We start from the raw sequence: 115,343 nt of genomic DNA, 5'->3' as shown, positions 1-115,343 counted from the left end.
GTAAAAATGAAATATAAGATGCAAATACCGCTGTAAATACAGATGCTAAAACAAGTATGGTGTCATATTTGGCTGTGATCACCGCTGCTTTGAGCATTTCTGGCGTTACAAAATGTAGCGTTAAATGATTAGTCAATGCGGTCCCTCACCTTAATTATAAGCTCTAAGGGCCTATTTATGAATAACTTAAGTATAGTATACAAATATAGTGTTGACCATTAAATGCTTAACTGAAAAATATTACTTTGGGTTATTTTAGTACCGTTAGTATGAGGGTTTTTAGAGGTTTTATAACGGGGAAATAGGGTTAAGCAAGTTGGTTATGTTAAGTAAGTTGCGATATAAAATGAGTTTGTTGGATTAACTATGGAGTTAGCTTTAACGTATTGATAATAAAGTATGAAGTAACATTGTTTTAATACTTCAGAGGTAAGCACTTTTTAAGTGCATCAGTACTTACAGCGCGTGGGCCATGGCGCTAATAGCGGGGCTGTTGTTAACGCTCGCCATAGAAGAGATATTAATTATGCTGCCATAATCGCTATTTTTCATGTGAGGAGCCACTAATTGACAAAGTCGGCACATGGTAAACACATTCATATCAAATACGCGTTTAAATTGGCTACTTTAATGTCGCAAGGGTTTTATTTACCTGTACCATCGCCGCCAACAGTGTTAACAAGTACGCCGATGGGCACTTTATTAAAGTTATGAAGCTAGTTATTTATCAACAGCATAGAGCGATATTTTATGTTGTGGGTTGGGTATAAAAAAGCATGCGGCCAGATAATATTTTACATTAGCTGGCCGTATATTTTATTTACTTTGCAATATTTAGTTTATTACCTTAGGCATTAACTGGCGTACGTTCATCCTTTTTAACGCCCATAAAAATAGCGTAAAGCACAGGTATAACAATTAAGGTTAGTAATGTGGCAAAGAGTAGGCCAAATACTAATACAACCGCCATTGATTGGAAAAATGCATCAAAATAAAGCGGTATTACCCCAAGTACTGTTGTTAGTGTTCCCATCATTACTGGTCTTACTCGGCTATTAGCCGAATCGACAATGGCATCATAACGTGGTTTACCTTGCTTAATTTCCATATCCATTTGATCAACCAATACAATGGCATTTTTAATGAGTAGACCAGATAAAGAGAGCAATCCTAATATCCCCATAAACTCAAGTGGGGTTTGAGTTGTTACTAAGCCAAATACCACGCCTATAAGAGCCAGCGGTACCACAAGCCAAATAATAATAGGTTGTTTTAAAGCATTGAATAACACCACTACAATTAGCACCATAGCTAAAAGGCCAAGTGGTAGTGTTGATGCAAGCATTTCATTTGACTCTTTTGATTGCCCATACTCACCATCCCATTCTAATGTGTAACCGGCAGGTAAGTCAATCGCTTCTATTTGTGGCCTTACTCGATTAAATAATTCAGATGCAAGCTGCCCAGGAAGTGGATCGGCTTGAGCCTTAATTGTCCACATTCTATCTTCGCGCTTTAAAATACCATCACGCCATACGGTTTTAAATCCATTAGTAACTTGCTCTAATGGGATTGTTTTACCTGTGATTTGGCTAGGAATTTGAATGTTGCCTATATCATTAACATTCGAGCGCTCTTTTAGGGGAGCTCTAACTATAATAGGAATTAACTCTTCACCTTCTCTATATTGGCCAACCGTTTTACCAGAAAAGTTTTGTTGTAACGCTTCAGCAATTGCTTTGCGTGTTACACCTGCACGCTGGGCATTAATTGGCGAGTATTGCGGTTCAATAACCCTAACTTGCTGGCGCCAAGTATCTTTAATTGAGAGTGCACCGCCGTCATCAATCATGATTGCTTTCGCTTTATCGGCTAATTCACGAATTACTGCGGGTTCTGGCCCTTTAAATGTAGCCTCAATTTTAGAACCACCTCCGGGTCCCATTACAAAACGCCATACTTTGCCCTGCGCTTCTGGGAAGGTGTCATCTATATACGCTTGTACTTTAGGGATCATAGTATCAAGCACTTTATAGTCATCTACTTTAGCTAATATTTGGCCATAAGAACTGTTTGGTGATTCTGCTCCATAAATAAGCATAAATCGTAAACCGCCACCACCAATTAAGGTTTGTACGCCCTCAATACTCTCTTGCTGTTGAATAAAGGATTCAAGCTTGATCATATCTTTTTTGGTTTTTTCGATATCAGTTCCTTGCGGTAACCAAAAATCTACTACCATTTGTGGTGTTGTAGAGGCTGGGAAAAAACCAGATTTTACAAACTGAAATCCCCACATTGATGCACTAAAAGTAAATATCACTACAGCAACTGTTAACCAGCGATGATTAAGCGAGCTAACAACAATGGATTGATAAGCCGCCATAATCATATTAGGCTTAGCTGTTGTAGAGGTGTCTTTATCTTGTTCTTTAAACAAGCAAAAACAAAATAGTGGCGTTAGGGTAATTGCAAATAACCAACTGTAAAGTAAAGAAATTAAAATAACCCAAAATAAATGCCCAGTAAATTCGGCAGTATCACCCGGTGCTAAACCTATAGGTGCAAAGGCCACAATACCTACCAAAGTGCCGCCTAATAAAGGCCACCTTGTTTGCTTTACAACTTCAGATGCTATTTCTAGCTTTTTGCGCCCTTGTTTAGTACCCACCAGTATTCCCTCGGTGACAACAATGGCATTATCAACCATCATCCCTAAAGCAATAATTAATGCCCCAAGTGAAATTCGGTGCATGGGTATGCCGCTAAAGTCCATGGTTGCTAGCGTGGCAAAAATAGTCAGTAGTAATACTGCGCCAATAACAAGCCCAGAGCGCAGCCCCATAAATACAAGTAAAGTAACAACAACAATAATTAATGCCACAATTACATTTACTACAAAGTTATCTACCGATGCCTGAACAACCTTACCTTGATGATAATATTCATGCACTGTTATACCAATGGGTCTCACGTTTTCAGCTTGTTTAACGCGCTCATCTACGCGCTCAAACACTTTAACAACGTTAGTACCAAGCACACTGGCAACCCCTAAAGAAATTGCCGGTTGCCCGTTGTAACGTACAAGTTTAGTTGCTGGGCTTTGAAAACCACGATATACATTAGCAATATCTTTTAAATATATAGCTTTACCGTCATTGGTGGCGCTCACTAATAGATTTTGTATTGTTTCAATAGAATTAATAGAGCCGGTTGGATCTATAAAAATACGTTGATCACCAATTTGCGTATTACCGGCACTTATTACTGTATTTTGCTTATCTAAAATTGAATAAATATTACTGATTGAGCTACCTAAAGTAGCCAAATCTTCACGGGCTATTTCAACAAAAATACCTTCTTGTTGAACACCGGTCATGGCTACTTTAGCAACGCCTTTAACTTGTAAAATATCACTTTGCAGGTTTTTAGCGTAAGCATGCAGCTCATCAGGAGAGTAACCCTCAGCTGTAATTAAATAGCTCAAACCATATACATCGCCAAAATCGTCAAATATTTGTGGTGTACCTGTACCTGGTGGAAGGGAAGGGCGAGCATCATTAATTTTATTTCTTAGTTTGGTCCATATTATCTGTAGCTCAGACTTTGTCGGCGAAAACTCCGATTTAATCTCAACTTTGATCTCAGACATACCCGATGAAGAGGTAGACGATATGGTATCAATTTCCTGCAATTCTTGAATAGCACGCTCTAAAGGCTCAGTTACTTCTCGGGCTACCTCTAAAGGGCTCGCACCAGAGTAAGGAACAAACACTTGTGCGGTACGAATTATAAACTCAGGGTCTTCAAATCGTGCCATGTTTTTATATGAAGAGAAGCCAAAGCCTAACGTCAGTATAAAAATTATGGTACTAATGAGTTTGTTATTAATAGTCCACTTTGCTAAATCCATTACTCAAGCTCCTATGACTTAGTCCAAGCGCGTACTTTCATACCATCGGTTACATAATTTGCACCGGCACCAACAATTACATCGCCGGCTTTTATACCACTGGTAACAACTAGTTCTTCACCAATACCGTTTACTAAGGTGACAACCGTTTTACTCACGATCATAGATTCACTTACTGTCCATACATAATGCTGGCCATTTTCTTCAAAAATAGCAAATGTAGGCAGAGTAATTTCATTTGTAGTCGACTTATTATCAAATTCGATACGTAAACTGGCATTCATGCCGGGTAAAATATTTAGGTTTTGCGGTACAGCAAATGAAAACCTAACTTCATAAGTTTGGCTAGACGTATCAGCTTCTAAATTAGCGCGACGAAATGTAGCAGGAATAGGAGTATTAGCAGCTGATTCTAAAAGTACAAAGGCACGGCTGTCTGTACGCGAGTCAACGGTGGCAACAATAGAAGATGGAATATTAACAACCACTTCCATTTCGCCTTTACCAAATAAAGTAACTATATGCTGGCCTGCATTTACATTCTCAAGCGCCTCTACTGGTACAGCGGCTACAATTGCATCATAAGGGGCAACTAAAGTACTGTCTGTCAGTGCTTTTTTTGCTGAGTCATAGCGAGATTGAGCAACTTCTTTTTTCGATTTTAGCTGCTCTATATCTCTAGCCGAAATTACGCCATCTTTAGAGAGCTTAATTCCGCGATTAAAGTCATTATTAGCTGTTTCATACTGTATTTTTGTAGAGTTTACTTCGTTAATAAAGTTACGCTTTTCTAACGATGCCAGTTCGTCACCTTTTAATACGGATTGCGCTGCAATAACATTGAGTTTGTCTATTTTACCGCCAACTTGAAATGCCAACTTTGCGCTTTTTATCGCATCGACAGTAGCAGGATAAGTAAGAATGTTTGATTGCGCAGTATCTTTAATGGTAATTAATTTAACAGGCTTTGGGGCCTTTTCAATTTTTGTATCTACCTCAGGCTCAGAGCAGCCCGACAGTAGTACTGCTAATGCAATGCTTAGCGTATATCGATTTTTTACTACGTGTTTTATATTCATATTTTATGCCTTTTATAAAAATCAGGTACGCTTAAACTATATAAACCGGTAAACCTACAACAAACTGTGTAACTATTAATAAGCTTGATAACCTTATTACTTATAAGGAGTATCACCATTGCTTTTATTAACTTTCCCAACGACTTATGAATAATTATACCAAATCGATTGAGTGTAATTCTGTATTGTTATGTTGTTATTAGAACTAAACGCTATAAAGCCAAATACTGCAATTATAATTGTTATTATAATGTTAATTTAATATTTGTTATACAAAGAGTATACTTTAGCGCATATTATTAAGAATATCATTGTAAATTCAATGCGTTAATATATCTGTGCGTTAATGTTTTTGTTTGTGCGATTGTGTAACTCAGTGATACAGGTAAGTATATTATGTTGCAAAATTGCGAGTTTGAAAGAGCTTACTATATTGCTAGGGCTACTTTAAGTACTGTATGAGGCTAGGTTAAGGGCTTTACCTGAGGTGTTGCTTAATAATTAAGTTAATGAATAAAAGCACAGTATAGGTACTGTGCTTTTTTGTATATATATTAGATTCTTAGCGTGTTACTGCTAGTGCTTCTTCCACACTAAAGGCGCCATCGAGCAGTGATTTACCTAAAATAATACCGCCAATACCCAACTCTTTGAGCTTTTTAATGTCATCAAGAGAACTTACGCCACCAGATGCTTGTACTTTAATAGTTGAGTTATGCTTAATTAAATCCTCGTACAGCGCGAACGATGGGCCGGTCATGGTGCCATCCTTACTGATGTCCGTACATAAAAAATCGATAACACCTAAGTTAGCATAAAAATCTACTAGCTCAAGTAAACCAAACTCAGATTCAGTTAGCCAACCATGGGTTGCCGGAGCCCAGCCAGTGGCTGTTTTATTTACATCAAGGGCAATAACAAAGTGCTCTGCGCCAAACTGCTCGATCCAGGCTTTAACTTGTTCGCGTTTTTCAACCGCCATTGAGCCAATAACCACTTGGTTTGCGCCGGCTTTTAGCCAATCACTTACATCTTGCTCACAGCGAATGCCACCGCCAACTTGATACGGCACATTAAGTGCTTTTGTAGCCGCTTGAATGTGTTGCCACTGTTTTTTACTTGGATCGCGGGCACCTTCTAAATCAACTAAGTGAAGTTTACCTGCGCCGCTGTCGGCGTATTCTTTTAAACGCGCGCCTAACTCGAATGGGTAAAACTGTACAGTCTCGTATTTGCCTTGGTATAAGCGCACAATTTGATTTTGTAATACGTCTAATGCTGGAATAATCACAGTGTGTCTCTTTATTAATAGATGAGGGGCAGCCTACAACTGCCAATCAACAAAATTTTGTAATAAACGCGCGCCTATTTTAGCGCTGCGCTCTGGGTGAAACTGCATGCCGGCATAGTTATCTTTGGCCACTATGGCCGAAAAACGTTGTCCGTACTCGCTACTTACTAATGTGGCGTTGTTTACCGTGTGCGCAAAGCTGTGTACAAAGTACACTTGCTCGTCTGGTGTTAGTCCTTTTGTTAAGGCATGCTCTTTATTTATGGTTAAATTGTTCCAGCCCATATGCGGTGACGTAAGTTGACCTACATCAAGCGCTGTTACATGCCCAGGTATTTTACCTAAGCACTGCACGTTACCTTCTTCGGTGCTTTCGCACAGTAACTGCATACCTAAGCAAATACCCATTAGCGGGCGCTGGTATTCGTTTATAGCGTGTTGCCAACCGTTATCTACTAAGCGTTTCATGGCAACCGAAGCATGGCCAACACCGGGTAATATAGCGCGCTCAAAACCCGCTAACTGCTCTGGAGAGGTAATTACAGTTGGCGTTTGTCCTAAACGTTCAAAGGCAAAACGCACTGAGTTTATATTAGCGCACCCGGTATTTATTATCGCAATCATAAACACCCTTTAGAGCTAGCAGTTTGCTGGCTAATATCTTGCGCTATTGCCATGCGCAGTGCGCGAGAAAAAGCTTTAAATAAACCCTCTACTTGATGATGGCAGTTACCGTCGCTTACCGATAAAATTAGGCTAATTGCGGCGTTATCGCTTAAGCTTTTGAAAAAATGCTCAACCATTTGTACATCTAAATCGCCTGCTTTTTCGCGGCTAAAATTAGCGTTAAGTACAAACGAAGCACGCCCCGATAAATCAATTTGTGCTTCGGCTTTACATTCATCCATTGGCAGGGCAAAACCATAGCGAGCAATTTGCGATTTAGTGCCTAAGGCTTGTTTAAGTGCAACACCTAGAGCAATACCTATGTCTTCAACAAGGTGGTGCTCGTCTATGTGCAAATCGCCTTTGGCTTTAATGTTTAAACCAATGTTGGCGTGGGTGCGAATTTGATCAAGCATATGATCAAAAAAGCCAAGGCCGGTATCTATACTGCCGTTTTTAGTTTGATCTAAGTTTATTGCTACATCTATTTGAGTTTCTTTGGTATTACGTGTAACGCGGCCCTCGCGGTTTGCGGTAGTTAGTTTAGTAACTATTGCACTCCAATCGCCATCGTAAAAAATACCTTCGCAACATAAATTTTGCGCCAGGCCTAAATCAGTTTCACGGTCGCCAATTACAAAAGAGCGCGCTAAATCTACTTTGCCAGAACGCATTAGCTCGATAAGTAAACCTGTTTTAGGTTTACGGCAATCGCAGTTTTGCTCGTCAAAGTGTGGACAAATTAATACCTCGTCAAAGTTAATGCCTTGGCTTTGTAGTATGTCCATCATTTTGTTTTGGGCTAGATCAAAATCCTGTGTAGGAAAGCTGTCGGTGCCTAAACCATCTTGGTTAGATACTATTACTAAGCGATAGCCTGCTGCTTGTAATTGTAATAATGCGGGCATTACACCGGGTAAAAACGCCAGCTTTTCAAGGCTGTCTACCTGTTTATCGGTAATTGGCTCTTCAATTATGGTGCCGTCGCGGTCAATAAATAAATAGGGGTTACTCATGATACTTCCTGTTGTGCTGAAATTGCTGAGGCTGTTGGCAATGCTAGGCCATCAAGCCAAATTTTTACTTGTTTAAGTTCTTGTTCGCTACCAATTGAAATGCGTAGCCAGTCGCTTTCACCATATAAGGTAAAAGCGCGCATAACCAAACCTTGCTCAAGTGCGATTTTAAAATAGTTTTTATCGGCTAACTTTAAAGTAACAAAGTTACCTTCACCAGTGAGAATTTTTAATACAGCAGGCGATTCACTTAGCCACTGTACAAGTTTAGCTTTTAAAGCGTTTAAAATAATCACTTGGCGGCGCATTGAGGTAATTGCATCGGGAGCAATTGCTTGCGCTGCAATACTTGCTACTACGCCAGATACCGGATACGGCGCTATTACTTTACGAATTGGCGCAAGAGTTGCTGCTTGTGCAAGCGTAAAACCGGTTCTAAGGCCTGCCAGTGCAAATGCTTTTGAAAGGGTACGTAGCACCACTACATTACTAAATTGGTTTATTAATTTTGTAGCGCTTTGCTCTGGGCAAAATTCTATATAGGCCTCATCAACAATAACCAATGCTTTATCTGCAAGTGCTGTTGCAATTGCTGTCACTTTATCAAGTGGGGTTAAGCTGCCTGTGGGGTTATTTGGGTTACAAATAAATACCAATTTTGAGCTGCCAACCGCATCTACTATTTCATCAACACTGCCATTTAATAATTGCGCTTGTGTTAGTGCGTTAATGGCGACATTGTGTGTATCGGCAGTGACTTTATACATGCCGTAAGTTGGCAAAAATAGCGCAATGCTGTCTTTTGCGCTTTCGCAGTATGTTCGCACTAAAAGCTCTATGCCTTCGTCGGCACCACGGGTCATTAGCACGTTTTCGCTTTCAAGCTCTGCATACGCAGCGTAGCGGTCAATAACCAGTTGTGGTTGTGGATCTGGATAGCGATTTAAATCTTCAACACTCAGCTGGATGGTTTTAGCATAGGGGCTTTCGTTGGCATTTAACCACGTTGTGCCGCTTAACTTTTCACTTTTAGCTGAGCTGTAGGCAGCAAGTGCTGCAATATTTGCTGGTAATAAGCTATTAGCTTGCGTGCTCTCATTGCTCATTTTTAATTGCCTCTAAGCGAATTGAAACCGCATTTGCGTGAGCATCAAGGCCCTCGGCATTTGCAAGGGGTAAAATAGCTTTTGCAAGCTGGGTTAAACCACTTTTACTAATTGTTTGCACTGTATAGGTGCGAAAAAAATCAAGTAAGTTCAAGCTAGAATAGCTTGCGCTGTAACCATAGGTTGGCAATACGTGATTAGTTCCTGAAGCGTAATCGCCTGCGGATTCAGGCGTATAATCGCCCACAAATACTGAGCCCGCATTTTTAACTTTATCTAGGTATGGGGTTGAGTCAGCTAGTTGTAAAATTAAGTGCTCTGGGCCGTACTGCGCCGATACGTCAAACGCTTGTGCAACTGAATCAACTAAAATAAGTGACGAGTTAGCTAAGGCTTGCTCGGCGGTTTCTTTGCGGCTTAATTTAGCCAGTTGACGAGTAAGCGCTTGCTGAGTTTGCGCAATAATACGTTCGCTGTTACATAATAAAATAACTTGAGAGTCAGCACCGTGCTCTGCTTGAGAGAGTAAATCGGCAGCAATAAATTCTGGATTTGCACGCTCATCAGCAATAACCAGTACTTCTGAGGGACCTGCTGGCATATCAATGGCCATGCCAGGTACAGTTTGCGCCACCAGTTGCTTAGCCATAGTGACAAAGCTGTTACCCGGACCAAATATTTTATTCACTTTAGGCACCGACTCTGTGCCATAAGCCATTGCTGCAATTGCACCTGCACCACCACTTTCTATTAAAGTAGTAATGCCGCATAACTTAGCTGCATATAAAATAGCGGGGTTAATGGCTTTATCACCTTGTACAGGTGTAGCAAGTACAACGGTTTTTGCACCGCTTAATTGGGCTAATACACCTTGCATAATAACCGACGATGGCAGCGGAGCACTGCCACCGGGTACATATATACCAACAGCTTCGATGGCTTGATATTTCAGTTCACACACAACGCCCGGTTGGGTCGATAACTTTATATCTTTAGGTAATTGCGCTTCATGAAAACATTTTACATTTGCATAAGCGGTATCAATGGCATACTTAAGCTCTGCACTGAGCGCCTGCTCAGATGCGTTTATTTCATCAAGCGGCACACGTAAACGTGGATTCGCTCTATTATCAAACTCTTTAGCCATGTTTAGTAAAGCCTCGTCGCCTTGCTCTTTTACTTTAGCTAAAATAGTTTTACATATAGCTTCAACCTTAGCGCTGGCCGAAACCGCAGGGCGTGTTAGCGCCGCTGCTTGTGCTTGTGAAGATTCCTCATTCCAACGAAGCATGTTACTTACTCCATCATTTTTTCAATAGGCATAACTAAAATTGAGTTAGCACCTAGGGCTTTTAGCTGCTCCATGGTTTCCCAAAATAAAGTTTCGCTGCTTACCATGTGCAGTGCTACATAATCATCACTACCGGCAAGGGCAAGTAGGGTAGGTTGACCAGAGCCAGGCAAAATTTCGCAAATTTCTTCAAGCTTATTTTTTGGCGCGTGTAGCATAATGTATTTGCTTTCTTTAGCTTGTCTAACACCACGTAGGCGCGGCATAAGCTTATTAATAAGTGCTAATTTATCGGTATCTTGTAGGTCTTTATTTTGAATTAAACAAGCGTTTGATTCTAAAATAGTATCGCCTTGCATTAATCCATTCGCTTCAAGCGTTGCGCCAGTAGAAACCAAATCACAAATTGCATCAGCAAGGCCTGCACGTGGCGCTACTTCAACCGAGCCGGTAAGCATAACCGTGCTGGCGTTAATGCCTTCGCGTTTTAAGTACTGTTTTAAAATTTCAGGGTAGGTGGTAGCAATGCGCTTGCCTTCAAACCAGCTCTTGTCTTGCTTACCAAGCTCTTGTGGCCACGCTAGTGCTAGGCGGCAGTAACCAAAGTCTAGTTTAGACAGTTTAGTTACTTCGCTTGGGATACCTTGGCGCAAACGCTCAGCTTGCACTTCTACTAGTACGTTTTCACCCACTATGCCTAAATCACATACGCCTTCCATTACTAAGCCTGGAATGTCGTCATCGCGCACACGTAATACATCAATTGGCATATTAGTTGAGTGTGCAATTAAGCGTTGTTCACGAAGATTAAGTTTGATACCTAGCTGTTTAAGTAGCTCTTGGCAATCTTTTGAAAGGCGGCCGCCCTTTTGGATGGCGATACGTAGACGATTACTGTTGTTCATTCTTCATTTTCCTTTAATTTAAAAACTAAAAACCCCGAGGCGGAACCTCAGGGCGAAAATGAATCAATTTTTTATGACTCGCCAGAGGTTCCTTTTAGGAATAACCTCTCAGCGAAAGACCTGACAGGTTATTCCGATGAATGGTGGTGATGTACTGATGTCAGGTTTAAGCGCATTTTATTGTCCTATTTAACAAACGTTTATATAGTTAACGTGTGTTGTTATGTATCTCGATTTGTACGGATTATAAAAACATAAAGCAGCATAATATGGCAAGCCTTTTTTTACATAATTAAAGAATATGTTATAACCGCCGATATAAACTAGGATTAATGTATATTGACTTAAGCTTTAAAAGCTCAAATCATAAATTGATTTTGGTATTGAAGGAGGATGTATGGATATTATGATCCCCTACTTAGGGCCAATTACGCGTTTAGCGCTCGAGCCTAAAGGGGCTTTTTATATTGCGGGCGTAAAACAAGGTGCGAGTACTGACAAAGTCGCATTAGACGAGCGTAAAAAACGTGAGTTAGAAAAAAAACAAAAACTGTCACTTATCAACGAAAACACCGATAACTCGGGTATTAAAAAAGATGAAGACGGTACGCCGCACCTAGATACATGGGCATAAGTTGTTAAGCTGCGTTATTAAGCGCAGCTACAAAACAGATCAAATACGCCCCAAAGTAGGTGCTATTTGATCATGTATATAACCAGTTAACCGCAGCAAAGTAATAGCTTAATTAGCCGTTTTTTTAGTTTGCTCTGCAGATGCAATACTGCTGTGAATAAGTGGTGAAATAGTTAAACCTTGAATAATAATTGAAAAAATCACTACTACATAGGTCACAATTACAATTAGGTTATGTAAATCAGAGCCGCCAATAAAAACTTCTTCACGGGGTATGGCCGCTGCCATGGCTAATGCTAAGCCACCTCTTAATCCGCCCCAGGTTAATATTTTAACGCTATGCTTGTCGTAACTTCTAAATTGTTTAAACAATACAAAAGGGGCACCTACACTAATAAAACGGGCTATAAGCACAGCAGGTATCATCAGCAAGCCTACGCCAATTTCACTTAGCGTAATGGGCATGGTCACTATGAGCATGCCAATAATTAAAAACAGTAGCGCATTTAAAAAGCTGTCCGTGGCATGCCAAAAGTCTTTTACATAACGGGTATCATCGGGCCCTGTGCGTTCAGTGGCTTTAGAGCGAGTAATATTACCTAACAAAATACCGCTGGTTACCATAGCAAGCGCGCCCGATATTTCCCATAAATTAGCCGCTGCAAATCCTGCGCTTGGGATAGTGAGAGTAATAAGCAAGCGAATATTTACGTCGCGACTATTAATAATTAAAAAGTGGCCAACCAGTGCAATAGCCAAGCCAAACGCTATACCACCAAGGGCATCAACAAAAAACAGCTCGGCTATATCTTTAAAGTTTGCATCGGTACCATAAAAGGCTACTGAAAAAATAGTGGTAAATATAACTAAACCAATCCCATCGTTAAAAAGCGATTCGCCCTCAACTTGTACCGAAATACCCTCAGGTGCACGCATTTGCTTAATGATAGCCAGTACTGCAATTGGGTCGGTGGGGCTAATTAATGCACCAAATAATAAACAGTATATAAAAGGCACTGGCCAGCCAAAGGCTGCAAATAAGTAAAAACTTAAATAGCCAACTATAAAAGTAGAAACCAAGGTAGAAAACAAGACTAAAACGGTTATTTCCCAGCGTTGTTTTTTAAGAGCTTGCAGGTTAATTTCCAGTGCGCCGGCAAACAACAAAAAGCCTAGCATGCCTTTAAGAAGTAACTCATTAAAGTTAATACTTGAGACAATTTGGGTCATAGCTAACGCGTTTTGATCGCCCAAAAGCTTAACGGCAATGATCAACAATAATGAAATGACAACCGAGCCTGTGGTAATGGCAATAGTGGTTTGCATTTTAAGAATATATTGATTTGCAAATGCAATAAAAATAGCAAGTGCAGAAAGAAAGCAAATGAGGTACCAAGCATTCATCGATTAACCTTAATTAATTATAAGCGACACACAAAAAGCGAGTTTCAAGGCTGCTATGGTACTCCTGTCGTATTATAGTGTCACAATATTTATAGGCGAATTAGGCGTTTAATTTAACTTTACTATCGCAACTGGTTAATAGTAAATGAGCCATTGTTAATAGTGTTGTCATAACTTTAAAGCTAAGTTAGTAATAACGTGTCTTGGTAATTTAGGATGAATAATTAAAATGAAGATTTTATTTTATAAATAGCGTCATAAAAGTAAAACTACTTTGTAATTACTTGCCCTTGGTGGTTAGCTTACGTAAAATCGCGCTATTATTTATTATAAAGTGATTGGTATTATCAAACAGCTGTTTAGTGCAACCGGGCCTTTGGCGTTATCTTTAGATGGGTATACACCACGACAGCCACAAATAGATATGGCCGTTGCCGTTGCTGATGCGTTAAAAAACAGCTCACAACTAGTAGTTGAAGCCGGTACGGGCACAGGAAAAACCTTTGCCTACTTAGCCCCCGCGCTTAAATCAAAAGGTAAAACCATCATATCTACGGGCTCTAAAGCCCTGCAAGAGCAGTTATATCATCGCGACTTACCTCAACTCGTAAAAGCGTTAAGTGCTTCTAAAAAAACGGCCTTATTAAAAGGCCGAGCAAACTACTTATGTACTTATCGACTTAATCAGCATGTGGCTCATGTACCTACCGACGATTCTGATGTAATGCACCAATTAGCTATGGTGGCTAAGTTTGCCAGCGAAACACAGTCAGGCGACTTAGCCGACTGTATTGGTATAGAAGACGATGCAAAAGTATTACCTTATGTAAACTCCACCGCAGACAACTGTTTAGGCAAAGAATGCCCCGACTTTCAGGCTTGTTATATAAGAAAAGCACGCTTAAATGCGGCTGATGCCGATATAGTGGTAATTAACCATCATTTATTTTTTGCTGATATGGCGGTAAAAGACAGTGGTTTTGCAGAGCTGATGCCCACAGCAGATGCTTATATATTTGACGAAGCACACCAATTAAGCGAAATTGCTAGTGATTACTTTGGCGAAAGCGTTAGCACTAAAAAGCTGGTGGATTTAATTAACGATTTACGTGCCATTTATCGTGCCGAAATCCCTGACATGCTGCAGCTAGGTAAAAGCTTAAATAAACTCGAAACCAGTGTTGCCGATTTACGTCTGCAGTTTGGCGTTGATGGCAGCCGTGGTGATTGGCGCACCAAGCTCAGCGATAAGCAAATTTGCGCCGCGTTGCATCGGGTTATTAGCGACCTAGACTTTGTTTATCAGGTATTAAAACTTTGCTTAGACAGAAGCGATAAAATAGAGCACCCGTTTGAACGTGCACTTGCATTCAAAGGCCAGTTGGAGCGGGTATTCGATATCACGCAAACAGGTTTTAGCTATTGGTACGAAACCACCCGCCGTTATTTAACTATTAATATAACGCCATTAAATGTATCAGTTAAATTTGCTAAAATGATGGCCGATACTGGCGCAGGGTTTGTATTTACCTCGGCTACATTGTCGGTCGATAATCAGCTTAACCACTTTAACGCTAGCCTTGGATTAACACCCAAACAAAGCATGATGGTAGATAGCCCGTTTGATTATCCAAACCAAGCACTGCTGTGTTTGCCGCGTTACTTACCAGAGTCGCATGCAGACAATATGCCCCACGCAATTGTAAAATTAACCCTAGAATTAATTAAGTCGGCTAAAGGGCGCTGTTTTGTACTTTTTACAAGTTACCGTATGATGCATTTAGTAGCCGAAGGGCTTACTACGCAAATAGACTACCCAGTTTATATGCAAGGACAAATGTCGAAACGTATTATTTTAGAAAAGTTTACTCGCCATGGTAACGCAGTGCTATTAGGAACAGCTTCATTTTGGGAAGGAGTTGATGTACGCGGCAGTACGCTAAGCTGTGTTATTATTGATAAGCTTCCCTTTGCTGCGCCAGATGATCCTTTGCTACAAGCTAAAATGCAAGACTGTCAAATGCAAGGAAAAGACCCCTTTGCACATATACAATTACCACAAGCAGTTATTGCGCTTAAGCAAGGAGTAGGGCGATTAATACGCGACAGTAAAGACAAAGGTGTACTTGTAATATGCGATAACCGCCTAGTTACACGCCAATATGGGCAAGTGTTTTTAAAGAGCTTACCGCCAATGCGTCGCACGCGAAGCTTAGAAGATGTCAATAAATTTTTACAACAAATTAATTAGAGTAATAAAATGATCAAAAGTAATATTCTTGCCCTTGATGCGTCTACCGAAGCGCTATCAATTGTTTTACATTTTAAGGGGCAAACATTTCATCATTTTGAAGAATGCCCACAGCAGCATAGTCAAAAAATACTGCCATTAATAGATCAGCTATTAACCAGCGCAAACTGTAAATTAAAAGACTTAGACGTAATTGGCTTTGGTCAAGGTCCAGGTAGTTTTACGGGAGTACGTATTAGTGTAGCTATTGCACAAGGCCTTGCATATTCAACTAAATTGCCACTTGTAGGGGTATCTACGTTAGCTATTATGGCGCAACAAGCGTTTGAGCAACACGGCCATGAAAGTGTTTATCCTAGTATTGACGCCCGCATGGGAGAGATTTACTTTGCGCATTACCAAGCACAAAATGGCTTAATGCAATTAGCTAATCAAGAATGCGTAATTAAACCTGAGTTGTTAAATCAAGATTATATAGCCAATAGTGCACCACAATCGGTTGCTGTAGGTACAGGGTTTAAAACATACCCTGATGCGTTGAATGATTTTGATAACGTAACTATTAATAGCGAGATCACACTGCCCGATGCACGCTACATGCTAGCATTTGTAGAGGCAGGCTTTTTAGCGGGTAACGTTGTAAAAGCAAGCGATGCACAGCCTAAATATGTACGCGATACTGTTACTTGGAAAAAGCTTCCAGGTCGAGAGTGAAAATTAAATAACGAGTATTTGCAAATCGGTTGTTTTTAAATCATAATTTTAAATAGATTAAGATTGGAGACGCGTAATGACGCTGCCTATTGGTTCAGGTTTTTTTACCGGAGATATTCCGGGTAGAGTTAGCTCTGCTAAAGTAGTTACTAATAAACCTCAAGGTTTGTTAGAGCACACTGCTGCGCCAAAAACGAATACCGATTATGTTAAAAACAGTCGTGAAGGCGTAGAGTTAGCCAATCAATTTTTTAAAGCAAGCGCAGCAAATACACAATATAATCAAACTATTTACGACCAACCCTCAGCACAAGTAAGCAAGGCTATTTCCACTTATACCGAATTTGCAAATTTAGAACGACGTGCTGAAGTGCAAGATTTAATTGGTGTAGACATTTACGCTTAAATTACTCAAGCATAAAATTTAAAAATAAAAAGCCCGAACATATTAGATGCTCGGGCTTTTTGTTTGTTACATATTTATTGTATTTAATAACGTTATTTTTCTATAAATGCAATTAGCTTATCGGCAATGTCAGTATTGTTTTGTGAGCCCGTAAATTGCTCGCTACCTTTACCATAGGCAAATACTTGTACATCAACTGCTGTGTGGCCACCAGTTGTCCAGCCAGTAAAACTGGCATCGTTAATAATACTTTTAATGGCTAAATTTAAAGGCTTTTTACCCATTTTTTTAGCTTGCTCAAGTTTAATTTGGTGCTCAGCACTAAACTCAATATTAGTATTAGCCGACCAAACTGTTTTTAAATCACTGGCATCCATTAATAGTGAGGTTAATTTACCAGCCGAGGCTTTAACGCCTTTAACTATTTCGGTATCCCACTTGTATTGTCCGTGGGCACCAAGTGTTAAACCACCTGTTGAGTGATCTGCGGTAACAATTAAAATCGTGTCTTGGTTTTTATCAACGTATGCTTTTGCTTTTTCGACCGATTTAGCAAAGTCGTCCATTTCTGCCATAGCACAGGCTATATCGTTAGCATGGCCACACCAATCAATTTGGCTGCCTTCAATCATCACAAAAAAGCCTTTTTTGTTTTGGCCATCTAACAAATCAAGTGTTTTAGTGGTTAATCTTGCAAGGCGAGTAGGGTGTTCATCAATTGCGTATGGAAGGCCTTTTTCGGCGTATAAACCAATGGCAGGGAGCTGCGTAATTTGGCCTAGGTTATTAATGTCGTCGGAGTATTGATAACCAGCGGCTTTAAATTCTTCAATTAAGTTACGGTCTTCACGAATAAAATATTTAGTCCCTCCACCTAGCATTAAATCAACGGGTAGCTTGCCGGCAATTTTATTATCAATGTAATCGTTAGCAATTTCATCGTAGTTACCGCGAGATTCATTATGAGCCGCAAAGCTTGCCGGTGTGGCGTGGTTAATTTGTAAAGTAGCGACAAGTGCAGTGGTCATACCGCGCTCTTTTGCAATTTCTAACATCGTTTTAACGGGCTTTTTATTGGTATCTACGCCAATAGCACCGTTATAGCTTTTATGACCACTACTTAACGCTGTAGCGCTTGCTGCGCTGTCGGTAACATAAGTATGATCGTCTGGGTAGGTGTGTGCCATACCGGTTAACATAGTATCGAATACAGTGCTTTCAATTGCCTTTGTGTTTGGATCGTCTTTAAAGTAACGATAAGCAGTTGTATAAGCTGGGCCCATACCATCACCAATCATATAAATAATGTTTTTTGGTGCCGAATCTGCATAAGCACCTGTTGCGCTGCATAAAAGCGCCAATAAACTGAGCTGTTTTTTCATGTTTGTACCTTTTAAATGTACTTAATTTAATAGCTTGGAGTTATTGTATACAGTTAATATGAAAAATAAATTAATATCGATGAACGACTAAAGCAAAGTGTTAAAGTTATATTGCGCTTAAGCTTTATTAAATCAGGATTATATAAACTAATTTACTTGCTTAGTTAGTTATAATTACTCCTTTGTTTTAAATTAGCTGGTAGCAAATACCTATCATTAAAGGTTACATTGTCTATAACTACTGAAAGATAGATTTAAAAACACCTTTTAAAACACGTTAGAGCTAACAGTTATAAATAATCATTAATAAAATTAATAGGGGTATGCTGTGGAACCATTTAATATTCAAATCAATAATTTAAATATTCATGGTTTAAAAGCGGGAAGTGGAGATGAAGTTGTAATTGCGCTGCATGGTTGGCTTGATAATAGTGCAAGTTATATCCCTATGTTAGCAAATGCCAAAGTACAGCAAACGTGGTATTGCCTTGATTTTGCCGGACACGGTTTGTCGTCGTGGCGTAGCGACGACACACACTATTATTTTGTAGATTATATTGATGATATATATCAGTTTATAAATGCTTTAGGGGTAAAAAAAGTACACCTAGTAGGGCACTCTATGGGCGCTATGGTGGCGGGGTTGTTTGCAAGCTGTTTTAGTGATTATGTAACGTCTGTAACATTTATAGAAGGGATTGGGTGCGTAACAACCCCAAGTGAAGAAGTAACGCAAAAACTTAAAAGTGCTATTTTAAACCGAGGCAGGCTAAAAAATAAAAAGCCAAGAGTGTATCAATCTAAAGAGCAAATACACCAAGCACGTGCGCAAACAACAGATTTAAGTAGCCAGCTTGTTGAGGTGTTAATGGCGCGCAATATTAAAACAATTAAAAATGGATTTGCATTAACAACCGACCCAAAGCTTAAAAATCATTCAGGTTTTAGGTTTGATGAGGCGCAATGTATTGGTGCAATAAAAAATTTAATTGCGCCATGTCAGTTAATACTAGGGGATACAGGCTACACTTTTGTAAAACAAAATTTAGAAAACTATGCTAAATATTACAATAGCTTAAATGTAATAACTGTAGAGGGCGGGCATCACTGTCATATGCAAAGTAGTGCGCACTGTTTTGAACAGATTCAAGCATTTATGGTGCAAAGTAGCGTGTGTTAATTGTATATTAGCGTTAAATGTGGGACTATTCTTCATTAGAGTATTTGCTCAATTGTCAAAGTGCCTTACTTAGATTAAGGTTAATAAAAATATAACTATAAACAGGGGCTAAGAGTGGAAAAAATTTGGCTTAAGCGCTACCCAGAAGGTATGCCTGAAACTATCGATCCTGAGCACTATGCCTCATTACTCGAAGTGTTTGAAAAAAGTTTTACCGACTACAAAGATTTACCCGCATTTACAAATATGGGTAAAACCTTGTCTTATGATGAAATTGATACTGCAACTAAAAAAGTTGCGTCTTATATTCAAAATGATTTAGGCCTTAAAAAATGTGACAAAGTGGCAGTTATGATGCCTAACTTGTTACAAACGCCCATTGCTATTTTAGGTATTTTACGTGCCGGCTGTGTTGTTGTTAATGTAAATCCACTCTACACAGTGCGTGAACTTGAGCACCAACTAAAAGATTCTGATACTTCAGCAATTTTTATATTGGCTAACTTTGCCGATACACTCGAAAAAGCGCTACCGCATACCGATGTTAAACATATTGTTGTTACCCAAGTGGGCGACATGATGGGTGGGATTAAAAAGCATGTTGTAAACTTTGTTGTTAAGTACATTAAAAAAATGGTGCCAAGCTATACTTTGCCAAATACCATTGATTTTTGCGACTTACTTAAAGCCGACGAAAATGCCTATGTACGTCCAGAGGTTAACTTAAGTGATTTAGCTTTTTTACAATATACCGGTGGAACAACGGGTGTATCTAAAGGCGCAATGTTAAGCCACGGTAATATGGTAGGTAATCTTGAGCAAGTTTCAGGATGTTTAGACCCAGTGCTTGAGCGCGGTAAAGAAGTGGTAATAACTGCGTTACCGCTTTATCATATTTTTGCATTAACGGCTAACTGCTTAACATTTATGAAGTACGGTGGATTAAATGTACTTATAACTAATCCACGCGACATGCCTGGTTTTATTAAAGAATTAAGTAAAGCTAAATTTACTGCTATTACGGGTGTAAATACTTTATTTAATGGTTTGTTAAACACGCCAGGATTTGCCGAACTTGATTTTAGTCACTTAAAAATGTCATTAGGCGGCGGTATGGCTGTACAACGCCCAGTTGCTGAAAAATGGCAAACAGTTACAAAATCTAAATTAATGGAAGGGTATGGTTTAACCGAGTGCTCTCCTTTAGTTACCGTTAGTCCTTATGACTTAACGGCATATAATGGCTCAATTGGTTTACCGGCTCCAAGTACCGAAATCAAATTAATTCTTGATAATGGCCAAGAAGCAGCAAAAGGTGAACCAGGAGAGCTTTGGGTTAAAGGCCCGCAAGTTATGCTTGGTTACTACAAACGCCCAGATGCAACCGCTGAGAGCTTACAAGATGGCTGGTTTGCTACCGGTGACATAGCCACTTATGACGACGAAGGTTTCTTTTATATAGTCGATCGTAAAAAAGATATGATTATTGTCTCGGGCTTTAATGTATTCCCTAACGAAATTGAAGAAGTTGTTGCCATGCACGACGGAGTGCTTGAAGTAGCAGCTATTGGTATCCCTCACGATACGAGTGGTGAACAAGTTAAAGTTTTTGTTGTAAAAAAAGACCCTTCTTTAACTGAAAAAGATATAATAAAACACTGTCGTGATAATTTAACTAATTATAAGGTGCCTAAGCTTGTTGAGTTTAGGGATGAGTTACCTAAAACTAACGTAGGTAAAATACTCAGAAGAGCCTTGAAAGATTAGCAACCATTAAAAAAGCCGACATATGTCGGCTTTTTTATTGTAGGAGACTAAGTGCACTACCAATTAATTGAAACCCAAAATCAGCTTAATACTTTTGTTGAGCAAATTAAAAACAAGCCCGTTTTAGCCATAGACACAGAGTTTATGCGTCGCCGTACTTTGTACCCAGAAGTTGCACTTATTCAAGTTTATGATGGCGAGCATTTAGCACTTATAGATCCACTGGCAGAACTGTCATTATTCGATTTTTGGCAAATTTTAAAAGATCCTGCTGTTTTAAAAGTATTTCACTCTCCTTCAGAAGACATAGAAGTTTTTCAAAAGTACGCTGGGTTTGTTCCTACACCATTATTCGATACTCAATTTGCACTGCAAATTTTAGGCGAAGGAAACTGCATGGGCTTTGCCCTTATGGTAAAAACCTTACTGGATATTGAAATAGATAAAAGTGAATCACGTACAAATTGGTTGCAACGGCCATTAACAAATAAACAATTAGAGTACGCTGCTGCCGATGCCTATCATTTATTACCCTGTTTTAATCTTATTATTGACAGTGTAAAAGCCGCCGATTTATTTAATATTGTTATTAGCGAAAGTGAGTTAGTGGCTAATAAGCGTGAATTTCAAACCCCAGATGAACTGCTCTATAAAGACATTAAAAATGCGTGGCAACTAAGGCCACATGAACTTGCAATATTAAGAGAGCTGGCTGTTTGGCGTCGAAATAAAGCAATTCGTAAAAATTTAGCACTTAACTTTGTATTAAAAGAACATAATATGACAGAAATTGCTAAACGAGGGCCAGCAAGTTTAAATGCATTAAGGCAAATTCCGGGCGTTGAGGCGATAGAAGTGAACCGCTCGGGAGTCGAAATACTAAAGTGTATTGAGCAAGCAAAAGCATTGCCTGAGGAGCAACACCCAGCAATTTTAAAGCGTTTAATAGACTTTCCTAGTTACAAAAAAGTAGCGAAAGAGATAAAACAAAAAATTAATAAAGTTGCCAAAGAACATAATATTCCAGAGGATGTAATGGCTTCTAAAAAGCAGGTTAATCAACTAATTAGTTGGAATTGGAAATTATCTGCAGCACAAAAAGAGCAGCATATTAAACCAGATTTGCTTAGTTCTTGGCGCTATTCTTTTGTAAAAGATACGCTAAAAGAATGGGATGTTTGATCGTATTTAAGTATCTAAGGTTAGCTTACATAGATAACTTACTTAATAGTGTATTGAGCTAACAGGTATAAATACTAAACTATTATAAGTGCACCTATTATTGGGAGGCAGTTATAATAGCTTTATTAATTTATTTGCTATTCATTTAGTGGTATTTTTTATATGCCACTGTTATTAAAGTGCTTTTTATGAAAGTTGAAACAATAAAACGTAAACTATTAGAACTATGTAAACCAGCTTGGATATTAGCTATTTTGGTTGCTTTTAATGGTTACTGGCTAATTAAACCTGTTGTTGCACGTATGCTCGAAATGCTACCGGGTGTATTAAACTGGTCGCTCGATTGGTTAAATTTAATTGATAAAATAGGAATAACAGAACTACCGCGCTTTATTTTAGGTGCAGGCTTAATAATAATGTCGGTTGGCTTAGCTTTAAAAGCACGTTTAGCGTGGGCTTTTTCACTGATACTATTAATAGTGGTCGCGGTTATTAGTATTTCATCGTCAAGCTCTGGGCTAATATTATTGTCTTACACTATGGTTGTGAGCATGTTATTACTCGTATACTGGAAAAGCTTTGATGGCTCTAGTATTACCGCAGGTAGTTTGTTTGCTCTAACGAGTACAGGTGCATTAATGCTTTATGCTGTGTTTGGCACTTTGTATTTAGGCAGCGAGTTTAGTACCCCTATTACCGATTTACCCACTGCATTTTACTTTTCTATTGTGAGCATGTCGACGGTAGGCTATGGCGATCTTTACCCTGTAACGTCTACGGCGCGACTATTTACCGCATCAATTATTGTTATGGGTATTACCGTTTTTGCTACTTCGATCAGTGCTATTATAGGCCCTGTGATTGGTGGTAATCTTAAAAAAATTGTTAAAGGTAGGATTTCGAACGTAATGAGAAAAAATCATTTTATTATTTTAGGTATTTCACCCACCGCACACAGTGTTTATGCCGGTTTGGTAGAGCGTGGCGATGCAGTTACTTTAGTGTGCCCAACAGGGTCTGAACACGAATACCCGGTAGATGCAGACATTGTTTATGGCGACTCAAGCTCAGCAGATATCTTAATAGAAGCGGGCGCTAAAAAGGCAAATTATATTTTAGCGTTACGTAATGATGATGCTGAAAATGCGTTTAGTATTTTAGCGGCTAAAGAAGTTGCTGGCGAGGACACCAAAACAATTGCTTTGGTTAATTCAAGTAAACATATTCCGCAAATTAAGCGCGTAAAACCTGACGTAGTATTTTCATTGCAATTACTCGGCAGTGAATTGTTAGTGAGAACCCTAAAGGGGGAGACTATTGATAATAAGCTAATCACTAAGTTGTTCTTTGGTGATGCAGAATAAGCTCGGCTAATTACTCAGGCCAATGTTTAACTATTTATTATAATAACCCTAAGTGTTAGCTAAACTGGTTCAACATTAAGTTGAAATAAAAAAGCTTAAATGACTCTCTTATTTCCATTTTATGGTAAAGCTATAAAATAAAGTCGTTAAAAATAAAAAAGCCGTTCACTTTAATGAACGGCTTTTTTGCGAGCAGTAATTTAATGCTTAATTACTGCCTTATACTTTTGGCTCTTCGTCAGGCAAGGTTACGTTTAGCTCAAGTACGGCTAAGTCATCTTCGTTCTGATCAAATTGAACTTGGACTGCGTCACTGCTCACGTTAACGTATTTACGGATCACATCTAAAATATCTTGTTTTAATTGTGGCAAGTAATCCGGCGTTCCTCGTTGAGAACGTTCGTGCGCGACTATGATCTGCAATCGCTCTTTTGCTAATGACGCACTGTTTTTCTTTTCTGAGCGGAAGTAGTCAAGTAAAGACACGTTAACCTCCAAATATCCGTTTGAATAAACCTTTTTTTTCTACATCTAAGAAGCGAAAGTCGACAGTCTCACCTAGTAAGCGGCTAATCGCATCTGCATAAGCTTGGCCTGCATCAGATTCGCTGTCTAAAATAACAGGTTGGCCAGAGTTAGATGCGCTTAATACTGCTTGAGACTCAGGAATAACGCCTAATAAATCAATCGCTAAAATATCCTGAATATCTTCAACCGATAACATTTCACCTTTAGAAACACGATCTGGATTGTAGCGAGTAATTAATAGATGTTCTTTTATGTTTTCTAAGCCTTCTTCAGCGCGCTTAGACTTACTGTGTAAAATACCTAAAATACGGTCTGAATCTCGCACTGACGATACTTCAGGGTTTGTTGTTACAATTGCTTCATCGGCAAAGTACATAGCCATCATAGCGCCAGCTTCAATACCCGCTGGTGAATCACAAACAATGTAATCAAAGTCTTCTTTTAATTCGTTAAGCACGCGCTCAACACCTTCACGTGTTAGGGCGTCTTTATCACGAGTTTGTGATGCAGGGAGTAAAAATAGTTTATCAACGCGCTTATCTTTAATAAGTGCTTGATTTAAATTTGCTTCACCATTAATTACGTTTACAAAGTCGTACACTACACGACGTTCACAACCCATAATTAAATCTAAATTACGTAAGCCAATATCGAAATCGATAATAACTGTTTTGTAGCCTTTTAATGCTAAGCCTGTACCAATTGCGGCACTTGACGTTGTTTTACCAACGCCACCTTTACCCGAGGTAACGACAATAACTTTTGCCATGAGATTTATCCTTTAACCAAAGCTGAAATTTCTAATGATTCATTTTTTTGTTCTATCTGCACAGCGCTACCCCAGTGTTCACCTTGCAGTGAATCACTGATCCAGTAATTGCCATTAATAGAAACAAGTTCTGCTTCTAAGCGATTACAAAATATATGTGCGTTTTTAAACCCTTTTGCGCCAGCGATTGCTCTGCCACGCAGGGTTCCGTATATATGTACGTTGCCATCAGCAATAACTTCTGCGCCATGGCTTACAGCACCTAGTACCACTAAATCGCGATCTTTTGCATAAACTTGCTGACCAGAGCGTACCGTGCCATTAATTATTTGTGCAGGCAAGTGCACTGTTTTTTCAACAATAGATGTATTGGGTTCTTTTTTAACAGATTCACTCTTAACGTCTTGTGAATAATTTAATACCGATAGGCCAGCAGCTTTGGCTTGCGTATGTTGCTCGTCTGAGCCATTACATACACCAACGGCATTAAAGCTCATGCGCTCAAGTAATGACTTTAAATGGACAAAATCGAGAGAGTTATTTTTTATCTCAATTAAGTTAACAACAATAGGCGCACCTTTAAAAAACTTGGGTGCTTGGGCTATTTTTATATACAGTTGCTCTGCTAAAAGATTTATATCAGTACTATAAAGATGTAAAACTGATAACGTAAAAAGATTCCCTTTTAGCTCAAAAATTTGTTCTGACATACACGCTCAATTGAATTATCTGATCAGAGATTAAATTTAGATAAACGCAGGCTGAATAAGGCCTTTATTGAAATTTTCAATCTAATTTTTCTAACTTATTATTGCTCTCATGTTATAGTGTGAATCATTGTTAAGCAAGAATTATACGTGTTTTTATACACATAGATGAGCATGGATTACCCCCCTAGGTTTAATGCGGGCTGCACGATTGGCATGAGTTAGCATCCCTGATAATCGGTACAGCCCCATTATGGCCCCAGACCCAAAAAGTAGACCCCGAATGGCCCCACAGTGGACCCAGAATTTCCGCGTTTTGGCGCAAAGCACCCGACAACTTTACTCTTTGATAAAAATGTGGTGGGCACACCACTTCGAGTTCTGTCTAGCGCGTTGGGATTCATTACGCTAGAATCGAGCTAATCCATTATGTTAAAAAGGCTAACAGTTCATGCGTTTACTATTATTGTTGCTACTTATAGTCAGTGGTGGCTCTTATGCCGTTAGTATTAAAGATAGAAACCACGGCAGCCTAACAGTCTCAGAGGTCACTTCTATTTATGATGGCGATACATTCCGCGCAAACATCAGTGGCGTACACTCGTTAATAGGCGAACGCATAGGTATTCGTGTAGCGGGTGTTGATACGCCAGAAATGAGAGGCAATTGTCAGAAAGAGAAAGATTTAGCGCGCAAGGCTAAGCAAGTAACAGTCGAAGCCCTACGGTCAGCCAAAGTCATTGAGCTTAGGAACGCGAAACGTGGTAAATACTTTAGGATAGTCGCTGACGTATATGTTGATAACAAAAGCCTGACTGACATTCTAATCAGCTCAGGCCTAGGTGTAGCTTATGATGGTGGGATTACCGCGGCACGAGAGTTGTGATAATCATAGAGGATAATATTTGGCAAACTATTGGCGGTCACCGAATCGCTACCACAACAATACACCCACATGTAACTGCGGCTATTATCGGCCTTAATCACCTTTAAGGGCGTTTCGTCGGCATGGATCACCGCTTGACTAAGCAATACTGCTTTTAGCTCGTTAACTAATGGCATCAGCAATTCACTACACCGTATTATCCAATCTGACATGGTTTTACGACTCAGCTCAATACTATACTCATTGAACATTTTTTCTTGCCTATATAGCGGCAACCCATATTGATATTTGGCGCTGATGATTTGACTCAGCAAACTACTGGTGGCAATGCCTTTAGGAATGGGTGTTGCTGGAACAGGTGCAACTTTTATAGAATTTTCTGTGCCAGTTTGCTCACACCTTTTACAGGCATATTTCGGTCGAACTGTCTCTATCACTTTGATATACGCAGGAACAAACTCAAGTTTTTCACTACGAGCTTCACCAATTTTATGCAGCTTACCTTGGCAACAATCACACACTTGTTCATCAATGGACACATCAATTGTCACCACTTTTCGAGGTAATTCTTTTGGCAGTGGCTTGCGCGTCGGTTTGTTTTTAATTGTGACCTTACTGTGACTATCAGCCGCAGCTAATAACGTTTTATCGGCCTCATCAATGATTTCTTCCGCTTCATTGAAGGTTTCCCTCGCACCCGGGAGTTGCTCGGAGCTTTTACCAAACTGTTTACGCTTGGCCATTTGAATTTTTGCTTTTCAAGTCGTTTATACCAAAGCGCGAACCCTGTTTTATCCCAGTATAGAATTTTCAGCTTATCTTTGGCCTTGTTACAAAATACAAACAACGTACCGGTATAGGCATCGCGAACAAGCTCATCTTCAACAATACTCACTAAGCCATTAATACTTTTTCGAAAGTCGACAAAATCCCGATGCAGAAAAACCTCTGACGGCTCAACAAACATTTTCATTGAACAAACTCGCGTAGTAACTGGCTTAAATACGTTGCGGAGGTTGTGGCTGGCAAACTAACGTTAGCCTTGCCGACAGTTAACGTGATGGATGGTTGTTCATCAACTATTTCGACTTGCTGTGTAATTTTGGCGCGAACGAAATTATTCGATGATAGGCCGAGTTTCTTTCTTACCGCATAAAAGCTAGTCATTGATAATTGATGTTGCCGGCAATAATCAATGATGGTTAAACCACTTGATTGTTGTTCATGGATGATGGTTTGCCATTGCTCTGTGTTGCGCATAATTCTCATAAGTTACTCCAAATAATTGTTTGGTTGTAACTTACTTAAGTTGAGATTAATTTGTCAGACGCAATTTGCCGGACGCTCACCATTATAAGAGTTAAAGTGTAACTACGAACATTCGTAATTGCTAAAGCCTAAACTGATCATCGAGTATTTTCTGAGTTATCTCTTTTTTCAAATAATATCCTTTAGGATTGGTTTGTATTACTTTTCCATGTTTTCCTATAGCATTTGTTACAGAACTACTACTAGCTGCTTTGGGCCTGATTTGTAATGCTGTTCCTAAATTTGCAGTTATTTTTTCTACCATGCCGAGCGCTATTAACTCCATTTGCTCTTCCCAATCATTTTTAAGTGTTTTTTCTAGCTCTTTATCCAGCTCCCATAGAAAACCAGTGCCAATAATACGGTTAGGAAAAGGAATACTTTTGCAGCTTAGTATTGGCACCCAAAGAACATTTCTTAACTTTTTCTTTACAACGCTATCCTCCCATTTAGCCCCTGAAATATTAAGCAATGGGGTAGAGGTAATAAAAGTTGTTTCTAAAGGTTTGCCAAGCTTAGATATGGGTATCGTCTTAAGTTCGACACCAAGTAGCTCAAAATCTGGTACGGGTTTAGAGCTTGCTGTTGCCCCCAAAACATATTCCAACATTTGACCTACCCAGCCTTTATTTTTGGTCAGGTCTTTAGGCACGTTCAACGAATATCTACCAGCTAACTCGACAATGCTTAAACCTGCTATGTCGTTAGCTCTACTGATTAATTCCTCTAAACTTTTGGGCGGTTTTGGGGCTTTCACTGCTGTGGCCTGTATAGTTAAATAATATCTAGGTCGATAGTGCTTGATATGGCTTCAATCATAGGTTTTCTATTCTTTTCACTTGCTCCAACGTGATAAAAATGTTCTCTGGTATATATATTAAATTTATTCCAGTATAACTCAATATTTTCATTTTTCCTGAAGTCGTTATGGTGCCAAGTTGAGAGTATGAAATCCGCCTTTGAACTACTTAATGCGTCAAAAAGTTTTTTCTCATGGCTTTCATCCCAGGAATTGAAATAATCAGCGTTCCTTCCTAAGTAAGGCGGGTCACAATAAACAATATCACCACTTTTTGCTTCGGCTAGAGTTAACTCAAACGGTTGGCATTTAAAATCAATGTTTTTTTCAATAATTGTTTGTTGTGTGATACTAACTTGGTTAACTATTTTCGTTACGTAGGCTTTAGCGAATCTAGTGGGCTTTCTACAAAATGGAACGTTAAAACCACCCTTCCGGTTAAATCTCATCATTCCATTAAAGCATGCTCGATTAAGAAAAAGAAAATCTAAAGGGCTGTGCTCCGCGTTAAACCTTTCCCGGATAAAATAGTAATGTTCCTCACCCTTATCAAGCAATATTGCTCCTTCTTTCTCTAGATGCTCTCTTACTATTTCCGGAGTAATTTCTCCAGTTTTTAATCCCATATAAAAATTTATCAAATGAGGGTTTGTATCGCGGAGAAGGGCATTTGGGGGGGCGAGGTTAAATCCAACCACGCCAGTACCCATAAAAGGTTCTATCCAGTTACCACTAAAATCTTTAGGTATAAGTAATTCGATCCAAGGGACAAGTTTTGTTTTTATACCTTGTGATTTTATAGGAGGGACATTAACTCTAGCTTTCAAAATATTTGCCTTGTAAACTCTTTTTTATATTGTAACTGATTCGAACCCTTGGCGCAATCCCAATTTGGGATATTTTCAATGTAGGTGCAAAATAGAAGGATTATTTCGGAGGAAAATTTTGTATCACAAACTTTTCAAAAAAATCAGATTAAGTAAAAAAATAACTCAGCTTCAATTGGCCGAGCTATTAGGTCGCCCTCAGTCGTTTGTTTCTAAATACGAAAGTGGTGAAAGGAAAATAGAATTAAGTGAATTTTTTCTAATTTGCAACGCCTTGGATGAAGCGCCTACTGAATTAATAAAAGAAATTCAAAAAGGAATACAATATGGATATACAAAAAAGTTTTGAGGCTTTACTGGAAGAGTTTGCACCTAGCTATAATGTTTGCGGCATTGTCTCTACACAAGGGGATGTGTACCCTCTTGGTAGTGATACAAAGGTGCTGAGTACAGTATTCGAGCTGTTCTCAAGACCTATCATAAAAAAGTTTGCAGAAGAAAACGGTTTTGAGATGATAGAGCCGACTGTCCAAAATCACTACCCTGACTTCACTCTAGTGGATAAAAATAAACCAAACGAAAAAATAGCTATCGATGTTAAAACTACATACATATCTGCTGTTAATAAAAAATTCAAGTTCACACTAGGTGGTTATACGAGTTTTATTCGCAACAATACGAAAAACATTGTTTTTCCCTTTGATCAGTATAAGGAACATTGGGTTTTAGGCTATGTTTACACACGGGTAGCTAATAAAAAAGCAGGTGGTGAAGAGATATTTTCTATAAAAGACATTACTAAAATACCTCTACCCTATAAAGAAGTTAATACCTTTTTCCAAGAAAAGTGGAAAATATCGGGGGATAAAGCAGGTTCGGGTAACACTACTAACATTGGGAGCATAAATGGTACTCTCGATGACTTTCGGTCTGGGGATAGTGTGTTTAGTAGCGAAGCTGAGTTCCTAAACTATTGGCGTAATTACGAAAGGACGGCTTCCGAGAGAGGAGGCGCATTCTCTAATATTAAAGAATATAGAGAATGGGTTAAGAATAATTAAAGGTTTTCAAAGATTCACTATAAAACCATAATATCGTATTTTTAATATTTAAACTGTTTTTAAAGACTAAAGCATTTTACGTAGGTTTTGTTTTATATTGTAATATAAAAAACAATTTAGCACCTATATTGTTAGCCATAGGTGCTAAATTTACTCGGCAGTTACAACATGTCCTTTAACAAGCTGCCTATGCTGAATCCAGCCACGGAAATTCCCAGACCAACGAACACCATCGGTATCTACATGCGTTACGCCTATGCGCTTGGCCTTTGTATTACTCAACTTGTGGTATGTTGGAATAGGTGATGCTTGGTGCTCAAAAGGTGACGCATGTACACGGCTACCTGATGTAAGTGATCTGAATATCTGCTCAGCTTTAGCTAGTGACGGGTCTAAAACGCGGTAGCTAATCTGTGCACAACATGAAACCGAAATCATCAACAGGGTCTGTAGGTCATACTTTTCACGTAACTCGGGGGTGATGTAGGGCATGTGCCACTCCTGATAGCCTAAAGTAGTAGGGTTACTACTATCTAAGGCCGTACTCAGTTGCTCGGCAAGCACTCGTATCTCAGGCTGTGCGTCTTCATGGTCGCGTAACCATAAGAAATTCGCCCACTCCGTTGATGTAACCAAAACCTTCATTGTTTGGAACGTTTCTAATATACGATTCGAGACTTGCTTGTGTAGCGATACTTTTTCCATCGCCCAATGTAACCCGCAGGCCACATTCGATGCACCGCGCCACATAGTCCGCGCTAAGCGTAGTTTCATACCGTGCAGGCTGTTTTTCGCTTGCATGCCACGCTGGTTCTCGCCCCAATGCACGGGCAATGCTGGTTCTTTCCATACTTGCTCTCTTACTTTCTTCGCAGGTATTGCGCGGGAGCTTGCGGCGTTACGTGAAAAGACACGGTGCGTCATAAGCTCTGCGTGTATAAACCTAGGATATTGTAGTTCAACTGTAGTGATTCGTACACCATTTGCTATTGAGTCTGTTATTACATTTGCTGTTATCATGATTATTAGTGTTACTGCTTAAGCCATTCGTTAAAATTTACAACATGTATAAGAAGTCTACCATCCTGCGCTCTGCGCCAATGCTTTTCCTCAAACAACTGTCCACGCTTTATCTTGCTACGTAGTGCGGCGACAGTATAACCTGTCGCGCTAGCCATAGCGTTAAGTGTCACCCACTCAATACCTTTAGCCATCATATTTTATCCCAGCACCAAAGCTTCAACGGAGATAGGGAACAACTCCAGCTGCTTAGCGCGGCTAATAAGCATGTCGTAGTCGCCAGATGATGCCCAAATGAGGGAAACCAACATTTCAAACTGCGCTTTGGCGAACTCGTCAGCTACTGTAGATAGCAGGCGAGTAAGGTGTGCAGCGGTAGCACAGCTAACTAGAGTAGGGCGGTGTACCAGTGCGTCGCGTATATAATAATTCCGCTTACCTTTTTCAAGGTCAGTAACATCTTTCAGGCCATAGCGCCAAACGTATTTGAACGCATTACCTAGTGCAAAATCCATATGCCGTATGAAGTTGATTGCCTCAATACCACGAGTATTGTAATGAGGCGCTTTTTCTATAATGTCAGTGTTAATACTTATTTTTTCAGTGTCCGGCATTAGATAGTCCTGCGGGTTCTAACCGCTTACTTAAATAGTCTGCCCCTTTGGTTCGGATAGTACACACACACGACCCGACTAACGTCGTCTTCTGGGTCGACTAAATAGCGTTTACCGCCTTGCCAAAGTTGCTCTAAAATCTCCCAGCCTTCTTCGGTTTCTGCTAAAGTACCTACGACGTTAGGGTTCTGACCCCCACGCACATAAAAAACACTTTCGTTCTCGCGTACTGACCCTTTTGGGTTAATCAGTAACATTGATCCTTTTGGCAGCGCGTAGTCTTGGTAGTCAACCTCGACAAGATACGATTCCTCGCTCTCAAGTATAGTCTCAACGAATAGAGATGAGACACTAGGCTTGCGGCCTGATAAAGTTGTCTTAACCTTAACAGGGCGTCCCTTGACTGCGCCGTTTTTCACGCCAAGGTTTTCAAATTCTGTACCTGTAAAAGCAGTGAACTTCGTGAGAAAGTCAGTGTTTAGTGGTATAGCACCCCTAAGATACTGGCTGAAAGCCGATTGGTTCATACCCATTGCCTTTGCCGCTTTTTCTTGGTTAAGCGCCTCAGCATTTCTATGGGTAGACCACGCTAGTTGTACTTTTTTTAGTACGTCGTCACTATATTCCATTCATATTACCCGTTGTGGTTGCTTTGCTTATAGCAATAGTAACAGTGACACTGTTATTTGTCAATGTACTGCTAAGCCTTGCTAAGCCATGTCTACCAGCGGGATCGGCATCCAGCCTGTCTACTCAGGTCACAGTAGATTGTTGGCCAGCACCCCTATTTTAGTAGTGTTCGTAATGAACATGGCTATTGCGTCATAGTTCAGTGTTTTAGAGCGTTCAGCAAATTGTTCAGCCGTTATACCGTTTACCCACTCTTCGGGGTCGGTTAGTACAACGCCGCACACTTGTCGTTTGTGTTTAAGTGATTCGCAGCCTATTACCACCGCTGCAAGTTCTTTGGCCTCAACGCTTTCCTGTAGCCACATAAGCTGCTGCTGTGATAGGTTGGGCACAATTAGTGTACTTGGTCGCTTAGGGAGTGTTTTAATGAACTTGTACTCAATCCAGAGAGGGCGGACACCCTGTCTATGGCGGTAAAAAGCATCAGGCACACCGCCTGCGAAGTTATCGTTAATCTTCCATGATCGCATTATGTCAGCGGGCAAACGCTTTCCAATGTTTGCCGTGTATTGCGATTCAATCATTATATGCCTAGTGCATCAAAGCGTTTAAACAAGGTCAACGCCTGTGCTTTTGCATCATGTAAAGCATGATGTGCAATCTCAGGTTCGATGTCCGTAACATTTGGTGTAAGGTAGCGCAGCGTTCTGTAGCACAAGTCGCCTTTGTGTGTCCAAGGCAGCTGGGCATTACACGCTTTGTAGGCTGCCTTTAGTAGCGCGTTATCCATTATAGAGCCATTGCCCCATATATTGATTTCGGCTGCCGAGTATTGGCCTGCTTGATAGTCGATGAACTGGCTTAACTGGCGCAGGGCATCAGCTATTCGTGGAAAAGCGTTGTTATTTTTGAATTGGGCACGGGCTGCTTGGTCTTGCTGCATCCACCACATAACGGTGTCTGCATTGATATTCAGTCCAACTGTTTGGCAACTCTCTAGGCTAACCTTAATGTAGAACTCGTCGCCAAGCTGTCGGGCGGCAATGTCCATCGGTACTACGCCAATCGCAATGATAGCGTCACCTGATTCTGTACCCATTGACTCTAGGTCAACCATGAAATCTTTAAACATGAATTTTTCCTTCTTGTCTGACCCCTCTAGGTCGAGCGGCTGCACCATAATGGAACAATTAACATTTGAAAAGTAAAAAAGTGTAGGATGGTGCAACTGTTAACACTGGGTTCAAGTTAAGTGTGAAAGTTGATCAGTTCGTATACAACTAATACTTTTAGGTTACAAAAAAAGCCGACCCTTGTGAGGTCGGCCAAAGCCCTAAGTGGAGGGCTTTAATTATGCAGCTTCGGCTTTGTTTGCAAACATAGCGTCGTACATTTCAACAGCTTGCGCGTATAACTCATCGGGAGCATGAGCGACAAGTGATACGTCAAGGTTGAAGAAATTACCTGAGCTATTAGACTCAGACACAACGCCAAGTTGCCAAACACAACCAAAGCGAGGGTTGCCTTGTTTTTCTTCGCCAGCGATAAGTGTGTTCCACGTTCGTGACTTTTTGGCTTTAACCCCCGGCATATCAAGAAGAGCAACCGACTTCGGATTGCCTTCGTCGTCTAGCACTAACACTAGATGAGTTGGGTTCTCTGAGATGTCATGGTCTTTAGCCGCTAGACCTTGCTCTTCTAACGCGTCATAAGCTTCAACTTCGGTGTCGAACGAGCCAACCATACCGCCGCCTAACTTACGTTTGCGCCATACTACAATCTTGCGAGTGAAGTTTAAGTTTATTACGAACATTGACGTGTGAAGTTCTTCTGTAACACTGTTCATGATCATACCAGCTTGAGCACCATCAACGCGACGAGCGTTGCCTGGTTCTACTTCTGGGTTAATCATTTGAAGAAGTTTCAAGCGAGGGATTGCAAGGTCAGCTGCTGTTACGCCTTCTGAACCACGACCCACATACGCGCTACGCTCTTCGATAGTTGCTACACCGCCAAAACGCTCATCTTGTACTGCTACTTCTGTTTTCTTCGACATAATATTTATTCCTGATTATTGGTTAATTTGTTAATTCGATATTGAGTCAATTCGACCCGCTAAGATCAATAAACCCCCACAAACTGACTAGGTAAGCGGGGGTGAGCAAGCAACCACAACAAGTCACATAAGAGAGAACTAGTTAAGGTCGCATAGTAGTGTTACTACTAATTTAAGTCAATAGTAATACTAATTAATTTTTACGTACTGATATTTTTCGTACTTGAATAGGTGATACACCAACAAGCGATTCGCCTGTACTTAGCAGCTCTCTGAAAGGCGCTGCGTTGATTTTGCGCTGTAGGAAGTAGAACGCATCGTTATCTTTAATGTACTCGTACAATGCCTCCCAATCGGTTACAGAGGGCTGTGTTTCTTCGGCCATAGACACAGAGCCAATGCCCGCGTATGACACCTTTTCGCCCACTTCTAGCGTGGCCTTTAGGAAGTTCTCAAGCTCGGCCTTGCGTTCTTTGAGTGCCTTTAGCTGCTCGGCCTCGATCAAAGCGATAGCGCGGCGTGTGTTAAACAGCTCGGTAACAACAGCCTTGCGGTCTGGTAACTCGCTAGCTGGGATGGGTTCTCTAAGTTCTACTGGTAATTCTTCTGCTGCTGACATGTTTATGCTGCCTTCTTATCTTCAAGTTGGATTTCGTCCTTTGGGGCGCGACACTCGGCCTCAAAAAACTCGTGTAATTTGTTCATTGCTAAGTCGAACGCCTGTACTTTTGTGACAGGTGTTGTTTCGAGCTTGGCCGTTAATCGCTTGCACTCAGCCGTAAGCTTAGTGATTTCATCAAGGTTGAAGTCTGTCATGGCTTTCTTTAGCCCTTCGTGCGCTTCATTTAACTTCTCGCGGGTGTCTTCAAAATCGCCGCCGAAGTCAACAACTTGCTTGCGGGTGTTACGAACGTCCTTTACCACCTCGTTAAAAGCTTCAAGGTCGAAGTCTGTTGCAGTGATAGCGAATTTGTTTAATGGTGCTTTGTTCATAATAGTTCTCTCTTTAGTGATATTTGTTAGGCTGCTTGCGACAGTCCTGCGATAGTGTTTAGTAAGTCAATCATATTCATTTGCTTGTCGAGCATCTTTGCGTAGACAATTTCCTCTACGGTGTCCTCGGCAGCAATGTGGATAATCTCGGTCTTACGTTCTTGGCCTGTTCGTATTATGCGGTGGTTAAACTGCTCATACAGGTCGGCACGATAGGTTGGACTGGCCCATATCACACGGTTTGCGACTGTTAGGGTTAATCCGTGTCCCGCTGACTGCGGGTGTGCGAAAATTACTTGAATGTTACCTTGCTGAAATTGGTAAACGATTCGGTTACGCTCAAGTGTTGGGGTGCTCCCATCAATTACAGCATATTTTAGTCGGCGTTTTGTGGCCTCTGCTACAAGGCCATCGCGTTGGTGTGTCCAGTTGAAGGCCACTAATGCGTGGTCAGTCTCTTCAACTAAATCAAGCACCAACTCGTAACGCTCTTTGTGTACGTTAACTACTGAGCCATCTTCGTTGTACACGCCACCTGATAACGTCTGTAGAAGTTTCTGCATACGTGATCCAGCATGAACAGCATTAAGCATTTCGCCACTTTCCAGCGCCAGTACCGACTCGCGTTTCAAGAACTCATAGTCGCGGCGCAGTTTAGGTGGCAGCTCAACAGATACCTCGCGGTAAATGGTTTCTGGCAACTCCTGCACGTCATTTAGGGCAACGCGTGAAGTAATGTCAGAAAGCATAAGGGTTACATGGTCAGCTGCACCTTCTTTGTCTTCCCACTTCATCGCCCCAGCGGGTGCGCCAAGTACAGGTTTCGGGTCGCATACTTGCTGGCGAAAACCAAAGAAGTTCTTGCCTAAGCGTTCGCCTCGGTCAATTAAGAAGGCCAAGTGCCAAATGTCCAATATGGTATTTGGCGAAGGTGTGCCAGTCATTAATGCCATTTTGCCAATGTCACCGGCTATTCGGTTGATTGATTTTGAACGCATAGACGCACGGTTTCGGAACGCATCGCCTTCGTCGACAATCAATACATCAAAGTTTGGGGCTAGCTCTTCATTGTCGATCATCTTCACAGTGTCGTGGTTAGTTATAACCCACTGTGCGTTACCTTTTAGGGCTTTGCGTTTCTTGGCCGCTGTCCCTGAGGCAATGGCATAGGTGGTTTCGGGCCAGCCAAAACGTAGGTCTTTAGCCCATGCTGGTGTCAAGATAGACAGGGGAGCGAGTACAAGTACACGCGCCTCAGGCCAGTAAGTCTTTACAGCATGAATGCAGGCCAGTGTTTTACCTGTACCGCAGCCATCGAAATTTAGCACCCGCTCGTTTTCACCCCATAAACGGGCAAACGATGCTTGATGCCCGAATGGAGTAAATACTGGTTTAGGCTTTTTAGGCAACATCTAGCCCCCTATAGTGGTCGAAACCACACGCGCCGTTACCGTAAGCCTTGCCTTCTTTGTTCGTATTGCAGCCGTACTCACAGAATCTACATGTGTGAGCGTTGGCCGAAGGGATGAAGTCCTTGGTCGTAGTCAACTTCTTGGCGCGGTTGTGCATGCGTAGGATTAGCATCCCCAGCTGGCGGCGGTTAAAGGTACGCAACATCTTGATACCTTCATCTATGTACCAGAACTCAACGCGAAAAACGTCTAGCTCAGGGTAGCGATACATAGCATGCAGCGCGTAGCTCAAGCCTTGGTCAGCGTGTTTCATTTCGTTGCCAAACTTGCGGCCAGTTTTGTAGTCGATAATGCGACATGAGTGCTCATCTTCCAGCACGAACGCATCCAGTTTTGCACGACCCCAAAGCTCGTCGTCGTCCCATTCACATGGCGACCAGTCTTTGCGGATGCCCCAGTTTTCTTCCATTGTAACTTTGCCTGCGCGGAACTCTTCGCGTAGTGTGGTAAAGTCACCTGATAGCTGGTCGAACTTGGTGCGCGGGTCGGCTGGTAACTCAGCAATATTTCCTCGTACCCATTCTTCGCAACCATCGTGAATCAGTGTACCGCGCTGTGCGGCCTCGCCTGACTCAACATAAATCTTATCTACTTTGCCTAGCTTTACTGCCCACTGACAGTTTTCAAACTTCTTGAGTGTTGAGAACGACCAAGCTCGGACTGCGGCAGTAGGGAAGTCGATGACCATTGCGCCTCGGACTTCTTCGCGCGTTTCTTTTGCTTGTTTAAGTGCATTCGATAGAGCATTTAGGCTACCTGCTTTTTTGACAGTGGGTGATGGAGCCTGTGTAACCACAGACTGTTGATTTGTTGCTTTGGCACGAGCGCCTAGCATTGCTGCTAGACCCTCTTTATTTGCTGCTTTGTCGACGACTACAACTTCTTTCTCAATCGACTTCTGGCCTGTTTCAAGTGCCTTGGCCTTTAGCTTTTCAGCAAAGTTCATTTACGCTGCTCCTTGGCATGGCGGCGAAGAAATGCTGCACAGTTATCAAGGCCAATATACACATTGTCTTCGTAGGCAATGGCTGGTGCTGAGCGCAGGCCATGCGGGTTCGAGTCAGCAATGTCTACTTTGGTTAAAGTTGTATTGGTGAATGTCGCGTAGGTGATAACATCGTCACAGAACTTACATGTCTTTGACGTGTAAAGAATAGGGTTGGTCATAGGTTAAATCCCTCGTTCGAGTATATTTCGGGTTCAGCGGACTTCTCTAACATTTCTCTGGCCTCAGCCATTGCCTTGTCAAAGTCGTTGCTTGTTCTTTGATTTGCGTTGATAGATGCCACGTTCTTAGGTAACGAACCGTTGGCCTCTCTAATTTCTTCTAAAATGTCCAAGTCGCTGTATGTCCACACAACTTCAACACAGCGAGGGCGAGAAGGTAGTGCCTTATGCGCCCCGACAGGATGAGACTTGCGTTTCTTTTCAACGTCATGGGTTGATAACATGCGGGATAGCGCGTTATCTGATATTTCTTTGCCCGCTAGGTAGCTGTAGAGCATCCGTAGGTCTTCGGGCAATATGTAACAAGGTTTGCCTGTATTCACATGCTCTAGGTTCGCGGTTAAGAACGTCTTAACGCGGGTCAGCTGGGCGAACTCTTTAGGTTCAAGGTTGGCTGCTGACTTATCCAAAATACCAATGAATGAGCCAAAATCACCATCGCGTAATGAAGAGAAAAAGCTATCAGTCGCGCTCATACCTGCTTTCTGCGTGTCGATACGTGCTTGGTTCATTAGAATTGAGCTGGCTTGGTTCATGTCGATTTTGAATGACCGTAGGTAGGTGGCAAAAGCGTGTAGTTCGCCTTTGATCAAACCATCGGTGTGCTCTCGGTGCGCCTTTATGTAACCTAAGCGTGTTTCAAGGTCGCGCTGCTGTCTTGGTGCAATGTTGTAGCGTCGTTTATCTGACACAGGCATAGCATCAAGGTCATTCGTTGCAAAGATGAAGTTCAGGCGTTGTGTAACCTCGCGCTGTTGTTGCTGCATCTTACGCAACATCATGGTTGGCTCTGTGATGCGCGTTTTAAGTAGCGAGGCTGCTTTGGTTAAGCTGGCCGCACCGCGCATGTTGAACTCATCGACCATGAGTAGCATTAAATCTTCCATCCAGCCGTTGAACTGGTCGTCTGCAATACCTTGTAACGTGTTCTGCGCTACATATTGCTGGCCGATAAGTGGGCGTAAAACAGCTTTGAATAACAAGCCTTTACCTGTGCCCTCTGTTCCGTGAACAAGCCATGCTGTCTGCGTCTTATCACGTTTCTGCATGATGAACGCCATCCAGTTGATGAAGTGCTCAAAACAATCCATATCGTCGCCCAACATGTTCAGGATAATCTCTGATATAACAGGGCAGTCGTAGTGCAGCATCCAAGCATTGCCATACGTTAATGTTTCTGGGTATGGGTGCTCAGTCTTCTCGCGCATGTAAATAGATGGCTTGAAGCGGTTGATGTAGTCCTTATCCCCAACTGAGAATTTGGTTTCTTCACGATTTGGGTCAAGTGTTATGTGCATCGCAGGTACGGGGTCGGGTACTAGCTGGCCGTAGTGCTTTAACCACTCTTCGGCTACCTGTGCGTTGCGTCGCTCGTTAAGCTCAACAATCTCGTCGTTCTCGCGGTCGTACTCCATCGTGATATATGAGTCAGATGTTTGGTCGATGAACATAGAGCGTTGCACCTTGCGGTAAACGCCTTCTTCGTCCTTCACTTCTTCGTATGCTTCACCATAACGCTCTACGTGTTTAGCGTAAGCCTCAGGGTCAGCAGACTTGAACATAAAAGCGGGTTCGTCTGGCACGAAACAGCGCACAACTTCTGGGTTTGAGCGAGCTACCCAGTACGCATTGTTCTTGCTACCACCAACGTTGTAACGCACAAACTCGGAATCTTCGTAGGCAAACTCCATGCGAACCGGTGGCGGGTTAGCCATTACGTTCATTGGTCTGCCATCTACGTTAATGCGCGTGAACTTCGGCTTGTGACGAGTGATGCCCGCCTCTTGCTGTAGTTCCTTAATCTTGGTGTCACGTATTTGGTTGATTGCATCCATTCGGTCATGAATGCTCTCAAGTAGTGGGTCCAAATTAAGCAGTGGTTCGTCCTTGTCAACTACCACGAAACGCTCGTCGTCATTGGCGAAGGGGTTAGGCTGCTTGGGTCCAAAACTTGGTGGTGCAACATAGATAAGTCGTGATGGCTCAGCTAGGCAAGGGTCAATTACACTCTTTAATCGTGTCTTAGTTTTGGTTAACTTTAAACGCTGGTAAATATCCATTTGTGAATAGTTAAGCGAGGTCAACCAGTCCTTTAACGCACGGTGCGAAACAGGGTTCTTCAACAAAAAGTGTATGTGTACCGACACCTCATCTTGGTTCAGGCCAAACGAGCTAGAGGCCATCGCCATATACGAAACGCCATGCAGTGAAGTCGGTAGCATTTCAATTACCGACTCGGCCACATCACGCACGTCAGATGTACGGTAACGCTCTTTAACATCACCTTTCAGCTTAAGGCCATCAACGTCTAACACTAAAAAGCTAGTGCGAGCGTCTTGATCAACCATGTTACGGCGTGACTCATACACTAAAGGGCGGGTGAATAAGCCCTTGTACAGTGCTCGCCCGTACTTAGCGTTCTCAAGGATTAGGCTGCGGTAGCCCTCCAAACCTTCTTCTTCTACATTCAACTCTGCTTCATGCGACGTCAGCTTTGCAGCAAGAGGGTATGAGCGAGAACTGCCGTCCGCTAGGCCGATAGTCTTGCGTAATGGCCCTATTTTGCTGTGCGCGGAAACAAAGTGTAGTTTCATCGTATTTATGCCTCCCTTGGGTATTTGTCGAAATCGTCTGCACAATCTGCGTCACAGAACAATTGGTTCGGGATATGTACCAATGGCTCAGCGCAGTTGTAACAGGCTTCTTTGGGTTCTAGTCGCACAGTAACTATCCGTGCGTTCTTGAGCTGAGCGGCAAGCATAAACTCTTGCTGCTCAACAGATCTGTCTATGAAATCGGGCATATTATTTTTGTGTTTATTAGTAGGCTGTTAGATAGTTTAGCAGTGTTACTAATAACATTCACTAGTTTTAAGCCGCCGCTTTGAATAGTGGATGTCCTAAGAAACGGGAAACGCGTGCTTCACGCTCTAGTACAATTGCAGGCGCATTAGGCTGGCTGGCCGATTTAATCGCAGCGTGTGTTGACCAATATGTCAGCGTGTTAAAGAACGCCCACATCGTTTTGCCAAGTGTGCCACTCTCTGCTAACCATATGTCGAACAGGCGGGTGTTCATGGCCGCAGAACCACGAGAAAAAGCCTTAATTAACGCTATGGCCTTATCGTCCGTACAAAGCTCTTTAGACCATCTTCGCCATTGCTCGCCCATTCGCATGAAGTTATCGACAGAGGCCGCTACACGCGTTTTTACTTCATCTACTTGGAATCCTGAGGTGTGGCGAGCAACATAGTTTGATACATCATCACCAACGACCATACCGTTAGCACACACAAGGCGATAACCACCCATGTTGATACGCAGGTTCGTTGACCCATCGTAGCTGTTAATTACATTTAGTCGCAGGTTGGTAACGTCACGTCGCCCACGGCCTATGCTGATTTTGTGCTCAGGGAAAATGTACGAACGTATCGAGCGGCCACCTTCATAGGCAACAGAGTCGACAATCTGCATGCCGCTAGTGTCCAATGCCTCAGAGCCACGGATAGCTGAGTCAACGCGGTCGTACACATCGGCATTCTTAATCAGTGTGTAGCGTTGGCCGTGTACTGCCAGCACTGTGTTCGTGTCTTTGCGTACAATAGCCTGCAAGTCACGGTCTGGTAAGCCTGTTAACTCGGTTAGTGGTCGGCATTCAACGGGGAAGAACAGGCCAGCCGACGCGTGTATTTGCGCTGCTGATTCTTTGGCATGAACTAAGTTTAACACTGCTGGTTTTGTGGGGAACTTCAATACTGCGCTCATTTTAAATCCTTGTGGTGTGGTCTTTTATGCTAAAAAAGGGCACTAAAATGTGCCCTGGTCTTATTGTTAATGCCCGGGGTTAGTCGAGCCGTGATGTGACCCATTTGCCATTGTCGCGTACTGCGGTTATGCCATATGGGTACATGATTACTTGGTCGTCGCTGTCTATGTCTCGGATCATAATGATTGGGACAAGCGGCTCATCTTGCGGGTAGTGGTACACGTAGTTCTCGTCCACGGTTGCCTCGCTGCTCCAATTAGTGCCATAGACGTAGTTGTCGTCTAAGTTCTCGCGGAAGGTCTTGCCTCCCTCGGTGGCGAACTTCGGTATGAGGCCGCAGTATTCAATCATGTCCTGTGGTGACATCTCGGTATTAAACACCGTGGACTTTGCTGGGTTAGTCTCGATTACGTAAAACTTTTCCCCAACGCGGATTGCACCTGTTTGATTATTCTTCATTTCATTTCTCTCTTACTGCAAGTATTACAAGGGTGGCTGCTAGGTAAATGTCACCCGCTGTTACGGCTGCTGGGTCACGGCCAAAGAAGTCACCAAGTACGCTAATGGCTAGGAACGCAATGCACATGAACAAAGGGTCTAAAAGCCACTCAGAAAGGGCGCTAACGTACATTTTAAGCTTATTCATTTAGGTCACACCGTGGGCAGTCAAGCTCAACAACGGCCATTTCTGAGCCATCGGGCATAACTGATTTGGTTTGTCGGTAGCTTGGGCGTAAGAACTCATTGCACTTCAAGCAGCGGCGGTTGTGCGTTTGCTCACGGTCGCCAGCACCATGCACCGGCTCGTGGTTTGCGTACTCGATGAAAGGGTGAAACTCGCCCTCAATTCGGTTCGCTACGTGTTTCTGTGCCTTCTTTAAGTTAGGGAACACCATAATGATATCGTCACTGTCTTTAAGCACCTTAGGCTCAGCGTCAGGCATTACTAGGAGTACGACAGTTGGCTTTGTCGTTGCGAAATTGTTTGGTTTTGACATGTTATGCCGCCTTCTTTATTTCTTTGATGAATTTGGTTGCCACTTTGTTACGCTGGCAGTAATCAAGAATGTGGTCTTTGGCTATCTGCGAATCCAGCTCAGTAGGTGATGAGTTAGACGCCATTGCCCAATTCACATCGCCAGAGGCTGTTAAGATGCCTTGGCGCGTGATGCCACGTTCGCGGTGGTGGAACTCAAGGACAGGCGTGTGCGCTATGCCACCAAAACCGTTGTCTTTGTTCACGAACATGTGCGGTATCATACGAATGCTGTTGCCCGTTACAGGGTCAACGTAAAATGGCGCGTAACCTTCGGCCTTCATCTTACGGGCAAGCTCAGTGGCGTTCTTCATGGCCTCAACCTTCTGCTTGCGGGCGGCTTCAACATCGGCCTTAAGCTCAGCAATCTTGGCTTTCTGGGTCTTGTTCACTTTCTCTAGGCGCTTAGGGTCAAGCTGCTGTAACAACTTCAACTCGGCACGTAACTTCTGCACCTCGGCACGGTCAATACCTTTGTGCTCGATGGCCTTATCAATCACGTCGCTTTGTTTGTTCAGCGTCGCGTTCTTCTTATTAATCACTGCTTGCATGTCGTCAATCTGCGCTTTGAGTTCCACGATGGTTAGGTTCTCGATTCGCAACTTGGTGCACTCAGCCTCAAGCTCTTCGATGCGATCAATGGCCATATTAAATTCGTCAACGGTTTCGTTGTGTGCCGCGGCTACTTCGATTATCTGTTTTAAAATGCTCGTTGCGCTGTCTGCGATATTTTGTACTGACATGTTCATTTCTCTCTGTGTTGGGTGAAAAAAGGGCAGGGGGTGTCCAGTCCCCTGACCCTCGGGTTCTCATTTGTTACTTGGAGTATTCTTTCGCGTAGCCACCTTCGTTAGCTAGCGGTAGGTCGGATGCCCAATCTGGTGCAATTGACATATTGCGTTCCATAATGGCAAACGCTTCATCTTCGCGGCCTTCACGTAATGCAGCCAATATCTCATCGTGTACGCTGCCCATTACCCAACCTGTGCCTGTGTCGCTAAGGTCGCGGTCAACAGATACAAGCTGCTCGGCTAGAATGTCACGCGCCGTTGCTTGGGCGATGTTCTCAATAAGCAGGCCGTGCCATAGGTATTTCAATAGTGGATTGCCCCAGCGGTCGTACTTGTCTGAGTCAAAAACCACTTTCATTGATACACCGTTGCGGGTTTCTTCACCTTTGTAACGTGCGTTGCTGTACTGCAATACTCGGCCTGATGGCAGCTCAACCGTGTCCTTGCGGGCAATGAATGAGTTGTTAGGACCAAAGGCCAGCTCGCCACCGTTAACGATTACAGGCATCACGTTATTCGCTAAGTAGTGCCACATAGCCTTGATTGCGTAGTGCTTGAGGTCGTAGGTGTTCTTTACGTTCTTACAAAAGTTGTCGTCTTTGAACATGGGTTCCATGCCCATAGGGCCACTTGCTAGGTACTGCTGGAATCCAAACCAACCCATCGAGAAACCTAGGCCTAGTGCCGCAGCCTTACCCATTTGTCGCTCGTCGGGGTGGGTTTTCTTATTCACTTCATAACCGAATATGTCCGTAGCGATTGCGCTGTATAGGTCATAATTTGGATCGTCACGAAAGTTCTCTAACAGGTCTGTTTGCCCACAAAACCACAAGTTCACTCGTAACTCGATGTTCGATAAGTCACACACGCCGATTTGATAGTGCTCTGGTGCGAGCATTGACAAGCGGTGCTTACCGCCTCGCGTGTTGTTCTGCTGGTTAAGGCGTTGACCACCTGACCAGCGGCCTGTCTGCCCAGCCCCATAGTAGTTGAGGAAAAATGGCATACATGCGTTGTTGAACCCACGGCCACGGAAGGTGTTAGATACGCTAATCATGCGCTCTGCACGGCTCTTGGCAATGGTAGACTTCACTCGTTCACGGGCTTTATAGAGCACTGCATATTGCGGGTTATCTATTTGCAGGCGAATGTACTCAGGGTCTCCCTTGCCTAAAGCAGGTGACAACAGCCCCGTAGTCTTCGATATTTTCTTAGGCACACGTAGGTCAAACTCGCGTAACAGTGCTTCATACTGCGGGTTAGAACCGAATGTCTTAGGTGAAATGCCCAAAATATTGTTGTCGTTACAGAACTGAATGGCCGCAACAACAGCTTCACCATCTTTGCGGGTTTCATCTGCGATCACTTCTTCAAGCAAGTCGTTTCGTATGTCGAACTGCGGCTCAATTGCTCCACGTAACGTGATGTGCATGGCGCGAATCTCGGTGCTCGCTGCAAGACCGATACGGGCGATGTAAGCTAAGAACAATCGACGTAACAAGTTAACGTCTTGTCGGCAATACTTGGCAAGTGATTCGTGTTGGCGCGGCGTAATGTAGTCATACATAATCCCATCAACGTCAGCTAAGTCGTTGCCTTTTCGTAGTGCAGGGTCGTCAGGCCATTCGTCTTTAGCACACGCATTAAGTGATGCTGGCTTGTGGGCGGCTAGGTACTTACGCATCAACATGGTGTCAAAGTAAAAGTCGAACTTAACACCATGAATCCAATTACAAATAGCACCGTCGAATACCGTATTATGAGCAACAAGACCAACGCGTAAGCCATCAGCTCTGGCGTCTTTCAGCTTTTGCATCTGTGATTTATAGTAGTCTTGCCCATGGCCGTAACTGATTTCATCGTCTAGGTCGATAACAGCACCTAAACCTGTCTCATGGAATCTGTCACCTAAAATGTACTCAGGGTAGGTCAGCGTTTTAAGGCTGTACGACTTAGTGCCTTCGTTAGCCCGCGACTTGTAGAATGTTTCCCAATCAAGGAAGACGATAATGTCGAGGCCAAATGACTTCTTAATTACTTCAAGTGCCACGCGGTCGTCTTGGGTAAAGGCGCTCATTAGCGCGCCTCCTCATCTTCAACTTCTAGGTCATGCTCTTCGACTTCATCGAACGTGTCGGTGTCGTCTTCGTCGCCACGTAAGATGCTGTCTAGCGATAAGCCTTCTTTCTGCTCTTCGCAATACTCAGCAGGGATAATGGCCGCAAGGTCTGGGGCTTCATCAATCACTGTGCGTAACGTCTTATGCGTTTCTAAGTAGGCGGTTATGCGCTGCTCAATCTCGTCCGCTTGCTTTTGGACAAGGGCACTCTTAGGGAACAAGCCCATTATGCGCTCTTCAAACATTGGCAGGTCAGCGAACAGTGTGTTGTTCACGTTGCCAATCTGGTAAGCGTAAGGGATAGGCATAACGTCACCGAACTCAAGGTTCATGATTGACGTGCGGTCTGCACTTGTTACCGTAATATGCGGGGCAGTGGGCAATGTGCCTTCCATGATGGTCGTTACGTCTTGGCCGTCAGCACACAAGTTGCCAATGCCGTACATATCGAACAGGGCAGCGTAAACTTCACGGCCAAGTGTCGCAAGCTCTGCGTTAAGGTTGTCGATGCGTTGACCCATTTGCGCTTTAACAACAGCCTGTGCAATCTTGCGGCGGTTGTAGGCATTAAGACGTAAGCCTAATTTTATTTTTTTCATGGTGGTTATTCCTGTATTGGAGTAGGTGTTAGTGACTTGTGGCAACGCTACTCAGTAATTAAGTAGCGTTACTGTTAATGCTAAGCGTCAAGGTGCTCGGCTAGCTGCTTAAGGGCTGCGTCGCACTCTTCGATACAGAACTTAAGGGCTTTGGCACTGGTTTCGATGCCGTCTAATTCTTTACGGTAAAGCTCAAGGTGGCGGATGGCTTGGATTGCCTCTTGCTGGCTCATGGCCTGAACGTCTTTGCCATAAACATACGTTACACACTTCACAGGCTCTTCCCCAAAGAAACCGTGTGGTGCTGGTATCTGAGGTGCTTGTGCTTGCTTTGCGTTTGTTAACTGGCTTTGAAATGGTGTCATGGTGTTTTCCTATAGAGCTTGGGTAAATGTCTCAAGCACACGTACTGCGGCTTGAAGTGCTTTGATTCGGTCGTGTGCTACAAGGCGCTCTGCATGTGAGGCATCCTGCGAGTTGCGTAACTTTGATAAGCCTTCGGTCAGCTCTTCGAGACACAGGGCAGCGGCGTTGATACTGTCGGTTGATGTAGCGTTGGCGCTGCTCGGGCCTGCGGTGACTAACAGCTGATTGGCAATATCAACAAGGACATGTTCGTCAACGCGCTTCGAGAACATGTCGTATATTGCTTGACCGTGGCGGTGTGACTCAACAAAGTCAACAACGAACTCCATTACGTAATCTTCGTCAACGTCACCTAATACGGTTTCAATGTCGTTGCCATCTTCAATCGCGTCGCTCATCACTTCTTGGAGGTCGACTGTTACGTCGCGTGACTCTATGTGTGAGTCTTCAAGGGTAAATCTGCTAAAGTTAGCCATTAAAATGCTCCTAAATGCTGCTTTAATATAAGGTACTCGTCATATGACACTTGCTGTGCGCCGTCGACAACATAGGTAAAAATGTCGTCAATGTAGGTGTCTGCTCGGTGCGGGTACTCTTCCAGTTCGTTGTGTGACTCGGCAGCTAGGGCACTGGTTATAGCCTCCGCCCCGTTATAAGCCTCACCTACCAACTCGATTCGCTTTTCGTAACCTCCGGTATGAACTTGAATGCTTACGACAAAAGGGTGTGTGGTCATGGTTATCTGTACCCCCAATGATCATACCAATCATCTCTAGGTGGGGCTGACCCGTGCTCTAAAACATAGGCCGCGCGTTCTTTCGCAGCGTCTAAGTCGTCAGGCCACCATGGAGCGAATAGAAAATCCCACTCTGTACTGAAAAAATCATAACCACAGATGTCGGATGAGTAGTGTGTGAAGCTAAACACGTCTTCCGACCAAAACTTAGTTGGGAATCCATCAAGCGCGGCTAGGCGTCCCGCGAGGCAGAACGTAGTGCCGCACTCATGCGCCTTCTGCTCCATGTATTCGGGGTCACGGTGTACGTTGATACTGCTAAAGTTCACCATGTCGATGTTAAAAGGCTCAAGGTCTAAGATTCGTTGAGCTGTAGCCTGGTACTTGCTTTGTGTGGTCATGGTTATGCCGCCTGTGCTACACGGCTCTTGCTCACAAACAGTGACTGTGGGCGTTGGCGCGCGTTAATATCTTTATGGATTTGCATGTAATTCCACATGCGGCCACCGTTCTCAAAGCTGTGCGAGCGCATACCGGTATAATGCTCGATGTTGGCCGTGCGAAGGTTAACTTGGTCTATGCGGTCGTGTGCCTTAGCATTGTCACGTGACATAGCGCGTACTTGTGTTTGAAGCTTGATGACTTCGTTATTCAAATGGTCAATTTGATTCTGTTGCTCTCGGTTAGCGAACATGGTTGGGTACTCCGTTATCCGTTTGGTGGCGGGTCGCCCCACTTGGAGGACCCGCATAAAAAGGTTACGCAACGCTGTCTTGTGCTGCGGTTTGTGCTTGGCTACGCACTAGGTCATAGTAGTCAGGGTTGTTCATTGCCTGCTCTCTGGCGTCTGACAGTGCGCTCGATAACACAGCATCAGTAGATGCAAGTATTTGGATCAAAGGAGACGCCTCAAACCCCTTATGCGCTGCCGATAGGTGGGTCAAGGCCATAAGGTAATGTGTCGCAAAGGCATTTATTATGTCGTCTGCGGTGTGGGCTGAACTCATAAGCATCGGAACAAGGGAGTCAGCCAGCTTTTCAGTCGGTGGTGTCGTCGCAACAAGGTCGAGCATTGTTTCAGCCAATTCTTGGTTCGGGTCACTGTATGGCATTATGCAGCTCCTGTTTGTGCCGCACGGCGGGCAGTGCAGCGTCTACACTCGCAATTATCCACTTCTTCGTCTTTGCGGCCTGCGTACTCTGTCTCATAGTTGTTGATAATAGACTTGTGGAAAGCCTTATCAGTGGCTAGGTTCGCTCGTAACTGCGACAGTTGGTGCTCTAGGTCCTCAAACACTTCCTCGATAGCTCCGCCAATGTCGCCAAGGTCAAAGTCTTTAAGGGCAGGGGCTGATTCGACAACGAATGATATAAGTGTTGCTGTTAAAATCTTAACGCGTGAACCGTGGTCTGTAACCATGTCCATCATCATGGTCGTGATAGGAACGTACAGCGGTAATGATGCTATGCGATCGCCATCTGTCATGTGTTTGCGGATAGTGGCGCTAAGTTTTTCTGCCATAATAGCGTTTGCTAGAACTGTTTTCATTGCATGCTCTCTTCTGTAGTGGATAGTTAATTAGTGGGTGATAGATTAGTATTTCGTAGCAAATGCTACTGCTAGTAATAACAGCGTTACTACTAACGATGAGCACAGTAAAATAGTTCGTACTATGCGATTCTCGGCCTTACGGCGTCGTTTCATGTATCTAGTTGCGCTAGGTGTCATAAGTCCCTCAGAGGTCGATACGTGGCGTATTCGTTGCCATTCCCATCATATGCAACAACATGGTCGCCATTGAACAGGTAATCCGACACTTTGCCGAATGAATGGCTTGAGCTGCTTGAGCTGTCCGCTGCCGAACTCTCTAGCTTAACGCTGTTGGTCTGCACACGAATAACAGTGCGGGTTACAGTTCTGCGGCCATCGGGCATAGGTCGTGCGAAAGTGGTTTCCCATCTTGAGCCAAGGCTAAGTGCTCGCTTGAACTGTGACAGGTTAGTGATTTTGGGTGCGGGCATCTTGTGCTCTCCGATGGTGGCACTCTAAAAAGTTGCAGCATAGTATAAGCACTGCTAACGCATGTCAACAGTGTTACTACTAAAAAGATTAAGCAGCGATTAGCTGGGTAGCGTCCAGTGGACTAGTAAACAGCGTAGGGTGCTCGGCCTGTGGTTTCAGGAAGTTTGGTAGCGGCTCTAGTCCTGCTTTGGTGAACTCAACAGTGACAGTGCGCCCTACTAACTCGCCTAGGTCGGTCAGGTTCTTGATACCCAATGCGTCCAGTAACATATCAAGCTTTCTTTCCCACAAGGCGCGTGACTTAGGGGTCGTAGCGGCTAACAGGTGGAAGTTGCGGAAGTAATAAACCCCCACTCGGCGGCCATCAAATGAGGCTATGCACTGCATGTTAATTGCTGGGTCGCCTGCGCCGTTTATTGATGCGCCTTCGATGTGAAACTGGTAGTGACCGACGTCGAAATAGGGCTGTTGGTAGCCACGGGTTCTCGTAAATGCGGTACTCATGCTGCGGCCTCCAACTCAACAGGGCTAACAGTAGGTGCGGTAAGGCGGCCTAATGTATGACACAGGGCAAGCATACTCGTAACCTCGCACTGGTAGGCGGTGTCCGTGTGCTCGTGAATTGTCGATTCCCATACGTGGACTGGTGCGCTTTGACTGTTAACTTGTAGCGTAGTTGGCGTTAATAGGGCAGATAACACCGTACCATCGGGTAGTTGGCGGTCGAGTGCGTACCAGCCAGCGGGTAGTCGTGCCGAACGTAGGTCGACAAGCCCAATATCTGTGGCGCTGAACGGTGATGCCGACAGGTCAGATTGCGACAGGTTCGTGTGGGACAGATTAACGCCATCCAATGCAGAGCCTGTGAACTTCGCTTTGTGGGCGTTGGCAAAGGATAAGTCAGCCTCGGCAAAGTTACAGTTGATGAAGGTTGACAGCGAGAGGTCAGCGAACATAAGGTTCATGCTGGCGAAGTGACAGTCGATGAATACTGCATCCGCGAAGTTGCCCGTCTGGCTGCTGGCCGATGTTAAGGTCGTAAAGTCTGTGCCGTGCTCGACACGTTTCATGATTGGGGTCGCTTGTTCTTTCATTGGTAAACTCCTGTTTTGTGGTGGTTGCCCTCTGTTGGGCGGTGAAAGCGGTGATAAAGCAACTTAGTGCTCATTAAGTAAACGAATATCGCAAATCGTCTATTTAATGAACAAAGTGTCCACCTTTCGGGTTTTGGGTGTCCATGTTGCACAAATGTTAGAGGACACTTTTTGCGTCAAGTTAGTTAGTGCTTACTAACCCCCCGCACCCCCATATGACAGTTGCGAAAGAATTATCCCTGTACGTTTGTTGAACGCTGTCCACCTTGTCCACCTTTTTTATACCTAGGATTGGGGAATAGTTTTCTGTCAGAGAGGTGTTAAGGTGTAATATAATAATTAATATATAAATTGAAGCTGGAAAAAACATGGACAAGGTGGACAAGGTGGACAGACAAGCCCACAGCCCCTGTCAGGGCTGGATTTCGAAGGTTTTGTAAAGGTGGACAAATGGCACATAAAGGTGGACACCCCCTGTCAAAAGGTGGACACTCCCCAGCATTTGCCCTCCAGTAATCCGACCCATAGCCTGTGCCACTTGTCAACTAATATCTTGCCACCCCAATCCGCGCCAAATGCCCATAAGTACAACTCAGCCACCGTAACCCGTTGAATGCTAAAGGTTATCTGCTGGCTGTTTTGCAATTATCTATTATTCAGCACCCAACTACCAATAAAGGGCGTTGCTGCGGGAGAGCAGACGCTTAGCCTCGTTCGCTAATTGCCTAGCCTGCTCCGCGTGATGTTTAGCCCGCGCCGGTAAGCCGCGTGACATCGCATCCTTCGCCGCCTGCTCCTGCTGGTAGGCCGCTGTTCTCGCGCTACGTGCTCGCCCAATCATATCTATCTGACTCATGCCCATCGTTATATCTCCTATGCCGCTAACGGTAATGAAGGTTGCACGCTAAGCGTCAGATAACTGTCTATCGCTCGCTGTTGCACCATAATGTTAAAAGCCGCCTGATAATGCGTGGCCGCCAGTCGTCGCTCGCCCAGCAATAGCCAATGCTGATACTGGTTCAGGTGGTGCAGTCCTCGGCCAAGAGCAGCCAACCTATGCTCAAGCTCTCGGCCAGTCGCTGTCGGGTCAGCTATCAAGTGGCGGCGGTGCAACGCGTTAATCGGTGTCATAATATTCTCCAGTCTGTAATGAAGGCCAACCAGTAGAGGCCGACCAATGTGTGGTGAAGGCTAACCAGTAGAGGCTAGCCAATAGGTGTCGTGTGCCAGTCGCCAGTCGATGCGCGGTAAGCTCGTGTCAAGCGGCGAAGGGTCAGCGGCAAAAGGTCAGCGGCAAAAGGTAGAGGTCGCTCGCTACCCGCCACCCGCTAAATAGCCTCTGTCAATCGATACTCTTAAATTCTGTCATATCAGCCCCCCCGCAGAAATAGATTCAAAGGCGAAGCTCTCTCCGGCTTATGTGCAGGAATTAGGGTGATTGCTTGGACTTTAGTGTCAGTCATGGAATCTACCTTGACGCAGGACACAGGACATGCGAAATGAGGAACGAATGGAGGAGCGTAGCGGGCTGTACTAAGTGTACTAAGCGTTGAGGTTAAGTGGAATGTCTGTAAACTAAATCTAAGCTCCCTAATTACCAGCATAACGCCCATTATCCAAACAGAACGCTCATCAACCCTGTCTACGTTGCTTTTATCGAACGAACCAAACCGTCTTATCCGTAGAATCTGAATAACAAACAACGAATAACAAACAACGAATAACAAACAACAAATAACACATACCAAATAACACATAACGATCCTCACTCCTCACTCCTCACTCCTCACTCCTCACTCCTCACTACTCACTACTCACAAACGGTTTGGACTTACTCACATTCCTCACTTCTCACAAGGCAGGGGCTAGTCGATAACCATAGTTCGGCGCTATGGGGCGCGGGTGTGCTGTATGTTCTGGCCTGTCTGTCTCGTGGTGTCAGGTCAAAAAGGTGGGAAGAATAGGGCGAAGGTCGAGCGGGTCAAACACCCAAGACTAGTGAACGTAGTCTGTGTGGCTAACGCTCATTACCTTACCGCTGGCGCGACGCTCGATGTAAGCTTTGGTACGAGCTTCATCAATCATCGTCACGATGCCCTTGCCCGCGCACTTAGCGCACGGAATGTCCTTATTGAACTTGTGCAAGCGGTACAAGCCTGTGCCAGCACATGACTTACACTTCTTACCCATAGCATCTGCTGCTATCTGCGCCACAGACCTGATTTGCGGGGTCTTCTCCGCTACAGGCATAGGTTGACCTATCCACTCGTAGTAACGAGCACTGTAGGCGCGTATACGCACTTTCTCTGCCAATACTGGTGTGCCAGCGGTGACAACCTCAAACATAAAGTTCGCGTCTAGCTCATCGCTGTATAGGTCTGCGCTGTCGAATAGGTCTGGAATTACTTTAGGGGTGTGATGTGAACCGAATTTAAACATGATATATCCTTTTCTAGTAAGTAAGTGGGGCTGACTAGCAGCCCCGATTGGGTGTTATAGGTTGAAAGTTGGTACGTGCATGTTCATTGCATCGTAACGGGCGGTATCTTCGCGTGTGATTAGTTTCTCTTTGCGCTTGGCTTCAAGGAACTTCTTACGCTCGGCAACTAGGTGGGCAAGAGCTTCATCCTTGTTGGTCAACGCCTCGAAGTCGCCTTCGCCGTGTACCTTGTAAGCGTATGTTGGCTTAGCTGGGTGCTCAACTTCTGCATCGCTAAATGCTGCGCTCAGGGTGTCCATCATTTCAAGTATGGTTTCCTCGAACACCTGCATGGCTTGAAGCAGGTCATTCATTTGCGTAATGCCCATGATGCCTAGCTCTTCGTTGCCATCGTCGTAGTAGCTAGCTGTTTGACCAGTGTTAACTGCTGACGTGTTGGTGTAACCTTTAGGGCCATGTTCTTGGCGAGATAAGTCCGAGTAACCTTCGACTTTGCGGTCGCGGTGCTCACCAGCACGGCCATCAGTCTCATTGATTGCAGCGGCTTTCTTCTCTTCCATGAACTCGATACTTGCAGCCAAGTTAACCTCTTGCTTAGTGATATCAGCTAAGAAACGGTTAAGAACAAACGGCAGCATATAGGTTGTCATGGTTGACTTACCAAGTATGATTTCGTCTGTCTTCGAGCCTTGTCTACGCTTCATGCGGCCTAAAGACTTGCGGACTAGACTTGACGTCAAACGCTCCCAAGCTGGGTTGAATGCCTGTTCAAGCTCAAGCAGTGGCTGCATGTAGTGGTGAGCCAAAGAACCACTGTTGCTGATTAGCAGTTGGTTCAGCGTAACCTCGTGCTCAAGGGTGCTCAATAGTATCTCTACGTCATTGATTGTCTTCCATGTTTCACCTTCGCGCAGTGAGAACAACGCTAGGTCGTGCAGGTTAACCATTTGCATGCGTCGCTGTGTCTTATGCAGGGCAGCTTCACAGAAGTTCTTCCAGTTGACCAAGTGCGTTAACTCGCGCTCGAAGGTCACAAGGTCGTTAGAACGTACCGCCTTGTGTGCTATCTCTGCCACAAACTCGGCTGAGGCACCGTTATAGCTACGCTTAATCTCTTGAGATAGGGCATATAGCGCACGTTCTTTGAATGGAACGTTGGTACGAAGCTCACGTGCCCAATGGCTTTCGGCAGTGTCGAACGCTTCGTTGAAATAAGCCGTTGATTTAACAACCTGTGAGTTTACAGATGCGATGATTTGAGCTACAGTGATGTTAGTCTTCATTAGTTCTACTTCCTTTGTTGTGATTGGATTGGTGTTTTTGTTGGCTGTGTTAGTTTTCATAGTATTGATGCCTTTTGATTGAATGTGTCTTGATTGTGTTGTGTAAACTATTGTGCTCATGACTGTTTGTGCAGACTTGAGAACTTGAATCCAGCGGCGGCGAAGATGTTGGTAGCACCTTTGTCGTTTGCTGGCATTTCATTCCTTTCTTCGATGTAATCGCTGATTTCGTCCCAGAACAGCTCGTCTTCTAAATTCATTATCGTGTCTTCTAATGTCGGTGTAGCACCGCATAGCGACTCAAAGTCGTACTCTGAATCGTTGAACTCTAATGACTTGTCTATCTTTACTGTGTTGCCGTATGACATGGTGTATTCCTTCTGTGTTGAATGATTGATTAGTTAAACTTCTGAACTGCCTATCCATATAGAACCAAGACGTGCGTTCCATAAGGTCATGTTGCGTGACTCGATGATGTGTACGATGCGGCCATGTGTCCATCCACCATGAGGTGCTGGGATAACTAGGTCGAACTCGCGCTCATCGTTGTACCCATCCAGTATTAGGTCTTGATACATAGTGGCCTGTGTCAGCTCACATGAAGCCTCGTCAGGGTGTGTGAACAGGTTGCCCTCGTACGAATGTTCGTAGGCCTCATACGTTCGAGAGCTGTTGTACGTCGCCATAGGCTTACAGGCAGCGTGGGCGCTCAGTGTGTTGCGAGTCTTAGCAGCTACTAGCGTAAGGCTGAATAGAGCTAGGATTGATAGAATGTATAGAGCTGTGATTACTTCAAAAGATATGTTCATGAGTATTACCTTGTTTAATGTTTAGGGACTCCTAAGTAGGTTCAACGCCCCTTGATTATGAAAGACTCGAACCAAACTTGATCCGAACCAACCGCGCCTTCACACCGAAGACACATACATAGGGAGAGCCAACCAAATACCAAGAAAACGCGGAGCGCGACCTAGTACATAAAACGAACAGGGGGGCGGGGGTCATTAAAGACCAATCGGTCTATATTTTTTTACAATTTTTATGCGTCAAGCTTTAACAGTGTTACTATTGGTTAATCTAACAGTAGGGCTAATAATAATGAAATCAAAAGACCTTGTTAACACACTACGCAACACAGCGAAGGTGATGCTTAACACTGCTGCGAGCCTTGAAACCAAAGGCACTGAAACACCACAATGCAACCCGCGACAATTCAAGCTGCTTATCCCGCTTGGCATGTTTGCTGGCACGGCCATTGACGCCTTGAATTTGAGCACACGGCCTCGATTGGTCTATGTGGGCGAAAGTCGCATGGGGGGCATTGACTACACGGCAGTCCGCCTAACCATCGCAAAACCGTTCGAGATAGACACAACGCTCTGGACGCATGTCGGGTGCAATACGTTGGTTTGGAGTGAGTAATGGAACAGGATTATTCGCTACAAACGCTTAGCGGGAGTTACGCATCACTGGGTATCGGTCGCCTAACCGCCCAAGAAGAAACCTATGTTCAGCGCCGCACACAGGGGATTAACCCCTCTGCTGCGGCTAGAGCTGCTGGCTATCGTCAACCAGCACGAGCGGTTGCTGAGCTGTCACACCGCGAGGACATAAACCTAGCAATCTCTTACATGCGCGAAATGCAAAGGCAAGTCGCTGTGCAAGCGGGGGCAATTGACTTTACAAAAGATGATGCAACGGCGTTATACCTTGAGGCACACGCTAAGTCGGCAACTGCTATGGAAGAAATACGCGCTGTCGATTCGCTTGTAAAACTGCATGGCCTAGCTACACCTGAACGCGTCGAGATTAATGTCACGAACCGTGGACAGATGGAAACGATGGACGACGAGGCACTGCTTAAACTTGCAGGCCAAGACATTATGTTGTCGCCTGATGCGTACATGGTGGTGAGCGATGAAGACTGACCAGTGTCGTGAATGCCTACGCACAATCCCGCATTATGAAATGTATGACAAAAAACACTGCATGCCTTGTGCGAAGAACCTAGGAACGTTTGTAAGGCCATCTAACCGAGAATCAATAGAACGTATTGAGCATGAGTTTGAACGCGTCAGAGAAGAGGATGCAGCGGCGTTTAACGTAGAACTTGAGGCCAAAAAAGAACTAGCAGAACGTGTGCTGGTTAGACGTCGACTTTTGCCCTTTATTAAGCGGCACAATGACGCCTATAAGCCGGGCTGGGTTCATGCTGACATTTGTATGCGCCTTGAAAAGTTTGCTCAGGATATCGAGAACGGCCTATCGCCGCGCTTGATGATTACCATGCCGCCTCGACACGGTAAAAGTGAGATAGGTTCTAAGACTTTCCCCAGCTGGTACTTAGGCCGTAACCCAAGTCATGAGGTCATAACCTGTTCGTACTCAGGCGACTTAGCGGAGGACTTTAGCCGTAAGTGTCGTGACTTGCTCGACACAGATAAATTCAAAGCGGCCTTTAAAACGCGACTTTCGTCAGACACTAAAAGCGTTAAGAAGTGGATGACTACCGAAGGTGGCGGCTTTACTGCGGCGGGTGTTGGTGGTCCGATAACAGGTCGTGGTGCTCACTTAGGTATTATTGACGACCCTGTTAAAAACCGTGAAGAGGCAGAGTCAGATGTTACGCGTCAAAAAGTAAAGGACTGGTATTCGTCAGCGTTCTACACACGACTCGCACCAGGAGGGGGCGTACTTATAATTCAAACCCGCTGGCATGACGATGATCTGGCTGGTTGGTTGCTTAACATATTTGATGAGGCCAAGGCTGAGGCAGCGGAGAAAGGCGAACCTGTACCAGATGATGTTGACCAATGGGACTTAGTTGAATATCCCGCTATTGCAACGCGTGATGAAAAGTTCCGTAAGGCTGGCGAGGCACTGCATGAAGAGCGTTACCCGCTACCTGCTTTGCGTCGTATAAAACGTGCCATGATCCCACGAGATTGGGAGGCGCTTTACCAACAAAAACCTGTATCAGATGATGGAGACTTTTTTACCCGTGACATGTTCCGATATTACAAAGCTGGCGACTTACCGCCGCTTGATGAAATGCGCTTATATGCTGCTGCTGACCTCGCTATCTCTACTAAACAGTCTGCTGACTTTAGCGTGTTTGCTGTGGTTGGCATCGACCGAAAGCAAAATATATGGCTTATTGATCTTGTCCGTGGTCGTTGGAACTCATTGGGCATTATTGACCGCATGTTTGAGATTCAGACCAGATACAACCCTGAACTGTTTGGCATCGAGACAGGACAAATCGAGCTGACGCTAGAGCCGTTTATACAGAAGGCCGAGCAGGAGCGGGGTATATCGTTACGTTACGAAAAGCTTAGGACGAGGGGCGCGGACAAGGGAACACGAGCTAGACCACTGCAAGGCCGTATGGAACAGGGTAAGTTTATTTTCCCAACTGTCGAGTCAATGCCTTGGATGAGTTCGCTACAAAACGAAATGCTGAAATTCCCACTGGGGGCAAACGACGACCAAGTTGATGCGTTGGCATGGATTGGTCAAATGATAATGATGTTCGGGGTTCGTAACGAGAAGAAGGTTAAGCCCAAAGAGTCGTTTAAGGACAAGCTACGCAAGTTTGGTGGCGGCGGCGAGGGGAGGCGCAAAAGCGGCATGTCGGCGTAGTGGTTTGTTGTTTAATAGTAGTGCTACTGTTATTATTATATAACAGCTAACAATAATAATAACAGGGCGTACATGAACGCTGAAAGCATACAAACACTAATAGCAATGGGGGCGCTCATGGCGACTGGCGTAGGTCTGTGGCACAAAGTTGTCATTGTACCTATGAAAGAGCAGTTGAAGCTAAATGATTCGAGTATTCGTGCGTTGGAAATCGACAGTGCAAAACTCGACAGTACACTAAAGGCGCTTACTGTAGCTATTGAGCGCCTTACAGATAGGTTGGATCGTTAATGAGTCGCAAAAAAAGTATAGACCCACAAATGGTTGCACGAGATAACCAGACTCGTTTTGAAGAGGCTAACAGCGCAAAACACACAGCGTTCATCAAGCGAGCTGTCCGTAACAATAACTTTTATGCTGGCGAGCAGTGGGACAAAGACGATAAGGCACGGCTAGACCGCGAAGGTCGACCAGCACTAACACTTAATATGATCCTATCAACGGTTAACGCTATCATTGGCGAGCAACTTGAGCGTAAGGTCGAAGTGGTATATCGCCCTCGTGACTACGGCGATGAAAAAACAGCGTATGCCCTTAATGCCATAACCCGCAGCATCCTAGCTGCTACACACTTTGACGACACCGAAGAGGACGTATTTGCGGATGGCATCATTGCTGGCCGTGGGTACTATGACGTCCGCATGAGCTTTGAGAAAAACCTACAGGGTGAAGTGGTCATAACCTCAGAAGACCCTATTGACGTAATACCTGACAGTGAGGCCAAGAGCGCAGACCCTGCAACGTGGAACGAAGTATTTATATCACGCTGGCTAACGCTAGATGAAATTGGTGCTGAGTATGGCTGGGAAAAGGTCGAAGGGCTAGAACGCTTAATTGATGTTAGCAGCTACAACACAGACGACAACTTTGAGTTCTACGGCAATACATTTGGCGGTACAGACCGTGGCAGTCACAATGATGAGAAAGACAGCCGTGAACTACGCCGTGTACGTGTTATTGAGCGCCAGCACTACCGCGTGGATGAGCAGTACCACTTCGTAGATATGGCGACAGGTAACATGCGCCCCGTAGGTTTCGGCGTTGACAAAGAAGAGCGCGAAGCGTTTGCCAATGAGTATGGCCTAGAGCTGATTAAGCGCAAAGGTCGCCGTGTACGCATGACAACAACGGCTGATGATATTGTGCTACGTGACGACTGGTCTCTATACCGCTCGTTCACGATTGTACCGTTCTTCCCATACTTTAGACGTGGCAACCCGTTTGGCCCTGTTGACAACTTAATCGACCCGCAGAACTTGCTAAACAAGACAAGCTCGCAAGAGTTGCACATTGTAAACACAACGGCAAACAGTGGCTGGGTGTTACAGGAAGACTCGCTTGTTGATATGGATGCCGAAGAGCTGGAAGAACGCGGGGCGGAAACAGGCCTAGTGCTCCAGTATAAACGTGGTTACGAAAAGCCTGACAAAATCCAGCCTAACCAGATACCAACCGGAATCGACCGTATATCACAGAAAGCAGCGGCAACCATACGTGAAATATCGTCGGTGAACGCGTCAATGCTGGGAACGGCACGAGCTGACCAATCGGGTAGAGCGCAAGAGGCCGCAATTGGCCGAGGCCAGATACAGGTGTCGGTTATTGTGAGTAACCTAAAACGTGCCCGCAAAATGGTAGGCCGTAAGATACTTGAGCTAGTGCAGGACTTTTACAGCGAAACGCGCTATTTCAAGACAACGGGCAACAGCATTATGCAGGGCGAAGAGCGCACTGAGGAAGTGGGCATAAACGTACCTGCGGACGATGGCAGCATCCTGAACGATGTAACCATTGGCGATTACTCAGTCGAGGCAAGCTTTAGACCTTCGGGCGGCACGATGGCGGACCAAGAGTTTGAAGAGGCGTTGCGCTTACGTGAAATGGGTGTAGCAATACCAGACCATGTAATCGTGCAGCACTCGAACCTTACTAAGCGCGCTGAGTTGGCTGAGTTCCTTAAAAATAGCCAAGGCTTTGGTGAACCTACCGAAGAGCAAGCAGCACTGGAAGAAATGCAGGTTGAGCACCAAATCAATATGTTGCGTAAAGAGCTTGAGAAAGTGGACGCAGATATTGAAGTGGCACTGGCAACAGCTAAAGAGAAAATGGCTAAGGCTGACTCGCTGGCTGGCTTTAACCAAGCACAGATGGAGCTACAGCGTCTTGAGCAAGAGAGACAGATAAAAGAGCAAGAGTTGTCACTACGCATAGCATTGGCCGCTAGAAGTCACCAGAACCAGAATGGCCTCAATGACAAGCGTATTTCTAGCCAAATCGCTATGAAATCTATGGATATGGCGTATAATGCGGAAAATAAAGCGAACAGTAACACTAATAAAAATAACAATAAGGGTAACTAATAAATGGCTGCAAACCAAAATTTCGATGGGCTAGATGCGGACTCGGCAATACTTGATGACTACGTACCACCAACACCGCAAGAACGTGGCGACTACGTGGTAGAAGATGAGCCAGAAGACGAGCTTGAAGATGAGCTTGAAGAAGATGAGCTTGAAGAAGATGAGCCAGAAGAAGATGAGCCAGAAGATGAGCCAGAAGATGAAGAAGATGCTGACGAGGATGAAGTTGATCCTGATGCACCACAAGACGATGAGGCTCCTGAAGAAAAGGGCGCGAAAAGCAAAACAAAACGTCAAGTACCATTGGATCGACTGAACAAAGAAATTGGCAAACGTCGTGCATTAGAGGCTGAGCTAAGCCAGCTTAGAGACACGGTTGATACGCTCAAGGCAGCACCAGCAGCCAGTAAGGTTGAAGCGCCTAGCGAACCTGAAAGTTTTACGCGTGAAGACTTCGAGAGCATGCAAGAGGCTATGCTCGATGGTGAAACGGATAAGGCATTCGACATTTTCGGTAAGATGATGGCTACACAGTCTAAGGCTACTAGCAGCAAAACCGAGAAAGAAGTGGCTGAGCGTGTACGCAATGAAATCAACCAAGACCGTGCAATGAGCGAGCTACGCGAAACAGCGGCTACGTTGGCAGCACAATACCCAGAGCTTGATAGCGCGGGCGATGATGCTGATGAAGGCTTAATCGAAGAAGTTGTCGAAATGCGTGACCTGTATGTTGATCGCGGTTTAACACCAGCACAAGCACTCAAAAAGTCGGTGCGCTTAGTTGCACTTGAAAACGCGCTTGTTGACCGTACAGCCAAGCCGAAAGCGGATATGGCTAGACCAACTAAAAAGGTTAATTCTAAGGCCAAGCTAGAGGCGGCTAAACGTGAGAACGGTAAGCTGTCGGGTACAGGTGGTCGTAATGGCCGACCAGAGATTAACATTGGTCGCTTGTCAGATGAAGAGTTTGGCAAGCTAAGTGCAGAGGCCAAGGCCACCGCGCGAGGCGACTACGTTTAACACACACTGAGCCGACCTAAAGTCGGCTTACTAATAAGCTACTTGTGGTTGCGTCTTATTTCACTCGCGTAGTACAAATAAGATTCCATCAGGTCACGGGTGTAAAACTCGTGGGCATCTTCAATACCATTAGCGGGGGTCAAGAGGTCGTGAACATAGATGTGAACGTGCTTAGGTGCTACAAAGAAACCAGAGTAAACAGCAGCATATGGGCTTGTGCAATACCATTGTGGCTTACCAGACTCAGCTAAATGACTTTCTACAAAGTGTAGGTGCGCTAGGTGCTCGAACTCAATGTCAGCACGTAGGTCTTTAGGGAAGTCAAACACGCGGTCACGGCCTACAGAGGGGTGAAGTGATACTTCACGCATCTGTATATTTTCATTAGGGGTAATGAAGTTATTTTCGCAAACGTTGAACGATAGTTCTTTGTATTGTTGAATAACTTCTAAAGCGACTTTATTAGCAGTGGAATCATCCAAAACTTCCGTATCTAGGGCTATTGTTACCTGAATTTCATCCTTGGGTGCGTCTGCCATTATCTACTTCTTTTTAGCTTTACTCATACGAGCTGCGCGTTTAGCGCGGGATTGCTCAACAGTATTAAAATCACGAGCAAATAGCGCAAGATCTTTTGGTACTGTAAGTTTCTTAGGGGTTGTATTACTCATAATAGAATCCTCATGGGTTCTTTCATATCGACGAAGAGGTCAATGGCAATAAGGTTAGACTGTCCTGCTCACAATTACAACTAATTCTGCACAAATTTGTGTAAGTGGTCGGATTAGGCTTAACCCAGATTAGTTGAAAAAGCCTAAACTTTATTAGTAGTGATGCTGTTTACTTGGTGCAGTAGTGGTGCTACTATTACGGTGCATTCAAGGTGATGCCTTGTTAAACAATCCTGCCCCACAGCTCAGCATGCCGTGCATAAAGTTCGATAGACCCACGATACGGGACGACACCCAAAACACTTGGATTTTAACAGTCCACTGTTTGTCGTTTCGCAATCAAGCCAACGGCTCATGGACTAACGAAGGATATGCTTACAATGGCAGCAACAAATTTCTCAGCGTTGGACGCAGACGCTAAAAAAGTATGGTCACGCGACACTTGGCACCAAGCGCGCGAAAAGATGTTCGTATCAAAGTTCATGGGCACAGGCCAGAACTCTATGATTCAACGCATCACAGAGCTTACTAAATCGGCTCGTGGTACAGAGGCAGTAGTAACGCTTGTTCCAGACATGCACGGTGATGGTATCGTTGGCGACAACGTTCTAACGGGCAATGAAGCTACGTTAACCGCTCACCAAGACAAAGTAGAAGTTGACCAATTACGAAACGCGGTAAAAAACACAGGTAAACTTAACGACCAGAAAACAGTTGTTAACTTCCGTGAACAAGCGCGTGATCAGCTTTCTTATTGGCTTTCAGACCGTATGGATCAAATGACGTTCCTACAGTTAGCTGGCCTAGACTTTGCACAAACGAACGATGGCCGAGTGCGTCCTGGTCAGGGCACATCAGAAGACAACTTGTCTAACCTAGCGTTCAACACCTCTGGCGGTTTGGCGGCTACTTCTGAGCGTCACTTAATGTGTGTTAAAGGCGGCCAAGTAGTTGCTAGTGACACTACAGCTATCACGGCTGACGACAAGTTAGGTTACGACCACATCGTACGTTTACAAGCGATTGCTAAAACTCGCTATATCCGTGGTATTCGTGGCACAGGTGGTTCAGAAATCTACCACTTATTCCTACACCCAATGGCACTAGCGTCACTTAAACTAGACCCAGACTTTAAAGAAAACGCGCGTCATGCTGGCGTTCGTGGCGAAAGCAACACCTTGTTTGCTGGCGGCGAGTCTTACATTGTTGATGGCTTACACATTCATGAGTTCCGCCATGTACCTACTACTTTAGGTGCTGCGTCAGGTTCTAAATGGGGTTCTGCTGGCACTATTGATGGCTGTATGGGCTTACTATGTGGTGCTCAAGCACTTGGCTTCATCGACCTTGACACTGCGTCATGGGATGAGCGCGACCATTTCGACTACGGTAACAACTACGGTATCGCTTACGGCAAAATCTTCGGCATGAAGAAAATGCAGTTCAAAGATGCTAAAGCGTCGGCTAGTGCGTCAGTAAAACAAGATTACGGTGTTGTCCGTATCGACTTCGCAATCTAATGCGATTGAGGGGGTGAGTTAACCACTCCCTCAACCTTACACAGAGAATCATAATGAAATTAAAAAACTTTACCCGCAAAACTATTCGAGTTGTGTCGCCAATCGGTGGTCATGTGGCGTTGTTTGCATCGGGTGAAACACGCGACATACCAGTTCATTTAGAAGATGCAGCAATTCGTGCAGGCTTAGTGCCACTTGAAGACCTTAAAACCGAATTAGAGCGCATGGCAGACCTAGAGACAGCAGAACGCGAGCAAGCAATGGCAGAAGTTGAAGCTGAGCACAAAGCCTCACTAGAGCAAGCACTGGCGCTAGAAGACGCAGCGAAAAAAGCTAAAGCAAGTGAAGCAGCAAAAAAAGCAGCGGCAACTCGTGCAGCAAACAAAGAAAAAGAAACCAAGTAATAGGGGTATAGCGTCATGTTAACCGTAGGAACAGTATTAACGAACCGTGTCCGTGTCTTGTTACGAGACATTGATGATGGCGGTGTGCAATGGCGTGACCCTGAACTATTGCAGTGGTTCAATGAAGCGTGTGCTGAAATAGCGCGAGTTCGTCCAGAGGCATGTAGTGGCACGTCTACTTTCATGTTGAAAGCTGGCTCAAAGCAGAGTGTAGCGGCCATGGGTGCGTCACGCGTACTTGAAGTTGTATGCAACATGGTAGGTGATGACGAAGGTCGGTCTGTGCGTCGTGTTGATCGCTCAACGCTAGACAACGAAGACCCTAACTGGATGGCGGGGCCAAAAACTAACACGGTGTTTCGTTACAGCGCGAGCTTAACTGACCCACGTTCGTTCTATGTTTACCCGCCGTCAGATGGCACAAGTGGCCTAATGATGGTTGTTGGTACTACGCCGCCAGAAGTTACTGAGCTAACAGAGGTGTTCCCATTGCCTACGATGTACGCGGCATGTGTGGCTAACTACATTCTGTATCGTGCATTTGGTAAGTTCACTGAGTCAGAGGCTATGCAGGCACGAGCACAGGGCTATTACAGTATTTTCACTGCACAGGTTGGCGACACACAAGCTAGCATGGAAAGCGATAATGCTGTAACCCGTGATGTGATCGGCCAACGCTAATGGCTACGGTTCAGGATTGGGTCGACAGCATACGTATGGACGTGTCTGAGCCTCTTGATACTATGGTGGCGCGTCAAGTTCGCTACGCCATACAAGAGTTCTTTAGGCTATCGGAGGCATGGGTACATTCTGAACGTGTTGAGCTTACGGGCGACACGGCGGAGCTATCACGCCTTCCGGTCAATACGTATGTGGCCTCTACCAAGTACGCTTATTTTGAGCCAGCGGGACGTGATGGCCGTTACAAGCTGGTAAGTGAATTGGCGCATCGAGTGGGTAAAGCAGGCCGTGTTGGTACGTTTGCCCACAGTGATAACACCATATTGCTTGACGCATTCGAGGAAGGTACGCTAGAAGTTGCAGTTGTAGTGCAGCCCAACCGTAGCATAGAAAGTGTACCCGACTCATTGTGTGACAAGTGGTTTGATGTGATCCGCCGAGGGGCACTTGCTCGCTTACTGTCTATGCCTGAAAAGCTTTGGTCAGATGCCCGCGCAGCAGCAGCTTACGAAATGCACTTTAGAGAGGGCGTATCAATGGCTAAGCGTGAGGTACGTGATGATCGTAGTCGGCCTAAGCGGACGATTAAGTTCAATCAAGGGTACTCTTGGTAATGACGCCATTCACGCCAGATGAAATAGGCGATGTGTTCCCCATTATAGAGCCGATAATCAATCGGCTCTATCTTGATTTCGGGGGCTACAGCCCAGAGAAGATACGCCACCTACTCGAAATACAAGCCGCAACGCTGCATATAGCGGATGGCGAGTCGTTCTTCATTGCCCAATGGAGCGAAACCACATGTCATATACTCGCTGCGGCCTCGCTGTCAGGTCACGTCAAAGACTTCAATCAGATTATAAGTGACACTACTATCTTTTTTAAACAGTTGGGGTGTAGTAAAATCACATTCACCAGCCCAAGAGAAGGTTGGGGTCGCGTGGCAAGTCGCATTGGCTTTCACGTTGAGTCAATAACATATGCAAAGGAAGTCTAATGTCTAAACCAGATAAGCCAGAGACACCCGAAGGCGAGAAAATACAAGTCGTATTGGCTAAAAAGATGTTTGCTGAGGGGTCAGCGGTCAAAGATGCAAACCGTGATCAATTCATGGCCTCAAACAAGCGTGATAATAGGTCACAGCTAATTTCACGCGTTGGTGCGGAGTCTGCAAAAGTGTCGCGGGATAGGTTACACGCGAACCGTAAAGCGGGTTCATATAAAACAGTTGATGGCGCAGTTGATGTGCAGTCAGCTGGAATCGCGGCATCGGGTAAAGGTGGTCGCTCATATGAAACAGAGGGCGAGGCTGTAAGAACGGGCACGTCTAATGTTGAGCGCATAGCACGTAGCATGGCCGCAGATGGTCAGCGCCGTAGCTTGCAGGACTTTACCGACAAGAATACTAAGACACAGGGCTTGCTTGACATAGGGCTTGCGGGTGCATCGGCATACGCATACTCCAAAGATGGCAACAAAGTAAACTCACCAGAAATTGCGGGTCAAGTATCAATATACAGTCAGCAATCGGCCTCTAACTCATTCGCAGGAGATATGGCGTCATGAATCGTTTACCCGGGGGTGGTGGTAATGGCAGTAATAACTCAATGGGTCCGTATGTCGATTATATAGGGAGCGATGAGCACAAAGCAGCCGAGGCCAAAAAAGCGCAACAGGCGGCGGAGACAGCGGACTACGAGCAGAACCTACGTGACATGTACCAGAACCAAATATCGGACTACGAGAAAAACACGTTACCGATGATCCAAAGTCTGCAAAAAGAGGCTGAAAGTACAAAGCTCGTGGACAAAACGCGGGAGTTGGCTAATGGTCTTGATGCAAGAACGCAGGAAGTAACAGACCGACAGTTGGGCTACAGCATGGGTGGTCAACTGGCCTCACAGCGCGGGGCAATGGACAGCAGACGTAACCTAGCGGTAGGCCGTGCTAACAGTGCATCTGTTACTCAGTCATATGAGGATCAACGTAACAAGCAACAAGCGGCCAGAACGCAGCTAATGAGCATATCTGAGCAGCTACAATCATCGGGTACAGCGTCTATGTCACAAGCATATCAAGCCAAGACGCAACGTGATGAGGCATACAAAGCGGCGAACAGTGGCTTCATGTCACAGGCGGGCGCAGTGGCTGGCGGCGTTATTGGCGGTTTCTTCGGTGGTCCTTGGGGTGCATCGGCGGGTGCAGCAATTGGTGGCGCAGCTGGCGGCGTGTTATCTAACTAAGTAGGGGGTTTTATGGCAGGTGGATATGGTATGCGCGATGGTTCGGCCATCGTCAATGCTATTGGGCAATACGCCCAGTACAACGAGCGCCAAAATGATAAGGCGTATGCGCGTGAGCGTCAGGAGAAACTAGACTACGAAAACTCACAGCGCCAAAAGAAAGCGGACACACGCGCGGATGCGTTGTTCAACAGACAGATGGGCGAGTACGATTACAAAGACAAAGAGCGTGAACGTGTTGGGGCTGAACGAGAGCGCAGCCTTAGCTCCCGCGAGGATTATGTGGGGCTTACGAAAAGTAATATTGATGAGCAAGAGGCCGCTGAACTAAGTCGATTCGATAAAGTACGTCAAACATTGGGTACGGGTAGCTCAGGTCAGGGCAAAGGTCTTGTGGCAAATGACACAGGTGATGGATTTACTACGTTAAGTGTCACTAGAGAAGATGGCGAAGTGCCGTTGACTGTTAAGGCCACTGACAACAAAAGCACACCGATTAGAGCGCGTAATGAGGACATACCAGCACTGGAAGAGCATGCGGCGCGTAGTGCTGAGTTCGCAGAGAAGAGTGGTGTTGATCCACAATATCACTCGGCTTATATTCGAGCGGGCTTTACGGCGGATGAAGGCGGTGTTGTGCGCCCTGCAACGCATGAAGAGTTTACGAGTAACCTACGTGAGCAAGGCTTGTTAGACGCGATTAAGGGCAAGCAGACAGCACCGAATGAAGATGTGCCGATTGAAGCGGGCAAAGGTGAGCAGCACAGTAAGGCCACTATGCGCGAGTCGGGAAAGACTGACTTCGACATAGCGAACCCGATAGGCAGTGTGCAAAAGGAAATGGTTAAAAGTGTGTACACGGGCTTGGAGCAAATGTACTCAGTAGCCAAAAAAGGTGCGGGCAAGGTCTTAGAGGCTGGTGAATGGTTGTCTGAGGGCGCGATGGAGCGTGGCTTCGACAAGTCCATTAAGAAAACAGCTAAGTCGTTCCTGTTAGGTAAAGATGCACAGACTACTGTACAGGATGATGGAGTGGCTAAGGTTCGCCCTACCGCTAAAGTGGCGACACCTGAGGGCGTGGCTGACCTGCGCGATACGAAGGAAACCATCGAGAAGGTAGGGGGTGCGCCACCTAAACTTCGTCCAGAGCTAAAGCAGATTAGTGAAGTCGAAGATGTTGAGGCCAAGCTGAGTGCTGTACGTGAGAAGTACGCGAATATGCGTAAACAGGCGTCGGTCATTGGTGAGCTGTACATTACGGGTAATATAAACGAAAAAGACATGACTAACTTCATGGAAACGGGCGATATGCGGTTCAATATGCACGACATTGAAAAGCATAATGTGTCGATGATTGAGCGCAAAGCTGCGGCTGATAGCAAGGTGCTAAAGGCGCGTGACGACCTAATCAAGCGCCAAGTGGAGGCTGCTAAGGCAACGTCTACGCTCAAGGATGATAAGCAGAAACAGCTAAAGGCAACGCGGGGGCACTTGAAAGATGTTGGCGGCTCTGTGGCGGCATTCATCGGGGCTAAAAAAGGCATGCAGGCTGACCAGATTAAAGGCTTGGCTGCACAGGTTGAGATACTGGCTGACCGTTTTGTTGCGTCAGAACGTTATGGCCTAGAGGCTATGGGAACAGTGGGCTTTGCGGGTATGTGGTCAGGTGCTGTTGAGTCATACCTACAGGATAACCCAAGTAGCGACCTATCTGTAATGAGCATCACGCCGTACATGACAGCGACAGAGGCCAAGTACAAGCCAGCGGCAGCAGAGACAATTAAGTCGCTAAGTGCCAACTTCCCTAAGGCGGATTTGCAGGACATACGAAAGCAATACAATGACCACCTTATTGAGACTCATGATGCGATTACACAAGGAGGCAAAGTGGCGTGGACAGATGGAATGCAGGCAGATGTTGACGAGTTGTTCAAGGCTAAGTTTATGAGTGAACAGCGATAGTCTTAAAGCAAGTTAGTAGTAATGGTGTTAAAATCCATAACAGTAAAAACGTTGGGGATTTTTTGTATGGAAAGTAATGACGTAGTAAATGAAATGCGCCGTAGAGCAGAGGCACGAGGGGAGCTTACTAATGAGCGCCCAGCTGATGCTATGGAAGGAAAACTGCGCGATGGTGACAGTGCGGACATAGGTGAAACAAAAGATGCTCGTGCGGTGGGATATAACACAAACGAAAAATACCATGCCAGCCGAGCAGATGAGCATCCTAACGCACAGGCCGCGCAGGACGTAGTACAAGACACTTTCGATGATGGCGGTTACATTGCGCCAACGGACGAGGGCAGAGGGCACTATGGCCGTAAGCTTGTTGAGTTCCGCAACAAATACGGTGTAGATATCGCCCCAGATATGGTTATGTCAGGTGCAGCCGCTGCGAGCCGTGGGGCTGAGTCGACACAGGCTGAAATGACAGGTATAGCAAGACGCGCACTTGGTTACGAGTCGTCAAGCAACGCCGAAATGAACGCTGTTGGCGAGCAGAACCGAGAAATGAATGATGATTTCGCGCCATGGGAAAAAGGCACGTTGTCGGCAGAGGTATATGACCGCCGTGGTACGTTTGAAAAGGCATTTGATCGGGGTACGTCTGACACCAAAGCAGCGTTAGGTGGGGCTTTAAACTTCATTGGCGAGGCGGTGGGCAATGACCAGTGGGCAGCGGAAGGTTCGCTAATAGCCAAAAAACATGGCGTTGATTCGGCACTAAACAAGCGTAAATATGAAACATACGAGAAGGTTGAGGGCTTTGAACAGGCTGTTGACTACGTGGTTGAAACGCTTGGTGAACTCGCTCCTGGTCTAATAGTAGATGCTATCGCAACGGTTGGTACTGTAGCGGCTGGCGCGGCAACCGGTGGCGTAGGTGCTGTTGCGGGTGCTGGCCTTATGGGTGCTATGCGAGCTACGGCGGGTCGAGCACTGGCTAAGGGCGCTAAAGCTGGCATGTATGCGGGTCCTGCGTTATCAGGCTTTGCACAGGCTGCGGGTAATATGGAAAACCGCCTTGATGCCATTGATGAAGGTGAGCACACAGCCGAGGCATTACTGTCAGGTACAGCGGGTGCAGTAACGAACGCGCTACCTTTCCTTGCCGTTATGGGTAAATCGCTCAAGGCCAGTGGCATATCAGATGCAGCAGCTAGGCCAGTTCTTGATGCGTTGGCAAAGCCTTCTGTCGCTAAGCGCCTTAAAGACATTGGTGTCACTGCCAGTATTGGTGCGGGTATCGAGGGTGCTACTGAAATAGCGCAGGCAACTATTGACGAGATTATCGCAACAGAAATGGGCGGTGATGAGTGGCGTCTTGATACGAAACAGGCAATTGAGGCTGGTTTACGCGGTGTTATTGGCGGTGGAGCAATGGGTGGTGTGGCGTCAGCTACGGCCAATGCTCATGGTTTCATGCAAGAGTACAACGAGGCTAAAAAAGGTGTTGATGCTGAGGGCGAAAAGCAAGACGCTGATGGCTGGAAAGAAGATACCGTTGTCGAAGTTGAGCAAGACGAGGCAGACTTTGCGGGCGCGGAAACACTAGAAAAAAGCGTAGAGCGTGTCGCCAAAAAGACACCGAGAAAACTAGGAGTGGGCGCTAAGGCCAAAAACCCTGAGCTAGAAGAAGGCGCAGACTTAGGTGTTGCAGGCCAAGGTCAGTTCGACTCAATGACTTCGCGTGATGTGCCGAACCTTAAAAGCGAGCGTTACGATGAGCTGCGCGATGTACTTGAACCTAAGGGCAAGCCGCTAAGCGAAAAGGAAGTAGGGGCACTTATCGACAGTGGTGCGCTAACAAATGACGAGCTTGCGAGCTATGCGGCAGATTCGCATTACGGCTCAAAAACACCGTTGTCGGGCGGCTATGACAAAGAACGTGGCGATGAAGCATTAGCACGAGTGTTTAAGCAAGTGATCCGAATGTCGCGTGAAGGTAGCGTAAAGTTAACCGAGGGTCAGAAAGAACGCTTACGTGAGGCCGAAGAAATAGGCACAGACACGGCACTTAAAGCAGCACTGGCTAATGTTAACCCTGAGCTGAACAACATTGTGTACCGCAACGCTAACAAGTTCGATGGCCGTGCGATGTTCCGTGACTACACCAAAAGCAAAACCGACCGTGTTAAGACCCGCGAACGCATGAAAAAAGAGGCTGTTGTTGAGCCTGAGGTGAAAAATGCAGAGCAAGTATTTGTGCCGGAGGGTGAAGCGCCTAAGGACAAACGTAAAGGCTTAGCTAAAAGTACCCCAGATTGGATCATGGAAGGCCGCAAGCCGAGCAAGCAAGAAGTTGATGATGCAATGGCTATGCTGGACAACGCTAAAGACAAACTAAAAGTGCGTGTTCGTAGTGTAATCGAGGGCAAAGGCAAGAATACACAGGCAGCGCGTGACGTATTCGCTGTTGAAGTAGCTAAGAACGCTAAGCAGTTAGCGGAAGTCGGCCAGCATTATGACTTCGAGTCGTCAGGTTCACTAGTAGCGGACAAAATGAGCCTGCTTAACAAGATTGTAGACAGCAGCCTTGGTGGAACTCCCGCTGAGAAAAAGGCAGCACGTAAGCCAAAGGCCAAGCCAACCACTACTAAAGGCAAGCTGGATTACCTCAAGCAAGAGCTAGGTACGCGCACGGCCAGTGATGGCGATATGGGTAAATTACTTGAAGCTGAAAAGCAGTATGAGCAGTACCTAAAAGATGGCGATGCAATTGATCCAAATTCGATAAGCGATGCCTCTGCTAAGGCACTAGGCGACATTGAAAAGCATAAGGGCAATAAGGATATCTATGCGAAGTTGCAGGCGTTACAGGCGCGTGTAGACAAGCATGAGTTCATTAAAGCGTTCCCTAAAGCTGTCAACAACATGTATGAGAGCACAGCAGCGGACAAAACCCAGCGAGAGCTTGGGGCTAGAACCGACCAACAAGTTGCCTACACTGAAAAAGGCGAAGATGGCACAGAGCGAAACGTGGGTGATGTTCAGGGCATAATAGATACCACTGATAACGACCTAGAAGTAGCAGCGCATTATGTTCGACGCACGAAAGCAGCAGAAGAGGCATACCGAGCACTAAGAGGCGTTAAAGGTCTGAATGGCGCACCGTTAGTAAGGTTCATGCGCGAGAAGGTCAAACCAACTGAGCGTGAGCAGATGCTTGGCGATAGGTTGCCTAAACGTGGCCGAGCGGACAAAGACCCTATTAACAATGGTAATACCACAAAGCATAACCAGTTTACGGTTGGCGACAACAAGCCACCACTGTTCACGCATGGCAACCAAGAGCGACGCCCAGATACACCGCATTTGTCGGCTGGCGTACTGGGTAAGATTAAAGAGCACTTGGATAATAAAGACTATGACTCGGTAGGTAAAATACTCGAACGTGCGGGCATCCTCCCAGAGTTTGTATCTGTGGGCAAAGAACCTCAAATATCCCCTAGTGAACGTCTAGCAAAGGCTGTTCGCAGTTCGTTCCCGCGAAACAAACGCTACCGTGACGCGCGACCAGAAAAAGGTGCGGCAAGAAGTGATCGGGGTATTACGGTACGCGACAACGTATCAGGCAAGAATTTACATGTTGATATGGATGCAGTAACCCGTTGGTCAATGCGTGAAGACAAACTGGACTTGAACGATGCAGACTCAAGCAACTTAAACTTCATTAATGAGCTGTCGAACGCGGTGCTAAGTGGCATTTCAGCACTGGCCGAGTTACGCCTGCCAGATGGCCGACCGATGTTCAGCATTGATTTGAACACAATACGCGACGATTCTGTTGTGTACCGAATGGATGGCGACAAACTGGCGTCAATAACAATGGGCACAATCCGAGGCAACATTCACCACAAAGGCAAGAAGTACACGCCTAAGAAAGATGTGGTACGCACCGCACATGTGGGCAAAGAGCACAGAGCTACCATGCGTAAAATCGGCATTGAGCTGTCGGACAGACCAGAGCTTAGCCAAGTGAAAGCAGCGGCGGAGCTGGCGAACAAGGTTGGTGATATTAGTGACGCTGAGCTTGCATCGTTTATCAGCAGTGTTGAGCACGAGATTAACAGCAGCCGCACACTGGCCGACTTGGTGCCAGATGATATAGGCAACGTGTACCGTGACGAAGTGACATACGATGAAGTTGCTGGCCTTGTTTCCGATGCTGTGGCTGATGGCCGCATAACAGAAGAACGCGGGGATGAGCTGTTAACAGAGGCCAGAGCTAACGTATTCGATAAAGACTACGAGCAAGCGGCCAAAGACGGCGGCGAGTTAACGATGAAAACTAAGCGCGAAGATGATGAGATTCAGAACCGCGACGAAATATCGACAGCCCGCAGCACCCGTTCAGCAATACGAAAGCGTGTTAAGTCGAAGGCCAATGACATGAGCAGCGCACAAACGGCTGTTAAAAAGGGGCTAGAGGACAACTTAGCCGAGGCCAAAGAAAAGCTGGCACAGATAAGTAAGTCGAAGGGCATTGACATTGAGGCTGACATTAAAGAGGCGAAGGCCGCTGTAGCTCAGGCGACTAAAGCGATGAAGGTAGCTATTGTTGAAGCTATCCGCCGCAATGATGTTGAGGGCTACACGGTTGCTGAGCTGCGTAATGCTCATGGCGCGATGGATAAGGCGTCACCTAAGCTGTTGAGCGCGGTAGCCAAGGCTGATGTAGCGCACTCTAAAAAAGAGTTTGTGAACAAGGGCGACTTTGGTAAAGGCACAAACGTACATGCTGAGCTAGTACAGGCCAAGCACCGTGCCAGCCTGCTAGAAGGTGTTAAGCAAAGCGCCGCTAAGCCAGAAGATGCAGCGGGTATCATTGCCAAATTGACCGAAGAGGCAGAGCGACGTGTGGAAGTTGCGGAGCGAGCATTCGCATCGTACAAAGACGGCAAAGCCCCAGATGGTGCGGACTTGAGCAAAGGCCGCAAGATACAGCTTAACCGTAAGGTGATGAAAGTTGTGCAGCGTAACCGTGGCATGGCTAAGAAGTCTATATTCCGCTTGTTTGAAATGACACGTACACGATTAGGCCGCATACACCCTGAGGCTGGGGAGCGAGCGGACAAGTTCACTGCGTTACAACGCAATGCTACTGAGTATTTAGCGTCACGTATGGGCAAGGACGTTGGCGATGCGCCTGCTATACAAAAAGGCTATGAGGACTCAATACGTAAAGTAGACAGCCCAGAGCGCAGCAGGTACGAGGCGTTTGTGCGTGAGATTAACATGTACGTTAAAAAACACGACCCATCGTATGAACCTGTTACATCTAAGGTGCATTTGGATTTGCACAAGGTTGAACGCAATCGTGAGGGCTTTTTATCTATACTACGTGAGAATGGCATCAAGAACCCTGAACGCCTTTTAGAATCAATCCTAGATGGCCGTGGCTACCCTGAGTTTTCAATTAGACCAGAGCTAACAAACCAGCCGCGTAGTGGCCGTAAAGCAATAGATGCCCTGTATGACAAGCTTAAAGAAGGTGGTTATGTGGACACCGATGCACCGCGACACCTGTTAAGGCTGATTAACTCGGCTACAAGCTGGGCGTCATGGAATGAAACGCATGGCGGTACAGTGGGCGGCAAGTGGGATTCAAATGCAGAGTTCAACCGCATACAGAGCGAAGTACACACGGGCAACCGCCAAGAGTTCGCTAAGTTGTATCAAGGTGTTACAGGCCGTTTAGGTATGGGCATGTCACCGAAGTTACGCGCCCTAAACTCAGCAGCGTTGGCTTTCCAATCGGCAACTGTGTTGTGGTTCTCAGGTTTGGCGAGTATTCCAGAGGTGGCGGCCACCTACGCTCGAATGCGTGGCGATACTAAAGGCATGTTAGATGATGCGAAAAGCGTGTTGACTGGTGTAGGCCGTGAGCAGTTATTCAAGGTAGCGCGTGACCTAGATATCATAACGGATGCGGCTATCGAGCACTCGCTACAAGAAATGTACAACATGAACGACATGACCACTGGCCGTGTGTCGCAGAAGATACAGGCCACCGTGTTCAAGCTGAACGGCCAGAATTACATAACGAAGTTAACTCGTGCCATTGCCACTAAAGCGGGCGAGCGTTACATAGTTCGTGCAGCAGAAGATGGAGCGGCGGGCGAGAAACGACTAAATGAGCTGGGCGTTACTGCGGCGCAAGTCAGAGAGTTTGCAGAAAAGGCAGACCTGTCGAGCGTTGCGGGCAAGAAATACCGTGATGCAGTACACCAGTTTGTTAATGAGGCCGTGACTAACCCGCGTTCTACTCAGTTACCGTTAGTAGCGAATGACCCGCGTTTTCTGCTTGTCACTACGCTTAAAAAGTTCTTCTACGGTTTCTACGATAACCTAAAGAACTCGCTATCGGCGGGCATGAAGGACAAGGATATGGCGTCTAACCCAATGCGCGCAATCGCAGTAACAGCAGCAGTGGCCTTGCCTATGGCGTTAATGGCCGAGTTGATGCGTGAGTTGATCCGATATCCATTTGGCCGACCCGCATGGCAAGGTGAGCGCGACCTAGTGGATTGGGGCAGCAGCGTGTTTATGGCAACGGGTTTATTGGGGCCTCTATCAATGGCGGAGTCTGTGTACAAGGGCACGACCTATGGTAGTCACCCCGCAGTGGCGGCGGCGGGTCCTACTGCTCAGTTCGCTGTTGATGTGGCGACACTTGAAATGCAGCCGAGCCGAGTAGTGCCGTTAGTCAACCAAATACCGTGGCTGGCTAAGCCCTTCAATGATGGAGTAGAGAATATGATTAAGTATTAGTAGCAACACTGCTATAATGCCTTATAAGTAACGCTACTATAAGGCATGTGCAATGACAGAACCAATGACAAAAAACTTCTCTGCAAAAGAGCTGCGCTGTAAATGTAAAGTATGTAACCGCGAAGTGCCTAATGAGTGTGACCTTTTCGCACTTCGCATGCTTCAACGAATCCGAGAGGAAGTAGGACCATTGACACTAAATAGCGCGTACCGCTGCCCATTGCACGAAGATGAGGCACGTAAAGAAAAACCAGGCACACATAACCAAGGCATTGCGTTCGATATTCGTGTGCCGTGGGGTCGTAAACGTATGAAGATTGTTGAGCTGGCCTTGAAACTTGGGGCAAAGGGCTTCGGCTTTGGCAACTCGTTCATTCATATTGACTGGCGCATACAGGCTGAGCCTACGAGCTGGAACTACAGCTAATGAAAATTACGTTCAATGCCTTTTTAGGCACAGCACCAAAATTTGACGTGGAGAGTGTGCCTGATGGCTACTCGTCCGTGTCACACAATACAAAATCAGAGCGGGGGATATTAGAACCGTGGGCGCTACCAACATCGCTTGGTACGTTTGGCCGAGCCAATGCAAAGTCAATGTACAAGTACAAGAACCAGTGGTTCACATGGCCTGACCTAACATACGCAGCTAAAGCCCCGTTGAAGAACGATGCTTATGACTATGTGCTGTTTGCATCGGGCGCTAGTGAGCCAAAGGTGGTGTACAACTTGAACGCTGAACAAGGTGGCGGACCATACCCAGCCGTGTCATACCCGCTTAATGTTCCTGTGCCAGCAAAGATATCGGGCGTGTTAGTCGAGGACGCGGATAACTGGATTTCAGAGTCGAAGTTAGATGAAAACGGCGAAGAGTACATGCCGAAGGATGCTGTCGAAGGTACTGACTCAAATGGTGATGGCATCATAGGTGTTAAGCCTTTCGAGTCACCAGAGGAAAGCGAATACGACTTAGCAGATGTAGTTTACTCATACTGTTACGTTGATGCGTGGGGCAGATTAAGTGCGTTGGCCGATCCGACTGAGCTGGTTACGATTAAAGAATGGCAGTACATAAATACTAAAAAAGTAACACTGACATTTCCAGACGTACCAGACACGTTGCTATCTGTTGATCCACTTCGCGGCACATCGGGCAAGATACGAATATACCGCACCAACTTAGCGGCGTCGGGCACAAGTGTCTTTCAGTTTGTGGACGAAATACCGCTAACGCAGAAAACGTACGAAGACTCGAAGTACAGTGGCGACCTGCTTGATGCGCCAATTAACGAGGATTGGGTAGGCGCACCAGACCTTGATGCGAGTCTGTACCCGAATGGCCCTATGCAAAAAGTAGTGGTCATGGGTTCTGATACGCTGGTCGGCCATAACAAACGCTTACTGTGTTTCGCAGAGCCAGATGCCTTTTACGCTTGGCCTGTGCGTTATTACAAAGTATTCCAAGAGGACATCGTAACGATACAACCATCGGGTTCTAACCTAGTGGTACTGACAACGGGCGTACCGTACATAGTGCAAGGTGTTCACCCTGAGTCGATGGATGCTGCGCGATTAGCTGACCCCGTACCGTGTTCAAGTGCCGAAGGTTCAACCGAAGTGGCGGGCGCTGTTTACTTTACAAGTGAGACTGGCCTGTACCGTATCGAAGGTTACAGCATGGCTAACGTGAGCACGGGCTTTATTGACTCTAACGCATGGCGCGAGCTAGACCCTACGACAATGATACTGGCGAACTATAACAACAAGGTGTTTGTACATTGCCCAACGGTTAACAAAACGCTTGTGTTTGATGCACTTGATCCAAAGGCGGGCATCCGCACCGTGGATATTCAGGCGCAGTCGTTTGTTGTGATGGATGAGACTAATGACCTAGCGTTTGTGGACACAGCGACACGCGAGCTGCACATGTTCGATAAGTCAAAAGAGGGGCACATGAGCATGAGCTGGGAATCAAAAACCTACCTGTTCAATGACCCAACGTGCTTCAACCTAGTGAAAGTGCGGGCTAATGCGTTCCCTGTTCGTGTGCGTGTTGAGTGCATCCATCCTGTATCGGGCGAAGTAATCAGCTACACGAAGGACGTTAACAGCCCTATGTTCGCGTACTTGCCGTTCAACAGCAGGTCGTTTAAGTGGCGAGTAGCGGTAGAGGCCATAAGCCAATCAGCACGGCTAGAGGTACGCGATATTCAATTAGCACAGTCACCGGAGGAATTAGAATGAGCCGTGCGCTGCCCCCTGTTCCTAAGGACGTTCCGCGCTCAGTACAGCAATTTCTTAGTGCGGTACGCGAAACGGTACAAATACAATCGGGCATGGGTCGGGGTAATTCACTCGACCGCGCTGTTACGTTCCGCGACTTGCAGAAGTCTATTGGCACGACTGACATGCGTATGCTGGCAACCAAAACAGAGTCGGGTTCGATTACGGCTTTCAACGATCCAATGCCAACAAGACCTACAGGCTTTGCGGCATTTGGCATGTTCAACATGGTGGGGCTTGAGTGGGATAGACCAAAGGCCAGCTGGTATGCGTTAACTGAGATTTACCGAGTAGATGTGACAGGCGTTGTTGGCGCTACACCGGTATTTGCAGATGCGTTGTTTGTTGGCTCATCGGCTACGGGTTTCTTCTCAGATATGGTAGAGCCTGCAAAGTCATTCGTTTATTGGGCGCGTCATGTAAACCGTGACTTCCAAGCGGGTGATGTAAGTTCGCCAGAAGGTACGAAGGCCAGTACGTCCGAGACACCAGAGCAGGTGCTTGTTAAATACAGCGAAGAAATTGCAGCGGGTGAAAACTTTAAGTGGCTACGCAGCGACTTGAGCATAATGGACACCATAAACCGCACGTTGCAAGGCAGCTCGTTAGGCGACTCAGGCCTAGGTAAGTTATTGGCTAACAGCTCGTCACTTAGCGACTTGTTGGCAGAGCAGGCAATGGGTGAGGCGATATCAAAGCATGTTCAAAGCGAGAACTTACAGCTACAGCTCGCCAAGAACTACGCAAGGCTATCGGGCGGCATACATGCGGCGGTGAATGCAGATGAAGCTTACGTGTTACGCATTCAGGAAATGGAATCACGTTGGGAAAATGACTTAGGTAAAATCATTAATGCCAACATTAGCGAATTTGAAACAACGCTTGCTAGTGAGCGCGGGGCAATAGCCGAGGCCATACGCAACTTTACTGTTGATTATGATGGCACAGGCGTAACGCTACAGGAGCTGTCGAGTGTTGCGGCCTCTGCGGACAAGGGCTACAAGGCACAGTGGGGCGTTAAAACTAAGGTTGGCGACCTACAGGGTGGCGTTGGTTTCCTCAATGATGGCCTGAAAACAAGTTTCATTGTTGATGCTCAGACGTTTGCGGTAACAGGCGGTAACGATAAGTTGTTCCCGTTCATTATCAAAAATGGCAAAACAGTAATCGACACAGCACTGATACAGAACGCCGAAATATATAACCTACTGGCGGCTAACATCGTCGCAGAGCGTGTAAAAGTGGGCGTGTCGTTCTCATCCCCAATCATAAAAGGTGGGTCGATAGATGGCGCATCGCTAACGGTTGGCAGTGGGTTCTCGGTAGACAGCAAAGGCATTATGCGAACTGTCGATGGGTTCTTTGAGGGCAACATTAAAGCGAAGGCTGGAACGCTTGATAATGTTCGTATTGGTGAAACATGCAAAATCGAGGGCACGTTGTACGCCAAAAACATTGAGGGCGATATTGTCGACCGCGCGGTAGTTGTGGTTACGAAACCATACCCAGTGGGAGCTAGCCAGCGGTTTACACTTATCGAGGGCGTGATTACCGCAGGCCAGATGGGTGCAACGGCAGAACGTGTGCTCGTGGTCAGTGGTATTGCGTTAGACCACCAAGATGGCGGTGGTTCGTCTAGTAACTTCGAGGTTCACCTGTTGCTTAATGGCTCATTAGAGCAGCGGTTCAGTTCGCACAACGCCAGAGAAGAGGGGTCGGTAACGGTTCAGCTTGGTTGCAAGATACCCGTTAGCGCAGCTGAACACTCGTTCGAGGTCGTGTTAATCCCAGGGGTTAACGACAACATATTAGTACAAGAGTCTGCAATTGTAGCAGACGTATTTAAAACAGGTTCAACGCTTAAACGTGTTGGCGGCCTTCATTTCTAGGAATAATTATGAGTAGATGGTACAGAACGGGTGTAGTAACCCTAACGAAAGATAGCGACAAAGTAATAGGTGTGGGCACATATTGGGAAACAGCAGCTAACAAGCCAGCTGAGGGCGATATGTTCGTGTTAGACAACCGAGTGTACGAAGTGATGGAAGTCGTTAATGACTCTACGATAGTTATTGATAAGCCATACAACTTAGCTACTAAAACAAGCTCACCGTATGGTATTATGCGTAGTGTGTCAGCAACCACAAACACTCGACTTGCAGCACAAGTCAGTGACACATTAGAGAAGCTAGGTAATCGCGTTACTACCTCTACTACAGCCCCAAGTGCGGGGCAGGGTAAAGATGGTGACATATGGATTGTCGCAGCTCCCTAATGGAAATCCGCAATGTCGGCTATAAAAATAAACGGTACTTGGCAACGAGTATCGGCAATAAAAATAAAGAAAGGGGGCGTGTGGGTAGACCATACTGCCCTTTACGCTAGGCTTGAAGGTGCGTGGCACTTAATTGACTTGGGCGCAGAGGCGAAAGGCCCCGCGTACCATGTATGGAAAGCGTATGCAGATGATGCCTATGGCGTTGGCATTAGTCTCGACCCAACTGACAAAACGTACCTTGGCCTCGCTACAGGCCAAACGGTTGCAGAGCCGAACTTGTCCGATCCTACAATTTTTGATTGGTCACTAATCAAGGGCAAAGATGGCGTCGATGTTGATCAAACAGTCCTCGATGAAATACAAACAACCACTTCGAATACCTCAAACCGCGTAAGTACGTTAGAACAAACCAGTGCCCACAGTGCAACACGGATAACCAGTGTTGAAACAAAAGCTACGTTAATAGATGGCAAAGTATCTACAGCACAAAAAGCAGCAGATGCAGCCGATGCTAAGGCCGTAGCCGCAGGCAAAATCGTAACAACAGTATCTAACCGTGTTGGCATGTTAGAGCAAACGGGTGTTGATAATGCCAGTCGCCTAACAAATGTTGAAACGAAATCAACGACAGCAGTAACGAACGCAGCTACAGCACAAGCTCAAGCTGATAAAGGTGTTACAGATGCTGCAGATGCTAAACTTGTTGCGGGTAAGAGTGCTACCGATGCAGCAGCTGCTAAGCTCACCGCCGATAGTGCTGTCCGTACGGTCACTGAGATTACAAGCCGTGTGGGTACGTTGGAGAAAACGAGCTTAGATAGCGCGAGCCGTCTAACGAATGTCGAAACAACATCAAACACAGCAGTAACAAAAGCCACCGCAGCTAAGCTTGCAGCGGACGCAGCTGTACAAACGGTAAAAACGGTGAATAACCGTGTCACTATTCTCGAAGAAACCAGCTTAGATAGTGCCTCAAGGATTACTACAGTTGAAACAACGTCAAGTACAGCGGTCGCAGCAGCGGCGGCAGCTAAGGCAAAGGCGGATAAAGGTGTTCTGGACGCAGCAGCAGCCCAAGCTAAAGCAGAAAAAGGCGTAGCAGATGCCGCCGCAGCTCAGGCCAAGGCGAATACGAGTACCACAAACGCAGCGGCAGCTAAAGTTGCGGGCGATAAAGGTATTGCGGACGCTAAGGCTGCAAAACTTGTAGCAGATAAAGGTGTTCTGGATGCAGCAGCGGCACAGGCCAAGGCTAACAAGGCAGCTACTGACCTAGTAACAGTCACGAACCGCGTTACCGCTACCGAAAAAACAGATGCGGCTCATGCGTCAAGGCTTACAGCTGTTGAAACGAAGTCGAACGCTACGTCAAGCAAGGTTACAGTTCTCGAAAAAACAACGAGCGACAGTGCTACGCGCATTGAGGCGGTTAATACACAGCGCGGTAAAGATATTGCAGCGTCTACGTCTACAGCTAAAACGTACACAGACCAAATCACCGGTGCGATAAAAGCTGAACGTGTAATCAAAGCTGATGCTAACGGTAAAGTGTCGGGCGTACACATGATTGCTACGGGCAGTGGCGCAGATGCTGGCGGCAAGCTTTACTTCCAAGCGGATGAAATTGCTATTGTACCGCCAAGCTGGAACGGCGTAACTGAGCTAGATAAAACAAAGTTCCCGTTCTACTTCTCAGAAGATAGAAACTCAATGTACTTGGATGAGGCAACCATTAAAAAGCTGTCTGCCGAGATTATTGACTCAGGGCGACTAGTGGTAGATGGCCTAAGTCTTATGACCAAAGACCTGTCACTTCCTGCGGGATCAATCACTGGCGACATGCTTGATGCCTCGTTTAAAGATGGCTTGGTGCGTGTTAACCCAAATGGTGCGGTGCTAGGTGGTACAGTATCAAAAGAGGTTCGTGGCGTAGCTTATGGCACAAGCCTTAAACTTCCTGCGCTCAAGTCAGGTGGTAACGTCCACACAATCAACGCACGTATTGTGGCACCAAACGGCAACGACCGTATTTCAGGCCATATCAACGTATCGCTGTTTGTAAACGGTGCGGCCTTGAAGTTCAACGATGGTTTTGTTGTTAAGAAAGTTGAAATCGAAATTGAGAAAAAGCTGGTTGGTGGTCCATCACAGTATTACGTGTATGTGTCGTCAGTTAACTTCTCTGAGCAGATAATAACGCCTGCTAGAGTATCAGGCACAGATTACGTGTACGAGATGCGTGTGGTCGGTGTTCATGTGAATGATACATCGTATGCCGCGCAGTATTCGTTGTCGTTCTCAGCGTCAGAGCCAGTAAAATCAAGCGGTGGTTTCATAACTGATGTTAACTGGAACGAGGTTAAGAGCAAACCAGCACAGGCTACTCGCTGGCCTTCATGGGGCGAAGTAGGCGGCAAACCAGCACTAGCACTAGCGAATCAGGTGTTAACGAACGTACCAGCGGGCGCTAAGTTCACAGATACCAATACCCATCGTGCAATTAGTGACAGTGTGGCGACAGTAAATGCGGGTACTTCGGCCAGCTTAACGGCAGTTAAAACAGCATATGATAGAGGTACTTCGGCACTTAACACGGCTAATACAAAGTTAGCGGCAACAGCTAAGGCGGTGGACTCGGCTAAGTTAGAAGGCCAAGCGGGTAGCTTTTACGCTAAATCAAGTCAGGTACTAACAAATGTACCAGCGGGTGCAAAGTTCACTGATACCAATACCCATCGTGCTATTAGTGACAGTGTGGCGTCAGTTAATGCGGGTGTGTCGGCCAGCTCAACAGCGGTGAAAACAGCGTATGACAAAGGTGTTGATGCAAAAGCTAGAGCTGATAGTGCTTACAACCTAGCCAACGGTAAGCTGGGCGCGGGTTCTAAAGCGGTTGACTCCGATAAGCTAGGTGGATTGAACTCTAGTAGCTTTGTAAAAACGGCGAGGCTTGAGGCGCTAAGTTCTGCGTCAAAGGTTGCAGCAGACACATGGGATAAAACAGGTATTAACTACTCAGACACTGCGTTGTTCGGTAGCCCTGATGGTGCGCTCTATGCAAATGCTTACTCGTCGGTGTGGCAGCACCAAATCTATGGGGACTACAGGTCTGGTAATATCGCGGTTAGGGGGAAAAACAATGGAGTATGGCAGCCTTGGAGAACTGTATGGTCTTCGGGTAATGATGGCGCGGGTTCTGGACTTGATGCCGACTTACTAGACGGGCAGCAGGGTAGCTTTTATGCTAAAGCAAGTCAGGTACTAACAAACGTACCAGCGGGCGCTAAGTTTACTGATACCAATACCCATCGTGCGATTAGTGACAGCATATCTACAGTAAACGCGGGAATTTCTGCCAGCTTAACGGCGGTAAAATCAGCGTATGACAGAGGCACTTCGGCGCTCAATGTGGCTAATACTAAGCTGGGTGCTACAGCAAAGGCAGTCGATTCAGCAAAGCTAGAAGGTAGAGCAGCAGCTACATTCGCTAACGCGGCGCATACTCACGCGGGTCATGATGTTAAAACACTAGGCCACCGCTTATCAGTAGATAGCGATGGTAAAATCAGGTCAAACCACACTGATTATCGCCGCGCAGGTATGTATGGCATCTATGATCCGGCGCGAATTGATCATATATGGTCGATGGGCACTGCGTATCAGATCCCTGCAAACGGGGCGAACTTCGGCAACTTGTATGGCCTAGCGTATAAACACACAAATAATGCTACTGGCGGCACAATGGCTGGCGGCCATCAAATGGTGTGGGTTGTTAGCGGAGCACCAAAGGCTGCAATGGGCGAGTCTGGTCTGTGGTCGGCGTCAGCGATAACAGCTGGGGGAGAGATTACGGCAAACGGCTTCATTAGAGCCAATGGCGGTCTTATCCAAGATGGTCATGTAGTCCTCAACGGTACTGATACTTGGCTCCGTTCTAAGGGATCTGATGGATGGCACAGTACCTCTTACGGTGGTGGCATTCATATGACTGATGGTACGTGGGTTCGAGTGTATGGGGGGAAAGGTTTCTATGTATCTAACACCTCAAATAGCTCGATCAACACGGCGGGTGGCGTGATGGGGTCAAAAGGCTACCGCAGGGATAACTTAGGTAGCTCATGGATAAGCCAAAAAGATACAGAGGCCGTAGGACTGTATAACAGCACACCTATCAGCACATCTAGCTATGCGGCGGTTGTCCGACAGAAACACGCAAGCCACACCTACACTCTCGGTGGACTGGGTAACGCCTACTTTGGTTTCTTCTCTTTCCACAATACTAAAACTGCAAATGGTTCTGATGGTCACTTCCGCATGGACGTAAGTGGTAACTGTGAGGCTTCGGGTGTGATGAAGGTCAAAGCGACCAATAACACTATCTCTCGCGTACTAACATATGACGACTTCTTACCAGCGAACCCGCCAGCTGGTCTAGAAAATACGATAACTGCTAACTGGATTGGTGCAGGTGCTATTAACGCTCGTCACTTACAAGTAACTAGTATTGTTAAGGCAGGCACAGCATATACCAGCTTTAAAGTTGCACCAGATGCAGAGCGCCCTATTTCTTTGTCTAAAACTGACTCTGCGGGTAACGAGGTTGAGCCAATATTCTATGTAGATACAAAGGGTAATGGGTACTTCAAGGGCAAGCTATCTAAGGGCACTGTAGATATTGAGTCAATTCAGGAAGAGGCGCGTAAGCAGATAAACCCGTATTACTTAGGTACTGTGGCGGGGGGATCGCAAGGGGATTACAGCAGATTGAGCATGACGTCGGGGACTTCGTCATCCCTACCTTTCGTGCGAACGGTGCAAGGGAAAGTAAACTTAGCATGGACTCTAGGTAACGCCTCTAAAATCACGACCCGCCCTGCAAACACGGCTGAGGGGCAAATACCTTCTTGGCGCGTAGAGATATTCAAGGGGTCAGTATCGGGCACTAGGATCGTGAATAAGACATACTGGGGGGATGGGCATTTCTCAGATGTAAAGGGTGTTGTTTCGGGCTGGCAGAACATTCATATAGAGGATAGCTATACGGACACAAGTGCAGCGGCGTCACAGGTATACGCGATTAGGGTTACGTACCTCACGGGGCGGATGAAAAACCTGTTTCGTACTTTGTTCACCGCTCATTCTCCAGCGTTCAAACAGATGAGGGTAGGGTATGAGTACACGACGCTGTACTATGCGCCAGCAGGCACAGGTTGGGGAGACTTACCACTAAGTGCTGATTACGATAAGTTTGAGTTCTTAGCTGTATCAGGTTCGGATGGCAAAAAGAACTGGCAGGGTGTGACAATAATCCCTACACACCACATAACGCATGATGCGGGTATTACGGTTACAAAACATTTCCTGATGCAAGGGATGGGCTATGACAGTTTCTGGAAGGGTATTATGTCAGGCAAACGGTTGGTTAAGGTGGTGGATGCCAACAGCTTGGTGTACCGAGTATGGGGCGTCAACATGGTAGAGAAGGTATAGCATGATGAATATAAATAACATTCCGCAAAGTGAAGAGGTTTTTTATAAAGCCTATGTCGATAAGGCTACATGCCGTAACGTCCAAGTGTGGCCTGTGCCTGAGGACTTGGATAACTGGCACGAGGTTGACTTCGATGAGTCGTTCGATTATTCAGGCAAAACGTATGACCCAGCCGCTTGCGAGTGGGGGGCTACTGTTGAAAGCGACGAGGCATATAACGAACGTATGCTCGATGAGAGGCGCGAGGCGTACATCGAATCGGACAAACTGTTTATGGAATGGCAGTATGACCAGACGCCGGAGTCAAAGGCCGCGTGGGTTGAGGCTGTCGCTAAAGTAAAGCGGGACTTCCCTTTTAAATAACAATAACAGTGTTACTACTTTATCGTTAAGTAGTAACACGCTATACTGCCCGCTCATCACCATAGGAGACAAAATATGTTCACAGCAGCATTCACCGACCCGCAGGGTACTGCATACAAAGCCGCCGTTTGCCAAGTGCTACAGGCCAGCTTTTCTGAAAACAAGAGCGAATCGTTTGAGTTCGACATAGCGACAAGCACAGGTGCAGTGTCAAGTGGTTCATCTAGCTTTTCACTAAACTACCGCATGGGCTATTGGCCTACGCAAGCAGCAAAGGACGCAGGCACACCGCCTTATACTTTGATCGACAGTGCTACATTTTCGCCGGACTTCGCTGATTACGCGCTAGAGGCCGAAACGTACGCGGGCTTAACGGCAGAGGCCGCAGCTGAGTTGCACTGTAAAACAGAAATCATGGGGGTTTCAGCATGAACGAAGAACAACAAAAAGCAGCAGAGTTGATCCGCTTAAAGGCACGACTGTTCGACATGCAAGAAGAGTCGCAAGGCTTAACAGAAGTATTGAGCGCAATCGCTAAGCGTGTTGGTTTCACAGGCCAAAGCTTATCTGCACTGATTGAAGCTGTACCTGAAATTGAGGTCGTTGAAAGTGAGTAAGTTCGCGGCGTTCATTATCTCGCGGCTTGTAACAACAGAGCTGTTAGTTAAGCTCATGCTGTTCGCATCCGAAAAGCTGGTAAAGAGCACCAAAGCTGAGTGGGATAATGAGCTACACGCAATCGTGAAAGACGCGCTCACAAAGTAGTACCGCAATACCAAAAGACCCTGCCTATAAGTGGCGGGGCTTTTTTGTGCCAATTTTATAGACACTAAGATCCCTGTCCTCTATCCTAGTCGGCGGGGGGTAAACTTGTCAGGAGCATGACATATGAGTGATTTAGATTTACCCAAAGGCGTAACATTGCATCGCGGTAAAATCCGTATTGCATTCAGACCGCCACACGAAAAAGTACAATGGAAAAGGTCACTAGGCATAATAGCCACCAAAGCTAATATCAAGGCCGCTGAGCAAATGCTAAATTCGATCAGGCGTGACATAAGCTTAGGCCAGTTTAACCTAGCCGACTACTTCCCGAATGACCCCAGCCTAAAGAAAGAGCAGCGTATGCTTTCGCATATGTTGGGCAAGCACTTTCTAAAGGCTAAAGCTGGGCTAGTAAAAGGTTCAACAATTGACGCATATAAAAGGCATGCAGACCTTATTATTAGAGCAATTGGGGATGTTGACGTCGCAAACGTAGATGTTAAGGCTGCTAAGCATATAAGAGAGGCAATAATTAGTAGCTCACCATCTGATTATACAGCGTCACTTCGTTTGTGGATAGTCCGCGTTACCGTGCGTCGCGCAGTACGTGAGCTAGACCTTAAAACAGACCCGTTCGGCTCGTTCCTTGATACGGTTGAACGTAAGTCAAAGGCGTTGAAAATAGGTGAACGGGAAACAGACGTGTTGAACACCGATGAAGTATTTACCATTGGTGAGTCTGAGAAAATAGTTAATGCTTGCCGTTCAGAAAATAACAAGCGGCTCGTGACATTCCTTTTTTGGTCCGGATTAAGACCAGGCGAGGCCGCAGCACTAAGGAGAGAGGACGTATGTCTACCATATATCACTGTGAGGCACACTTTAACACAAAGGGGCAAGGTACAGACACCGAAGACTGGCCGAGAGAGGAAGATTTACCTTCCATCTTCCGCGAGATTGGTCTTAGAACGACAATTGCAAACGCACGATTTCGAGAGAGTCTGGACAACGGGGAAAGGCAAGCCGTACAATACAGCAACGTTATTCAGCTCAAAGCACTGGCGCAAAATTCTTGAGAGAGCTGGTATAATGTATAGACGCCCTTACATGACGCGACATAGCTTTGCCAGTTGGATGCTCAAAGCTGGTGAACCTGAGAGTGCAGTTGCAAATCATTTAGGGCATAATGACGTTACTATGGTGCGGAAGGTTTATGGTAAGTTCATCCCCGATTCAAAGCCGGTTTGGACCCTCGATGACCCCGCAAAAATTGATACCTTAAAAAGATCAATGATTACAACATCTTAGGTGCTTGGCACTTAAAAGCAAGAATTTATAGGGCCATAATGCTCACTGCGGTATATAAAAGTAAGAAAAAAGCGGATAGCTTCTTATTTGTTGAAAAAAGAGATGATTTTACTAAAGTTCCGGAACCTTTAATGGCTATGTTTGGTCAACCTAAATATGTGATGCTGATAAACCTAGCAAAACGTGAGGTGTTAGGTACAGCTGATTTAGAAACCGTAAAAGCAGCATTGACAGAAAAAGGGTATTATTTACAAATACCGCCTCCGCAAGAGAATCTGTTAAGCCAATTGCGAAAAGAAAACGGAGCCGAGAATGATTAAAAAATTAGCCATAATTTTATGTGGAGTATGTTTAAGCACATCTGTAATGGCAAAAACCCAAGCTGAATTTCAAACATATTTAGACGCTTTAAAGCAAGAAGCAATTGCAAAGGGTTACGACAGCCAGCTTATTGATCAAGCATTTGCTGGTGCAAGCTATAAAGAAAAAATAGTATCTGCAGATAAAAATCAGCCAGAAGTTAAAGAAACGCTCGAAACCTATTTACCTAAACGCGTACCGCAATGGAAAATTGATCGCGCCCGTAAATTATACGCCGAAAACCAAGACGTGCTAGAAAAAGTAGCTAAAGACTTTGGCGTGCAAGCGCGCTTTATTGTGGCAATTTGGGGCCTTGAAAGTAACTTTGGTGCTATACAAGGTGGCCATAATGTAATTTCATCGCTCGTTACGCTCGCATTCGATGGTCGTCGCGAAACCATGTATAAAAAACAGCTTTGGGCTGCGCTTGATATTTTAAAGTCAGGGCACATTACCCTTGATAAGTTTAAAGGCTCTTGGGCAGGTGCTATGGGGCAAACGCAATTTATGCCTACCTCATTTAACGCTTACGCGGTTGACTATAATAACGATGGTCGCAAAGATATTTGGACTACCAAAGAAGATGCATTCGCCTCTATTGCTAATTACTTAAAGCAAGAAGGCTGGAACGACTCGCTTACATGGGGTCGTCAGGTTAAGTTACCAGAAAACTTTGATAGTAAATACGTGCTAGTGCGCGGTACTAAAACGCGTAAACAATGGTTAGAATTTTGGAATGATTCAGAGCGCTCATTAGCCGAATGGCAAGCACTAGGTGTACGCCGTGCAGATGGTAGTGATCTGCCAAATGTAGATGTACGAGCAGCGTTGGTAATGCCAGATGATATAAATGGTCGTATGTACTTAGCCTACGATAACTATAAAGTATTTATGCACTGGAATCGCTCGTATTACTTTGCTACCAGTGTAGGTTATTTGTCAGACAGAATTGGCTATCCAAAAATATAATACAGATTAAATAAGTATCTAAAAAAAAGCCGCAATTGCGGCTTTTTTGAATTTTGGGTTTTACTTACTCTTTTTTAAATATTTTATCTTTTAAATCAATTACCTTACCGATGCCAGATCCTAACTTCATTAGCTTATTAAGCTGCTCAGGGGTTAAACGCTGTAATTCAGATGACCATTTAGTCACTGTTTCAAGCAGGTTATGAATTTCGCCCATTTGTTTTTGTGCGTAAAGTTCATCTTCGTTGCTTGCAGTATCTAATAGATTATCGCGCAGTAAGCTTAGAGTAGGCTCTACTTCGCGTTTTTTACGTTCTTCGAACACCCGGTTAGCCATATCCCAAATATCACCCGCAGGGGCATAATATTCTTTTCTGTCGCCAGGAATATGTTGTACTTTAATGAGCTGCCACGATTGCAGCTCTTTAATGCCCATACTAACATTGCCGCGTGAAATACTGAGGGATTCTGCAATTTGGTTCGCGGTCATCGGATTTTTAGTAATAATCAATAAGCCACACATTTGTCCAATAGTACGATTGAATCCCCAGCGGCTACCCATTTCACCACAGTGCATTACAAAGGAAAAATTTTTGTCGGATAAACTCATAGCTTCTTAATTTTTAGTAATTTCAGAAACTAATGCTAGCACGCTTATTGAGTATGGCAAGATTTTACAGCGAGTTAAGTAATTACTGTCAGACTAAAGTTTAATTTAGATTAATAATCACTCAGCTATATTGGTTTAAGTTGTAACGGGTATAAAGCAATGAAGTTTATTTTTAATACACATTAATACTTATTTTATAGGTATTACTTAAACGATGGAATGATTATGAAAGCTGCAATTAATAATGAATTTAAAGGTAAATTACAAATAATAGACATGCCTATCCCAGAGGTTGGCATAAATGATGTATTGGTAAAAATAGCGGCCTGTGGGGTGTGTCATACAGATTTACATGCATGTCATGGCGATTGGCCTGTTGCGCCTAAAATGCCTTTAGTGCCAGGTCACGAAGGCGTAGGTGTAATTGAAAAGGTCGGTAGCAATATTAAACACCTAGAAGTAGGCGATCGCGTAGGTGTGCCTTGGCTTTACAGTGCCTGTGGGCATTGTGAGTTTTGCTTAGATGGCAGAGAAACCCTGTGTTTGTCACAGCATAATACCGGCTACTCTATAGATGGTAGTTACGCCGAATATTGTTTAGCACACGGTGACTACGTGGTAAAAATACCCGAAGGGCTTGGCTTTTCAGAAGCCGCGCCATTATTTTGCGCTGGAGTAACCACGTATAAAGCACTTAAAGTATCGGGAGCTAAACCCGGGCAATGGGTGGCTATTGTGGGAGTAGGCGGTCTTGGGCACTTAGCTGTACAGTATGCTAAAGCAATGGGGTTTAATGTTATAGCGGTTGATACCGGCAAAGAAAAACTCGCGCTGGCCAAAGAGCTTGGCGCAGATATTACCCTCGACTTTAAAGAAGTGGTTCCAAGCGAAGCCATTTTTGAACAAGTAGGCGGCGCGCATGCAGTTGTATGTACTGCAGTTTCAAAGCCTGGTTTTGAGCAAGCTTATAAAAGTGTACGTCGTGGTGGTAAGTGTGTGTTAGTTGGTTTACCGCCAGAGGATATGCCATTACCTATTTTTGACACAGTATTAAATGGTGTGTCAGTTGTGGGCTCTATTGTAGGTACTCGAAAAGATTTACAAGAGTGCTTAGAATTTGCAGCACAAGGTAAAGTAAAAGCAATTATTGAAGAAAAACGCTTAGAGGATATTAACGAAATTTTTGATGATATGCTCAAAGGCGAAATTAACGGCCGTATAGTTGTTACTATTTAACGGTTAAAAAAGGCAATAAAAGGCGTACATATTAAGTATGTACGCCTTTTATTATTTTAGTGACAAATCCTAGTTAAAGTGTGTAGCTAAAGCTCAATTTAGCATTGCGCTCTTGCCCAGGCATACCGCCTAAAAACATGGCTTTAGAGTAATAACGCTTATTAAATAAATTATTAAGATTTAGCTGCATATGCCATTTATCAGTTGTGTACGAAATAGCAGTGTCATAAATTGTATAGCTAGGTACATAACCATCCGGAATCGAAAACGAGCTAGAGTTAGTGCTGCGGTTATCTACAAAAGTAATACCGCCGCTAATATTTACCGCCTCTGGTAAATTAAACATGTTTGCGTAGTAAGTTACCCAAGTGCTGGCAGTTACATAGGGCACGCCTTTTTGGCGAGTATCGAAACTGCTGCTATTAGGATTACTTTGATCACGTGCATCTTGGTATACGCCGTTGACGTTTATTTTCCATTTATCGTTTAAGTAAGCGTTTAAATCAAGCTCCACACCTTTGGTTTCTTCTTTACCATTATAAAAGCTTTCAACTACCCCCTCTGCAGATACACCCGCTTCATAAAGAGGATTAGCATACTCTAAATTAGTTCGTGCGCTTTCAAATACCACAATAGATGCTAATAACTGATCGTCAAAGGCCTTAAAGCGAAATCCTAAATCGTTACTTAACGATTCAGAATCTTCTCTGTCGGCTTCGTTACCACTTACAGAGCCTAAAACACTGTAGGCTGTACGCCCTTTAGAATGATTAATAAATATCGAAAAATCATCAGTTGGCTGATAAGTCGCACCTAAATTATAGGTTAAACCACTGTCTGATGTATTTGCCTCAGGTGTTGGGTTTGCACGGCTTGAACTGTAGCGCTCATCTACACCTAAATGCTCGTAACTTTGTTTAATGCGGTTATAGGCAACCCCAATACGTGTAGTAAGGGCTTCATTAATATAGCTTACATGTTGAATACCTAACCCCCAAGCTTGTACTTTTTTATTATAGTCGCTGGTTTTAAGTGGGTCGTAATCGGCAAAGTTACCGGTTGGCCAGTTAGGCTCTCGTATATCGTAAATGTAGGGCAGTGTGCCTTGGTAAAGTAAGTTACCGTCGCTATCGTTGATCACTTTATCGGCATCATAAATAGAGTACTGTTTAAAGCCAATATCTCTATCTTCATAATTAGCGTTTACTAATAACTCGTTGTCTATATCGGCTACTGAAAAGTCGTAACGCAAATCGGCAAAGTACTGCCACGACTTCTCGTCGGCCTCCACTTGGCGATACTCTTGGCGGCGTGCTGCAAACGGGTAAAGTACACCGTCTTCAACTAGTGGCGCGCGCGGATCTTGATTTATTACTCCACTGCGGGTTGAATACACGTAATTATAAGCCCCGGTTTGACGAGCAAAGCTTGAGGTGTAATTACGATACTGCAATTGTTGATTCAAAAACAAATCATCGGTAATAAAGTAGTTGTGGGTTAATTTAAAACGCAGCTCCTCACCTTCGTTATCTTTAGCCATAGGTGAAATAATACCATTAGTACCAAAGCTGTAAGGCGTTAAACCATCGGAAGACGATAATGAATTTGCAAGCTCAATGCGTTGCGCTTCAGATAATTGCAAGCCATTGCCAGACGGATCATTTACTAAGTCAGCACCGGTTACTTGATCAGACGTTAGTCCATTTACCGAGTTTGCATCGTAAATACGAATAGGGTGACCAATTGAATCCACTGCAATGGCATCTTTAATGTAGGCCGCGGAGAGCATAATATTTTGTTTGTTATCGAATACATATTTAAGCGAGGTATAAATTTCGTCGCGATCTTCTTTTAAGTCACGAAAACCGGCACTGGAAGCCGTTTTAGCCATGACCCTATAGGCTAAATTATCGGTTATAGCATTGGTGCTATCAATCGAAAGTGCATAACTATCCCACTGGCCAAGCTCTACGCCCACTTTATGTTTTTCGTTAAACTCAGGCTTTTTTTCAATTAGGTTTATTACGCCACCAGCGCTACCTATGCCATATAAACCAGTAGCAGGGCCTTTTAGTACTTCAACCGATTCAACATTAGTAAGTGAACGAGTCGGGTTAAAGGTATTACCTAGCCCAGCACCGCCATACATACCGTCGTAGGTGTAATTGGCATCTAAGCCGCGAATAACTAAATTATCGCCAATACCGTAGTTATTGCCGGCTTGAGTTAAACCACTTACGTTGCGTACTAAGTCTTGCAGGCTTTTAACCCCTTGTGATTCTATAAGTTCACGGTCAATAATAACCACAGGAGCTGGGGTTTCCATTAACGACATATTTGACTTAGTAGCTAGGCCGGAACTCATAACAACACGGTTTTGTTTTTCGTAAACGCTAATGCGCTCTATGTTGTCTTCAACTTTTATGTCATCGGCAAAGGCTAATTGTGCATTTAAACAAGCAAGGGTAAGTAAAGAATATTTAAAGTTATGCATATAATGGTAAGTATTCGTATTTAACAAGTTGCGTGAATGATAATGGTTATCGTTATTAAAATAAATAAAAAGTTCAAAAAAAAACTTTAATAACAATCTGTTTGCTGTTTTTTTAATCGTGTTGAAATTGGTAAGCGTAACTTATGCTTTTTAAATGTACGATTAGCTTTTTCAGCCTAAGTTGGCCAAAGTTTCAGCTATAAATTGTTTAGACTTAAAATAAAGGCCCGCTATAAATTAAAAGCGGGCCTTATGTAGAGCTATCTAAAAAGAGTTACTAATTTTTGTAAACTACCCCTGCCTTCATTACAAAAGGAATGTGCTCAAGTGTTGCAATATTTTTAAGCGGATTGCCTTTTACTGCAATAATATCGGCTGCAAAGCCGGTTTTAAGTTGGCCTAACTGCTTATCCATTTTTAATAGCTTTGCGCTATTTACAGTAGATGCTTGAATTGCTTGCAGTTCAGTCATACCAAACTCAACCATGCGAGAAAACTGTTTAGCATTATCGCCATGCGGGTAAATAGCAGCATCGGTGCCAAATACCATGTTTACGCCGGCGTTCACTGCACGTTTAAAGCTATCACGCTGTACTTTAGATTTGGCGTTCTTTATCTAGGTTTTCCTCATCTACGCCATTTTGTTCGCCAAAACTCAATGTATATTCGGTATTGTAAATATCCATTGAAAGCCAAGTACCATGATCTTTAGCTAATTTAATTGCCTCGTCATCTAAATAACTGGCATGCTCTACGCTATCAACACCGGCTCTAATTGCGGTTTTTATACCATCTGTACCATGAGCATGCGCGGCTACTGGTAAGTCGCGAAGATGCGCTTCATCTACAATGGCTTTCATTTCTTCAAATGAGTACTGCTGTGCACCCAATTTAGTCCCTTTTGAAAATACTCCTCCTGTGGCACAAAATTTAATGGCGTTGGCACCGTATTTAATATTTTCGCGCACTTTAACGCGTACCGCCCATGGACCATCCGCAACGCCTTGCGAGGTATATTTAAGCTCAGGTGGCAAACGGTTGTTATCACAATGGCCGCCGGTAATACCTAAATAGGGGCCTGCTGCCCAAATACGAGGGCCAATTATATCGCCTGCATTAATTCCATCGCGTACTGCAATTACGCTGTAACCTTCTGCGCCTACGTTACGCACAGTAGTAAACCCAGCTTCTAGGGTTTTTTTCGCAAAGTATGCTGCTTTTACAGCCATACGCGGTATCGATTGTCCTACACGCTCACTGCGAGGTACCGTTGGATCGCTGGTTAAATGCACGTGCATGTCCATTAATCCTGGCATAAGTGTCAGTTCAGGCAGCTTAATATGTTCATCCCCTTTATTAAGCTTAGGCGTTTTATTGCTATCAATTGCGGTGATCACGCCATTATCTATGGTAACTAGGGGCGACTGTATTAACTTACCACTTTGAACATCAAGCATTGCCTTAGCAGATACATAAGTAACAGCATAGGCATTCATACTGTTTAAACATAAAAGTGCGATAGAAGCAGACAGTAGTTGTTTTTTCATATTAGGGGGTCTTTTATTAGTATTTTAAATTAACTCGACTTTACCAAGCTAAACACAAACTGCAAATAAATAGCGATGGCTGTTATCTATCGTAATTTCTTTATTTAGTTGATGTAACTACGCATACTCGATAAGTAAATTTTAACAAGGTATCAGCATGAAATTAATAAACTTGGCGGTTATAGCCAGTGGTGTACTGCTTGCTTTAAGTGGTTGCACTAATATAAATAAAAGTAAGCATGAAAGTAACACCACCAGTAGCCACGCGCAATTGAGCATGGCTAATACTGCCAAAGCAGTGGTGTCAGAGCTTTCAGCGCAGCAACAGCTTGATGTACTGGTAGCGCAATATTACGATGAATCGCTTATGTTTAGCCCTCTCAGTGCCACTTACAATGGCCGTAATGAGTTTAATAACCAATTTACGCCTGTTATTTCATCGGCTAGCCGTGATAAAAAAGCCGCTTTTTATAAAAAATATCAACAGCGCTTAACACTTATAGATAAAGAGCAGCTAGTAGGACAAGCATTATTAAGCTTTGAAATATTAACCCAAGACTTAGCGCTTAAACTTGAAGGAATGCAATACCCAGATTATTTACTGCCAATTAATCAAATGGCAGGGGCACATAACACCTTTGCTGGTTTTGGCTCGGGACAAAGTGCACAACCTTTTAATACAGTTGAAGATTACAGCAACTTTTTAGCCCGAAGTGAGGGCTTTATTAATTGGCTTGTAAGTGTGCAAGAATCAATGGCGCAAGGCATAAAGCTTGGCGTAGTGTTACCAAGGCCACTGGCTAAAAAGCTGCAACCACAATTTGCAGCCCATGTGGTAACTGACGCTGAAGACTCACTATTTTGGGCGCCAATTAAAAACTTCCCAGAGTCGTTTACAGCACAGCAAAAGCAACAAATTACAGCACAATATAGAAAATTGATTATAGAGCGTTTAGTACCTGCATATAACAGCATGAGCGAGTTTTTTGCTAATCAATATATTCCTAATAGCCGAGAAAGTGTTGGTTATAGCGATTTACCTAACGGTAAAGCGTGGTACGAATACCAAATTAAAAAACACACTACGCTTAGTTTATCTGCCAACGAAATTCATGATATTGGTTTAAGTGAAGTAGCGCGTATTTTATCGCAAATGAAAAAAGTAAAAGAAACAGTTGGCTTTAAAGGTGACTTATCTGCATTTTTTGACCACTTACGTGATTCGGACGAATTTTATTACAACACGCCGCAAGAGTTAATAGCGGCATACGAAAACGTAAAACAAAAAATTGATGCGCGTTTGCCACTGCTTTTTAACATAGCACCAAAAGCGCCATACGTTGTAAAAGCAGTAGAAGCTTACAGAGCACAGTCGGCTGCGGGCGCATCTTATGCGTCTCCAGCACCAGATGGTTCTCGCCCAGGTGTTTTTTATATTAATACCTATAACTTAAAGGCGCAGGCTAAGTTTTTACTCGAAACACTATCGATTCACGAAGCAGCACCTGGGCATCACTTTCAAATAGCATTACAGCAAGAAATAGATGGCCTGCCAGATTTTCGTAAATTTGGTGGCTACACCGTATTTGCCGAAGGTTGGGCGTTGTACGCTGAAAGTTTAGGGAAAGAGCTTGGCTTATTTACCGACCCGTATATGTGGTATGGGCGTTTATCAGATGAGCAATTACGCGCTATGCGTTTAGTACTCGATACTGGTTTTCATGCAAAAGGCTGGACGCGTGAGCAAGGTATTGATTACATGCTAGCTAATTCGTCTATGGCTAAAAGTGATGTAATAGCCGAAGTTGAGCGTTACATAGCATGGCCAGGCCAAGCGCTGTCGTATAAATTAGGAGAGTTTAAAATTAGTGAGCTGCGCGACTACGCACATAAACAGCTAGGTAATAAGTTTGATATTAAAGCGTTTCACACGCAAATACTCATAGATGGCGCATTACCTATGCCAATTTTAGAACAGAAAATAAAGCGCTGGGTTAAATCAGTACAATAATGCTTAGGCAAAGCCCTTACCTGCAAGGTATTGGCTTTGCGCCATTTGCAGCAATACGGTAGAATGCGCGCTCTTTAGGGGCGCGAGTACATTATGTTTGATCAACAATTAGCAAATACACAATTTTGGCTTGAAAAAAGCCTAAGCGACATGAACCAAAATGAATGGGAAGCCATTTGTGACGGCTGCGGGAAATGCTGCTTAAATACCTTTATTGATAGCGAAGATGAAGATGAATTTACCGCCACCGATCAGCTACGCGAAGGTGAGCAGTTAATATTTACTAATATTGTGTGTCAGTATCTCGATAATAATACCTGTGGTTGTAGCGAATATGAAAATCGTCAAACGCTGGTACCATCTTGTGTAAAACTTACCAAAGAAAACCTCAAAGATATCTTTTTTATGCCACAAAGTTGCAGCTATCGCCGTTTGCACGAAGGGCGAGGGTTGGCCTCGTGGCATCCGCTGTTAAATAATGGCGACAAAACAAAAATGCATCAGCAGGGCATTTCGGTAAAAGACAAAACCGTAAAAGATTGCGACGTTAAGCTCGATGACTTTGACCTATATATAGCAGAGTGGCCAACCAAGGATAGTGATTAATGAGCAAACAACAGGCTGTTATTGGTTTATTAAATCCCAAAAGCCCAACTAATGTGGGCGGTGTATTACGTGCTGCAGGTTGCTACGACGCACAGCAGGTGTTTTTTACCGGAAACCGTTATTTAAATGCACAAAAGTTTCATACCGATACAAAAAATGTGGTTGAGCGAATTTCACTAACGGCCACCGATAATTTAGAAAAAGTAAAGCCACAAGGTGCCACGGTTGTGGTTATTGAGCTAATTGAAGGTGCAACGCCACTGCCTGAGTTTACCCACCCAGAAAACGCATTTTATGTGTTTGGCCCAGAGGATGGCTCAGTGTCTAAAGACGTTTTAAAGTGGGCCGACGAAGTCGTGTATATTCCTACTATTGGCTGCATGAACCTCGCCGCCACTTGTAACGTGGTGCTATACGACCGTTTAGCAAAACTAGGCGGCGTAGAGAGCAGCGATACTACAATTATCAATTCGCGCGATACCAATAATAAAATGAAATGGGAAAAAGCATAGCGCTTTAGTCGCTGTGCAGCGTATTTTAAAACGACATAAATCTCCCGCAGTTAAGCACCAATCAGTAATAAGCCTCGCAAGGGGCTTGTATTTTTAAGTACACAATTTAAACAACACACCTTAATCTTCCCGATCCTTCTAAGTTCATGAATAATCATAATTAAGCCTTTATTACTGTTTTAGCTCTTTTGTTGCTCGTAAGCTTTAATAACTAAGACATTTAGTTAAATATTTGCTAAAACTGTAGGTGCTAATAATAACAATTAAAAAAGGGCACTTATGCTTGGCTCGTTAAAATTTACCTCTAAGGTCACTATTGCTGCATCACTGGTATTAGTGTTGGTACTTGGTGTTTTTACAATTAATAACTATGTATCTATGCGTAATCAAACCGAGCAGCAACTTGCTCTTGTACTGCAACAAAGTTCAGAATCTGTTTCGCAAAACATTGCTAATTGGCTAAACGACAAACTGGCAATTGTTATTGCCATAGCAAAAACGCACCAATCTGGTGATAGCAAAGCGCTTACCCTTACACAGCTTAATACCGCTGAGTTGGCCGGAAACTTTAAAAATACCTATATTGGTAAATCCAATGGCGTGTTTATATTAAACGATCAAAGCGTAGTATTGCCCGCTGATTTTGATGCCACGTTTCGCCCTTGGTACAAGCTAGTAGAAAACAAAGAAAATACTGCCTTTACTACCCCTTATATAGATGTAACCAGCAATGAACTTACTATATCTGCGGTTGTGCCGATGCAGCAAAATGAGCAGTTTATTGGTGTAGCGGGCGCCGATATAGAAATGAGCATTATTACAAAAATTATTAACGATATAGATTTTTTAGGCTTAGGTTACGGCTTTTTAATTGACAGTAACGGCCAAGTGTTAAGCCACCCTAACAGAGCACTTAATTTAAAAAATACTACTGAGTTATTTGGTACCCACACTGCTTTGCAAAGCGAATTTACAGAGTATCAAGTGGCAGGGCAAAGTAAGCTTATATCGTATACAAAAATACGCGGTATAGAAAACGTTGACTGGTACTTAGGCGTGGTAATCGATAAAGATAAAGCCTTTGCTAGTGTATCGGCCTTTGGAAAAACGGCCGCTATATATATGCTTATTGGTATAGTTGTTATCATTATTATGATGCAACTATTATTGCGCTATTTAATGCGCCCAATGCAGCGATTAAACGACGCTATTAAAAACATTGCCCAAGGTGAAGGCGACCTAACGTGTAGATTAGAAGTTGAAAATGAAGACGAATTCGGCGAGTTAAGTCATTCTTTTAATTTATTCATTGAAAAAATACAGCACTCTATTGAGCAAGTAAAGCACACCACAGAGTCATTAGATGTGGCTATTTCGAGTTTAGTGGCGCAAACCGACTCAACATTATTAATGTACGAAGACCAAACTAAACGTACCGACAGTGTAGCTACCGCAATTAATCAGTTTTCTGCCACCGCAATGGAAATATCAAACAGTGCTGAGCGTGCCTCTAAGTTAGCTAAAAATGCCGATCAGCACTCAGCGCAAAACCAGCAAACACTCAGTAATAATGTGGCCAGTATTCATCAGTTATCAAAAAATATGGAACAGGCACAGCAAACTATTAATAGCTTAAACGTGCATACAGCCAGTATTGGCCAAGTGCTTGAGGTAATTAAAGGGGTAAGCGAGCAAACAAATTTACTGGCCCTTAACGCTGCAATAGAAGCTGCACGGGCTGGTGAAGCTGGGCGAGGTTTTGCTGTAGTTGCTGATGAAGTTCGTCAATTAGCGCACCGAACCCAGCAATCAACCCAAGAAATAGAAGACACCGTAAGCCAATTACAAAAAGGCTCTAATTTAGCGGTAGAACTAATGAAAACCAGTTTAAGCGACAGCGAAACAAGCGTGCAACAAGCCGATGCAGTAGGTGTTGTAATGCAGCAGATTATAGATGCAATACAAAAAATTAGCGATGCGAATCATGTTGTAGCTAGTGCAACCGATGAGCAAAATCAGGTTGTTAAGTCTCTCGATTCAGACATTCATAATATTAGTGAGCTTTCGATACAGGGCAAAGCTAATTTAAACCGTACCTTGGATGAATGCACCAAGCTTAAACAACAATTTAGCGATTTAGAGCGTATGGTTAAAAAATTTAAAGTTTAAATTTTAAAAACAAACGCTAACAACAGTTTAGCTATTAATCATTATAGTATGTGTAAATGCTGATGGCTTACATTAAGCACGAGCTGTTAATACGGAGGAGCAAATGGCTCAAAGTAAACTTGTTTATGTACACGACCCTATGTGCAGTTGGTGCTGGGGTTATGCGCCGAGCTGGCTTAAGTTAAAAGCCGCTCTTGAGAGTAAACTAGTAGTTGAATACAAAGTTGGAGGGCTTGCTCCTGACAGCCAAGATCCCATGCCACAAAACATGCAAGATATGCTACAAAACACCTGGCATAAAATAGCAGCGCAATTGGGCACTGAGTTTAATTTTGATTTTTGGCGCAACTGCCAACCAAGGCGCTCAACGTACCCGGCGTGTAGAGCGGCGCTTATTGCGCGTAAAGCGGGCAAAGAAAGTGCAATGGTTGCAGCCATTCAGCAAGCTTACTATTTAAATGCTCAAAACCCCTCAGATGAAAGCACATTAATTAGCTTAGCCGAGCAAATAGGTTTAAATAAAGCGCAGTTTGCAAATAGGCTTCAATCAAAAGAGCTTAATGATGAGTTAATTGCAGAGCTTAATTATGTACATAGTTTGCCCATTCAGGGTTTTCCATCTTTAGTGCTTATAAATGACAATAAAGTGCACCCAATAGCAATAAACTACACCGACTGGCAAAAAACATTAAATCAAATTAATGCTATTTTAAGCTAAATAGCCTGAACTCAGGTTAAGTATTGCTAAATTATGCGTGTTTGGTTGCCAAACACTCACTCCTCTTATAACACTTCTTACACAGCACTCCTTACACAACCCCTTACACAGCCCCCTTAGACAGGCTATTTATTAACGCTGTCATAAAAGCGACTTCTTTGCGCAACATGCTTGTCATTTTTCATCTATACACTTTCGCTCATTGAAAATATTTAGTTTTTAATTGTTTGTATCAAACGTTTAAAGCTAACAAAAACAAACTAGCAAATCTGCTAACTAACGAGTAAAGGTGTATGCGATGAAAGGCGTTAAACCATTAATTATAGCTGGTATTGTGGCCGCAAGTGCCGCTGTACACGCAAACGATTTAAATAAGGTTATTGATAAAAGCAGTGAAATTACTAAATCGGCTGCGCAATCACAAACAAAAATAGACAAGATTGCAGATTCAATGCAAGGGCGTCTGCAACAGTTTAAAACCCTTAATAAAGAAATTGATGGTTTAGCTGTGTATAACGCTCAGCTTACAAAACAGTTAAATAACCAAATTGCAGAAATGCAATCGATGAATCTCTCTATGGATCAGGTTTCAATTATTGAGCGTCAAATTACGCCACTAATGATGCGTATGATCACCGGTCTTGAACAGTTTGTATTACTCGATGTGCCATTTTTAAAAGACGAACGTGAAAAGCGTTTAACCTCTTTAAAAGCCATGATGGAACGTGCCGATATTACCTCTAGCGAAAAGTTCCGCCGCGTACTCGAAGCCTACCAAGTAGAAGTTGATTATGGCCGCACTATTGAAGCTTACAGCGCACTGCTTGAGGTAAATGGTAAAGAGCGCGAAGTTGATTTTTTACGCATTGGTCGCTTAGAGCTCATTTACTTAACCCGCGATAGTAAATTAGCTGGTAGCTGGGATACACAAACAAAAACGTTTGCAGCACTTCCAGACTCAACCATTAGCCAAATTAATAAAGGTTTACGCATTGCGCGTAAGCAACTTGCCCCAGATATGTTAACTCTGCCAGTTCACGCAGCACGATAAGAGGTCGAAAATGAAATTGTTTACTCAAATGACAAAAATGGCCGTACTTGCTGCAAGTATAAGTTTTACATGCGCAAATGTAGCAGCTGAGCCAATGGATTTAGATTCATTACTTAAAAACCTTGAACAAGGTAAATCTGCGCAAAGTGTGCAAAATACTCAGCGTGAACAACAATTTACTGCGCGTCAAAACGAGCAAGTACAAATGCTAAAAGACACGCAAGCAAAGCGTAGTCAAATGCTTAGTGAATCAGAGCGGTTAGAAACACAGTTTGAAGAAAACGAAATTAAACTGGCTAATTTAACCGATACCCTATCAAAGCGTATGGGATCACTTAAAGAATTGTTTGGTGTGTTGCAACAAGTGGCAGGCGATTCAAGCAATAAGTTTGCTACCTCTGTGGTATCGGCAGAAATACCTGGTCGAAGTGTTTTTATGGACGATCTGGCACAAAAAATGGGATCTACTTCACAACTTGCTTCAATCGAAGATATTGAAAAAGTGTGGTACGAGCTACAACGTGAAATGACCGAGCAAGGCAAAGTGAGCCGCTTTAATACTCAGGTTATTATTGAAGGTGGTAACAAAGCAGAGCAAGAAGTTGTGCGTGTTGGTGCTTTTAACCTTATTTCCAACGGTAAATATTTAGAGTACAGCCCAAGTACAAATACGCTAAGTGAGCTTACTCGCCAGCCCGTATCGCGCTATACATCAACCGCAGGCGATTTACAGCAGGCTAAAAACGGTATAGTACAGTTTGCACTAGACCCAACCGGTGGCTCAATTTTAGGTTTACTAGTACAAGCCCCAGATACCGCTGAGCAAGTTCACCAAGGCGGCGCTGTAGGTTACGTTATTTTAGGTGTGGGTTTATTAGCCCTGTTAATTGCAATTGAGCGTTTTGTATCTTTATTGCTAGTGGGTGGCAAAATTCGCCGTCAACTTAAAGACACAGTTGCTCGCGACGATAATCCACTAGGCCGTGTTATGAAAGTAAAAGACGACTACCCAAATGTAGCCTACGACACCCTAGAGCTTAAATTAAGCGAAGCTATACTGCGCGAAATGCCAAAAATAACCCGTAACTTAACCCTGATTAAAATTATTTCAGTAGTGGCTCCGCTGCTTGGTTTACTTGGTACAGTTACCGGGATGATCAATACCTTCCAAGCCATTACCTTGTTTGGCACCGGGGATCCTAAGCTCATGGCAGGCGGTATTTCTCAAGCACTTGTAACAACAGTACTTGGCTTAGTTGTGGCAATACCCACAGTATTTATTTACACCATACTCAACACCCGAGCAAAAAGCTTACTGCTTATTTTACAAGAGCAAAGCGCGGGCATTATTGCAAAACGAAGTGAAAAAGGAGCATAAACCATGGTGCTATTGATTGATTCAATCAATGCTATCCGTGATTTTCTCGACACTGGTGGCCAAGTTCTCTTGGTCATTGGGGTGTTAATCTTCGCGATGTGGTTATTGATACTCGAGCGATTCATTTACTTTTTTAATGGTTTTCGTGGTTACAAAAAAGCCATCAAAAACAGTTGGCTTAAGCGCAACGAGCGTAATAGCTGGAATGCAGAACAAATTCGCCAAGCGATGATCTCACGCGCCAGTATGCGTCTTAACGCTAACTTAGCACTTATTAATGTGATGGTTGCATTGTGTCCGCTACTTGGCTTACTTGGCACAGTAACAGGAATGATTGAAGTGTTTGATGTTATGGCAATTACAGGTACAGGCAGTGCGCGCTCTATGGCGTCGGGCGTATCTAAAGCAACTATTCCAACTATGGCAGGCATGGTCGGTGCGTTATCTGGGGTATTTGCCTCAACGTACTTACAACGCCGGGCTAAACGTGAAGTAGCGCTACTTGAAGACAGCATGGTTTTAGACCATTAAGCAATTATTAATAAGTGGCTCTACCTATAGCCACTTATTTCAGGAGAATAAAAAATGAGAGCCCCATTAGGAAACCTATTTCAAGAAGATGAAGCAGAAGAAATAAACATGACCCCCATGCTAGATGTGGTATTTATCATGCTTATTTTCTTTATTGTGACCGCCTCATTCGTAAAAGAGTCGGGTATTGATGTTAACCGCCCCGAAGCCGCCACTGCGGTTAAAAAAGAACGCGCTAATATTTTGGTCGCTATTTCAGACACAGGTGAAATTTGGATTAATAAACGCCAAATAGATGTGCGTGCGGTGCAGGCAAATATTGAGCGTTTAAAAGCCGAAAACCCACAAGGGAGCGTGGTTATTCAAGCAGATAAAAAGTCGACCACGGATACTTTAATTAAAGTAATGGATGCAGCGCGCGCCGCGGGTGTGTTTGATGTGTCGATTGCGGCCCAAGAAGCCTAAGGGTTAGCCATGCGTTATTTAATAGCATTTGTAATAGCCATTTTAGTAACCTTTATGCTGTTTTTAGGCATGCAGGCACTTATTACTGGTGGTGAGGGCGCAATGAGCGAACCTGCAAAGGGGAACGTGCTTGACTTTGTACGGCTTAAAAAAGAAGAAAGCTTACAAACAAAACAGCGCAAACCACAAAAACCACCCACACCCAAAGAGCCGCCACCACCAATGGAGTCACCAAAAATGCAAAACAGCGATGCCAATGCAAAAGCTAATAATTTTGACTTTGCGGCCAATGTTGATGCCGAGGTGAATTTAGCCGGTGGTTTAGCCCTTGAATCAAGTGATGGTGAATACCTGCCCATTGTAAAAGTGGCGCCAGTGTACCCAAGGCGCGCACTGTCTCGTGGGATTGAAGGCTACGTTATTGTTGAGTTTACAGTAACCAAACAAGGCACTGTTCGCGACCCTCAGGTATTAAAGGCAGAGCCTGAATCGCTATTTGACCGAGCGGCGATGGATGCAGCCCTTAAATTTAAATATAAGCCCCGCGTAGTCAATGGTGAAGCCGTTGAAGTTGCGGGAGTGCAGAACAAAATATCTTTCCAGATAAGCGGTTAATTTTTGGATTAATTAATTCAACCTATTAATGGATAGAAAAGCGAGGCGATGATGAAATTACAACCAATAGCAGTTATTTTTAAATTAACACTTTTTTGCACCGTAACAATAAGCGCAAGTATTGTAACCCCCAGTGCACTTAGTTTATTACCAGGTGTGAGTGCTTTTACAGCGCAAGCCGCAGAGCAAAAAACCAAACGAGTACCGGCCCTGCGTGAAAAAGTATATAGCCAGTTAGCGCGAGCCCAAAAGCTTGCCGACGATGGCGATGTTAAAGCAGGCCTTGAAGCGCTTGATTCTATACAAGATCGCGCATCAAGCATGAACTCCTACGAAATTGCAATGATGCATAACTTTTATGGCTTTATTTATTACAACGAAAACGACTTACCCAAAGCAATAGCCGCGTTTGAAAAAGTAGTCGCAGAGGAAGGTATTCCAGAAACATTACGTTTAAGCACTACGTTTAGTTTGGCTCAATTGGCAATGGCTAACAGTGACTACAACAAAGTAATTACGTTTTTAGACCAATGGGATGCTATTAATACAAAAGATAAGCCAGAGAGCTACTATGTGTTAAGAGCGCAAACCTATTATCAGCTAAAAGACTACCAGCAAGGCCTTAACTACATAACGCAAGCTATTACACTAAGTGACAGCGAAGGCAAAGTACCAAAAGAGAACTGGCTAGTATTACAGCGTGCTATGTACTACTCACTTAATCAAACTGATAAAGTAGTAAAGGTACTAGAGCGCATGGTTAAGCTGTATAACAAACCAGAATACTGGGTGCAGTTAGCAGGTATGTATGGCGAAACAGGTCAAGAAAAACAACAACTAGCAATTATTGAAGCGGCATATCAGCAAGGCTTTTTAACCTCCAAGTCAGATTTACGCCAATTAGCCCAAGTGTATTTATACAATGGCTTGGCTTATAAAGCAGCCATAGTGATGAGTAAAGCAATTGAGGCAGGAATAGCAGAGCAAACCGCTAAAAACTATGCCTTTGTAGCTGAAGCCATGATCCAAGCTAAAGAAGATGCGCAATCGATTAAATACTTTGTAAAAGCGGCGCAGTTATCAAGCAGTGGTAACTACGATCAGCGCTTAGCACAAGTGTATGTAAATACAGAGCAATATGAAGAAGCTGCCGACTCTGCGCGTAAAGCACTTGATAAAGGCAACCTTGATTTTGAATCAAACGCATTTGTAGCTTTGGGCATGGCACAGTTCAATTTACAAAACTTTGATGCCTCTATTTTAGCGTTTGAACAAGCGCAAATACATAAAAAGTCGCAGCGCTTAGCCAAGCAATGGATTAAATATGTAAAGCGCGAAAAAATACATGCTGAAACCCTAAAAACAGCGCTACTTTAATGTTTTACTTTTGCGCTAGGTGCTAAATTAATAGCGCATAAAAACAGTTTATAATCGCAACGCCAAACCGCACTAATATTAATTTAGTGCGGTTTTTTTACTTCTGTAAAGTTAACCATATGAATATATTTAATTTATTATTGTCACATAGTGTTTATTAAAATGTAACGGCACTGTCATATCTCTCCCGTATTGTACTCCTATTCGATAACTCAAGTGACCTTAATGCATGAGTGTCGTGCCTTAAAGTGACTTAAGTTATTACTTAATGCGCTAACAAAATAATTAAATACTTTAACGGAGTGAACAATGAAATTATCTGGCTTATTTAAGGTTAGTCTAGTGGCTACTGCAATGACTTTAGCAGGCTGTGGCGGCGATATTGAAATTACACCCACGGTGAACGATAACAGCACCAGTACTGATAACAGTGTTAATAATTCAAATAATAATAGCGGTGGCACTAACGATGATATTAGTTGTACCGAGTATCAAACTGATGCGGGCACGGTTGCTGGTATTTTTGATGGTAAGGACTGTTTATATAATGACTCGTTTGCCAGTAAAAACATTCAAATTACAGCTAACTTAACCTTTGAAGAATTACCAGATGGCGGTGTTCACTTATTCGAAGACGCATTATTAATTGGTACAGATGGCGACACGACTACTGATTTTAGCATTCCAACAAACGGCCCTACGTTAACGGTTAAGCCTGGGGCAACCCTTGCATTTAAATCGGGTGAGGCTATTGTGCGCATTGCCCGTGGTGCAAAAATTCAAGCTGTTGGCACTGCCGATAAACCGATTGTATTTACCTCTGCTAAGGCGTTTCCTCGTTTTGATGCCGAAGGTAAAGGCCCACTCTATGCAGATTGGGGCGGCATAATTATTAATGGTAATGGCATTACTGACCAATGTACTGACGCAGAGCGCGACGCGGCAACGTGTAATGTGCCCTCAGAAGGGATCACCAGTTACTTTGGTGGTAATGATAATAGCGACTCTAGCGGTAATATTAAATGGACCAAAATTTGGTATGCCGGATCAGGTCCTAAAGTAGGCGGAGAAGGGGATGATTTAAACTCGTTAACCCTCAATGCGGTAGGCTCGGGTTCAGAGTTTGACTACATTCATATTCACCAAGGTTTTGATGATGGTATTGAAATATTTGGTGGCGCAACCACCATTAAGCATGTTGTTGTAACCGACACTCAAGATGATTCGTTTGACTTTGATGCAGGTTGGCAGGGCAAAGCGCAGTTTTTGTTTGTTAAACACGGCACCGTAATTACCCGCGAAGGCACCACAGTATATATGGGTAATAACGGCTTTGAGTCAGACGGCGTAAAAGGTACATCAAGTGCGCAAGTGGCACCATCAAACCCAACCATTGCTAATGTCACTATTATCACCACCGATGGCCTATCGGTTCGCGATACTGACCCTTCAAATGCGTTTAAATTTGATGACTCATTTAATGCTAATTTTTATAACGTATTAATGACCAAAGACATAGCTTTGCAATCTAGCTGTATTAGCTTTTCAAGCGATGGCGAAAAACAAGCCGATAAAATTATTTTTAATAGCTCAGTAATGACCTGCGCCTCTGAATTTGACGATGCCGATGGCACCTTTAATAGTGGTAAAGAGCCTGCAGCATTAACGGCCACTACACTTACTGCCTGGTTTGATAATAACGGCAGTAATCAACGTATAGGCGAAGGGGCCGATGTATTTGCTAGCAATGGCTTTGCTACAAATACTGCCTCAACCGATATTACTGTTACCGCTAACGACTTAAGTGGCTTAGATTCGAGCTTTTTTGAAGCCGCTCCTTACATTGGTGCAGTGTCTGATCAAGACACCACATCACCTTGGTACAAGTGGGTAGAAACAGCACTCGCTGCATCAGCTCAAGACTAATACCTCAGTAACGCACATTAAATAGTTAGGGCGCCATTTGCAAAGTGCATTTTAGGCGCCCCTTTTTTAACTGATTAGGGATCTGTAAAGATGTTGAATCAAGCTAGATTGAATAAATTGTCATTGGCAATTAGTCTCTCGCTTTTAGCAAGCTCGCTTAATTTGAGCGCTGCACAAAGTGAGCAAAGCGAAATAGAAGAGGTTGTTGCTGTTGGCACTCGGCTACAAGGCAGCGCCGCTGCTGTAGTCGAGGAGCGTAAAAACCAAGCCTTTGTTGCCGATATTTTAGGTGCTGAACAACTTGCGCGAACCGGCGATAGCGATGCGGCTTCGGCGCTGCGCCGTGTAACGGGTTTAACCTTAGTCGATGGTAAGTTTATTTACGTACGTGGCTTAGGTGAGCGCTATTCTAGCGCGCGTTTAAACGGTGCTTATATTCCCAGCCCAGATTTAACGCGCAACGTAGTGCCGTTGGATATTTTTCCTGCCAGTATTATTCAAAGTATGGCGGTACAAAAAGCCTACTCACCAGATATGCCAGCGGCGTTTGGCGGCGGTAATATCGATATTCGTACTAAATCAATTCCTGCAGAATTTACTGCCGGATTTGCGGTTGGTTTATCTAAAGATACATCGGCTAGCAGCGGTTTTACCTATAAAGGCAACGATGGCGATATACCCCAAATTTTAAATAACGCCATAGTGCAATACAAAGGCAATTTTGATGTGGGGAACATTATTGCTAAAGATAACTTGGTTGATAACAGTGAGGCGTCACGCTCAGACCAAGCAATTGCCATTAACAATCAATTGTTAAAATCGCTACCACGCAATTTTGCTTTAAAAGATGAATCGCTAGACCCAAATTGGGATATTAAAGGCCATTTAGGCAATAGTTTTGATGAGTCCTTTTTAGGCGGCACTTTTGGCTTTTTACTCTCAGGTGAATACGATAAAAGCTGGGACTCGGCAAAAAGAAGAACCGCTGTTATAGCCCAAGATATTGGTGATGATTGTGCAACCACCCTTAATTCAGCGCAAGATGTAAGTACATCGTGTTTTAACACAGTTAAAGACTCAGTAACCACCACAGAAAACGAGCGCTATAACGCCACGCTAAATTTAGGTTATAGATTAAATACCCATAGTATTTCATTTATGAGCTTATATTTACGCGACAACGAGGATGAAACCGAGGTAGCCACGTCGCAAAGCCCCGCAGGCAGTTCGGTATTTACCATAGTAAATGATAACCGAGCTAATCGTACTCATGAGTTTAATTTAGAGCAGCGCACGCTTACGGTAAATCAGTTATTAGGCCAGCATACCTTTTTAGATTACTGGGGTATTGGCGCCGACTGGCAATATACTCGCTCTAAAGCCAGTACCGACATTCCAACTAATGTAGAGTTTAAATTTAGAGATAACTACGATAACAGCGGTAACTATAGCAACTCGCAAATTACCGGCGATGATAACCGGGCGCTGTTCTCGTATATAAATATGCAAGACAGAGTAAATTCATACGGCGGTAATTTAACGCTTCCCTTAAGCTTTAATGCTGTTGAGGTAGAGTTAAAAACCGGCTTTGATATTGCCGACCGAGCGCGTATTTATAACACCTCTAGTTTTGCTGTAAATAACGGCACAGGCTTGGCGTTAACTGTGGCAGATAATCCGCTTGATGCGGGCAATTATTTAACCGATGAATTTATTGACGGCGAACGTATTTTACTCGACTTTAATGAACCCTCAGCCCCCGATGCCGATGACTATATAGCTGGGCAAAAAATATCAGCTGCGTATGGCTCGTTTGATGTTATTTATGATGACTTACTGCGTTTAAGTGGTGGGGTGCGTTATGAAGAATTTAAACAAACCTCTATCGGCACCTCAAGCTTAATTTTTACTGCGGATGACTTAAATATTTACTATTCCCCAGAAAAAATAGCCGCAGGCAGTATTAATGAAGATGACTTTTTTTCGGCGTTATCGCTTACTTATTTAGGCGGCGAAAATTACCAAGTACGTTTAGGGTATGGCGAAACAGTAGTGCGCCCCGACTTACGTGAAGTAGTGCCAGTGTCGTATTTTGATCCGCTAACCGATATTCGTACTTTTGGCCGCGTGGGTTTGCAAAGTAGCCCAATTAAAAATTACGATTTACGCTATGAATATTATGGCAACACCGGAGATTCATTCTCTGTAGCAGCCTTTTATAAAGACATAGATAAACCGATTGAAACTGTATTACGCATTGGCGATGAAGATTACTCAGCCTCATTTGTAAATGGTAAAACTGCGCAGGTATACGGTATAGAAACCGAATGGCTAAAAGATCTTACTTATTTAACCGAAGGGCTATTTACCAGCGGTAACATTACTTTAAGTGACTCAGAGGCAGATATTGATCCTGCACTTGCGAGTAACTTAACTAACCCGACTAAACGCATGACAGGGCATTCTAAATACGTGGTTAACCTACAGCTCAACTACGACTCTGTTGATGGCCAGCATAGTAGCTCGTTGGTGTATAACGTATTTGGCGAGCGTATATTGGCCGCCGGTATAGCCGGGCGTGATGATGCCTACGAGCAGCCTTTTCACTCACTCGATTTAATTTACACTTGGTATCCCGACTTTAACTCCAACGTTAAGTTTAAAGTGACAAACTTACTTGATGAAGAGCAGCAAGTTACGCAGTCAGATATTGTAGTACGCTCTAAAGAAGTGGGAATGACCTTTGATGTGAGTTACAGCTACGAGTTTTAAATGTTTATTTTAGCTAATAAAACCTGATGAATTATGCATTAGCCCTGTACTTTGTACGGGGTTTTTTATTTAGAGCCTAATGGTCATATTCTGAAGGAGTCACATAACTTCTAAATTACGTAGAACACTATTTTAAATTTTCTACAGGCTAAATACCGCATATAAGTTTCAATCTGTAGGTCTTTCTTTATACCAACGTTTATCGTATTGATAAGGTTCGAAGCTTTCTAGCTCTCGTTCCAAGCGAAACGAAGTCGACAGCTAGCTATATTTACCGTACATTCTCTAATTAATAGGAAAGGTACAAAATTGAACTGAAACACCTGCTTTAGGTTAACTTAAGCTTAGAGTAAATTATCTTTAAGTTATTCATCAAATGGATATTGTTTTTAATATCAGGGTATTCAATTCTTAGTCGAATGTTCGTATATTAACGCATGGCACAAAAGGATTTTTATGACACAAATAGAGAAAGTTGTTACATGGGTAAATAGCGCTAATAAGCCCCTATGGTGGAGACAGGTAGTCCGTATGGTCATGGGGCAGGGAGGTCTTCAACAGCAAGATTTACAGCTTATTTACCAAGTTGCCAAAATGGAGTTTGGCCTACTTCCACGAACACCTGAATTTCCTAATTACGTTAAACATGTTTCGGTTGCAGGATTTGAAGCTGAAGCTGCACCAGTGACGTTAGCAAGCTTAGGCAATGTAAAAAATGTCTCATCGTTAATTGAAGATGTGACACTAAACTTTCCAATTGAGGGCTTAACAGCTGTATATGGGGATAATGGTGCTGGTAAATCAAGTTATGCAAAGATACTCAAAAGTGCATGTTTAACTCGAGGTGATATTCCTGTTATTTCTACAAATGCTTTCAATCCTTCAGATGTTCCATCACAAGCTACTTTAGGTGTGTCAGTTGACGGTGCCGCAGTAGTTGAAAATATCTGGTCTATAGAGGGGGAACCAAGTCCTGAGTTAAAGTCTATAAGGATTTTTGATTCTAATTCAGCAACAAACTACATTTCAAAAACAGATAGTGTTGAGTACAAACCAGCAGAAGTAAAATTATTGGATGAGCTGTGTCGTGCTTGTCGATTTGTGAAAGATGAATTGGCACGTGAATTGATTCCATTTAGTAGACCATACGTAATACCTGATTTAAATCCATTATCTAATGTGAGTGCTTTCTGTAATTCGTTAATTACAGCCACCCAAACTACATTAGATGCTCAATGTGGTTGTGTAAATGAGTTGATAGAAATATCTCAATTAAAGAAAGATCTGGAAGAGCTAAACGGGAAAACACCTGCTCAATTAAAAGCTTTTTATGCAACCAAATTAAAACATCGTGAACCGTTACTTAATTTTCTTAACAACCTATATGAAAAACTAAATGATGTTAATGTAACCAAAATTGGTGTTTTATATGATGATAAATTAACTAAATTAAAAGTTGCTGAGAATGTAAGGCAGAATACTTTAAATGGTTTACCAATTAAAGGTATCGGGAATGATGCCTGGAAAGAAATGTGGAACCATGCGCAGAACTTCATAATGGGTAATGGTGATGATAAAACTTTCCCACCAGTTAAAAATGAACACTGTCCTACTTGCTTACAACCGGTAGGAAGTCAAGCTGCTGAAAGGATGGCTAGGTTCAATGATTATATTACTAATCACTCTCAGGTAGATGCTGATAAGGCAACTGCGGCTCTAATCTTACAGGTGAATCTCATAACTCAATTGGGTTTTGACCTTAAACCGTATGAAGGTATTTTTGAGGAAATACGGCAATCTGCACCTGATGCCATAGAGCAATTCAACATCTGTATACAGCAGTTGTTTGATAGGAAGAACAGCCTAACTTCTGCTAACCCAACATTTACTCATCCAGCACTCGATATGAGATTTTTACAACGACTATCTAAGCAAGTCGAAACGTTAAAAGTAAGAAGGGATGGTGTTGCTGATGACGGTACGTTAGCTCAGATGATTAAGCTTAGTCAGGTCCGATTGATGGAGCTTGAAGATCGACAGAGGTTATCTGCGCATAAAGATAACATCCTTATTGAAATAAACCGTATTAAGATATTTGGCTGTTTTAACTCAGCTCTAGCTACAACCAACCTTTCACTTATTACGCGGTTTATATCCGAGTTGGCTAAAACTGGTAGTTTGGGGGTAATTAATGCTTCATTTGCCAAAGAGTTAGCAGCGTTGAACTTTAAAAGCTTTGATGTAGAAACTAAAACTCAAGGTTCTGCTGGTCAACAGAAATTGACTCTACAGATTTCAAGGAATGCGTCAAAGATAGGACATATCGCCAGTGAGGGCGAGCAAAAGTGTATAGCTCTAGCAGGTTTTATGGCTGAGTTAACGATTGATAATCGAAAGTCTGCCATTATTTTTGATGATCCAGTCAATTCCTTAGATCATAAGTGGAGGCGCAAGTTTGCTAAACGTATTGCAGATGAAGCACTACATAGGCAGGTGATCGTACTTACGCACGACTTGCCATTCTTGATGATGTTAAGTGAGGAATCCTCAAACCCGATTAATATCCAGTCTATCACTCGTAGAGGGAAGCTCTCTGGATTCCCGCAAGGAAGTCCACCTTGGGATGCTTTAAAAACTGTAGATAGGATAGGCCAGTTGAAACAGTTAGAAGTAGAGCTTCGTCGGTACACTAAACGTGATGACTTTATTGAAGATATGTATAGTCGAGATGCTAAACATATTTATGGCAAAATGCGTGAAACATGGGAGAGGTTAGTTGAAGAATGGCTAATTAGAAATGTTGTGCAGCGGTTTAGTCGTGTTGTTCAAACGCTAAATATACGATATATAGTTGATAGTACACCAGAGGATGTAGCTACTATTAGTGCTGGTATGGGGAAATGTAGTACTTACTTTGAAGGTCACGATACCGCTACTGGTTTGGGTGTTACGGAAATGCCAGATATTGATGAATTGTTGGCTGACATAACAGCACTTGATGTGTATTTTAAGGCATTAAAAAAACGCAGGTCATGAAGCCAAAAGGAATCAGATTTCGACTTCATACATCGCAATCATTAACTGGATGCTTATTGCTCTTAACTGTATGTTTGGTTAGATTGGAATCTCACTTCTACACTATCAAAATTGGTATGAACCACGACACCTAAAGTAGGCAATAGTTCTTTGCCCTGTATTTAATACAGGGCTTTTTGGGTTTTATATTTGTAAGCGTCTAGCGAACCACACCTAGCATCGATGTTCTGATTATCTAAAAATACCTGCTCAATGATAAATTCGGAGCAGGTGATGAAAACTTACAGAACAAGCGCACAGTGGCAGCAGCTTTTGCTGAAACGCAGTACGTTTAGTGGTACTAATATTGAATTCTGCCAACACCATAATGTCGCTATTACGACTTATTATAAACAA

104 protein-coding genes and 2 pseudogenes (1 of these 106 running past the window's edge) are annotated in these 115,343 nt (G+C 44.3%); 51 read left to right on the top strand and 55 right to left on the bottom strand.

What is annotated here, in order from left to right:
* The 9 genes from HC000_RS02355 to hisG all read right to left on the bottom strand — a co-directional run.
* Window positions 1–136: the start of a diguanylate cyclase gene (locus HC000_RS02355; protein ID WP_179806866.1), read on the bottom strand. Its footprint begins 2,240 nt before the window's first position; only the first 136 of its 2,376 coding nucleotides appear in the window; it begins with the start codon at window positions 134–136; its stop codon lies off the left edge, out of view.
* 711 nt (window positions 137–847) lie between these two features.
* Window positions 848–3,913 (bottom strand): efflux RND transporter permease subunit, encoded by a 3,066-nt coding sequence (locus HC000_RS02345; protein ID WP_179806865.1) that lies wholly within the window; start codon window positions 3,911–3,913, stop codon window positions 848–850.
* Window positions 3,914–3,924: 11 nt separating this feature from the next.
* Window positions 3,925–4,992, bottom strand: coding sequence for an efflux RND transporter periplasmic adaptor subunit (locus tag HC000_RS02340; RefSeq protein WP_179806864.1), 1,068 nt, complete (start codon window positions 4,990–4,992; stop codon window positions 3,925–3,927).
* 562 nt (window positions 4,993–5,554) lie between these two features.
* On the bottom strand, window positions 5,555–6,283 hold the full coding sequence (locus tag HC000_RS02335; protein WP_011330113.1) for a 1-(5-phosphoribosyl)-5-[(5-phosphoribosylamino)methylideneamino] imidazole-4-carboxamide isomerase: 729 nt from the start codon (window positions 6,281–6,283) through the stop codon (window positions 5,555–5,557).
* 33 nt (window positions 6,284–6,316) lie between these two features.
* A complete protein-coding gene (gene hisH, locus HC000_RS02330) occupies window positions 6,317–6,907 on the bottom strand; it encodes an imidazole glycerol phosphate synthase subunit HisH (protein WP_179806863.1) in 591 nt (196 codons plus the stop codon).
* Window positions 6,904–7,965 carry a bifunctional histidinol-phosphatase/imidazoleglycerol-phosphate dehydratase HisB gene (hisB, locus tag HC000_RS02325; protein ID WP_179806862.1) on the bottom strand — a complete coding sequence of 354 codons (1,062 nt, stop codon included), beginning with the start codon at window positions 7,963–7,965 and terminating at the stop codon, window positions 6,904–6,906. Before hisB ends, hisH begins: the two co-directional genes overlap by 4 nt.
* On the bottom strand, window positions 7,962–9,071 hold the full coding sequence (gene hisC, locus HC000_RS02320; protein ID WP_179806861.1) for a histidinol-phosphate transaminase: 1,110 nt from the start codon (window positions 9,069–9,071) through the stop codon (window positions 7,962–7,964). Before hisC ends, hisB begins: the two co-directional genes overlap by 4 nt.
* The gene (gene hisD / locus HC000_RS02315) at window positions 9,061–10,362 is read right to left on the bottom strand and encodes a histidinol dehydrogenase (protein WP_179806860.1); all 1,302 of its coding nucleotides are present in this window, start codon (window positions 10,360–10,362) and stop codon (window positions 9,061–9,063) included. Before hisD ends, hisC begins: the two co-directional genes overlap by 11 nt.
* Before the next feature lie 5 nt (window positions 10,363–10,367).
* A complete protein-coding gene (gene hisG / locus HC000_RS02310; RefSeq protein WP_011330118.1) occupies window positions 10,368–11,267 on the bottom strand; it encodes an ATP phosphoribosyltransferase in 900 nt (299 codons plus the stop codon).
* Window positions 11,268–11,664: 397 nt separating this feature from the next.
* Here hisG and HC000_RS02305 point away from each other — a divergent pair, with 397 nt between their 5' ends.
* Complete coding sequence (locus tag HC000_RS02305; RefSeq protein ID WP_011330119.1) at window positions 11,665–11,901, top strand: hypothetical protein; 237 nt, start codon at window positions 11,665–11,667, stop codon at window positions 11,899–11,901.
* Between the two features lie 108 nt (window positions 11,902–12,009).
* Here HC000_RS02305 and HC000_RS02300 read toward each other — a convergent pair whose 3' ends face one another.
* A complete protein-coding gene (locus HC000_RS02300; protein ID WP_086993462.1) occupies window positions 12,010–13,305 on the bottom strand; it encodes a sodium:proton antiporter in 1,296 nt (431 codons plus the stop codon).
* Window positions 13,306–13,639: 334 nt separating this feature from the next.
* Here HC000_RS02300 and HC000_RS02295 point away from each other — a divergent pair, with 334 nt between their 5' ends.
* From HC000_RS02295 to HC000_RS02285, 3 genes are all read left to right on the top strand, one after another.
* Complete coding sequence (locus HC000_RS02295) at window positions 13,640–15,556, top strand: ATP-dependent DNA helicase (RefSeq protein WP_179806859.1); 1,917 nt, start codon at window positions 13,640–13,642, stop codon at window positions 15,554–15,556.
* Window positions 15,557–15,565: 9 nt separating this feature from the next.
* Window positions 15,566–16,270 (top strand): tRNA (adenosine(37)-N6)-threonylcarbamoyltransferase complex dimerization subunit type 1 TsaB, encoded by a 705-nt coding sequence (tsaB, locus tag HC000_RS02290; protein ID WP_179806858.1) that lies wholly within the window; start codon window positions 15,566–15,568, stop codon window positions 16,268–16,270.
* Between the two features lie 76 nt (window positions 16,271–16,346).
* Window positions 16,347–16,676 (top strand): hypothetical protein, encoded by a 330-nt coding sequence (locus HC000_RS02285; protein ID WP_086993466.1) that lies wholly within the window; start codon window positions 16,347–16,349, stop codon window positions 16,674–16,676.
* Window positions 16,677–16,768: 92 nt separating this feature from the next.
* Here the strand turns inward: HC000_RS02285 and HC000_RS02280 are convergent, their stop codons facing one another.
* Window positions 16,769–18,058 (bottom strand): alkaline phosphatase, encoded by a 1,290-nt coding sequence (locus HC000_RS02280; protein ID WP_179806857.1) that lies wholly within the window; start codon window positions 18,056–18,058, stop codon window positions 16,769–16,771.
* 328 nt (window positions 18,059–18,386) lie between these two features.
* Between HC000_RS02280 and HC000_RS02275 the strand changes: the two genes are divergently transcribed.
* From HC000_RS02275 to kch, 4 genes are all read left to right on the top strand, one after another.
* Window positions 18,387–19,238: an alpha/beta hydrolase gene (locus HC000_RS02275; RefSeq protein WP_179806856.1), complete on the top strand. Its 852-nt coding sequence runs from the start codon at window positions 18,387–18,389 to the stop codon at window positions 19,236–19,238.
* A 114-nt stretch (window positions 19,239–19,352) separates the two neighbouring features.
* Window positions 19,353–21,005: a long-chain-fatty-acid--CoA ligase FadD gene (gene fadD, locus HC000_RS02270; protein ID WP_089369289.1), complete on the top strand. Its 1,653-nt coding sequence runs from the start codon at window positions 19,353–19,355 to the stop codon at window positions 21,003–21,005.
* A gap of 51 nt (window positions 21,006–21,056) precedes the next feature.
* Window positions 21,057–22,187 carry a ribonuclease D gene (gene rnd / locus HC000_RS02265; RefSeq protein WP_011330127.1) on the top strand — a complete coding sequence of 377 codons (1,131 nt, stop codon included), beginning with the start codon at window positions 21,057–21,059 and terminating at the stop codon, window positions 22,185–22,187.
* Between the two features lie 188 nt (window positions 22,188–22,375).
* A complete protein-coding gene (gene kch, locus HC000_RS02260) occupies window positions 22,376–23,551 on the top strand; it encodes a voltage-gated potassium channel protein (protein WP_011330128.1) in 1,176 nt (391 codons plus the stop codon).
* Window positions 23,552–23,770: 219 nt separating this feature from the next.
* On the opposite strand, the gene minE is transcribed toward kch, so the two are convergent.
* Genes minE through minC form a run of 3 tightly spaced genes read right to left on the bottom strand, consistent with a single transcriptional unit; the run spans window position 23,771 to window position 25,558 of the window.
* Window positions 23,771–24,037: a cell division topological specificity factor MinE gene (gene minE, locus HC000_RS02255; protein ID WP_024604840.1), complete on the bottom strand. Its 267-nt coding sequence runs from the start codon at window positions 24,035–24,037 to the stop codon at window positions 23,771–23,773.
* 1 nt (window position 24,038) lies between these two features.
* The gene (gene minD, locus HC000_RS02250; RefSeq protein WP_011330130.1) at window positions 24,039–24,848 is read right to left on the bottom strand and encodes a septum site-determining protein MinD; all 810 of its coding nucleotides are present in this window, start codon (window positions 24,846–24,848) and stop codon (window positions 24,039–24,041) included.
* 5 nt (window positions 24,849–24,853) lie between these two features.
* The gene (gene minC / locus HC000_RS02245) at window positions 24,854–25,558 is read right to left on the bottom strand and encodes a septum site-determining protein MinC (RefSeq protein WP_179806855.1); all 705 of its coding nucleotides are present in this window, start codon (window positions 25,556–25,558) and stop codon (window positions 24,854–24,856) included.
* 448 nt (window positions 25,559–26,006) lie between these two features.
* On the opposite strand from minC, the gene HC000_RS02240 reads away from it, so the two are divergent.
* Window positions 26,007–26,441 carry a thermonuclease family protein gene (locus HC000_RS02240; RefSeq protein WP_179806854.1) on the top strand — a complete coding sequence of 145 codons (435 nt, stop codon included), beginning with the start codon at window positions 26,007–26,009 and terminating at the stop codon, window positions 26,439–26,441.
* Here HC000_RS02240 and HC000_RS02235 read toward each other — a convergent pair.
* From HC000_RS02235 to HC000_RS02215, 4 genes and pseudogenes are all read right to left on the bottom strand, one after another.
* Window positions 26,423–27,184 (bottom strand): annotated as a pseudogene (locus tag HC000_RS02235) (IS66 family transposase); the annotation flags it as partial. The gene HC000_RS02240 and the pseudogene HC000_RS02235 overlap by 19 nt on opposite strands.
* A gap of 226 nt (window positions 27,185–27,410) precedes the next feature.
* Entirely contained in the window at window positions 27,411–27,710 is a 300-nt protein-coding gene (locus HC000_RS02225) for an IS66 family insertion sequence element accessory protein TnpB (protein WP_179806852.1), read from the bottom strand.
* Between the two features lie 121 nt (window positions 27,711–27,831).
* Window positions 27,832–28,506 carry a DNA mismatch repair endonuclease MutH gene (mutH, locus tag HC000_RS02220; RefSeq protein ID WP_179806851.1) on the bottom strand — a complete coding sequence of 225 codons (675 nt, stop codon included), beginning with the start codon at window positions 28,504–28,506 and terminating at the stop codon, window positions 27,832–27,834.
* A 17-nt stretch (window positions 28,507–28,523) separates the two neighbouring features.
* Window positions 28,524–29,375 (bottom strand): Dam family site-specific DNA-(adenine-N6)-methyltransferase, encoded by an 852-nt coding sequence (locus HC000_RS02215; RefSeq protein WP_179806850.1) that lies wholly within the window; start codon window positions 29,373–29,375, stop codon window positions 28,524–28,526.
* Between the two features lie 326 nt (window positions 29,376–29,701).
* On the opposite strand from HC000_RS02215, the gene HC000_RS02205 reads away from it, so the two are divergent.
* Entirely contained in the window at window positions 29,702–30,436 is a 735-nt protein-coding gene (locus tag HC000_RS02205; RefSeq protein ID WP_179806849.1) for a type II restriction endonuclease, read from the top strand.
* A gap of 150 nt (window positions 30,437–30,586) precedes the next feature.
* Here the strand turns inward: HC000_RS02205 and HC000_RS02200 are convergent, their stop codons facing one another.
* The 32 genes from HC000_RS02200 to HC000_RS02045 all read right to left on the bottom strand — a co-directional run bounded on the left by HC000_RS02200 (window position 30,587) and on the right by HC000_RS02045 (window position 55,068).
* Window positions 30,587–31,456 carry an FAD-dependent thymidylate synthase gene (locus HC000_RS02200; RefSeq protein WP_179806848.1) on the bottom strand — a complete coding sequence of 290 codons (870 nt, stop codon included), beginning with the start codon at window positions 31,454–31,456 and terminating at the stop codon, window positions 30,587–30,589.
* Between the two features lie 200 nt (window positions 31,457–31,656).
* Entirely contained in the window at window positions 31,657–32,070 is a 414-nt protein-coding gene (locus tag HC000_RS02195) for a DUF3310 domain-containing protein (RefSeq protein WP_179806847.1), read from the bottom strand.
* Window positions 32,071–32,096: 26 nt separating this feature from the next.
* Complete coding sequence (locus HC000_RS02190) at window positions 32,097–32,699, bottom strand: helix-turn-helix transcriptional regulator (protein WP_179806846.1); 603 nt, start codon at window positions 32,697–32,699, stop codon at window positions 32,097–32,099.
* Window positions 32,700–32,828: 129 nt separating this feature from the next.
* Window positions 32,829–33,230, bottom strand: a complete 402-nt coding sequence (locus tag HC000_RS02185) for a hypothetical protein (protein ID WP_179806845.1) — start codon at window positions 33,228–33,230, stop codon at window positions 32,829–32,831.
* Window positions 33,231–33,283: 53 nt separating this feature from the next.
* Window positions 33,284–33,832: a 3'-5' exonuclease gene (locus HC000_RS02180; RefSeq protein ID WP_179806844.1), complete on the bottom strand. Its 549-nt coding sequence runs from the start codon at window positions 33,830–33,832 to the stop codon at window positions 33,284–33,286.
* A gap of 219 nt (window positions 33,833–34,051) precedes the next feature.
* Window positions 34,052–34,756, bottom strand: a complete 705-nt coding sequence (locus HC000_RS02175; RefSeq protein WP_179806843.1) for a hypothetical protein — start codon at window positions 34,754–34,756, stop codon at window positions 34,052–34,054.
* 193 nt (window positions 34,757–34,949) lie between these two features.
* Entirely contained in the window at window positions 34,950–35,375 is a 426-nt protein-coding gene (locus HC000_RS02170) for a hypothetical protein (RefSeq protein WP_179806842.1), read from the bottom strand.
* 2 nt (window positions 35,376–35,377) lie between these two features.
* Window positions 35,378–35,749, bottom strand: a complete 372-nt coding sequence (locus HC000_RS02165) for a hypothetical protein (protein ID WP_179806841.1) — start codon at window positions 35,747–35,749, stop codon at window positions 35,378–35,380.
* A gap of 26 nt (window positions 35,750–35,775) precedes the next feature.
* Entirely contained in the window at window positions 35,776–37,161 is a 1,386-nt protein-coding gene (locus HC000_RS02160) for a DEAD/DEAH box helicase (protein ID WP_179806840.1), read from the bottom strand.
* On the bottom strand, window positions 37,151–38,167 hold the full coding sequence (locus HC000_RS02155) for a PD-(D/E)XK nuclease family protein (RefSeq protein WP_179806839.1): 1,017 nt from the start codon (window positions 38,165–38,167) through the stop codon (window positions 37,151–37,153). The genes HC000_RS02160 and HC000_RS02155 overlap by 11 nt, the downstream gene beginning before the upstream one ends.
* A complete protein-coding gene (locus tag HC000_RS02150) occupies window positions 38,164–38,388 on the bottom strand; it encodes a hypothetical protein (protein ID WP_179806838.1) in 225 nt (74 codons plus the stop codon). The genes HC000_RS02155 and HC000_RS02150 overlap by 4 nt, the downstream gene beginning before the upstream one ends.
* A complete protein-coding gene (locus tag HC000_RS02145) occupies window positions 38,385–41,042 on the bottom strand; it encodes a primase-helicase family protein (protein ID WP_179806837.1) in 2,658 nt (885 codons plus the stop codon). Before HC000_RS02145 ends, HC000_RS02150 begins: the two co-directional genes overlap by 4 nt.
* 276 nt (window positions 41,043–41,318) lie before the next feature.
* Complete coding sequence (locus HC000_RS02140) at window positions 41,319–42,212, bottom strand: DUF932 domain-containing protein (RefSeq protein ID WP_179806836.1); 894 nt, start codon at window positions 42,210–42,212, stop codon at window positions 41,319–41,321.
* A 79-nt stretch (window positions 42,213–42,291) separates the two neighbouring features.
* On the bottom strand, window positions 42,292–42,672 hold the full coding sequence (locus HC000_RS02135) for a hypothetical protein (protein ID WP_179806835.1): 381 nt from the start codon (window positions 42,670–42,672) through the stop codon (window positions 42,292–42,294).
* Between the two features lies 1 nt (window position 42,673).
* Entirely contained in the window at window positions 42,674–42,859 is a 186-nt protein-coding gene (locus HC000_RS02130; RefSeq protein ID WP_179806834.1) for a hypothetical protein, read from the bottom strand.
* Window positions 42,852–43,211, bottom strand: a complete 360-nt coding sequence (locus HC000_RS02125; RefSeq protein WP_179806833.1) for a hypothetical protein — start codon at window positions 43,209–43,211, stop codon at window positions 42,852–42,854. Before HC000_RS02125 ends, HC000_RS02130 begins: the two co-directional genes overlap by 8 nt.
* Window position 43,212: 1 nt before the next feature.
* Complete coding sequence (locus HC000_RS02120; RefSeq protein ID WP_179806832.1) at window positions 43,213–43,992, bottom strand: hypothetical protein; 780 nt, start codon at window positions 43,990–43,992, stop codon at window positions 43,213–43,215.
* A gap of 73 nt (window positions 43,993–44,065) precedes the next feature.
* Window positions 44,066–46,117 (bottom strand): DNA polymerase, encoded by a 2,052-nt coding sequence (locus HC000_RS02115; RefSeq protein ID WP_179806831.1) that lies wholly within the window; start codon window positions 46,115–46,117, stop codon window positions 44,066–44,068.
* Window positions 46,117–46,758 carry a hypothetical protein gene (locus HC000_RS02110; RefSeq protein ID WP_179806830.1) on the bottom strand — a complete coding sequence of 214 codons (642 nt, stop codon included), beginning with the start codon at window positions 46,756–46,758 and terminating at the stop codon, window positions 46,117–46,119. Before HC000_RS02110 ends, HC000_RS02115 begins: the two co-directional genes overlap by 1 nt.
* An 80-nt stretch (window positions 46,759–46,838) precedes the next feature.
* A complete protein-coding gene (locus HC000_RS02105; protein ID WP_179806829.1) occupies window positions 46,839–47,123 on the bottom strand; it encodes a hypothetical protein in 285 nt (94 codons plus the stop codon).
* A gap of 9 nt (window positions 47,124–47,132) precedes the next feature.
* Entirely contained in the window at window positions 47,133–47,600 is a 468-nt protein-coding gene (locus HC000_RS02100; protein ID WP_179806828.1) for a hypothetical protein, read from the bottom strand.
* Window positions 47,600–47,860: a hypothetical protein gene (locus HC000_RS02095; protein ID WP_179806827.1), complete on the bottom strand. Its 261-nt coding sequence runs from the start codon at window positions 47,858–47,860 to the stop codon at window positions 47,600–47,602. The genes HC000_RS02100 and HC000_RS02095 overlap by 1 nt, the downstream gene beginning before the upstream one ends.
* Window positions 47,861–47,862: 2 nt before the next feature.
* Window positions 47,863–48,261 carry a hypothetical protein gene (locus tag HC000_RS02090; protein WP_179806826.1) on the bottom strand — a complete coding sequence of 133 codons (399 nt, stop codon included), beginning with the start codon at window positions 48,259–48,261 and terminating at the stop codon, window positions 47,863–47,865.
* A gap of 2 nt (window positions 48,262–48,263) precedes the next feature.
* Window positions 48,264–48,554, bottom strand: a complete 291-nt coding sequence (locus tag HC000_RS02085; RefSeq protein WP_179806825.1) for a hypothetical protein — start codon at window positions 48,552–48,554, stop codon at window positions 48,264–48,266.
* A gap of 64 nt (window positions 48,555–48,618) precedes the next feature.
* Window positions 48,619–48,972: a hypothetical protein gene (locus HC000_RS02080; RefSeq protein WP_179806824.1), complete on the bottom strand. Its 354-nt coding sequence runs from the start codon at window positions 48,970–48,972 to the stop codon at window positions 48,619–48,621.
* Window positions 48,972–49,409, bottom strand: coding sequence for a hypothetical protein (locus HC000_RS02075; protein WP_179806823.1), 438 nt, complete (start codon window positions 49,407–49,409; stop codon window positions 48,972–48,974). The genes HC000_RS02080 and HC000_RS02075 overlap by 1 nt, the downstream gene beginning before the upstream one ends.
* Window positions 49,410–49,970: 561 nt before the next feature.
* Entirely contained in the window at window positions 49,971–50,387 is a 417-nt protein-coding gene (locus HC000_RS02070) for a hypothetical protein (RefSeq protein WP_179806822.1), read from the bottom strand.
* Window positions 50,384–50,977 carry a pentapeptide repeat-containing protein gene (locus HC000_RS02065; protein ID WP_179806821.1) on the bottom strand — a complete coding sequence of 198 codons (594 nt, stop codon included), beginning with the start codon at window positions 50,975–50,977 and terminating at the stop codon, window positions 50,384–50,386. The genes HC000_RS02070 and HC000_RS02065 overlap by 4 nt, the downstream gene beginning before the upstream one ends.
* An 873-nt stretch (window positions 50,978–51,850) precedes the next feature.
* The gene (locus HC000_RS02060) at window positions 51,851–52,075 is read right to left on the bottom strand and encodes a hypothetical protein (protein ID WP_179806820.1); all 225 of its coding nucleotides are present in this window, start codon (window positions 52,073–52,075) and stop codon (window positions 51,851–51,853) included.
* An 897-nt stretch (window positions 52,076–52,972) separates the two neighbouring features.
* Entirely contained in the window at window positions 52,973–53,416 is a 444-nt protein-coding gene (locus HC000_RS02055; protein ID WP_179806819.1) for a hypothetical protein, read from the bottom strand.
* A 54-nt stretch (window positions 53,417–53,470) separates the two neighbouring features.
* The gene (locus HC000_RS02050; protein WP_179806818.1) at window positions 53,471–54,760 is read right to left on the bottom strand and encodes a hypothetical protein; all 1,290 of its coding nucleotides are present in this window, start codon (window positions 54,758–54,760) and stop codon (window positions 53,471–53,473) included.
* 56 nt (window positions 54,761–54,816) lie between these two features.
* Entirely contained in the window at window positions 54,817–55,068 is a 252-nt protein-coding gene (locus tag HC000_RS02045; protein WP_179806817.1) for a hypothetical protein, read from the bottom strand.
* Window positions 55,069–55,798: 730 nt separating this feature from the next.
* Here HC000_RS02045 and HC000_RS02040 point away from each other — a divergent pair.
* From HC000_RS02040 to HC000_RS02015, 6 genes are all read left to right on the top strand, one after another.
* Window positions 55,799–56,122 carry a hypothetical protein gene (locus tag HC000_RS02040; RefSeq protein ID WP_179806816.1) on the top strand — a complete coding sequence of 108 codons (324 nt, stop codon included), beginning with the start codon at window positions 55,799–55,801 and terminating at the stop codon, window positions 56,120–56,122.
* Window positions 56,122–56,628: a hypothetical protein gene (locus HC000_RS02035; protein WP_179806815.1), complete on the top strand. Its 507-nt coding sequence runs from the start codon at window positions 56,122–56,124 to the stop codon at window positions 56,626–56,628. The genes HC000_RS02040 and HC000_RS02035 overlap by 1 nt, the downstream gene beginning before the upstream one ends.
* Before the next feature lie 358 nt (window positions 56,629–56,986).
* Window positions 56,987–58,342 carry a phage terminase large subunit gene (gene terL / locus HC000_RS02030; RefSeq protein WP_179806814.1) on the top strand — a complete coding sequence of 452 codons (1,356 nt, stop codon included), beginning with the start codon at window positions 56,987–56,989 and terminating at the stop codon, window positions 58,340–58,342.
* A gap of 72 nt (window positions 58,343–58,414) precedes the next feature.
* Complete coding sequence (locus HC000_RS02025) at window positions 58,415–58,633, top strand: hypothetical protein (protein ID WP_179806813.1); 219 nt, start codon at window positions 58,415–58,417, stop codon at window positions 58,631–58,633.
* Window positions 58,633–60,762 (top strand): portal protein, encoded by a 2,130-nt coding sequence (locus HC000_RS02020; protein WP_179806812.1) that lies wholly within the window; start codon window positions 58,633–58,635, stop codon window positions 60,760–60,762. Before HC000_RS02025 ends, HC000_RS02020 begins: the two co-directional genes overlap by 1 nt.
* 3 nt (window positions 60,763–60,765) lie before the next feature.
* Complete coding sequence (locus tag HC000_RS02015; RefSeq protein ID WP_179806811.1) at window positions 60,766–61,782, top strand: hypothetical protein; 1,017 nt, start codon at window positions 60,766–60,768, stop codon at window positions 61,780–61,782.
* A gap of 38 nt (window positions 61,783–61,820) precedes the next feature.
* On the opposite strand, the gene HC000_RS02010 is transcribed toward HC000_RS02015, so the two are convergent.
* Together HC000_RS02010 and HC000_RS18490 are read right to left on the bottom strand one after the other, a co-directional pair.
* Window positions 61,821–62,264 carry a hypothetical protein gene (locus HC000_RS02010; protein WP_179806810.1) on the bottom strand — a complete coding sequence of 148 codons (444 nt, stop codon included), beginning with the start codon at window positions 62,262–62,264 and terminating at the stop codon, window positions 61,821–61,823.
* A 60-nt stretch (window positions 62,265–62,324) separates the two neighbouring features.
* On the bottom strand, window positions 62,325–62,453 hold the full coding sequence (locus HC000_RS18490; protein ID WP_257025399.1) for a hypothetical protein: 129 nt from the start codon (window positions 62,451–62,453) through the stop codon (window positions 62,325–62,327).
* 380 nt (window positions 62,454–62,833) lie between these two features.
* On the opposite strand from HC000_RS18490, the gene HC000_RS02005 reads away from it, so the two are divergent.
* The 20 genes from HC000_RS02005 to HC000_RS01910 all read left to right on the top strand — a co-directional run bounded on the left by HC000_RS02005 (window position 62,834) and on the right by HC000_RS01910 (window position 89,893).
* Window positions 62,834–63,973: a N4-gp56 family major capsid protein gene (locus HC000_RS02005; protein ID WP_179806809.1), complete on the top strand. Its 1,140-nt coding sequence runs from the start codon at window positions 62,834–62,836 to the stop codon at window positions 63,971–63,973.
* Between the two features lie 53 nt (window positions 63,974–64,026).
* Window positions 64,027–64,377 (top strand): hypothetical protein, encoded by a 351-nt coding sequence (locus HC000_RS02000; RefSeq protein ID WP_179806808.1) that lies wholly within the window; start codon window positions 64,027–64,029, stop codon window positions 64,375–64,377.
* A 15-nt stretch (window positions 64,378–64,392) separates the two neighbouring features.
* The gene (locus HC000_RS01995; RefSeq protein ID WP_179806807.1) at window positions 64,393–65,058 is read left to right on the top strand and encodes a DUF6682 family protein; all 666 of its coding nucleotides are present in this window, start codon (window positions 64,393–64,395) and stop codon (window positions 65,056–65,058) included.
* Window positions 65,058–65,672: a hypothetical protein gene (locus tag HC000_RS01990; RefSeq protein ID WP_179806806.1), complete on the top strand. Its 615-nt coding sequence runs from the start codon at window positions 65,058–65,060 to the stop codon at window positions 65,670–65,672. The genes HC000_RS01995 and HC000_RS01990 overlap by 1 nt, the downstream gene beginning before the upstream one ends.
* Window positions 65,672–66,055: a hypothetical protein gene (locus tag HC000_RS01985; RefSeq protein WP_179806805.1), complete on the top strand. Its 384-nt coding sequence runs from the start codon at window positions 65,672–65,674 to the stop codon at window positions 66,053–66,055. Before HC000_RS01990 ends, HC000_RS01985 begins: the two co-directional genes overlap by 1 nt.
* A complete protein-coding gene (locus tag HC000_RS01980; protein WP_179806804.1) occupies window positions 66,055–66,624 on the top strand; it encodes a hypothetical protein in 570 nt (189 codons plus the stop codon). Before HC000_RS01985 ends, HC000_RS01980 begins: the two co-directional genes overlap by 1 nt.
* Window positions 66,621–67,301, top strand: coding sequence for a hypothetical protein (locus HC000_RS01975; RefSeq protein WP_179806803.1), 681 nt, complete (start codon window positions 66,621–66,623; stop codon window positions 67,299–67,301). Before HC000_RS01980 ends, HC000_RS01975 begins: the two co-directional genes overlap by 4 nt.
* A 12-nt stretch (window positions 67,302–67,313) precedes the next feature.
* Window positions 67,314–69,263: a hypothetical protein gene (locus HC000_RS01970; protein WP_179806802.1), complete on the top strand. Its 1,950-nt coding sequence runs from the start codon at window positions 67,314–67,316 to the stop codon at window positions 69,261–69,263.
* 66 nt (window positions 69,264–69,329) lie between these two features.
* Window positions 69,330–76,076 carry a hypothetical protein gene (locus HC000_RS01965; protein WP_179806801.1) on the top strand — a complete coding sequence of 2,249 codons (6,747 nt, stop codon included), beginning with the start codon at window positions 69,330–69,332 and terminating at the stop codon, window positions 76,074–76,076.
* Between the two features lie 52 nt (window positions 76,077–76,128).
* Window positions 76,129–76,503 (top strand): D-Ala-D-Ala carboxypeptidase family metallohydrolase, encoded by a 375-nt coding sequence (locus HC000_RS01960; RefSeq protein WP_179806800.1) that lies wholly within the window; start codon window positions 76,129–76,131, stop codon window positions 76,501–76,503.
* Window positions 76,503–78,320 carry a hypothetical protein gene (locus HC000_RS01955; RefSeq protein ID WP_179806799.1) on the top strand — a complete coding sequence of 606 codons (1,818 nt, stop codon included), beginning with the start codon at window positions 76,503–76,505 and terminating at the stop codon, window positions 78,318–78,320. Before HC000_RS01960 ends, HC000_RS01955 begins: the two co-directional genes overlap by 1 nt.
* Window positions 78,317–80,248: a DUF1983 domain-containing protein gene (locus tag HC000_RS01950; protein WP_179806798.1), complete on the top strand. Its 1,932-nt coding sequence runs from the start codon at window positions 78,317–78,319 to the stop codon at window positions 80,246–80,248. The genes HC000_RS01955 and HC000_RS01950 overlap by 4 nt, the downstream gene beginning before the upstream one ends.
* 8 nt (window positions 80,249–80,256) lie before the next feature.
* Window positions 80,257–80,634: a hypothetical protein gene (locus HC000_RS01945; RefSeq protein WP_179806797.1), complete on the top strand. Its 378-nt coding sequence runs from the start codon at window positions 80,257–80,259 to the stop codon at window positions 80,632–80,634.
* Window positions 80,635–80,646: 12 nt separating this feature from the next.
* Window positions 80,647–86,127 carry a pyocin knob domain-containing protein gene (locus tag HC000_RS01940; RefSeq protein WP_179806796.1) on the top strand — a complete coding sequence of 1,827 codons (5,481 nt, stop codon included), beginning with the start codon at window positions 80,647–80,649 and terminating at the stop codon, window positions 86,125–86,127.
* 1 nt (window position 86,128) lies between these two features.
* Window positions 86,129–86,491, top strand: coding sequence for a hypothetical protein (locus tag HC000_RS01935; protein WP_179806795.1), 363 nt, complete (start codon window positions 86,129–86,131; stop codon window positions 86,489–86,491).
* A 75-nt stretch (window positions 86,492–86,566) separates the two neighbouring features.
* Window positions 86,567–86,923 carry a hypothetical protein gene (locus HC000_RS01930; protein ID WP_179806794.1) on the top strand — a complete coding sequence of 119 codons (357 nt, stop codon included), beginning with the start codon at window positions 86,567–86,569 and terminating at the stop codon, window positions 86,921–86,923.
* On the top strand, window positions 86,920–87,108 hold the full coding sequence (locus HC000_RS01925; RefSeq protein ID WP_179806793.1) for a hypothetical protein: 189 nt from the start codon (window positions 86,920–86,922) through the stop codon (window positions 87,106–87,108). Before HC000_RS01930 ends, HC000_RS01925 begins: the two co-directional genes overlap by 4 nt.
* A 271-nt stretch (window positions 87,109–87,379) precedes the next feature.
* Window positions 87,380–88,564: a tyrosine-type recombinase/integrase gene (locus HC000_RS01920; protein WP_179806792.1), complete on the top strand. Its 1,185-nt coding sequence runs from the start codon at window positions 87,380–87,382 to the stop codon at window positions 88,562–88,564.
* Between the two features lie 38 nt (window positions 88,565–88,602).
* Entirely contained in the window at window positions 88,603–88,884 is a 282-nt protein-coding gene (locus HC000_RS01915; protein ID WP_179806791.1) for a YcgL domain-containing protein, read from the top strand.
* Entirely contained in the window at window positions 88,877–89,893 is a 1,017-nt protein-coding gene (locus HC000_RS01910; RefSeq protein ID WP_179806790.1) for a lytic murein transglycosylase, read from the top strand. The genes HC000_RS01915 and HC000_RS01910 overlap by 8 nt, the downstream gene beginning before the upstream one ends.
* Window positions 89,894–89,957: 64 nt before the next feature.
* On the opposite strand, the gene HC000_RS01905 is transcribed toward HC000_RS01910, so the two are convergent.
* Window positions 89,958–90,503, bottom strand: coding sequence for a MarR family transcriptional regulator (locus tag HC000_RS01905; RefSeq protein ID WP_011330134.1), 546 nt, complete (start codon window positions 90,501–90,503; stop codon window positions 89,958–89,960).
* 225 nt (window positions 90,504–90,728) lie between these two features.
* On the opposite strand from HC000_RS01905, the gene adhP reads away from it, so the two are divergent.
* Window positions 90,729–91,739 (top strand): alcohol dehydrogenase AdhP, encoded by a 1,011-nt coding sequence (adhP, locus tag HC000_RS01900; protein ID WP_011330135.1) that lies wholly within the window; start codon window positions 90,729–90,731, stop codon window positions 91,737–91,739.
* A gap of 73 nt (window positions 91,740–91,812) precedes the next feature.
* Here adhP and HC000_RS01895 read toward each other — a convergent pair whose 3' ends face one another.
* Together HC000_RS01895 and HC000_RS01890 are read right to left on the bottom strand one after the other, a co-directional pair.
* The gene (locus HC000_RS01895; protein WP_179806789.1) at window positions 91,813–94,233 is read right to left on the bottom strand and encodes a TonB-dependent receptor; all 2,421 of its coding nucleotides are present in this window, start codon (window positions 94,231–94,233) and stop codon (window positions 91,813–91,815) included.
* Window positions 94,234–94,510: 277 nt separating this feature from the next.
* Window positions 94,511–95,780, bottom strand: a pseudogene (locus HC000_RS01890) (amidohydrolase family protein).
* 157 nt (window positions 95,781–95,937) lie between these two features.
* Here HC000_RS01890 and HC000_RS01885 point away from each other — a divergent pair.
* From HC000_RS01885 to HC000_RS01820, 14 genes are all read left to right on the top strand, one after another.
* Window positions 95,938–97,791: a DUF885 domain-containing protein gene (locus HC000_RS01885; protein ID WP_179806788.1), complete on the top strand. Its 1,854-nt coding sequence runs from the start codon at window positions 95,938–95,940 to the stop codon at window positions 97,789–97,791.
* Window positions 97,792–97,884: 93 nt separating this feature from the next.
* Entirely contained in the window at window positions 97,885–98,397 is a 513-nt protein-coding gene (locus HC000_RS01880) for a YcgN family cysteine cluster protein (protein ID WP_011330139.1), read from the top strand.
* Window positions 98,397–98,909 carry an RNA methyltransferase gene (locus HC000_RS01875; RefSeq protein WP_011330140.1) on the top strand — a complete coding sequence of 171 codons (513 nt, stop codon included), beginning with the start codon at window positions 98,397–98,399 and terminating at the stop codon, window positions 98,907–98,909. Before HC000_RS01880 ends, HC000_RS01875 begins: the two co-directional genes overlap by 1 nt.
* Before the next feature lie 279 nt (window positions 98,910–99,188).
* Window positions 99,189–101,078 carry a methyl-accepting chemotaxis protein gene (locus tag HC000_RS01870; RefSeq protein ID WP_179806787.1) on the top strand — a complete coding sequence of 630 codons (1,890 nt, stop codon included), beginning with the start codon at window positions 99,189–99,191 and terminating at the stop codon, window positions 101,076–101,078.
* A gap of 103 nt (window positions 101,079–101,181) precedes the next feature.
* Entirely contained in the window at window positions 101,182–101,796 is a 615-nt protein-coding gene (locus tag HC000_RS01865) for a DsbA family protein (protein ID WP_179806786.1), read from the top strand.
* 298 nt (window positions 101,797–102,094) lie between these two features.
* Window positions 102,095–102,847 carry a DUF3450 domain-containing protein gene (locus HC000_RS01860; protein WP_011330144.1) on the top strand — a complete coding sequence of 251 codons (753 nt, stop codon included), beginning with the start codon at window positions 102,095–102,097 and terminating at the stop codon, window positions 102,845–102,847.
* Between the two features lie 10 nt (window positions 102,848–102,857).
* Complete coding sequence (locus HC000_RS01855; RefSeq protein WP_179806785.1) at window positions 102,858–104,225, top strand: MotA/TolQ/ExbB proton channel family protein; 1,368 nt, start codon at window positions 102,858–102,860, stop codon at window positions 104,223–104,225.
* A gap of 3 nt (window positions 104,226–104,228) precedes the next feature.
* The gene (locus HC000_RS01850) at window positions 104,229–104,756 is read left to right on the top strand and encodes a MotA/TolQ/ExbB proton channel family protein (RefSeq protein ID WP_011330146.1); all 528 of its coding nucleotides are present in this window, start codon (window positions 104,229–104,231) and stop codon (window positions 104,754–104,756) included.
* 54 nt (window positions 104,757–104,810) lie between these two features.
* The gene (locus HC000_RS01845; RefSeq protein WP_011330147.1) at window positions 104,811–105,221 is read left to right on the top strand and encodes a biopolymer transporter ExbD; all 411 of its coding nucleotides are present in this window, start codon (window positions 104,811–104,813) and stop codon (window positions 105,219–105,221) included.
* 9 nt (window positions 105,222–105,230) lie between these two features.
* Window positions 105,231–105,836 carry an energy transducer TonB gene (locus HC000_RS01840; RefSeq protein ID WP_011330148.1) on the top strand — a complete coding sequence of 202 codons (606 nt, stop codon included), beginning with the start codon at window positions 105,231–105,233 and terminating at the stop codon, window positions 105,834–105,836.
* Window positions 105,837–105,887: 51 nt separating this feature from the next.
* Complete coding sequence (locus tag HC000_RS01835; RefSeq protein ID WP_179806916.1) at window positions 105,888–107,213, top strand: CDC27 family protein; 1,326 nt, start codon at window positions 105,888–105,890, stop codon at window positions 107,211–107,213.
* Between the two features lie 309 nt (window positions 107,214–107,522).
* Window positions 107,523–109,139 carry a hypothetical protein gene (locus HC000_RS01830; protein WP_179806784.1) on the top strand — a complete coding sequence of 539 codons (1,617 nt, stop codon included), beginning with the start codon at window positions 107,523–107,525 and terminating at the stop codon, window positions 109,137–109,139.
* A 90-nt stretch (window positions 109,140–109,229) separates the two neighbouring features.
* A complete protein-coding gene (locus HC000_RS01825; protein WP_179806783.1) occupies window positions 109,230–111,911 on the top strand; it encodes a TonB-dependent receptor plug domain-containing protein in 2,682 nt (893 codons plus the stop codon).
* Window positions 111,912–112,367: 456 nt separating this feature from the next.
* Entirely contained in the window at window positions 112,368–114,947 is a 2,580-nt protein-coding gene (locus HC000_RS01820) for an AAA family ATPase (RefSeq protein WP_179806782.1), read from the top strand.
* Window positions 114,948–115,343: the final 396 nt, after the last annotated feature.

Source organism: Pseudoalteromonas sp. MIP2626, from assembly GCF_013414205.1.
Lineage (GTDB): Bacteria > Pseudomonadota > Gammaproteobacteria > Enterobacterales > Alteromonadaceae > Pseudoalteromonas > Pseudoalteromonas nigrifaciens.
The sequence above is the reverse complement of the archived record's forward strand: the minus strand, read 5'-3'. Positions and strand labels throughout refer to the sequence as shown.

Excerpts from the sequence above, each read along its gene's own strand:
- HC000_RS02135 (WP_179806835.1), bottom strand. The coding sequence starts at position 42,672 with ATGAAGAATAATCAAACAGGTGCAATCCGCGTTGGGGAAAAGTTTTAC.
- HC000_RS02185 (WP_179806845.1), bottom strand. The coding sequence starts at position 33,230 with ATGCGATCATGGAAGATTAACGATAACTTCGCAGGCGGTGTGCCTGAT.
- HC000_RS02050 (WP_179806818.1), bottom strand. The coding sequence starts at position 54,760 with ATGAAAACTAACACAGCCAACAAAAACACCAATCCAATCACAACAAAG.
- HC000_RS01840 (WP_011330148.1), top strand. The coding sequence starts at position 105,231 with ATGCGTTATTTAATAGCATTTGTAATAGCCATTTTAGTAACCTTTATG.
- kch (WP_011330128.1), top strand. The coding sequence starts at position 22,376 with ATGAAAGTTGAAACAATAAAACGTAAACTATTAGAACTATGTAAACCA.
- HC000_RS02155 (WP_179806839.1), bottom strand. The coding sequence starts at position 38,167 with ATGAACTTTGCTGAAAAGCTAAAGGCCAAGGCACTTGAAACAGGCCAG.
- hisC (WP_179806861.1), bottom strand. The coding sequence starts at position 9,071 with ATGAGCAATGAGAGCACGCAAGCTAATAGCTTATTACCAGCAAATATT.
- HC000_RS01885 (WP_179806788.1), top strand. The coding sequence starts at position 95,938 with ATGAAATTAATAAACTTGGCGGTTATAGCCAGTGGTGTACTGCTTGCT.
- HC000_RS02055 (WP_179806819.1), bottom strand. The coding sequence starts at position 53,416 with ATGTTTAAATTCGGTTCACATCACACCCCTAAAGTAATTCCAGACCTA.
- HC000_RS02140 (WP_179806836.1), bottom strand. The coding sequence starts at position 42,212 with ATGAGCGCAGTATTGAAGTTCCCCACAAAACCAGCAGTGTTAAACTTA.
- HC000_RS01915 (WP_179806791.1), top strand. The coding sequence starts at position 88,603 with ATGCTCACTGCGGTATATAAAAGTAAGAAAAAAGCGGATAGCTTCTTA.
- HC000_RS02075 (WP_179806823.1), bottom strand. The coding sequence starts at position 49,409 with ATGAAAACAGTTCTAGCAAACGCTATTATGGCAGAAAAACTTAGCGCC.
- HC000_RS01965 (WP_179806801.1), top strand. The coding sequence starts at position 69,330 with ATGGAAAGTAATGACGTAGTAAATGAAATGCGCCGTAGAGCAGAGGCA.
- HC000_RS02070 (WP_179806822.1), bottom strand. The coding sequence starts at position 50,387 with ATGAGTACCGCATTTACGAGAACCCGTGGCTACCAACAGCCCTATTTC.
- tsaB (WP_179806858.1), top strand. The coding sequence starts at position 15,566 with ATGATCAAAAGTAATATTCTTGCCCTTGATGCGTCTACCGAAGCGCTA.
- HC000_RS02130 (WP_179806834.1), bottom strand. The coding sequence starts at position 42,859 with ATGAATAAGCTTAAAATGTACGTTAGCGCCCTTTCTGAGTGGCTTTTA.
- HC000_RS02190 (WP_179806846.1), bottom strand. The coding sequence starts at position 32,699 with ATGGAATATAGTGACGACGTACTAAAAAAAGTACAACTAGCGTGGTCT.
- HC000_RS01945 (WP_179806797.1), top strand. The coding sequence starts at position 80,257 with ATGAGTAGATGGTACAGAACGGGTGTAGTAACCCTAACGAAAGATAGC.
- HC000_RS02120 (WP_179806832.1), bottom strand. The coding sequence starts at position 43,992 with ATGTCAGTACAAAATATCGCAGACAGCGCAACGAGCATTTTAAAACAG.
- HC000_RS01855 (WP_179806785.1), top strand. The coding sequence starts at position 102,858 with ATGAAATTGTTTACTCAAATGACAAAAATGGCCGTACTTGCTGCAAGT.
- HC000_RS02280 (WP_179806857.1), bottom strand. The coding sequence starts at position 18,058 with ATGAAAAAACAGCTCAGTTTATTGGCGCTTTTATGCAGCGCAACAGGT.
- HC000_RS01875 (WP_011330140.1), top strand. The coding sequence starts at position 98,397 with ATGAGCAAACAACAGGCTGTTATTGGTTTATTAAATCCCAAAAGCCCA.
- HC000_RS02035 (WP_179806815.1), top strand. The coding sequence starts at position 56,122 with ATGGAACAGGATTATTCGCTACAAACGCTTAGCGGGAGTTACGCATCA.
- HC000_RS02020 (WP_179806812.1), top strand. The coding sequence starts at position 58,633 with ATGAGTCGCAAAAAAAGTATAGACCCACAAATGGTTGCACGAGATAAC.
- HC000_RS02195 (WP_179806847.1), bottom strand. The coding sequence starts at position 32,070 with ATGCCGGACACTGAAAAAATAAGTATTAACACTGACATTATAGAAAAA.
- HC000_RS02095 (WP_179806827.1), bottom strand. The coding sequence starts at position 47,860 with ATGACCACACACCCTTTTGTCGTAAGCATTCAAGTTCATACCGGAGGT.
- HC000_RS01825 (WP_179806783.1), top strand. The coding sequence starts at position 109,230 with ATGTTGAATCAAGCTAGATTGAATAAATTGTCATTGGCAATTAGTCTC.
- HC000_RS01935 (WP_179806795.1), top strand. The coding sequence starts at position 86,129 with ATGATGAATATAAATAACATTCCGCAAAGTGAAGAGGTTTTTTATAAA.
- HC000_RS02125 (WP_179806833.1), bottom strand. The coding sequence starts at position 43,211 with ATGTCAAAACCAAACAATTTCGCAACGACAAAGCCAACTGTCGTACTC.
- HC000_RS02105 (WP_179806829.1), bottom strand. The coding sequence starts at position 47,123 with ATGACACCATTTCAAAGCCAGTTAACAAACGCAAAGCAAGCACAAGCA.
- HC000_RS01905 (WP_011330134.1), bottom strand. The coding sequence starts at position 90,503 with ATGAGTTTATCCGACAAAAATTTTTCCTTTGTAATGCACTGTGGTGAA.
- HC000_RS02045 (WP_179806817.1), bottom strand. The coding sequence starts at position 55,068 with ATGTCATACGGCAACACAGTAAAGATAGACAAGTCATTAGAGTTCAAC.
- HC000_RS02015 (WP_179806811.1), top strand. The coding sequence starts at position 60,766 with ATGGCTGCAAACCAAAATTTCGATGGGCTAGATGCGGACTCGGCAATA.
- HC000_RS02165 (WP_179806841.1), bottom strand. The coding sequence starts at position 35,749 with ATGAACAAAGCACCATTAAACAAATTCGCTATCACTGCAACAGACTTC.
- minD (WP_011330130.1), bottom strand. The coding sequence starts at position 24,848 with ATGGCAAAAGTTATTGTCGTTACCTCGGGTAAAGGTGGCGTTGGTAAA.
- HC000_RS02160 (WP_179806840.1), bottom strand. The coding sequence starts at position 37,161 with ATGTTGCCTAAAAAGCCTAAACCAGTATTTACTCCATTCGGGCATCAA.
- HC000_RS01950 (WP_179806798.1), top strand. The coding sequence starts at position 78,317 with ATGAGCCGTGCGCTGCCCCCTGTTCCTAAGGACGTTCCGCGCTCAGTA.
- HC000_RS02170 (WP_179806842.1), bottom strand. The coding sequence starts at position 35,375 with ATGTCAGCAGCAGAAGAATTACCAGTAGAACTTAGAGAACCCATCCCA.
- HC000_RS02305 (WP_011330119.1), top strand. The coding sequence starts at position 11,665 with ATGGATATTATGATCCCCTACTTAGGGCCAATTACGCGTTTAGCGCTC.
- HC000_RS01860 (WP_011330144.1), top strand. The coding sequence starts at position 102,095 with ATGAAAGGCGTTAAACCATTAATTATAGCTGGTATTGTGGCCGCAAGT.
- HC000_RS02100 (WP_179806828.1), bottom strand. The coding sequence starts at position 47,600 with ATGGCTAACTTTAGCAGATTTACCCTTGAAGACTCACACATAGAGTCA.
- HC000_RS02285 (WP_086993466.1), top strand. The coding sequence starts at position 16,347 with ATGACGCTGCCTATTGGTTCAGGTTTTTTTACCGGAGATATTCCGGGT.
- HC000_RS02145 (WP_179806837.1), bottom strand. The coding sequence starts at position 41,042 with ATGAAACTACACTTTGTTTCCGCGCACAGCAAAATAGGGCCATTACGC.
- HC000_RS01820 (WP_179806782.1), top strand. The coding sequence starts at position 112,368 with ATGACACAAATAGAGAAAGTTGTTACATGGGTAAATAGCGCTAATAAG.
- HC000_RS02065 (WP_179806821.1), bottom strand. The coding sequence starts at position 50,977 with ATGAAAGAACAAGCGACCCCAATCATGAAACGTGTCGAGCACGGCACA.
- HC000_RS02200 (WP_179806848.1), bottom strand. The coding sequence starts at position 31,456 with ATGATAACAGCAAATGTAATAACAGACTCAATAGCAAATGGTGTACGA.
- HC000_RS01980 (WP_179806804.1), top strand. The coding sequence starts at position 66,055 with ATGTCTAAACCAGATAAGCCAGAGACACCCGAAGGCGAGAAAATACAA.
- HC000_RS02085 (WP_179806825.1), bottom strand. The coding sequence starts at position 48,554 with ATGTTCGCTAACCGAGAGCAACAGAATCAAATTGACCATTTGAATAAC.
- HC000_RS02080 (WP_179806824.1), bottom strand. The coding sequence starts at position 48,972 with ATGCCATACAGTGACCCGAACCAAGAATTGGCTGAAACAATGCTCGAC.
- HC000_RS01870 (WP_179806787.1), top strand. The coding sequence starts at position 99,189 with ATGCTTGGCTCGTTAAAATTTACCTCTAAGGTCACTATTGCTGCATCA.
- hisD (WP_179806860.1), bottom strand. The coding sequence starts at position 10,362 with ATGCTTCGTTGGAATGAGGAATCTTCACAAGCACAAGCAGCGGCGCTA.
- HC000_RS01940 (WP_179806796.1), top strand. The coding sequence starts at position 80,647 with ATGTCGGCTATAAAAATAAACGGTACTTGGCAACGAGTATCGGCAATA.
- HC000_RS01925 (WP_179806793.1), top strand. The coding sequence starts at position 86,920 with ATGAACGAAGAACAACAAAAAGCAGCAGAGTTGATCCGCTTAAAGGCA.
- HC000_RS02175 (WP_179806843.1), bottom strand. The coding sequence starts at position 34,756 with ATGTCGAAGAAAACAGAAGTAGCAGTACAAGATGAGCGTTTTGGCGGT.
- HC000_RS02040 (WP_179806816.1), top strand. The coding sequence starts at position 55,799 with ATGAAATCAAAAGACCTTGTTAACACACTACGCAACACAGCGAAGGTG.
- HC000_RS02110 (WP_179806830.1), bottom strand. The coding sequence starts at position 46,758 with ATGAAAAAAATAAAATTAGGCTTACGTCTTAATGCCTACAACCGCCGC.
- HC000_RS01880 (WP_011330139.1), top strand. The coding sequence starts at position 97,885 with ATGTTTGATCAACAATTAGCAAATACACAATTTTGGCTTGAAAAAAGC.
- terL (WP_179806814.1), top strand. The coding sequence starts at position 56,987 with ATGCCGCCTCGACACGGTAAAAGTGAGATAGGTTCTAAGACTTTCCCC.
- hisG (WP_011330118.1), bottom strand. The coding sequence starts at position 11,267 with ATGAACAACAGTAATCGTCTACGTATCGCCATCCAAAAGGGCGGCCGC.
- HC000_RS01850 (WP_011330146.1), top strand. The coding sequence starts at position 104,229 with ATGGTGCTATTGATTGATTCAATCAATGCTATCCGTGATTTTCTCGAC.
- HC000_RS01970 (WP_179806802.1), top strand. The coding sequence starts at position 67,314 with ATGGCAGGTGGATATGGTATGCGCGATGGTTCGGCCATCGTCAATGCT.
- HC000_RS02115 (WP_179806831.1), bottom strand. The coding sequence starts at position 46,117 with ATGAGCGCCTTTACCCAAGACGACCGCGTGGCACTTGAAGTAATTAAG.
- hisH (WP_179806863.1), bottom strand. The coding sequence starts at position 6,907 with ATGATTGCGATAATAAATACCGGGTGCGCTAATATAAACTCAGTGCGT.
- HC000_RS02300 (WP_086993462.1), bottom strand. The coding sequence starts at position 13,305 with ATGAATGCTTGGTACCTCATTTGCTTTCTTTCTGCACTTGCTATTTTT.
- HC000_RS01990 (WP_179806806.1), top strand. The coding sequence starts at position 65,058 with ATGGCTACGGTTCAGGATTGGGTCGACAGCATACGTATGGACGTGTCT.
- HC000_RS02240 (WP_179806854.1), top strand. The coding sequence starts at position 26,007 with ATGCGTTTACTATTATTGTTGCTACTTATAGTCAGTGGTGGCTCTTAT.
- HC000_RS02340 (WP_179806864.1), bottom strand. The coding sequence starts at position 4,992 with ATGAATATAAAACACGTAGTAAAAAATCGATATACGCTAAGCATTGCA.
- minC (WP_179806855.1), bottom strand. The coding sequence starts at position 25,558 with ATGTCAGAACAAATTTTTGAGCTAAAAGGGAATCTTTTTACGTTATCA.
- HC000_RS01845 (WP_011330147.1), top strand. The coding sequence starts at position 104,811 with ATGAGAGCCCCATTAGGAAACCTATTTCAAGAAGATGAAGCAGAAGAA.
- HC000_RS02025 (WP_179806813.1), top strand. The coding sequence starts at position 58,415 with ATGAACGCTGAAAGCATACAAACACTAATAGCAATGGGGGCGCTCATG.
- HC000_RS01985 (WP_179806805.1), top strand. The coding sequence starts at position 65,672 with ATGACGCCATTCACGCCAGATGAAATAGGCGATGTGTTCCCCATTATA.
- HC000_RS02180 (WP_179806844.1), bottom strand. The coding sequence starts at position 33,832 with ATGTTTAAAGATTTCATGGTTGACCTAGAGTCAATGGGTACAGAATCA.
- HC000_RS01895 (WP_179806789.1), bottom strand. The coding sequence starts at position 94,233 with ATGCATAACTTTAAATATTCTTTACTTACCCTTGCTTGTTTAAATGCA.
- HC000_RS02000 (WP_179806808.1), top strand. The coding sequence starts at position 64,027 with ATGAAATTAAAAAACTTTACCCGCAAAACTATTCGAGTTGTGTCGCCA.
- HC000_RS02150 (WP_179806838.1), bottom strand. The coding sequence starts at position 38,388 with ATGACCAACCCTATTCTTTACACGTCAAAGACATGTAAGTTCTGTGAC.
- HC000_RS01830 (WP_179806784.1), top strand. The coding sequence starts at position 107,523 with ATGAAATTATCTGGCTTATTTAAGGTTAGTCTAGTGGCTACTGCAATG.
- HC000_RS02090 (WP_179806826.1), bottom strand. The coding sequence starts at position 48,261 with ATGACCACACAAAGCAAGTACCAGGCTACAGCTCAACGAATCTTAGAC.
- HC000_RS01865 (WP_179806786.1), top strand. The coding sequence starts at position 101,182 with ATGGCTCAAAGTAAACTTGTTTATGTACACGACCCTATGTGCAGTTGG.
- HC000_RS01910 (WP_179806790.1), top strand. The coding sequence starts at position 88,877 with ATGATTAAAAAATTAGCCATAATTTTATGTGGAGTATGTTTAAGCACA.
- adhP (WP_011330135.1), top strand. The coding sequence starts at position 90,729 with ATGAAAGCTGCAATTAATAATGAATTTAAAGGTAAATTACAAATAATA.
- HC000_RS01835 (WP_179806916.1), top strand. The coding sequence starts at position 105,888 with ATGAAATTACAACCAATAGCAGTTATTTTTAAATTAACACTTTTTTGC.
- HC000_RS01960 (WP_179806800.1), top strand. The coding sequence starts at position 76,129 with ATGACAGAACCAATGACAAAAAACTTCTCTGCAAAAGAGCTGCGCTGT.
- HC000_RS01930 (WP_179806794.1), top strand. The coding sequence starts at position 86,567 with ATGTTCACAGCAGCATTCACCGACCCGCAGGGTACTGCATACAAAGCC.
- HC000_RS01975 (WP_179806803.1), top strand. The coding sequence starts at position 66,621 with ATGAATCGTTTACCCGGGGGTGGTGGTAATGGCAGTAATAACTCAATG.
- HC000_RS01920 (WP_179806792.1), top strand. The coding sequence starts at position 87,380 with ATGAGTGATTTAGATTTACCCAAAGGCGTAACATTGCATCGCGGTAAA.
- HC000_RS01955 (WP_179806799.1), top strand. The coding sequence starts at position 76,503 with ATGAAAATTACGTTCAATGCCTTTTTAGGCACAGCACCAAAATTTGAC.
- HC000_RS18490 (WP_257025399.1), bottom strand. The coding sequence starts at position 62,453 with ATGAGTAATACAACCCCTAAGAAACTTACAGTACCAAAAGATCTTGCG.
- HC000_RS02345 (WP_179806865.1), bottom strand. The coding sequence starts at position 3,913 with ATGGATTTAGCAAAGTGGACTATTAATAACAAACTCATTAGTACCATA.
- HC000_RS02225 (WP_179806852.1), bottom strand. The coding sequence starts at position 27,710 with ATGAGAATTATGCGCAACACAGAGCAATGGCAAACCATCATCCATGAA.
- HC000_RS01995 (WP_179806807.1), top strand. The coding sequence starts at position 64,393 with ATGTTAACCGTAGGAACAGTATTAACGAACCGTGTCCGTGTCTTGTTA.
- HC000_RS02205 (WP_179806849.1), top strand. The coding sequence starts at position 29,702 with ATGGATATACAAAAAAGTTTTGAGGCTTTACTGGAAGAGTTTGCACCT.
- hisB (WP_179806862.1), bottom strand. The coding sequence starts at position 7,965 with ATGAGTAACCCCTATTTATTTATTGACCGCGACGGCACCATAATTGAA.
- HC000_RS02005 (WP_179806809.1), top strand. The coding sequence starts at position 62,834 with ATGGCAGCAACAAATTTCTCAGCGTTGGACGCAGACGCTAAAAAAGTA.